Here is a 115,343-nt window from a genome sequence, read left to right as displayed (position 1 = left end):
CTTGTCGGCGCAGTTGACAGATAGAGCATAATGGATAGACGGAGGATAAAATAATGATTCTGGCAGCAGAATACGTGCCTTCTATGTATGCCACAGTCTGGGCACTTGTTCCACCTGTTGTGGCTATAGTTCTGGCACTTATCACAAAAGAGGTCTACAGCTCATTATTCGTTGGAATAGTGATTGGCGGACTGTTTTATGGAAATGCATTTCAGCCGGGGTTTTCGGCTGAGAGATCAGTGCTTCACATATTCGAGGACGGACTTGTTGGAGTGCTATCGGATTCGTACAATGTGGGAATACTGATATTCTTAGTCGTGCTCGGTGTTATGGTGAGCATGATGAACAAGGCAGGCGGTTCGGCGGCCTTTGGAGAGTGGGCGAGTGAGCACATAAAGACAAGGATTGGTGCCCAGCTTTCAGCTATAATACTTGGAGTACTCATATTTATAGATGATTACTTCAACTGTCTGACAGTAGGAAGTGTGATGCGCCCTGTCACCGACAAGCATCAGGTTTCAAGAGCAAAGCTTGCATATCTGATAGATGCCACAGCAGCGCCTGTATGCATCATTGCACCTATATCATCGTGGGCAGCCGCGGTTACCGGCTTTGTAAAGGGAGAGGATGGCTTTTCTATTTTCATAAAGGCCATTCCATACAATTATTATGCACTCTTTACTATTATCGCTATGGTGACACTTGTTGTTTTACAGGTAGATTTCGGTCCGATGGCAAAGCATGAAGCCAATGCCCAAAAGGGTGATTTGTTTACCACAGGTGACAGGCCGTATGCGGAGACAAAGCAGGATGTTATAAAGGGCAAGGGGAAGGTTATAGACCTTGTATTTCCTATTCTTGTGCTTATAATAAGCTGCATCATCGGAATGATATACACAGGAGGCTTTTTTGACGGAACAGGCTTCGTTGATGCGTTTGCAGGCAGCGATGCTTCAATCGGTCTTATGCTTGGAAGCTTTTTTGCGTTGATAATCACCATATGCTTTTACTCAATCAGAAGGGTACTAAGCTTTACGGATTGCTGTAATTCAATCCCTGAGGGCTTTAAGGCGATGGTACCTGCAATACTTATACTTACCTTTGCATGGACGCTAAAGACCATGACAGAGAGCCTTGGCGCCAAGGAATTTGTCGCAGGCTTAGTGGGAGGAGTATCGGGACCACTGCTTGGACTGTTCCCGGCAATCATATTCGTGGTGGGAGCCTTCCTTGCTTTTGCAACAGGAACCTCATGGGGCACCTTCGGCATACTCATACCGATAGTAGTAAACATCTTCTCAGGCACAAACCATACGATGATGATCATCTCAATCTCAGCATGTATGGCAGGTGCAGTATGCGGAGACCACTGCTCACCGATATCCGATACCACCATCATGGCATCTGCCGGAGCCCAGTGCAACCATATGAACCATGTGTCCACACAGCTTCCGTACGCTGTGCTTGTGGCAGCCATATCATGTCTGACCTACATCATAGCAGGCTTTGTCAGAAATCCTGTAGTACCTTTTATCATAGGAGTGCTTATCCTGATTGGAACCTTTGTCGGAATCAAGTATATCACGAGAACCGATAAAGCAAATGAACAAGCGTAAGTAGCTAAAGGAAGGCCCAAAAAGAGTTCTATTTTTCACAGACCTTGTGTCTGCGAATGATAGAACTCTTTTTTAATGGCTATCAATAAAATTTATAGCCCGCTAACAAATATTAATAACCCTAATTACATTTACAAAAATATCAATTAGTGGTAACATATCAATAACTTAGAAATCATATTTGAATGGTAGGAAATCCAGGCCATACAAACTAAGCACAAACTCATAACAAACTCAAAACAAACATTAACAAAAAAGAGGTAATATCAATGGCAAAAATTGCAAAGCAGCTCACAGAGCTGATAGGTCACACTCCGCTTCTGGAGCTGACCAACTATGAAAAAGCCCTTGGGCTTGAAGCAAAAATCATAGCAAAGCTGGAGTATTTCAATCCACTTGGAAGTGTAAAGGACAGGGTGGCGGCAGCTATGATAGAACAGGGCATAAAGGATGGAAAGATAAATCAGGACACAATAATCATAGAGCCGACAAGTGGCAATACCGGAATCGGACTTGCATTTGTGGCAGCCTCAAAGGGGCTTCACCTGATACTTATCATGCCTGATACCATGAGCGTTGAGAGAAGAAAAATCGTCACAGCGCTTGGCGCAGAGATAAAGCTCACACCGGGGCGTGAGGGCATGAAGGGTGCAATCGATGAGGCGCAGAGACTTAAAGAGCATTATGGCAATGCCTTTATTCCACAGCAGTTTGAGAATCAGGCCAATCCGGATATCCACAGAGCTACAACCGCTCAGGAAATCTGGGAGGATACAGATGGAAAGGTAGATATCTTTGTATCATCTGTCGGAACAGGCGGCACATGTACAGGCACCGGGCTTGGATTAAGAGACCATAATCCTGATGTAAGGATAGTAGCTGTTGAACCAAAGAGCTCACCGGTACTCTCAGGTGGAAGACCGGGGCCTCACAAGATACAGGGAATCGGTGCAGGCTTTATTCCAAAGGTCATGCGCATGGATATAGTGGATGAGGTGATTCCGGTTGAGAATGAGGCAGCCTTTGACAAGGCAAGAGAGGTTGCAAAGAGCGACGGACTTCTCGTCGGCATATCCTCAGGAGCAGCAATATATGCGGCAACAGAGCTTGCAAAGAGGACTGAGAACAAAGGAAAGAATATCGTGGTGCTGCTTCCGGATACAGGCGAGAGATACCTGTCCACACAGCTTTTTACAGTAAACTAATGGTATATAGGACAACCGACGGCATAAGCTACAGTGTCTGAATCTGTAATATGAAAAATGAGAAATATACATGAGAAATATACATAAATACACGGCAGCCATGCTGTCAGCGGTGATGGTGGTGTCACTTTTTCTGACAGGCTGCTCAGGTAAGAAGGATGATGGCACAGTCACCATAACGAATGTGTCATATGATCCGACACGAGAGTTTTACGAAAAATACAACAAAATATTCGAGTCTTACTATGAGAGCGAGCATGGCAAAAGGATAAATGTGATTCAGTCACATGGCGGCTCGGGAGCGCAGGCTCGTTCGGTTGTGGAGGGCTGTAATGCAGATGTTGTCACACTGGCACTCGAGCATGACATAGACCTGATACAAAATACCGGCTTAATTGAAAAGGGCTGGATTGATGAATTTCCAAAAAGCTCTGCACCGTACACATCAACCATCGTTTTTCTTGTAAGAAAGGGCAATCCAAAGCATATAAGCGACTGGGATGACCTGGTGAAAAAGAATGTGGATGTGATTACACCGGATCCAAAGAGCAGTGGCGGAGCCTGCTGGAATTTCCTTGCGGCGCTAAGCTATGCGAAGACAAACTATGACAGCCAAAAGGAACAGAAAACGTTTATGAGAAAGCTGTATGAAAATGTCACAATTATGGACTCAGGTGCGAGAGGCTCAACAACCACATTTGTGGAAAACGGTCAGGGAGATGTGCTTATAGCGTGGGAAAACGAGGCACTTACGACCATGGATTCATATCCGGGTAAGTATGAGATAGTGAATCCGTCAGTCAGCATCTTAGCGCAGCCGTCTGTTGCCATTGTGGATGATAATGCAAAGAGCAATGGAACAGAAGCTGCGAGTAAAGAGTACTTACAGTATCTCTACAGCGATGAGGCACAGAGGCTGATTGGAGAGAGTGGCTACAGACCAACCAATCAGGACATATTAAATCAGTTTTCCGACAAGTTTGATTTGAATATCAGGCTTTGGAGCATAGATGATTACGGCGGATGGGATGAAGCCTACAAGACATATTTCGATGATGGAGCAATGTTCGATGAAATTTACGGCAACTGATAAAACAGCAAAAAAGAAAACTAAATCAAAGAACATAAAGACCAGAGTTATACCGGGCTACCATCTTTCGCTTGGGATAGTGGTCACGATGCTTTCAGTCATCGTACTCATTCCGCTGGCATCAGTGCTTGTGTATTCGCTAAAGATATCACCCGGTGATTTTGTGGCACTTATCATGAAGGAGAATGTGAGGAATGCCTTTATCACAAGCATCACCTCGTCATTTATCGCAGCGATTATAAATGTGGTATTTGGACTCATCGTCGCATGGACACTTGTGAAGTACGATTTCCCCGGAAAATGGCTGCTTGACGGACTCATAGAGCTTCCGTTTGCACTGCCGACAGCGGTTGCGGGCATCACGCTCTCAAAGCTTTACTCGGGCACAGGCTTTTTTGGCAAGGGCTTAAGTAAGCTTGGAATAGATGTGGCTTACACACAGGCAGGAATAGTTGTGGCACTGGTTTTTGTAGGTATTCCCTTCGTGATCAGAGCAGTTCAGCCGGTACTGGAAAAGATGGATAATACATATGAGGAGGCAGCATATATGCTTGGTGCCACACCCTCTAAGACCTTTTTTAAGGTAATACTTCCGGAGCTTCGTCCGGCACTCTTAACAGGCTTTGGTCTTGCATTTGCCAGAGGCATAGGAGAGTACGGAAGCGTTATCTACATATCAGGCAACAGCGCAAAACACAGGACACAGGTGGTATCCTACGTCATCATGCAGAAGCTTGGCTATATAGATTATGCCAGCGCGACTGCCATAGCACTTGTGATGCTTGTCATATCATTTTTACTGCTGTTATTTGTAAACATAGTGCAGGTTAAACAGTCACAGCGCACTAATTTGTTGTAGAAGGCTGCATATAAATCAAATGCGATGCACACAAACAGGAAAGGAGCACAATGCGATGACCGAACAGGTAAAGCTTGAAAGAAGAAAAAAGATCACAAAGATAATACTCGTCACTGTCACGGTGCTCTTCATATTTGTCATGCTTGTAGTTCCGCTTTTTTCTGTGATGGCAAGTGCTTTAAAGGAGGGGCTTGGATTCTATCTGAAAGCTATCTCCACAAGCTACGTGCTGTCAGCACTCAAGGTGACTTTGATAGCAACAGTTTTTGCGGTAGTTATCAACACCTTCTTTGGAATATGGACAGCGTGGCTGTTGACCAGGTTTTCGTTTAAAGGAAAGCAGGTGCTTGCAACACTTATTGATATACCGTTTTCAATTTCTCCGGTCATCGTAGGACTTGCGTATCTTATGACCTTCGGACGGCTTGGATGGTTTTATCCGGTTATCAGATGGTTTAATGAGATATTCGGCACGAATGTGAGAATCACCTTTGCAATACCGGGAGTTGTGCTTGCTACGATATTTGTCACGTTTCCGTATGTGTCAAGGGAAATTATACCGGTGCTCAATGCAGAGGGAAAGGATGAGGAAGAAGCCGCAGCGCTGATGGGAGCATCCGGCTTTACGATATTTCGGAAAATAACACTTCCGCAGATGAAGTGGAGCCTGATTTATGGAATCATACTTTGTACGGCGAGAGCCCTCGGCGAGTTCGGCGCGGTAAATGCGCTCTCGAAGACAAGAGGCGAGACATTTACACTGCCGCTTGAGATTGATGCCTTGTATATGTCGGGCACAGACAGCTCGATAACATCGGCATTTGCTGTATCGTCGATACTGTTAATTATTGCATTAATCATTCTTTTTGCAAGAAATATAGTTGAGCATAAATTTAAGAAATTACACTGAGATTTATGGGAAATATGATTTACACTAATGAAATTTGTTACTGCTTACACACCGGTGTGGCAGACAGCTATAGAGTGGCTGTACTAAGAAAGCAGGAAGGAGATAACGTATATGTACGTTGAGATGAAAAATATATACAAAAAATACGGAGACTTCCTGGCATCCGATAATGTGAGCTTTGGAGTGGAAAAGGGAAAGCTTGTGGCGCTGCTGGGGCCGTCCGGCAGTGGCAAGACAACACTTCTTCGTATGATAGCAGGGCTTGAGACGCCAAATTCAGGTGACATATATATAGATGGAAAGCGGGTGAATGATATTCCGGCCTCGAAGAGAGGCATAGGCTTTGTGTTTCAGAACTATGCGCTGTTTAGATACATGACAATATACGACAATGTGGCATTTGGGCTGGAGCTTCAGAAGATGCCGAAAAAGCTCATAAAGGAGCGTGTTACCAAGCTTCTTGAGATGACAGGCTTATCGGGGCTTGAAAAGAGATATCCGAATCAGCTTTCCGGAGGACAGCGTCAGAGAGTGGCATTTGCAAGGGCGCTGGCGCCGAATCCACAGGTGCTCTTACTGGATGAGCCATTTGCCGCGATAGATGCAAAGGTGCGAGGTGAGCTTCGTACCTGGCTGAAGGAGCTGGTCGAAAAGCTTGGAATCACAAGCATTTTCGTCACACATGACCAGGATGAGGCTGTTGAGGTGGCAGATGAAATCATTATCACAAACCACGGCACGATAGAGCAGATGGGTACACCTCTTGAGATATACAAGTCGCCTGATACACCTTTTGTGGCGCAGTTTATAGGACACACCACAGTCGTTGAAAACTATGACAGGCTAAAGGGCTTTGACAGGATAGAAAATGCCGACAAGGCGGTAATCAGACCTGAGTTTATCAAGATATCAAAGAGCGGCAACTTAGACCGCTATCAGTCAGCGGCAGAGGAGGGCATCGTTACAGATGTGGTATTCAGAGGAAACAGGATGGATATCACAGTCAGCATAAACGGTATCGAGGTGGTCGGCGAGCGCTCACTTGAAAAGGACCTGATAGCAGTCGGCGAGAAAGTACATGTGCTGATTTACAGGCTGTATATATTCGACGAAGAGAAAACATACCTGATGGAAAACAGCGAGATGCAGGAGCAGGATGTATTCTACATTTAGATACAAGAATAGTCTAAAGCTTGTGATTGAAAGAGGAAGCAGAGGGAGATAAATGAAGATAGAAAACAAAAAAATCCTACACACGGACATCCTCATAATAGGAGGTGGCACGGCTGGCTGTTATGCAGCGCTCACCATCCGTGAGAAATCGGATTATTCGATTATAATTGCAGAGAAAGCGAACATAAAGCGAAGCGGATGCCTTGCAGCAGGTGTCAATGCGATAAATGCATACATAGTAAAGGGCAGAAAGCCTGAGGACTATGTAGACTACGCAAAAAAGGATGCTGACGGCATAGTAAGGGAAGACTTACTCATGACTATGTCCGAGGGCTTAAACCGTGTGACGGACAAGATGGAAAAGCTTGGACTTGTCATATTAAAGGATGAAAACGGTGAGTATGTAGCAAGAGGAAACCGAAATATCAAAATAAATGGCGAGAACATGAAGCCGATTTTGGCAGAAGCTGTATCAAAGATTACGGACTGTACAGTGATAAACAGAATCAATATCACGGACTATATAGTTGAGAACAACACCATAAAGGGTGCATACGGATTTTCAATCGAGGATGCTACAGCCTATGAAATCAGGGCTAAAAAGGTGCTCTGTGCAACAGGCGGAGCGGCCGGTTTATACAGGCCAAACAATCCGGGATTTTCAAGGCACAAGATGTGGTATCCGCCATTTAATACAGGCGCCGGATATGCGATGGGCATAAGAAGCGGAGCAGAGATGACCACCTTTGAGATGAGATTTATCGCACTCAGATGCAAGGACACAATCGCACCGACAGGAACAATTGCACAGGGAGTCGGGGCAAAGCAGGTCAATTCACTTGGAGAGGTTTACGAGACAAAATACGGCCTTACCACATCAGAGCGTGTATACGGAACGGTCATGGAAAATCTCGAGGGAAGAGGTCCTTGCTACTTAAGGACAGAGGGCATTTCGCCACAGCAGGATGAGTCATTAAGAAAGGCATATCTCAACATGGCACCAAGCCAGACACTCAAGTGGGTGGAGGCAGGTAAGAATCCAAGTGAGCAGAATGTGGAGATAGAGGGCACTGAGCCGTATATCGTAGGTGGCCACACAGCGAGCGGCTACTGGGTAAATACCGAGCGTGAGACTACAATCCACGGACTTTATGCTGCTGGAGATGTGGCAGGAGGATGTCCACAGAAATATGTTACAGGAGCTATGGTAGAGGGCGAAATCGCTGCGATAGATATGGTTTCAAAGCTAGATGCAGATACCTCCGACGGAAGTCCTGACACATCGGCATTTGATGAGAAAAAGGCGCTTGAAGCAAAAGCTTCAGAGTACGACCATTTCCTCACTGAAAGGTTCAAGATGTTTACAACAGAGGCTATCGAGGAAGCCATGCAGAAGGTCATGGACAACTACGCAGGCGGTATTTCCACACATTATCAGTTCAACGGCAAGCAGCTTGCGCTGGCAAAGGAAAAGATAAATCATCTGATAGAGCTGACCGGTGATTTATATGCATCGGATATGCATGAGCTTATGTTCATATATGAGCTTAAGGAGAGGCTTACGGTATGTCTTTCGGTTATAGCACATCTTGGTGCAAGAAAGGAGACCAGATGGCACAGCTTTGCCGAGAATCTGGATTATCCTGACAAGAGTGATGACTGGATGAAATATGTCAATTCCAAATACGAAAACGGGCAGCTTCACATGATTTACAGAGAGCTTGTCGGAAGGGAGGCGCGTTATGAGCATAATGATTGATAAAGCAAAGTGTAAGGGCTGTGGCATGTGTACAAGTGTATGCCCGGGAAGCCTGATATATCAGGACTCAGAGAAAAAAGCCTTTATCAAATATCCTAAGGACTGCTGGGGCTGTGCCTCATGCATCAAGGAATGTCATTTTGGTGCTATTGCTCTTTATCTTGGAGCAGACATAGGAGGCATGGGAAGTCTCATGACAGTAAAAAGCACACCGGACACGCTGACCTGGGATATCAAAAAGCGCGACGGAAGCAAGGAAGAGATTCTTATCAACAAGAAGGAATCCAATAAATATTAAAGAAAAGGATGGTAACAGACATGGGTGAATTATCACATCTTGACGAACTCGAAGCAGAGGCAATATACATAATACGTGAAGTAGCCGCAGAGTGCGAGAAGCCGGTTATGTTGTACTCAATTGGAAAGGACAGCTCGGTAATGCTTCATCTTGCAATGAAGGCATTTTATCCGGAGAAGCCGCCATTTCCGTTTTTACATGTAAATACAACCTGGAAATTCCATGAGATGATAGAATTCAGAGATCGCATTGCTAAGGAAAAGGGCATCGAGATGCTTGAATATATAAATCAGGATGGCGTAAAGCAGGGCATCAATCCATTTGACCACGGCTCAGCATACACAGATATCATGAAGACACAGGCGCTCAAGCAGGCGCTCGACAAATACGGCTTTACGGCAGCGTTTGGCGGCGGCCGAAGAGACGAGGAGAAATCAAGAGCCAAGGAGAGAATCTTCTCCTTCAGAAATGAGAACCACGCATGGGATCCAAAGAACCAGCGCCCGGAGATGTGGAAGCTCTACAACTCAAGAATTAAAAAGGGCCAGGAGGTGCGAGTTTTCCCACTTTCAAACTGGACAGAGAAGGATATCTGGCAGTATATAAAGAGAGAGAATATCGAGATTCCTTCACTTTACTTTGCAAAGGAAAGACCTGTTGTATACAGAGACGGCAACATCATCATGGTAGATGACGACAGAATGAAGCTTCGTCCGGGTGAGAAAATCCAGATGAAGAGTGTACGTTTCAGAACTCTCGGCTGCTATCCACTGACAGGTGGTGTGGAGTCGACAGCGGATACACTTGATGAGATTATTGATGAGACACTCAGTGCTGTTTCCTCAGAGAGAACCACCCGTGTCATAGACAACGAGGCGGCAGGCAGCATGGAAAGAAGAAAGAGGGAGGGATATTTCTAAAATGAGCGGATTACTTAAATTTATTACATGCGGAAGCGTGGACGACGGAAAATCAACTCTGATCGGACATATATTATACGATTCAAAGCTGCTCTATGCAGATCAGGAAAAGGCATTGGAGCTTGACAGTAAGGTCGGAAGCCGTGGCGGCGCCATCGACTATTCACTCCTCCTCGACGGACTGATGGCAGAGAGAGAGCAGGGAATCACAATCGATGTGGCTTATCGTTACTTCACAACAGATAAGAGAAGCTTTATCGTGGCAGATACACCGGGCCATGAGGAGTACACAAGAAACATGGCTGTAGGTGCATCCTTTGCAGACCTTGCGGTAATTTTAATAGATGCAAAGCAGGGCGTATTGGTTCAGACAAGAAGACACGCAAGAATCTGCGCGCTCATGGGAATCAACTACTTTGTATTTGCTGTAAACAAGATGGATCTTGTAGGCTACGACGAGAAGCGTTTCGATGAAATCACAAAGCAGATTATTGAGCTTACAAAGGAGCTTGAACTCAAAAATGTAGTAATAATTCCTGTTTCTGCAACAGAGGGTGACAATGTCACAACAAAGTCTGAGAATATCCCATGGTACAAGGGACCTGCTCTCTTATCATACCTTGAGGATGTTGACATAAAGGATGAGAACGAGGAAGAGGGCTTTTACATGCCTGTACAGAGAGTCTGCCGTCCTGACCACACCTTCCGTGGATTCCAGGGCCAGATAGAGGCCGGAGAGGTAAAGGTTGGCGATGAAATCACCACACTGCCAAGCAATGAGACAGCACATGTAAAAAGCATCCATGTGGGTGATAAGCTAAGTGATAGCGCATTTACAGGCCAGCCGGTTACAATCCAGCTTGACAGAGAGGTGGACGTATCAAGAGGCTGCGTGCTCACAATCGGTTCAGGAGCAAAGGTGGCTTCATCCATCACAGCTACAATACTCTGGATGGATGACGATGAGCTCTTTAAGGGAAAGAATTTCTTCTTCAAGCTTGGTACCAAGTCAATACCGGGCATCGTAACAGAGATAGAGCATACCATCGACGTAAACACAGGTGAGGAAAAGCCTGCCGACAAGCTTAAAAAGAACGAGATAGCAGTTGTAAAGATTGCATTCTCGGACAAGATAGTCTGCGATAAGTTCAAAAATCACAAGACACTTGGTGAGTTCATCTTAATCGACCGTGTGACGGATATGACATCTGCCTGTGGTGTGGTTGAAGAGGTACACACAGAGGAAAGCGGTCTCTACGAGGGCAGAGTAGACAGAAACGTAAGAGCTGCAATCAAGGGTCAGAAGGCAATCACCGCCGTATTCGTAGACGGAGTGGATGGGGTAAACCGTGGCTTTGTGGAGGATGTCGAGAAAGCCTTAAATATAGACGGACGCCATACTTATCTCTACGCACCAAAGGAGGGTGAGGACTTCGTAAATGTAGTCAAGCACCTAAGCCATGCCGGAATACTCGTACTTCTGCTCATCAGCCAAAAGCAGGAGAAGGAGCTTGCAGCCGACAAAGTTGAGTTCACAAAGGACTGGAACAAAAACGGCAGAGATGTGGACAAGGCTGCGGAGTTTATCAAAAAGCAGTCAGTATATGACGGCGTGATCGTAAACACAAGTGAGTATATCTAATTAAAAAAGGGTACTTGATTTCTCAAGTACCCTCATGTATAATCTACTTAGAAAGTGAATCGGATATGACTCCGATTTGCCCTCAGTGCTAAAATGTTATAAGAATAGCATCCTAAACTTTGGACGGTGTGGGATGCTATTTCTTTTTATTATTATGATTGTCTATGTATGACAGAGTCGCAAAAACAACTAATATTTCCACGTTGAAAAGCACGCCCCAATGTGGTAAAATTGACAAAGATAATTTAAAGAAAAACACACAGGAGGATTAACATACAATGGAAAGCTACAAGAGCGAATTTATAGACTTTATGGTGGAGAGTGACGTGCTGAAATTTGGTGATTTCACATTAAAGAGCGGTCGTAAATCACCATTTTTCATGAACGCGGGAGCATATGTGACAGGCTCACAGCTTAAGAGACTCGGAGAGTACTACGCAAAGGCTATCCATGCAAACTACGGAGATGACTTTGATGTATTATTCGGACCTGCATACAAGGGAATTCCGCTTGCAGTGGTAACAGCCATCGCATACCATGAGCTCTATGGCAAAGAGGTGCGCTACTGCTCAGACAGAAAAGAGGCAAAGGATCACGGTGCAGACAAGGGAGGCTTCCTTGGAAGCAAGCTTAAGGATGGCGACAGAGTAGTCATGATAGAGGATGTCACCACATCAGGCAAATCAATGGAGGAGACAGTACCAAAGGTAAGAGGAGCTGCTGATGTCACAATCGTAGGCCTTATGGTGAGCCTTAACAGAATGGAAGTCGGACAGGGCGGCAAGGTGAGCGCGCTCGACGAAATCCATGAGAAGTACGGCTTTGAGGGCAAGGCAATCGTTACAATGGAAGAGGTCACAGAGTATCTCTACAACAGAGAGCATGATGGCAGAGTAGTCATTGATGACACAATCAAAGCAGCTATAGATGAGTACTATAAGCAGTACGGCTGCAAATAGGAGAATATAAATTGCTTGGCAGAAGAAAACGTAACAGGTATAAGTTTACGGAAAAGAAGCAATCTAAGAGGGGGATAGCTGCACTTGTTGTGGCTATCCTCATAGAGATTGTATATATAGTTTTTTTGAATGCGGCATTCAGAGGAGATGGCAATTTGTCTATGTACTATGGCAGTGCCGGTATACTGATGCTTGGCATATCTCTGGCAGATTTCGGGTTTGCCATCAGAAGCCTCTTTGATGAGGAATCATTCATGACGTTTCCACGACTGGCAGTGTTTTTTTCACTCATAGCGGTAATCAGCTGGGGAGGAACATATGCTGCAGGTTTTATTATATGAAAGAAAGATTATAGGGATATATGAGTTATAAAGAGATTTATGAGCTCTCCAATGAGCTTTACGCAGAGCGATTAGAGCTTGTGGAGGAGCGGATAGAACAGATTATCAGAGAGCCTGCGATAGAGCCGGCTTTTGCTGATTATTTCAGAAGTGCGGCAAAGTGCATCAACACTATTAAAAACCATAGCGCAGATAAAGAATTTAACGATTTATTCTATTCACAGTTTGATAAAGAAAATTATGAGAAAAGCTATGCCAACCCGGCATATGCCGTAAAGGTGCTCGGAGATGAGTATGGTCAGCTTTTATCGGCTGTATATGCAAAAATTGCCGGAAGCATTACACATATCTATCAGGGGGATATAAAGTATCTCTGCATTTATGCAGAGCTTATTGTAGAGCTATACAATTATTTTGAGAATGCCAATGAGCTGAGTCCTGAAGAGATAAGGGGCTGTATATACTCGTTCATGCATGATTATGAGGAGATTTTTGCAGAGGATGACAACAGAGCACTCCTTGACCCGGCTTATGATTACTATACAGAGCTTGTAAATGAGGCAGATTTGTCAAATGATGATTATCTGTATTCTTACGGACTGTATGTCGGAGAGAATGAGCGCGCCGGCAGAGCACATCTGGCTTCATTTTCAGATGAGGAGATACAGGCTATGGCAGATACCTATACAGAAGGATACCGCATTGGCTTTATTACCTGCAACAAGGATATCTCAAAGAAGTCGGTGGTTCAGGTGCTTTATCCGCTTGGCTTTGAGCGTATGATAAGAGCAGCATTAAAGAATTTTGAGAAAATGGGTATGAAGCCTGCCATGAGACCATTTTCCACATCGGTCAATAAGCAGTTTGACTATGACCACAAGGAGGATATGGCACTGTGGCTTGACAAGGCATATGTGGAGTATCGTCTTGAGTGCATGCACAATGCACTTGAGAGAATGAAGGATGTAGCATGCAAATGTGGAGGCCCTGCTGTCATAGAGATATTTGGAGAGGAGCCGTTTGCTCCGGTTTCAAAGAAGGAGGCTGCGCACTTTAATGATGAGCAGCAGAAGCTTGTAGTCCATATGACAAGCGTGCGCTCACAGTATATGAACAGCTATATCCACAGCGAGGACAGAAGCTTTACGATTATTGCCTATCCGTGTGCTGCAATCGGATCTGATTATAAGGAAATTTTTACGGAGACTGTAAAGATTAATACTCTTGATTATGCACTCTACAGGGATATGCAGCAGAAAATCATAGATGTGCTCGATACAGCAGACAGGGTGCATATCGTCGGTACAAACGGCAACAGGACAGATTTGTATGTCAAGATTCATGAGCTTAAGGAGCCTTCAAAGGAGACGGCTTTTGAAAACTGTGTGGCTGATGTAAATATCCCTGTCGGAGAGGTGTTTACTTCACCGGTGCTAGAGGGCACAAACGGCAAGCTGCATGTCAGTCAGGTATATCTCAATGAGCTTAATTTCCTTAATCTGGAAATCGACTTTAAGGATGGCATGATTGATAAATATACATGCACCAATTTTGAGGATGAGGAAGAAAACAGAAAGTATATATCAGACAATGTGCTTTTCCATCATGACACACTGCCTATGGGTGAGTTTGCCATAGGCACCAATACGACAGCCTACCGTATGGCGAGAGTATACGATATCGCAGCAAAGATGCCTATTCTCATAGCAGAGAAGACAGGACCGCACTTTGCGGTGGGTGATACCTGCTACACATACGATGAGGACAATATGACATACAACCCTGACGGAAAAGCCATAATTGCCAGGGACAATTCAGTTTCCATCCGCAGAAAAGAAGATATATCAAAGGCATATTTCAACTGCCACACGGATATCACAATACCATATGATGAACTTGGAGCCATCACAGTTATTCGACACGATGGCTCAACATGTGATATAATAAGAGATGGCAGATTTGTGCTTGAGGGCGTAGAAGAGTTGAACAAACCGCTCGATACGCTTGATGCAGAAAGCAAATAATTGTTAGACGTATAAGGAGGATAAAATGGCAAAGGTTGGAATAGTTATGGGCAGCGACTCAGATTTAAAGGTGATGAGTAAGGCGGCAGATATGCTTGAAGAGCTCGGCATAGAGTATGAGCTCACCATCATCTCGGCACACCGTGAGCCGGATGAGCTTATTGAGTGGACAAGAGGCGCTGAGAATAGAGATGTAAAGGTAATAATAGCAGGAGCGGGAATGGCAGCAGCACTTCCGGGAATGTGTGCAGCGCTTTTTGCACTTCCTGTTATCGGAGTACCGCTTTCAGGAAAGAATCTGGATGGAATGGATGCAGTGTTCTCAATCATGCAGATGCCACCTGGAGTGCCTGTTGCCACAGTTGCAATTGACGGTGCGAAAAATGCAGCAATCCTTGCAGCAAAGATACTCGCAGCAGGTGATGATGCAATCCTTGAGAAAATCAAAAACTATACAGCAGATATGAAGGCTCAGGTTGTAGCAAAGGATGCGAAACTGAAACAGGTTGGATATAAGCAGTATCTTGCTGAGAAATAGATTGTATTGTCATCTATAGGAGGGTTTTTATGGGTATATTGCAAAAGGCAGACAGATGTATGGATGAGGCAGCAGCCTTATTTGGCGAGAATAAGCTTTTTTTGGCAGAGAATAAGGCACAGGAGACAGCCGGTCTTTATAAGAGCTGTGGCGCATATGAGCAGATGGCAAAGACTGTCAATTTTATGGGAGTCATATATGCATCTATTGGAGACTTAAGCATGTCAATTGACTGCTACCTAGAGGCTATGGATGTAGCTGTGGAGCAGGGCTCAACAGAGATAATCATGCTTGTAAACAATAATATAGGCTCACTCTATATGGAGCTTGGATTGTATGAAAAGGCTATCAGATATTTCAACGAAGCACTGGAGCTGTGCAAGCCACCGCTGCATGGAGAGAGGGATAGCTATTATCAGGAGCTTCTCATGCTTCATCTGAATCTGTGCATCTCATACACAGGAATTAACGAGTTTGAAAAGGCAGAAAAGCATCTTTCTGATGCGATACTCTTTAATGAGATAGCTGGCAGTGATAAAAACAGATTTCTGATAGATATGTCACAGGCACATATGCTATGGAAGATGGGAAATGAGGATGAGGTCAGAGATCATGTGGAAGAGCTGGTTGAGGGTGCGATAAACAATATCAATTCTGCCAATTATGTGCTTGAGATACTAAGCCTTTGCAATCTATTTATGAATATGGGGGAGTTCGATGCATGGAAAAAGGTTATTGTGGAGTATGAACGCTTTGCTATTGAAACAGAAAATTTGTTTTTCCAGAAGACCTGTGTCAAGATGTGGATGAAATATGAGAGCGCCATGGGTGATACAGAGGCGTACAACAAGCTGTGCGTATATTACGCAAATCTCCACTCTATGCAGGTGAAGGAGCAGATAAAGCGTCTTGGTGATACAATCGACCTTAAGCTTCAGCTTCAGGAGACTGAGTATGAGCGCCGTAAGGCAGTCAGACTCAACTACACAGATATGCTTACAGGCATGGGCAATAAGTTCAAGATGCGAAACGATTTTGAAAAGCTTGTGAGCAAAAATCAGGATTCAGATGGTGCAGGAATCACGTTTGGAGTAGTGGATATAGATTTCTTCAAGTCATTTAACAGAAACAGTGGCAGAGTCACCGGTGATGCAGTGCTAAAAGAATTGTCATCCATAATAAATGAGAGCATCAAAGATAAGGGAATGGGGTATCATTTCTATGGTGATGAATTCTACATAATCCTGCAGGAAACGGATGAGGATATCATTAAAAATATAGCCGAGCATATAAGACTTGAGCTTGCCAAAAAACAGATACTTCATGAGAGCTCTAAGGTGGATGAGTATCTGACTGTATCACAGGCATATGTTACCGCCCCAGATGTAAAGGTGCCGGATGAGTTTTCAAAGCTGTTCAAGACGGTGGATGAAGTGCTCAATGATGTGAAGGAAAAGGGTAGAAATGCATATAAGATAGTCTGATGCTTTAAGTGTATAAGACAACTATAAAATGACACGCAGCGTAAAACGTTGCGTGTCATTTTTGATGGATCTATATATACAGTTATAGTTATATTTGTACTTATACTTTTATATGGCTATATTGTCTCATTTATATTCCGGATATAACAATATCAGTGCCTGCCTTCTCATATATATCTGCTGTCTCAGGAGAGATACCGGAGTCGGTGATTACCATATTGATGTCATCAAGCGATGCATAGCTTGATATGGATGTGGTATCAAACTTGGTGTGGTCTACAAGAGCCACAGTTTTAGCGGAAGCCTTGATACACATGTGCTTTAAATCAGCCTCGTATATACTGAAATCAGTCAGTCCGTCTTCTACAGAGAAGCCTCTTGCTGACACGAACGCGATATCTGTGTGTATCTTTTTGAGTAAATCAGCGCCAAGCAGTCCTTCTATGGAAGCGGATGCACTGGTTACGATACCGCCTGTCAGGATGACTGTGACACCCGGGATATCCTTTAGCTCTAAAGCCAGATTGATGCCATTGGTGATGACGGTCAGCTCTGTAAAGCCTGAAAGCTTCATGCCGAGAGTGTAGGCTGTGGAGCTGGCATCAAGGAATATACACATATGGTCACTTACGAGCTTTATCGCCTCGTTTGCAATCTCCTCTTTAGCTTCCTTGTTTTCCAGGGCGCGGTCATGGAACAGGTAGGCCCTCGAGGTTAAATCAGTCATGTCATGGGTTTTATCCTTGTAGATAGCACCGCCGTGAGTCTTTGTCAGAAGCTTTTCCTTATCCATCTGGTTTAAATCTGTTCTTATTGTTGTGGTCGATACACCAAGCAGCTCGCTGAGCTCATTGGTGGTGGCCTTGCGGTTTTCTTTTAAATAATCGAGAATCTTTTGTTGTCTTTCTAATTGCAGCATAGATTTTCCTCTTTCTTTTGATTTCTGTTGTATTTTTGCGTACATATTTTTATCACAAAGCATTGCATAAATATATAATAACTCAAATAAGTAAATAAAGCCAGTGTTTTCGATTGCTTGTGTTTTTTTATTTGATGTCATTTGATTATATTTATTTTTACTTTTATTTGCTTTTGCTATTGCATTTTTTCTTTTAAAGTGTTATATTTATATCAACAAATAAAAGCAAACACAAATTATATAAGGCGGAGGTATTATTAAATGAAGTTTTTCGTAGATACAGCAAATGTCGAGGACATTAAGAAAGCAAACGATATGGGAGTCATCTGTGGAGTTACAACAAACCCTTCACTCATCGCAAAAGAGGGCAGAGACTTCAATGAGGTAATTAAAGAAATCACATCTATCGTTGACGGACCGATAAGCGGAGAGGTAAAAGCAACAACAGTTGATGCAGAGGGCATGATAAAAGAAGGACGTGAAATCGCAGCTATTCATCCAAACATGGTAGTTAAGATTCCTATGACAGTTGAGGGACTTAAGGCTGTCAAGGTACTTTCATCAGAGGGCATCAAGACAAACGTTACTCTTATTTTTTCAGCAAATCAGGCAATTCTTGCTGCAAATGCAGGTGCTACATATGTTTCACCTTTCCTTGGCAGACTTGATGATATCAGCCAGCCGGGCATTGAGCTGATCAGACAGATTTCTGAGATTTTTGATATCTATGGATATGACACAGAGATTATTGCAGCTTCAATCAGAAACCCGATTCATGTCACAGACTGTGCACTTGCAGGAGCTGATATCGCAACAATTCCTTACAAGGTTATTGAGCAGATGACAAAGCATCCGCTTACAGATCAGGGAATCGAGAAGTTCCAGGCTGATTACAGAGCTGTATTTGGGGATTAGATATTATAAACCAAAGACCGGTATAAATATTTTATTTCATGTCATAGATTTAACAGGAGAACAAAATGAACAAATTAGAGCTTCAGATTACAGCAAATGAAGTCAGGAAGGGTATCGTCACGGCTGTGCATTCTGCAAAGGCGGGACATCCGGGCGGCTCACTTTCTGCAGCAGATATATTTACATATCTGTATTTTGAGGAGATGAACATTGATCCAAAGAATCCTAAAAAGCCGGATAGAGACCGTTTTGTGCTTTCAAAGGGACACACGGCTCCGGGACTTTACTCTACACTTGCGCAGAGAGGCTATTTTCCGGTTGAGGATTTAAAGACACTCAGACATCTGGGATCATATCTGCAGGGACATCCTGACATGAAGCATATCCCGGGTGTGGATATGTCAAGCGGTTCGCTCGGACAGGGCATTTCTGCGGCAGTGGGCATGGCACTTTCTGCAAAGCTTACAAATGATGATTACAGAGTATATACACTTCTCGGCGATGGCGAGATTCAGGAGGGACAGGTCTGGGAGGCTGCCATGTTTGCGGGCTTCAGAAGACTTGATAACCTTGTTGTTATAGTTGATAACAACGGACTTCAGATTGATGGACCGGTGGATCAGGTGTGCTCACCATATCCTATTGGTGAGAAATTCAAGGCATTCAATTTCCATGTGATTGATCTGAAGGATGGAAATGACATGGATCAGATTGCTGACGCATTTAAAGAAGCAAGAAATACAAAGGGTATGCCGACGGCAATTATAGCACATACCGTAAAGGGCAAGGGTGTTTCATTTATGGAAAATCAGGTCGGCTGGCATGGCAAGGCTCCTAATGATGAGGAGTATGCAGTTGCCATGGAGGATCTGAGAAAGGAAGGTGAAGCATTATGTCAGAAGTAAAGAAAATCGCCACACGTGTCAGCTACGGAAATGCACTTGTAGAGCTTGCAAAGGAGCACGATGATGTATATGTTCTTGATGCTGACCTTGCGGCTGCCACACAGACAGCCATCTTCAAAAAGGAATTTCCAGATCGTCACATAGACTGTGGAATCGCAGAGTGCAACATGATGGGCATTGCTGCGGGACTTGCGGCTACGGGAAAGGTGCCATTTGCCAGTTCATTTGCCATGTTTGCGGCAGGTCGTGCGTTTGAGCAGGTGAGAAACTCTATTGGATATCCTCATCTCAATGTGAAAATCGGTGCGACACACGCTGGTATTTCGGTAGGAGAGGATGGAGCCACCCACCAGTGCAACGAGGATATTGCACTCATGAGAGCAATTCCAGGCATGGTTGTAATAAACCCAAGTGATGATATAGAGGCAAGAGCCGCCGTGAAGGCAGCCTATGAGCATGAGGGCCCTGTATACATGAGGTTTGGCCGTCTTGCAACACCGATAATAAATGACAATGCAGAGTATAAATTTGAAATCGGAAAGGGTGTTACACTCCGTGAGGGCACGGATGTAGCTATCATAGCTACAGGTCTGTGCGTGGCAGAGTCACTTGCAGCGGCAGAAAAGCTTGCAGCAGATGGCGTAAATGCAAAGGTCATAAATATACACACTATCAAGCCTCTTGATGAGGAGCTTGTTGTAGCTGCAGCAAAGGAATGCGGCAGGGTGGTTACCGTGGAGGAGCACTCTGTAATAGGCGGACTTGGAGCCGCGGTATGTGAGACACTTTCGCGTAAGGCTCCAACACCGGTAAAGACAATAGGCATACAGGACTGCTTTGGTGAGTCAGGTCCGGCTGTAGCTTTGCTTAAAAAATACGGACTTGATGCAGAGGGCATTTATGCATCAGTGAAGGATTTTTTATAAGTATTTAAAATAGTTTGGTTTTATCATTTTTCACATTTTCCCCAATATAACAATAAACTAATAAAAGAAAGGACAGCCGGAATACGGTTGTCCTTTCTTCTACTTGTGCGCCTAGCGGCGCACGTTTCTAACGGGTTAAAGTCCCGAATCCGCCCGGTAGTGGGAAGGATATAGCCGAAAGCAAGGGTGTCCATCGTGAGATGGAATCTGAAGGAAGCTGGATGTGAGGAATATACTAACTCACGGGCAAATCTCTGGTCTGACGAACAGAAATCTCATATGAGGTCATGCATGTGGGTAAGGCAGCAAGCCATGTTGAAGCCCGATAACTACACGGAATCATGCATGATAAATGAGGCAGATGGATGGAGAGGAAGAAACGTGTGGTACCTAGGGAGGTCTGTGCGGTATGCCTTGAAAGAGGTAACCATTGCATAAAGCAATGCTGAACGCACAGAAGTCAGCAGAGGTCATAGTAGCCGAGAGGTGAAGGACCGAATCAGTAGGAGTCTTGAGTATGACCGAGAAAGGAGGAATGACCGTCTATGGCAGAAAACATTGAAAACAATGGCTGTTCGCAAAGAGATAATGCGGAACATGAAGGGTATGTGAAAGCGTCCAGGTCATTCAATCGGATATGGAAAGAAAGAGACAGTGCACAGCCGAGACTTTTGGAAACGATACTGTATAAAGACAACTTTAACAGAGCGTATAAGAGAGTTAAGGCAAACAAGGGAGCGCCGGGAATTGATGGCATGACCATTGAAGAGGCTCTTCCATATCTAAAGGAACATCAACAAGAGATAACTGACCGCATTTATCGTGGAAAGTATACTCCGTCTCCAGTAAGACGAGTTGAAATTCCCAAACCAGATGGTGGTGTGCGAAAGCTTGGCATACCAACAGTGATAGACCGTACACTTCAACAGGCAATAACCCAACAGTTAGTGCCAATCTATGAACCGCTGTTTGCAGATGGTAGCTATGGCTATCGTCCGAACAGAAGTGCAAAAGATGCAATACTTAAGGTTAAGGAGTATGCAGAACAAGGCTATACATTCGCTGTAGTCCTTGACTTGTCAAAGTACTTCGATACTCTTAATCACGAAATTCTCATCAATCTTCTCCGAAAGAATGTAAAAGATGAACGTGTAGTACAGTTGATAAAGCGCTATCTGAAAAGCGGTGTAATGGAAAACGGAGTGGTCATTGACACAGAGGAAGGCTCACCACAAGGTGGAAATCTATCACCATTGCTGGCAAACATCTACCTCAATGAGTTCGACCAGGAATACCTGAAAAGAGGTGTTCCATGCATAAGATATGCAGATGACATCGTGCTTCTTGCAAAGAGCAAGCGAGCATCAGAGAGACTCTTGGAAAGCAGTACAAAATATCTTGAGGAGAGGCTGAAACTTACAGTCAACCGAGAAAAGAGCCGTACAGTCAGCGTGTTTGCAATCCGAAATTTTAAATTCCTTGGCTTTGCATTGGGAAGGAACGGAAAAGGCATATATGTCCGAGTTCATCCGAAGTCATGGAAGAAGTTTAAGTCCAGACTGAAGGAGTTATCTTCCCGTAAGCGATGTCAGTCAATCAAGCCAAGCCTTGAGAAAATCAAAGTATATGCAAGAGGATGGCTTAACTACTACGGAATTGCAAGCATGAAGAACAACATAGATGACATCAACGGATGGCTCTATCACAGAATACGCATGTGCATATGGAAACAATGGAAGAAACCAAGGACGAAGGTACGTAACCTTATCAAGATGGGAGTACCCAAAGACTTGGCAATGCAAGCGGGTAATACCCGACGGGGACATTGGTTCGCAACGCATACAGTTGCAGTAAACATGGCAATGACAAAAGAAAGACTGATAAACAGCGGCTTTTATGATTTAGCCACAGCCTATCAGTCAGTGCACGTCAACTATTGAAAGCGCCGTATACCGAACGGTACGTACGGTGCTGTGAGAGGACAGCGGTTAGCCACCGCCTCCTACTCGATTGTATACATATAAAAACTTTAATGTTTTAATTAGCGTAAAATAATTTAATGAATTCTAAAATATATATTGTGTTATAGGTTTTTATCTGATATATTAAATCTATAAATGCTGGGCGACCTGTGTTTTCGTATAACTGATAAGGCAAAAAGAAAGGGGACATCACATGGAACTGATATGTAAGAAGTGTCTGCTTAGAGAAATGGCAGAGGCCGACGCAGCAATGATAAAAAAATATGTTGATGCGATAAAGGGCGAGGACAGAGTGCCGGAAAAAGAGTATGAGGCAAGGCTTGCAGTGTGCAAGGCGTGTGACAGGCTAAATGCCGGAACCTGTAATGCATGCGGCTGTTATGTGGAGCTTCGGGCGCTTACAGGCGTTTCGCACTGCCCTCATAAAAAGTGGTAGTACAAAAAAATAATAACAAAATGACTGCGGTTTTGATTTCCGCAGTCATTTTATTATTATTTAGTGTTTTTTTCAGTGTCAAGAGGTTCATAATTGATGGATACAACAATGTCCTGATCGTAGTTACCGAAGCTTTTTCCAAATATTGTGAGTCCACCGACATGGGCAGAATCCTCCTCAACAGCTATGCGGAAGCGTATAGTGCTTGTGTAGTCAAGCTTTAGCTCAGAGGTTGTGATATCTGATATCTTAAGACCGTCTATGAAGGTGCCTTTATGATTTATGACTAAAAGCTTGAGGAGACCGTATTGATTCCAGTTCTGAGGCCACCATTCAGGGGTGAACATTCCGCGTACATCTCCATAGTCACCGGGAGAGGTCCAGGTGCCGACCAGAGTGTCATTTATGTAAAAGCTTATATCACTTGGCCAGTCGTTGTCGATGCCCGGAGCCTCAGAACTTATCTCGGCTGAGAGTGAAAGCTGGGTGATTTTCTGATTACGTGGAATGAGATTTGGAATTACATATTCCACATAGCCCTTTGTGAACCACATAATGTCTGCATTGAAATGGTCAGGATGGTCAAAGTAACGTACGTCATCGAGCTCTCCTATCACAAATGAGGATGTAGCCAGGCCACAGGTTGGACAGATATTGTGAGATGAAAACTGCCCTACCTTTATGGAGGTGTTGTATACGTTACTTAAGTCTATTGGTTTTTCAATTTCTACTAATATACGATCCTGAATCAGTGAACACAGCTTCTGGTTGCCGTGACCGGATGAATCGTTTGAGGCGGATATAAGTCCACACTCCTCAAGCTTTTTTATATGTCCGGTTAAAGCTCCATTGCTGATGTTTAGCTCGTTTGCAATCTGATTCATGCTCATCTGGTTATTCTCGAGCAGAATTTTTAAAATCTGGATACGAATATCAGAGCCGAGAGCTTTAAACAGTTCGAGACCATCGTCTAATGATGTGATATGTATCATATATAGATTCTCCTAAAATATTTTATAAAATTAACAACGAGTTCTTGTGTGTAAATCATGTTTTAATTATAGGAATAAGCTCCTATGTTGTCAATATATTATCGTATAGTTTTAAGCTATATTGAAGTATATTTTAAAATAATTTAAATATATTGTGCAATATGTATAACTTACATGCGCTTCAAATCGAAAATAAAATAAAATTTTAGACATTATCAAATAATGCGTAAAATAGTTTAAGATAATCTAAAATAAATATTGACATTGCAGCTACTCTCATGTATATTATGTGCATAAGCAAAACACATTAACAATCAGTGCACTTATGTGTGCAACAATGGCAGGTCAGGATAAATGTATAAGAGATAAAGGAGAAACTATGGCAAAAATTATTGTAAATAATGAGAATAAAAAGAGTACAATTGCTCCGGAAATTTATGGACATTTTTCAGAGCATCTCGGAAGATGTATCTACGAGGGATTATTTGTAGGGGAGAATTCAGATATACCAAACGTAAACGGCATGCGTACTGATGTTGTAGATGCATTAAAGGAAATGAAGATACCTGTGCTCCGCTGGCCGGGCGGCTGCTTTGCAGATGAGTATCACTGGATGGATGGTATCGGTCCTAAGGAGAAGAGAAAAAAGATGATCAACACACACTGGGGTGGTGTAGTTGAGGACAACAGCTTCGGAACACATGAGTTTTTTGAGCTTTGCAGACAGTTAGGCTGTAAGACATATGTGAACGGAAATTTAGGAAGCGGAACAGTACGCGAGATGAGTGAGTGGGTAGAGTACATCACATTTAACGGAGTATCTCCTATGGCTGATTTGCGTAAGGAAAATGGTCACGAAGAGCCGTGGACTATTGATTATTTCGGAGTTGGAAATGAGAACTGGGGATGTGGTGGAAACATGCGTCCTGAGCATTATGCAGATGAATACCGCAGATACCAGACTTATGTCAGAAACTATGCAGGCAATCAGCCAATCAATAAAATCTGCTGTGGTCCAAATGTGGATGACTATGAGTGGACAAAGAAGGTTATGGCTACATGCTTTGACCATTGTGATCCGAAACTCCATGGTCTGATGGATGGATTATCTCTTCATTATTACACACTTCCTGAGACTGAGGATGACTGGAATATCAAGGGAAGTGCGACAGATTTTACAGAGGATATTTTTTATCAGACTCTTAAGAGAGGATATTTCATGGAGGAGCTCATCAATCGTCATGGAGCTATAATGGATGAGTATGATCCTGATAAGAATATTGGTCTTATTGTTGATGAGTGGGGCATCTGGTCAGATGTGGAGCCTGGTACCAATCCGGGATTCTTATATCAGCAGAACACAATGCGTGATGCGCTTGTTGCAGGTATGACATTAAACATTTTCAACAAGCATTCCGACCGTGTGAAGATGGCATGTATTGCACAGCTTATAAATGTGCTTCAGTCTGTAATGCTCACAGACGGCGATAAGATGATAAAGACACCTACATATTATGTATTCCATATGATGAGACATCATCAGGGCGCAGCTCTTTTGGACAGCTCTCTTGTAGGAGGAGCTACTGTTGGTTCTGGAAAGAATGAGCTTCCTAAGGTTTTTGAGTCTGTATCAGAGGATAAGGATGGAGTGATTACAGTCACACTTACAAACAATTCTCTTGAGTCATCAGAGGATGTTGATATTATGCTCACAAATGAGGGTGACAAATACAGTGTAAGTGAGGCCAGATACATCGAAGGTGCCATGGATGCACACAATACCTTTGAAGCACCTGAGGTAGTGGATGAGAAAGATTTCACAGCATATGAAAATACACAGACCGGTGTGAAGGTTACTCTTCCGGCATGCAGTGTTGTTACACTTAGATTATCGAAATAATATTAAAACAGCTATTCAGAATCCCGGGTTGTCTGTCATACTAAGGTGTGTACGGACAATCCGGGATTTTGTCGGTTGTGAATGATACAAAAATGCAGCGGCTTTTTGTGTAGCTTACTATATGTTTTAATGTATAAGGCTCTCTTATAGTGCTTCCTGAAGTATCTTCACATCCCACTTATTCATCACATCGCCCTCTTTAGCTGCTTCTCCGGTGATCAGGTCAACCATTCCTGCAAGGCTTGCAGGGAGAGTCTGCTTTTCATCAGTGAAATTCATCACAAAGTAAAAGCGTGTATTTTCGCTCTCGCGGCATGTGATTTCAAGACCTGTCTCTTCAGCAATGACACCTGATACAGACACTTCATTTGTGGCTTCATCAAGCACCCTTGCAAGTCCGGCTGCCTCAAGCTGTGTGGCAACATAGTATACATGGCCTTTTCCGTAGATGTTCTTTGTGACAGCAGGCATTCCTGCATAGAAATCGCTTTCATATGTGGCGAGTACTTCTGCACCTTCCGGGTGCATCAGGTCGCACAGCAGATTGCATTTATATTCTTTTCCATCAGAAAAGCTTACAGTGTTTGACTGCTCAGGTGCGAGGGCATCAATTTCCTCAACCCAGACACCTGCCATCTCGCGAAGAGGTCCGGGATATCCGCCCAGATGCACGTTGTCAGACTGGTCCACAATACCACTCATAAATGTTGTGATGAGAGTACCGCCGTTTTTCACAAACTGCTCGAGCCTTTCCTTCATGCCTTCCTTTACCATGTAGAGAACAGGTGCGGCAATCACCTTATACTTTGAAAAATCACCATCAACCGGAATCATATCGACAGAGATATTTTTGTTGTAAAAATACTCATAATAGTGGTGAATCTGGTCAACATATTTAAGGTCCCTGGTAGGTCCGCTTGTGTACTCAAGTGCCCAGTAATTGTCCCAGTCAAAGATGATTCCCACATCTGACTTATTGCGTGTGCCAAGTGTCCTTGTGCCGAAGCTTTCAAGCTCCCTTCCAAGCAGTGCAGTCTCTCTGAATACTCTTGTGTCATTTGTTCCGACATGTGCTATTACAGCACCGTGGAATTTCTCGCAGCCACCTTTGCTTCGTCTGAGCTGGAAGAACTGGATAGTGTCTGCACCGTGGGCTATGGTCTGATAGCTCTGTGCACGCATCTGTCCCGGACGCTTCAATGAATTGTAGTGCTGCCAGTTCTGTTGGCTTGGAGTCTGCTCCATGAGCATGAATGGCTCATCCTTAAGACCTCGCATCAAATCGTGAGTCATCGCAACCATGCTCCATGGTGTGTCGTATGCAGGGTAATTATCCCACGAAACGATATCCATCTCTTTAGCCCACTTGAAATAGTCAAGACCCTTGAAGGTACCCATCAGGTTTGTTGTGACAAGTGCATCGGGAATGATAGCTTTTACTGCATCGCGCTCCAGCTTATAGCAGTTCAGCATGCTGTCAGAGTAAAACCGCCTGTAGTCTGTTGATATTCCGGCAAAGCTTGTCATGCCACCCCAGGCCTCCTCGCTGAGCTCGTTAGGTACGACTATCTCATCCCAGTCATAGAAGGTGTGTCCCCAGAACTCTGTGTTCCAGGCATCATTTACGGCATCAAGAGTCTTGTACTTATCCTTGAGCCATACACGAAACTGCTTCTGACAGTTGTCACAGTAACAGTATCCGCCATACTCGTTATTGATGTGCCATACAGAAATATTTTTATTGTCACTATAGCGTTTTGCAAGCTCTGTCACAAGAGCCTTTGCGTACTTCTGATATACCAGGGAGTTCGGACAGAAATTGTGTCTGGCTCCAAATTTATGCTGGCGTCCCTCGTAGTCGGTGCTCATTGTATCAGGATATTTTTTGACCATCCATGCAGGCAGTGCCGCTGTGGATGTTGCCATGACGATGTCGTAGTTTTCATTTGAGAGCATATCAACTATTTCGTCAAGCTCTGTGAAATTATACTCATTCTCAGACGGCTGTATTTTAGCCCATGAAAAAACGTTGATTGTGGCACTGTTGATATGGGCATCCTTAAAGTATGCCATGTCCTGCTTCCAGACCTCCTTAGGCCACTGATTTGGATTGTAATCTCCTCCAAAAAGGATTCTTTTGAATTTTGACTGCATTTTTTACCTCCGTTATGGTATTAACCCCAATATTATGATATTCTTAAACTATAAGTGTGTTTCCTTATGCACTAATCATATAATAGATTTACGGAAAATAGTATAACATCATAAACCAAATTATATAACATTTTGAAATTAAACTGTTTTTGAAAGGAGAAAGCATGCCTATTTATTTTGGAAGCAATTTCGCAAGAGAACCGTTTCAATTCGACTCTGTCGGTAATGACTGGGAGCAGGAAAGCGTGACGCGCCCGGAGGGGTATCCGCTGTACCATTATTTACAGACGAAGGAGGGCGTGGGCGAGGTAACGGTATACAGCAGAAATCAGGCTGTTTCGGACAATATTTTGTCAAACAGTCATACGATTGAGCTGCAAAAGGGGCAGGGGATTCTCATTGCGCCAAACGTGCCACACTCCTATCACAATAAAAACATCTCATCCGGCAATAGCCTGCCATGGAAAACAGAGTTTGCCACTTTTACAGGGACAATGGCGGCAACCTTCAGGGAAATGTTTGATGAAAAGGAATACTGGCTGATTGATGAGAATAAGGGGATGGAGGTGTCGGAAGCGATTAACAAGGCTGTAGAAGACTTTAAGGAACGCTCCAGTGATACGCAAATGCTCTCACTCGACTGTTATGGCATCATGCTTTTGCTCTCAGACCAGTCTAATCACACACACGATAATGATGACCAAAGCTATGTACGTTTTATAAAGCCTGTTATAGATGCCATAGAAGAAAGCTACATTGACGATATCAGTGCCAAGGAGCTTGCTGATAGTGTATTTGTATCGCAGCAATATCTATCGCGTGTTTTTACGGAGTTTATGAACTGCTCGGTGTATGAGTACCTGACCAACTACCGCATCAATAAAGCCAAGGAGTTACTGCTTATAAACAGCAGGCGCAAGGTACAGGATATAGCATCTGATGTGGGGTACTCAGATGCCAGCCATTTTATCGTCATGTTCAAGAAACTTACAGGGATGACACCGACGCAGTTTCGGAAGCTGCATATATAAGAGGATGCAACTGTTTCTTGTATTAATAGGGTTTGATGTTAAGATATATTTATCAGAAATATGGTGCGAAAATGAATAGCTACAATTGTTTTATAAGAATTAGGAAGTGATAATATGAGTGATAGAAACCGGATATTATGTGAGTTCAGAAATAAGACAAAAAGCATTATGGGTGATTCGTTAAAGCAGATGATATTATATGGTTCATATGCAAGAGGAGATTATGGAGATAATTCAGATATGGATATAATGGTTTTGACGGAGCTGACGGATGATAGGATTATACAGATAGAGGATGAAATATTTGATGCAGCTTATGATATTGAACTTGAGTATGGTGTGCCGATAAGTGTGAATATTAAAAATGAAAAACACTTTAAAAATTGGGTAAACAGCTTGCCGTATTATTCAAATATACAAAAGGAGGGAATTATTATTGCTTGAGGAAAATTGTATTAGTTTAGCAAATATAGAATGGAAACGTCAATGGAAACTTTAAATGTTGCCAGGGAGTGTTTAGAAAACAAACATTTTAAAGATTACAGGAGTTCGCTCCACTATTAGAGGTACAAAACAAGTTCAGTCCATACAGAAATGCGCAAAAAAGGCAATCACATAAAAAGTTCGTGATTGCCTAATTTTTTAGCATTTATTGTTTCAGGGTTATGATTGTATGGAAAGTACCGGAATCATTATCATAATACATTTGCAAATTTCCGTGATATTGTTTCACGACTTTTTTAATACTCTTGATTCCGAAGCCATGTCTGCCCTTATTTGCTTTATGGGATACAGGAAGTCCATCCTGATCATACACAGGGGTGCTTCGGCAGGAATTTATGAGTATGATAATAATAAAAGGTGAATTTTCCTTTTTTTCTACGGTAAGCTCAATAAAAGAATCAGGGATGTTATCTGCTGATTCCAATGCATTATCCAATAAGTTACAGAATAACGATGTCAAATCGTGCTGGTAAATATTTTGAACAGTATCACTTCTGATATCAGTATGAAAAACAATGTGCTTCTCGTTGCATTGTCGCTGATAGCGGCAGAGAATTGCATTCAGCATTTCATTATCGCAGATTTTTGAGGTTTCTTTTAAGTCAGAAGATTCCAAAAGCTGTTGTATATAAGCATTTATTTTATCAGAATCATTTTTTTCATTGAGTAATTTGATAGATTGAAGATGTTTTTTTATATCATGGATCAGAATACTTTGATTTTCACTTTGCGAAAGTATCATTTCATAGTATTGGGCAAAATCCGATTCTTTCTGGAGCAACAACTGCATATCGGTATATTCCTGTGATTTTTTCTGATTATATTGGTTGATGCCAAATACAAGCAGATTGACCATCAGCAAAAAAACAGCACAGATTGTTACCATAAAATCAACAGGTTGGGCAAAGGCTGATGTTTCACCAATAGCAAGAAAAGTAAACATAATAAAAACAGACGAAACCGGAATTAGCATTAAAAGAAGTCCTGAGCGATCGTACTGTTCCTGATTTATATTTTTTCCTTTGAGCAGATGAATTAATAAATAGATGACTGCAAAAAATAAAATCTTGCTAAAAACCGTATAAAAAATAATTCCGGCATCTGTTTCTAAGACAAAATGCGGAAAAAACCTTGATATAATTCCGAAAACTGCAAGTTCAGATAGTCCCATAATTGCTGTAAGTATGGCGGAATGGAATAGTGCCAATAACAACTTGAGCTTAAACAACATATAAAGAAAAATAGTGTTAATCACAAAAAAACTGATGGCATTAAGCCCTGTTTGTCCTAGCAGGGAAATAAGAAACAATATAGCATAAAAAGCACTCAATAGTGCCAGTTTTATTTTATTGCTATAAGAAGAGGTAAAAAGGCTGGAGGCGTATTGCCATAATATAACCGCTTCTGTAAAAAAGCTAAAAAAAAGTAAAATGATATGTTCCATCTATTTTTACCTCATACTTTCCAGATATAGTAGATAAGCATTTTTAAATGAACTGTATTTCCTGCGTGTCAGGTAGGCGGTAATCTGCTGATTCGATAAATGTATGGTTGAATGATCAAAGTCTACAATATGTTCGAAATTAACAATAAAGCTTCTGTGTGTTTGGAAAAAGCTGTTTTTGGGGAGATGTTCCAGCCAGTAGTCCATATTATGAATGGAGTCAAAATCCTGCCGGGCAGTATGTACAATTACTTTTCGTTCCTGTGCTTCTATGGCAATGATTTGAGAAGCGGGAAACGAATACACACCCTGTTTAGTTTCAACAGGAATTTTGGTAGTAATGGAATTGTAATATGTTAAGGCATCTTTCATATTTCGGAAAAAACGCTGTTTGTCCAAAGGCTTGGAAAGATAGCGGAATACATGAAAACGCATTGCCTCATCCAGATATTCGGAATATGAGGTCACCACAAAAATAAGGACATTTTTGTTTGCTTTTTTTAATTCATTTCCTACATAAATTCCATTCATACCGGGCATTTCAATATCCAGAAAAACAATATCTTTTTCGTTTTTATCAGCCAATAAAGATTCGCCACTGGTAAAGGAAACTAATTCGGGACATTTTAAATGGTTTGATTCAAAGTAGGATTCAATATATTTCTGTAATTGTTCTATTATCAGAGTATCGTCATCACAAATTAAAATACGCATTTTTGCACCTGGCTTTCTAATGAATGTATATTTACATACATCTTATCATATAGAATTTCCAAATGCAAAAAATGCGTATGAAAAGACATTTTAATTACAATTTTGGTTCATTATGTGTTTTGTTATTTCGTTTTACAAGCAGTTCGATAAAGTCTCCGGCAAGTTCTATGTCGGATTGATTACATAACCGTAGTTTATCAATAATATCCTGTGGAATATTATAAGCATGCATGCTGCCGAGCAGAAGGTAGTCTGGTGTAACATTGAGTAGATCACAAATCCGGATGAAAATATCCAGACTTGGTTTTTGCCTTCCGTTTTCGATTGATGACATATGGTTATTGGATATATTTAATTTTTCGGCAAGTTCTGCCTGTTTTATTCGTAATTCTTTTCTGCGTATTTTGATGCGGTTTCCCATACCTTCATATTGAAATTCTATTTATTCCACCTTCTTTCAGTAGAATTTTACCAATAGAACTAAATAAAAAGAAGAATGTAACAAAGAACTATTCTGCCACATATTGAATAAAGTATAATTTATATATAAATAATTCTGTATCACATATTATTTTACGCGGAAAATAGGAAGATTATTCCAAAATTGAAGAGAATCATTCCGTTCATTCCGAAGGGCTCGTTTATTTGATTAAAGTGGTATATGATTGTTTATGTGAAAATCAATGATAATCTTTAGGAAGGAGAGAGGACATTATGAAGAAACGGGTAACTAAATCGGTTGCAAAAGGGATGAAAGCAGCATTAGATGTTGTGCTACAGACTGAAGCTAACACAGCTTCTTGTATTATTATGTATCAGCCTAAGGCACCGAAAGAATTAATGAATTACAGGAGAAACAAGTAATGGAAAAATGTACAGATACAGTAGTTGATTGGATGATCCGGTGTAATGTGATAAATGAAGCAGATAAGGAACTTTACAAGTATGCATTACATAGCTTGCTGCTATTGGTATCACCACTTATCCTAGCTGGAGGTATTGGCTTTGGGTTGGGAAGCGTAAAACACGGAGTTGCTCTTATTTTTCCGTTTATGTTTCTGAGAAAATTTAGCGGTGGTTATCATGCAAAAAAATTGCACACTTGTATTATGGGGTCTGGTTTTCTACTGTTTTTGTGCATAATGGTATCAATGCATATGCAATGCGATTGGAAGTTGGCAATAGCTACAGGTATTGCATCTGTGAGCCTGATTGCATTTAGTCCAATAGACAATGAAAACAGAAGACTTGATACTGACGAGAAAAGGACATATAAAAAAATAACAGTATTTTGTGTGATATTTTTCGGACTGTTAGATATAGTTTTATTCTTGTTAGGAAAGTACATCTATACAATCTGTTTTTCTGTTGGAATATTATTGACAGCAGGTTTACAAGCACCTTACATCGTAAAGAAAATGCGTAAATCGACCAAAAATGGACTGTAAATGTCGTTTGGTGCAATAGGGGTTGAAATCATGGCAAAAATAAAGATAATGAGAGTTGTCATTGGTTTCACAAAAAAAGAAAAAAGGAAAAGAGGTAATAATCATGTTAAAAAAGAAATTAGTTCAGGTAACAGCAGCAGCAATGGCAGCAACCATGTTATTCTCAGTACCGGCAATGGCAAAGAAAAATTTCTTTTCATTTAACGTAAAAACTTCAGTTAATGACGGAGAAGCTTTTTCAGCTGGTAATCCTAAAAATGATGCGGAAAGACAAGCTTACGTTGTAACTCAGGACAGTAACATCATAAGCACAGATGCGTTTTATTATGCCGTATTTAACTATCCGAAAGATACAGCTCGGTATCAGTATGCTTATCATACAAAAATGAGTTCAAGAACTGGCACAGTTCATCCACAGTATTATAAATCAGTTACTGCAGGGCAGACAATGTATTTACAGGCAGATACGGACAAATATATCGTTTGGGCAGATGGATACTGGTTCTCATAATAATGGATTACATGTGCAGCAAAATATCATTTAACAAGCAATCGTACAATAATTATGTAGCATAATTGCGTAAACAAGGGGGAAACAAAATTTTTAAATTGGTTTTCCCCTTTAATTGAAAGGAGAAGAGGATTAGTGAAAAAGAAAATAAGAAAAATTGGGATGTTAAGTAGTATAGCATTGATGATATGTTTGGGGGTGACCGGATGTTATCCGGACGGAAAAGTATCATTGGAAGAAAAAAAAGAAACAGATAGTAACCAGATTAATATTGATGAAAATGCTTCGCATATTGAAGGCAAATTGGATGAGGGATTATTTGTGAATGCCCAAACAGACATAAAATCTGATGCGGATTGGCATGATAATAATGTGATTTTAAAAAGCTGGGATGTAGACAAAGTGAGTAATGTTTTTGGAAATGGAAGAAATATTTCTGAAAATAAAACCATGCCTAATATGCATAATGATAATTTGAATGATAATTATATATATTGGGATGACGGAAGTTCGATTGTTATACAGAACGGCAATTTACAATATAATACGAAAACAGAATTAGAGTACTCATATTTAGGATATTTATATGGAACCATGCCATATCTTACAGATGAAACTACAGAAAAATTTCCTGAAACAGAGATTTCAGGTATTGATAAAGAAGCGGCTATTGAACAGGTGAAAAGTATTCTGGATGAAATTGGTGTAGAAGTTTCTAAACCCAGAGTGTATTCTCTGACATATGAGAAGTTGGAAGAAAATACTGATTATTCACAAACTGATCCAAATGGAAATGCACCTCATCAGTGGACAAAGGAAGATGCGGCGTATGCCATAGTCTTTAAAGGCACAATAGATACGCTGCCGATAACGGAAGTTGGATATAGAAGTGGACCGGCTGCAGGAGAAAGGATTGTGGGAATTGTGGGAAAACAAGGACTCATAGCTTTTCATGCACTTAATATATATGAACTCGAAACAGAAAATGAACTTTCAGATGAAATATTGACCACACAAACAGTTTTGGAAAATATCCAACAAAAGTTCAGAAATATTATGATTACTGATAAAGTTGAAATCGAAAAAATTAATTTAGAGTATGTTCCGGTATTAAAAAATGTTGAAAAAGGGGAGTATGAGTTAAAACCTATGTTTGTATGTATGGCAAGGCAAAATATTGAACATTCGACAGATAAGGAAGACAATGGTCTGATAGGAGACAGCAGTATTTTTCCAATAATTTTTGACGCTCAAACCGGAATGGAAATTCAGATAGGAGGTACATATTGATTCTACAACAATTGAAAGCAGATTACAAAAGAATATTCAGTTCACCTAAAATGTATTTATCAATATTAGGAGTTGTGCTTTTGTGTTATATAAGTACAGAAAAATATATACATGGCAGTGTAGATATATATTACATATTGGATATTTTAATTGGGTTGAGCGTTTTCAAAAAATTGATAATTATTTTTTCGGCGCTGCCTTGTGTGACAGGTTTTTATGACGATTGGAAACATCAATATATAAAAAATATAGTCATTCGAACGGGAAGAAGAAATTATATTATATCCAAAATCGTGGTGTGCGTATCAATTTCTTTTCTGGTAGTTTTCTTGGGAATTTTGATTTTCATAGGTCTATTAATTGGTATGGGATTCGATTATAGCGGAATAAACGGAATGGGTTTAGATGAGAATATGCCATATGGCATTTTTCTATATCAAAAGCCATTTTTATATGTATGTTGTATCGTCAGTATTTATGCAGCATCAATGGCAGTTTGGGTAATGAGTGGATTAATGATTTCATCATATATTCCTAATAGTTTTGTTGCAATATGTTCACCGCTCATTTTTAGTTATTTATTAGAAGAGATAACGGGTCTTTTACCGCCATATTTTAATATGTATCTGTTGGCGAAAGCAAGTAATGTATTGGGGAAAAATGCAACGTATAGCTATTTGTATACGATATTCATATTTACAGTACTTATATTAGGCCAGGGTTTGATTTTCGCAAAACGGGTAAAAAGGAGGTTAGGGAATGAAATCAGTTAAAATTTCTTTGATTGTTGCAATACAAAATATTAGAAAATGGAGAACAAATTATCGGATTTGGATATTAGTGATATTAACTATGATATTTGTTCAATGTTATACAAAGGAGATTTCAACAAATGCATTGGCTATGGGGATGAAAAGCTCACCTTGGCTATATCCATTTTTGTATACAGATCGCTATATACGAATCCTTTTTATGTTGCCGTTGATATTTATATATTGTGACGCTCCTTTTATAGATAAGAATCAGATATATATATTAATGAGATGTAAGAGAAAATTATGGAGCATTGGTCAAATTATTTATATTTTTATGACATCAGCAATGTATTTTTCTTTAATAGCAGCTATGACGATTGTGCTAAATATAAGAAACATAGAGTACATGAATGACTGGGGAAAGGTATTAGGTACATTGGCTTTTTCAAATGTTCCGTTGGTAAAAGGGACTGCAGTAACAATAAGTACTTATATTTTAACATATTTTACACCTACTCAAGCGATGTTCTTCACTTGGTTATTATCTGTTTTGTGCGGAGGAATTTTAGGCTTAATTATATATGGGTGCAATGTTATTTCAAAGTCAAAAGTTGTTGGAATAGTAGCTTCAGGATTTTTGGTTATCTTGAGTGCGGCAGTTTCAGGAAATGAAATGGCACAGTGGTTTTCGCCAGTCTCGTGGACAACATTAAATAAATTAGATGTGGGAAAATTGACACAATATCCTACATTTACTTATGTGATGGTTGTTTATATGACAGCGATTATTATTTTAAGTGTATGGATTATAAAAGTAATCGAAAAAAAGGATGTCGGAGTAATGATACGGGAGGTATAAACATGGAGAAGCTGATACAGATAAAGAATCTGACAAAATGTTTTGGAGAGACGAAGGTATTAGATAAGATAAATGTGAATTTCGATAGAGGACATATTTACGGAATCATTGGTAGAAATGGTTCAGGAAAATCTATGTTAATGAAATGTATATGTGGATTGGTTGTACCTACTTCAGGTGAAATAATAATAGATAATAAAAAATTAGGTACAGATATTGATTTGCCGGAAAATTTAGCAGGAATTATAGAAGAACCGGGATTTTTGGAAAACTATAGTGCATATAAGAATTTACAGTTTTTATCTATGATTAAAAATAAAATAGGGAAAGAAGAAATTATACAAACGTTAAAGAGCGTAAGACTTGATCCATACAGTAAATTACATGTTGGTAAATATTCTATGGGAATGAAACAAAGACTGGGAATAGCACAGGCAATTATGGAAAAACCAGAAATTTTAATTTTGGATGAACCAATGAACGGTTTGGATAACGATGGAGTTATGGAAATGAGAAAACTCTTTATTAACTTACGAGAAGAAGGAACAATGATTATAATTGCAAGCCATAATAAAGAAGATATAGAAGTGTTATGTGATGAAGTTTTTGAAATGGAGAAAGGTAAGCTTACACCTGTACAACACTAAACTGTCAAAATAACAGTGGAACCATTATTTAAGTAAGTGGTTCCACTGTTGTTTTTGTATATATAACATCATCTACAATCCGTATTCCATATTTATCAAGGTCAACCCTGCCGTCTATGACCTCAATGCCATCTGCTCTTAGACGGTTAGCCTGTTCATCGGCTCCGCCGAAGGCAAATGCCCCTGACAGCTCACCCTTTGCATTTACCACTCTGTAGCATGGAATTTCATCAGGATTGGGATTCTTGTGCAGGGCATTGCCGACAGCCCGGCACATTTTTTTATTGCCTGCAAGCTCAGCAACCTGTGCATATGTGGCAACACAACCCTTTGGAATCCTTTTTACAGCCTCATATATGAGCCGGGTCGGATTATAGGTGACAAGGTCATAGCTGTCTGAAATCATGTTTTTTATAGCGTCATCAGGTATGCTGCCATCGAGAATGATGGTATTCCAGTTGTCCTTGTTCTGGTGCCAGCCGGGGATGACCGATGGGAAGGCATCTCTCCAGAAGTCGCGCCAGGCAGGAGATACCTTGACATTTAAGTTGATAAAACCATTGCGCTCGTAGGTCCACAGGAAAACCTTTTTGCTGTCCTTTACGCGGATGAGCTGCCAGTTTGGGTCGTGGAATGGTGCTTCCTGATATGTATTTGGAAATGATAAGCCGTAGTCTAATGCTTCTTGTCGTGTTTTCATAGATTTTGCCTGCTTTCTTTTTAGGTATACGATTACAGTATAACATAAAAAGAACAAATTTATTGACTTAATTCTTCATACAACCCCTCTATCTCTCCATCTTCCTTAGAATTTACAAACACCAGTGTATCATCCGATTTTATCATGAGAATAGGAGAGTATCCGTCGAATACATACAGGCTGCATTTTCCAAGGGTGCGTCCTTCATACCTTCCGATATCGTAGCTGTCGGTAGAGGCTCCGTTTGTACGCAGGAAACTGTCATCCGGCAGCTCGTCCAGAAGCTTAAGCTCTGTGATGTCATTTACATCAATCTTGCTTGTATATCCACCGGCAGAAATAGTAAGGTTATTGTTTGTCATAGTGATTTTTTCCTGTATATTAATCAAAGGAAGCATGCAGACAAACACCAGGATGATACAGCCGGCTGTTATTGCACAGGTGATTCCTGTGAAAATCCACGCGCCTTTTTTAGCATAATTAAACGTGTAATTGCCGGACTGCATGCGGTTTTCAATGAGAATATGTTTGTCGTCGGGATTATAGTAGTAGCCGGTTTTCCAGTATTCATCATCGTCCACATCTATTGGTGAGGTGTTGGCAGACAGCAGTTCCTTCTTTCTGTTTAAGCCCATATAAATTGGAACAATAAATCCCAAAACGGCTATTAACTGAATGAAAATATACACATAATATGATGATGCCGGAAGTATTCCGGTGATACTTGTGTATAATGCTACATAAATCCATGCGACGGCGTTTAGCCCGCTTAGGAGAAGCATTGCGATGCTTTTATATTTCTTCATAGTATTGTTGACAATAAGGTTGAGCTTTGAATCCATGCTGTATACGTGGCGCTCGCTTTTGTTTATAAAAGCATGAAATACCAGCGAAAGTGTGGATATTAAAACAGAGCACAAAAACAGCGAAATCATAAGGATATTGTAATGGGTGTCACCAAGCATAAAGTATGGTATATATGCTGCAAGCTCAGTAATTAAAAAGAGTGCGTGCCATTTATAGCTGACTGTCGTGGCACCGGCTTCTGCTGAAACGCGGGTGTCGATATAAACCTTTTTACGTTGGGTTTCTATTATCCATCCGTTTTGTATTTTCAGAGCATACATTTTCCGGTGGGAGCTGTTTGGAATATGAATAATTCCAAAGATATATGCGAACATCCAGATAATATATACCAGAACAAAAACAGCAATGTTAAAAAAAACAATAAAGCATATCGCAATGGAGATAATCACATTGGCAATTTGAAAGTGTTTCATTTTGCGTTTTCCGGTGGTGACGATTTCGGTTACTTCGGCATCTTCTTTGTGAGATGATGGAATATGTACATTGAGATACATGCCGTTTTCATATTTATAGGCGTGTGTGTACGCAAATTGCATACATAGTATGATAATAAGATTTGTAATTATAAAGATAATAAACATCATAATTTCCATAGTCTGCCTCCTCTGCTAAGCGGTACATGGTTTCATTTGTGAATACAGTTTATCACACATTGATAAAAATTCCTCACGGCTCATTCCGGTGAGACAGGCCTCAGCACTTAAAAGCTCAAGCTCTGATTCCAGCTTTTCAGTGAAATCGGTATCATCTGCGATGGATTCTGACACAAAAGCGCCGAGCCGTCTGTCTGTACGGATAAATCCCTCATTTTTCAAAATCTGATAGGCTTTATTGACCGTCATTGTGTTTACACCGGCATCGCTTGCAAGCTGGCGCACGGTTGGAAGCTTTTCACCGGTCTTTAGCTCACCTTTGCCTATTCCCTTTACAATCTGGTTTCTAAGCTGTACGTATATCGGTGTACTGCTTGACATGTCGAGTTCTATTATCATGTGAACCTCCTGTATCTTACTGTTTATATGTCATAGCCTGTTTGAAATGCATCAATATTTATGAGCAGGCTGTAATCTGACAAAACTTGTAAGTGATATAATTGTATTGCTTGTATTAGATATAGTAATACAGACAACTACTTTATGTCAACTGATGTTTTAGCATCAATTATATTGACATTTGGAATATTACAATTATGATTAAAGAGTTATAAGGTATCACAGCGTAAAAGAATACATATGAGGTTAAAAAATGAGCAGATTAATAGAGCAGATAAAACAAAAGGATGCCTGTGCCTTTACACATGGCGGCAAATTTCATGCAGATGATGTGTTCTCATCAGCCCTGCTTTTGTATATAAACCCTGAGATCAGCATAACAAGGGGCAACAGTGTGCCTGATGATTTCACAGGAATAGTTTTTGATATAGGGCGTGGTGAGTTTGACCATCATCAAAAGGACAGCAGAATCAGGGAAAACGGTGTGCCGTATGCGGCATTTGGCCTGTTGTGGGAGGCTGTTGGAGCGGATATTCTAGGTAAGGAGCTTGCGGTGAAATTTGATGAGTCATTTGTCCAGCCTCTCGACAACAATGACAATACAGGTGAGAAAAACGAGCTTGCAACACTTATAGGCAATTTCAATCCGTCATGGGATTATGAGGGTGGCAGCGATGAGGCTTTCTTTCAGGCGGTAAGCGTGGCAGGCATGATACTGGAAAACAAATTTGAGAGATACCGTGGCAATGAGAGAGCCGATAAGAGAGTGGAGGAGGTGCTTGCAAAGCACGATCCGGCAAGCAGAATACTGGTGCTTCCTGAGTTTATACCGTGTCAGAAGGCGCTGAGTGAGACGGATATCGCGTTTGTTATTTTTCCGTCAAACAGAGGCGGCTTTTGTATACAGCCACAGAAAAGAGAGTATTCGATGAATTACAAGTGTTCTTTTCCGGCAGAGTGGCTTGGACTTGAAGGTGAGGAGCTGGTAAATGCTACAGGAATTCCCGGTGCGATATTCTGTCATAAGGGAGGCTTTATCATGACTGTTAAGGAGCAGGATGAAGCTGTAAAGGCATGCGAAAAGGCGCTTTCTCTTCATAAAGACAGCTCTGTGATAGTATGGTATGGCAGTAAAGGAGATACTGCAGCCATGGCATGTGACAGTCAGACAGACGAGCTGCTTATAAATGTTGCAAAAGCACGAGGAATAAAGGGTGTGCATATCTGTCATGTTGATGCAATGCCTGTTCCGCAGCTTGAATTAACAGAGCTTGACAGTGAGACAGCATATGCAGAGGTACTGATGGAGAAGCCACAGTGGAAAGCATATGTAAAGGAGCAGGTGAAGCAGATTGTAAAGTACAGACCGGAGGCAGTGTATGTGGAAGGAAACGCATTTGAGACATATCCGGTTATACGTGCACTCAGAAAGAAGCACATTCCTGTGCTTACGATGATTGAAAATAAAGAGAAAAAAATAATGGTAAGAATACCATGATTTATGTGCATTTTTGAAAAAATTTGGTATAATGTTGTTAAGCGCGGACATCGTGCAGTTTTGCGAATGTGTGTGGTGGTTTTGAATAATACGAGTAATATACAAGTAACAATACGAGGATGCAGAAGGTATGAAGACAATTATAAAATACGAGCTTGTTATAAATGAGGCACTCAGATCTGCACTCAACTATGATACACCGGATGAGCAGATTAATGAGTTTATCAGATTTTTCGGAAAACATATCGGTTCTGACCGCATATATATATTTGAGGACTGTGATGAGAAGCATGTCACCAAAAATACATATGAGTGGTGTGCGGATGGAATAGTGCCGGAGATACATGAATTGCAGAATGTCGATATGGACATAATAGGCTGGTGGTATCAGACCTTTGACAAGGACAGGAATGTAATTATCACAGATATAGAGCAGATAAAGGATGAGCACAAGGTCTCCTATAATCTGTTAAAGGCGCAAAATGTAAAGAACCTGGTGGTATGTCCAATCCGCTACAAGGATGAGATAAAGGGCTTTTTCGGTGTGGATAATCCACCGGAAAGTGATACTCTCGGACTGACCACGTTCCTAGATATGATAGGAACCTTGCTTATATCATTGCTTAAGCTGCGCAATTCCTTCACAAAGTCGAATAAGGAAGCGATGCTTAGCAGCTATTCATCACTTTCAAGTATCTATATATCCATGGCACTGGTAAATGTGCAGACACACAGATACCATATAGTAAAGACTTTGGATGAGGTTGTACACTTCCTGGATGTAAAACCGCAAAGTGACGGGGAATATAGGATAGATGAGGATTTCCCGGGGCATATAAACAGTGTGATGAATGAGTTCTGTACAAAGGCACAGCGCAAAGAGACACTTGAATTTGTGGATATCAGTACTGTAGAGGACAGACTTCGTGGAAAAAATACCATAGTGCACGAGTTTATCGGAAAGGTATCAGGCTGGTGCCGTGGAAGGTTTATTCCTGTAGACTATGATGCAGATGGCAGGCTGTGGCATGTGCTTTACTGCGTGGAGAATATTGACGAGGAAAAGCGACGTGAAGACAGGCTTATGTATCTGGCACAGATTGATTTGATGACAGGTATACGCAACCGCGGAAGTGGAGAGAATAAGATAACAGAGTATCTCGTCCGCAAACAGTGCGGTCTGTTATGCCTTTTAGACTGTGACAAGTTTAAGTCAATAAACGACACCTATGGACATGCGGTAGGTGACAAGGTGATAATAGCAATTGCTGATACTCTGCGCAAATCATGTCGTGATGATGATGTCGTGCTTCGCCTGGGCGGGGATGAGTTTGCGGTATTTATACCGGGGATGCTTGATAAAGAGCGGGCAGAAGCTTTTTTTGACAGGCTTTTTTCAAACATAGAGCATATTGATATAGCAGAGATGAATGGAAAGCATATACTGCTCAGTCTTGGCGCATGCTTTTATGACGGAATGGATTGTATCACGTTTGATCAGCTCTACAGAAGGGCAGACACCGCCATGTATGACAGCAAGAAAAAACAGGGCTACAGTGCGACAATTTATGATGCAAAGCAATGATAGTCCGGCATATTAAATAAAAAGAGGAGAATGAAAATGCAGACAGGAAAAGCAATATCCATTCCATCAATCCTCAAGGTGGGAAATGGAACATTAAACAAAATCGGAGAGTATTTAAAGAGTGAGGAGCTGACGAGCGTAGTCATTTTTATGGGAAACGGTCTCATAGATATGTTTGGAGATACTATAATGAAGTCGCTTACTGATGCCGGTATTACCGTGCTTGAGTACAGCGAGCTTGATACGGTTGAGATAGACGATATCATCACCCTTGCTTTTGATATACCAAACAAGGTAAAGGCAGTTGTGTCAGTGGGCGGCGGAAAGGTAATAGATGCAGGAAAATATGCAGCTTTTCTAAGAAATATGCCATTTATCAGTGTGCCGACCTCAAGCTCAAGCGATGGCTTTTCTAGCGCCAGTGCATCACTTTTGGTGCACGGCAAGCGTACGTCGGTTCCTGCAAAGCTTGCGCATGGTATCATAGTTGACACACAGGTCATCCGCACAGCACCGGAGAAGTTTATATATTCAGGCATCGGGGATATGGTGTCAAAGATTACAGCACTCTATGACTGGATTTTTGAGGAAGCACATGGTGCAGGAGTGGTCAATGACTTTGCCGTGATGGTTGCTAAAAAGGCGGTCAACAGCTTTGTGCGTACACCTTATGAGAGCATAAAGGATGAGCTTTTCCTAAAGGAGCTTGTGGATTCGCTTGCCATGAGCGGCATAGCAAACGAGATAGCGGGAAGCAGTGCGCCGACCAGCGGCAGCGAGCATCTTATTTCACATGCGCTTGACAAAATTCTTGAGCATCCGCAGCTTCATGGCATACAGGTCGGCATAGCAACCTATATCATGAGTGTAGTGCAAAATCACAGATATGTAAGGGTGTGCACAGTGCTCAAAAGGACAGGCTTTTTCGACTATGCGGCCACTCTTGGCATGAGAAAGCAGGATTTTCTGGATGCGATAGATATGGCGCCATCCATGAAGCCGTTCAGGCACACATATCTGCATGAGAAGGAGTATCGCGATGCGGCAAAGAAGCTTGTGCTCGAGGATGATATACTGAATAAAATACTGGTATAAAAATATGTATGAGAAGACTATAGAGCCGGTTGCGATTATGCACACCGGATTTGGAGAGAAATTTGGCATTCCAAGGCAGAGCGGCCTTGTGCCTGAGGCAGCAGGGCAGATAGTATTTGAACCAAAATACCAAAACCCCGATGCGCTTCGAGGAATAGAGGAGTTCACACATTTGTGGATTATATGGGGCTTTTCTGAAAACAGGGTGGAGAAATTCACACCGCTCGTCACACCACCCAGGCTTGGAGGCCGGGAAAAGAGAGGTGTTTTTGCCACACGTTCGCCGTTTCGCCCAAACGGCATGGGACTATCCTCTGTAAGGCTTGATAAGGTTGAGTACAAAAGCAGCAAGGGACCCATAATTCATGTGTCAGGTGTAGATATGCTTGACGGCACACCAATCTATGATATAAAGCCGTATCTGGCATATTCAGACTCACATCCTGAGGCATCAGAGGGCTTTGCCGCAGAGCACAGATGGGATACGGTGCATGTTATATGGAGGGATGAGGCACTCAAAAGCTGTATGGATGAAGGTACCCGCATTACTGTGGAGCATATTCTGGCACAGGATCCAAGAGCTGCATACAACAAGGCCAAGGATTATATCTATGGCATGAGATACGGCAAATTTGATATACGCTTTGTGGCTGATTCACATGCCGGCACGATAGAGATAGTGGATGTCGTGGAGTGCATAGACGGGTATCATAAGGTTAAGTGATTTTAGAAAGTGTTTTTAGTGAATATGATTTGCATATGCTGTCCGAAGAGAGTAAAATGGTAATGCATACAAAAGGACAAATGCATTATGAATATATATGTAAATACATATTAAATACACATAAGGAAGGTACATACAATGAAAACAGTAAAGGACTATATCAGAACTATCCCGGATTTCCCGGAGAAGGGCATCATGTTCCGCGATGTGACAAGTGTTATCCAGGATGCAGATGGATTAAAGCTTGCAATTGATGAGATGATAAAGAGGCTTGACGGACTTGATTTTGATGTGATAGCAGGAGCAGAATCAAGGGGCTTTGTTTTTGGCATGCCGATAGCATATGCGCTTCATAAACCGTTTGTCATGGTGAGAAAAGCAGGCAAGCTGCCATGTGAAACTGTATCAAAGACATATGACCTTGAGTATGGCACAGCAACAATTGAGATGCACAAGGACTCAGTAAAGCCCGGTCAGAAGGTGGTTCTTGTGGATGATCTTATCGCTACAGGAGGCACAATGCAGGCAGCAGCAGAGCTTGTTGAGGAGCTTGGAGGAGAGGTTGTGAAGATGCTTTTCCTTATTGAGCTTGCAGGTCTTAATGGCAGAAAGCTTCTTAGCAAGTATGATGTGGACGCAGTTGTGTCATATGATGGCAAATAGAGCTGTTATATCTGAATGAATATATTTTATATGTTTGTGCATACTGACATTAATTAAATCTATGATTTGATGAGATTAAGAGTAAGGAGAGTCGGTATGCAGCAAAAATTGGGAAAGTGGAGTCTCCGTTTTACGGAGGCTCCTTTTATATTGGAAAGCAGTTCGGTTGTAGGCACAAAGGAGGCGGACGGACCGCTTGGTGGTCTGTTTGATATTGTAGGCAAAGATGACAGGTTTGGGCAGAATACGTGGGAAAAGGCGGAAAGCTCCATGCAGCGCGATGCACTCACAATGGCCCTTGGAAAAGCACATCTGGATGCATCCGACATGGACTATGTATTTGCAGGAGATCTGCTCGGACAGTCTATGGCCACAACCTTTGGTGTGGAAAACTTCCGCATTCCGTGGTTTGGAGTGTATGGAGCATGTTCCACATGCGGGGAGTCGCTCTCACTTGCCGCGGCATTTGTGGCAGCAGGGTATGCAAGGCATGCGGTGGCAGTGACATCGAGTCACTTTGGCAGTGCCGAAAAGCAGTTTCGCTTCCCTAACCAGTACGCCAATCAAAGACCGGTGTCAGCGACGTGGACAGTGACAGGAAGTGCAGCATTTATTGTGGGCAGTGGAGCAGGTGGTAATGAGATACAGGCCGTGTGTGACAATGCAGATAGTATATCAAGGAAGGTACAGATTGAGGGAATCACAACAGGAGTTGTGGTGGATTATGGCATAAAGGACGCCATGAACATGGGCGCTGCAATGGCCCCTGCGGCCTGTGAGCTGATAGTAAATCATCTGAGTGATTTTGGCAGAAAGGCTTCCTATTACGACAGGATAGTGACAGGAGATCTTGGAAGCGTCGGGCAGAAGATACTGATTGACCTGTGCAGGCAAAAAGGCGTGGACATAAGCAAAAATCACGAGGACTGTGGCATGAAGATGTTTGATGCAACGAACCAGAACACAGGCTCAGGTGGTTCGGGCTGTGCATGCTCGGCAACCGTTTTGTCAGCATATTACCTGCCAAAGCTAAGAAGTGGTGAATTGAAGCGTATACTTTTTGTGCCTACAGGAGCACTTCTTTCGCCTGTCAGCTTCAACGAGGGCGAGTCAGTACCGGGAATTGCACACGGTGTAGTGCTTGAAGCTGTAATTTGAAGCTGATGGCTTCACATATATAATAGGGTGAACGAGATAGGGTGAACGAGCCGTTTTTGGGATGGGCTGCACGTTCAAAAATAGAAGAAAGGTGTAAGGATATAATGGATTATGTAAAAGCATTTGTCGTGGGTGGTATAATCTGCGCCATCGTACAGATTTTAATGGAAAAAACAAAGCTCATGCCGGGCAGAATTATGGTAATGCTCGTGTGCACAGGAGCGCTGCTTGGCGCTGTCGGCATATACGGGCCATTTTCAAAGTGGGCAGGCGCCGGTGCAAACGTACCGCTTTTGGGCTTTGGCAATGTACTGTGGAAGGGTGTGAAGGAGGCAGTGGACAGCGAGGGCTTTATTGGCTTGTTTAAGGGCGGTTTTAAGGCTTGTGCCGTCGGAGTGTCGGCAGCACTAATCTTTTCATATATCGCGGCACTCATCACGAAACCTAAGTTAAAAAGCTGAGAACAAGAAAAACTGTCACTTACATGCATGCATGACGCATCAGCTTTTTTGTTCTCAGTGGTTCAGAATAGTTACGAATGATGTATAAATTACGAAAAATTGCCCATACTATCTCCAAAACGAAAAGGAGACTGATACAATGAAGAAAATTAAATATTTATTGGCACTTTGCCTGATACTCGCTGCTGCAAGTGCTTTTGCAGCCTGTGGAAACAATAGTAATGTGGCTGACACCTCAATGGTTGAAAATACACAAAGAGGTGGCTCTGCCACCGACGATGCCGGGAATGCCGGCAAGGATATCATAGATGGCGCCGGAAATGCCGGCAAGGATGTGATAGACGGAGCAGGCGATGCCGGAAAAGATGTGATAGACGGCGCAGGTGATGCCGGCAAGGATGTAATAGACGGAGCAGGCGATGCCGGCAAGGATGTAATAGACGGCGCAAAGGATGCCGTAGATGATGCCGGAAACGCTGTAAAAAAGAGTGTTGATGGTGGAAACAACTAACAGCTATTTATAAAAAGAAAACAGTTACTATATATGCTTCAATGACTGCAAAAACAAAAGCACCGATAACATCGCTGATAAAATGCACACCTGATATCACACGGACACAGGCAATGATAGCTGCAATGACTGCAAGCAAAATGCCGGTGAACCATAAAGGCGAAGCAGAAGGTGAGCATATTAAAACAGTAAATGCAATTATAAATGCAGAAAAAACATGCCTGCTAGGAAAAGACCTTCCGAGGGTATCCTTTGGAATGACAGGCGGCATATCAAATTTTTCGTATGGACGTGGTCTGTTTATGATATATCTGAAAACCGATACTGCAATAAAGCCGACAAACGGAGCAATGATTGAGAGTGCAAGCATATGACCGGCTGTAAAGCACAGATACAGCACGTATACAGGGTATGTGATAAAAACTAAATAAGTGCATATTTTATTGATTAATTCAAGCTTTCGGGCTGCCCTGTTATTTTCACGGAATGGGGCAGTCATTTTTATGTATGTATTTTTTTTCATGATTATTTTCCATCGTTTATTTATGAAATATTGTATTGTAACTGTCTAGAGTGGTGTCAACTGCCCTTGCGATACTGCAGAGGTGTCATGCCATAGTGCTTTTTGAAGGCTCTGTTAAAATATGACAGGCTTTCAAACCCCACTTCACCGGAAATAGAAAGCACCGAGCTGTCTGAGCTTTGCAAAAGTCTCGCAGCCATGGTCAGGCGGTAGTCCTTTAAATAGTCAACAAACGATGTGCCCATGGTTTCTTTAAAATACCTCATAAAATGAGACTCGGAAAACCCGGCTACATCAGCGATATCAGCGATAGAGATTTTGTCGGCATAATTATTTTCCACATATTTGAGCACAACCTTCATCTTATCAAGAGTCTTTTTGCTTTTTAGTGGCTTTGTCAGATTACGGCAGCGGTTATCAAGCACAAAAAAGAATTCGTAGAGCTTGCTCTTTATATAAAGCTGATAGCCCTGCGGCATCGTCTTGCAAATCTCATCGCATGCATCTATTGGAGCCACGACATCCTCGTAGTATGGATACACCGGTGTAAAAACCGTCGGAACTGTGAATCTGCCGGCTAAGAGAGGGGTAAGAAAATCCTCCTTGGTGTAATCGTACTTTCCGGGAAGCAGCATCGACAGGGAAAATATGATATTTTCGTACTCCATCGATTCATCCATATACTGGTCTATAGAGTGAAGCTGTCCCGGCAGAATCAGCACAAGGCTTGGCGCTGTGACATGGTACTCCTTAAAATCCACAGATATATGACCGCAGCCCTTCTTTATATAGATAAGCTCCATGTCATCATGCCAGTGCAGCGGAACTCCGGAAAAATCAAGAGGAATAGAGCACAGGTAGGTATTGTATGGGAACGTAAGCTCCACATGTGTTTTGTCTTCGTGATAATTTTCATATTCTAATATATTCATGATGATATTTTAGCATATTATTTCTTAAAAAGCCACTAAAAATACCGAAAAATGATAGGATTGTGCAAGTTTTCGACTGTATACTGCAAGAATTGTGCAGTGTAATGGATTATACTTGATTCATCAAATGACACAAAGAAGTTAAGCACGCTAAATGAAAATTAGTTAATTTGACACATTGGCGTGTACACATGATAACAGATTTGGGAGGAAATCAAAATGGCAATCATGCAGGAAATCGAAACAAAGCTTCAGAAGGGAATCAGCGTTAGTACAGACGAGGAAGTATACTACGCATTACTTGAGCTTGTAAAAGACAAGGCAGAGAAAAAGGTTTCAAACAAAGGAAAGAAAAAGCTCTACTACATCTCAGCAGAGTTCCTTATCGGAAAGCTTTTATCAAACAACCTTATCAACTTAGGTATCTACGATGAAGTTAAAGAGACTCTTGAGAAGAACGGAAAGTCACTTGCTGAAATCGAGGAAATCGAGCTTGAGCCTTCACTTGGAAATGGTGGACTTGGACGTCTTGCAGCATGCTTCATAGATTCAATCGCAACACTCGGGCTCAACGGAGACGGTGTAGGCCTCAACTACCATTATGGATTATTCAAGCAGGTATTTGAGAACAATCTCCAGAAGGAGACTCCAAACCCATGGATTACAAAGGAGAGCTGGCTTACAAAGACAGATATCACATATCCTGTAAGCTTTGGCGGATTCACAGTACAGTCAAGACTTTACGATATCGACGTAGTTGGATACAACAACCGTACAACAAAGCTTCACTTATTCGACATCGAGTCAGTTGATGAGTCAATCGTAGGCGACACAATTGATTTCGACAAGGATGATATCAAGAAGAACCTTACATTATTCTTATATCCTGATGATTCAGATGATAAGGGACGTCTTCTTCGTGTATACCAGCAGTATTTCATGGTATCAAACGCAGCAAGACTTATCCTTGCAGAGGCAGAGGCAAAGGGCTCTAATTTACATGACCTTGCTGATTATGCAGCAGTTCAGATTAACGATACACATCCATCAATGGTTATTCCAGAGCTTATCCGTCTCCTTCAGGAGAAGGGCATCCTGATGGATGAGGCTATTGAGATTGTATCAAAGGTTTGTGCATACACTAACCACACAATCCTTGCAGAGGCTCTTGAGAAATGGCCAATCAGCTTCTTGGAGAAGGCTGTTCCACAGCTTATGCCAATCATCCGTGAGCTTGACAACAAGGTTCGCGCAAAGGTAGCTGACGAGAGCACATACATCATCAAGGATGGTCTTGTACACATGGCACACATGGATATTCATTTCGGATATTCTGTAAACGGTGTTGCATACCTCCACACAGAGATTTTAAAGAATACAGAGCTCAATAACTTCTACAAGTTATATCCTGAGAAGTTCAACAACAAGACAAACGGTATCACATTCCGTCGTTGGTTAATGTCTTGTAACCCGGAGCTTTCAGCATACATCACAGAGCTTATCGGTGACGGCTGGAAGAAGGATGCGAACGAGTTGGAGAAGCTTGGCAATTTCATCAATGATGACGCTGTTCTCACAAAGCTTGTTGACATCAAGAACGCAAAGAAGACAGAGCTTGCTTCTTACTTAAAGAAGACTCAGAATCTCGACGTACCTGACAATTCAATCTTTGATATCCAGGTTAAGAGACTTCACGAGTACAAGAGACAGCAGCTCAACGTGCTTTACATCATCCGTAAGTACTTTGAGATCAAGGCAGGCAAGAAGCCATCTACACCAATCACATGCTTCTTCGGTGCAAAGGCAGCTCCTGCATATATCATTGCAAAGGATATCATCCATGCAATCCTCTGCTTACAGCAGATTATCAACAATGATCCTGAGGTAAGTCCATACCTTAAGGTATTCATGGTTGAGAACTACAACGTAACATTAGCTGAGAAATTATTCCCGGCTGCAAATATTTCAGAGCAGATTTCTCTTGCTTCTAAGGAGGCATCAGGAACAGGAAACATGAAGTTCATGCTTAACGGTGCTATTACACTTGGAACAAGTGACGGAGCAAACGTAGAGATAGCTGAGCTTGTCGGCGATGAGAACATCTATGTATTCGGTGAGGATTCACAGACTGTTATCGACAGATATGAGAGAGGCGACTACTGCTCTAAGGATTACTATGACAAGGATGCAGACTTAAAGAAGGCTGTTGACTTCCTTGTAAGTGATGAGATGATGAAGGTTGGTTCTAAGGAGAACTTAGAGAGACTTTACAACGAGCTCCTCAACAAAGACTGGTTCATGACATTCCCAGACTTTGAGGATTACTGCAAGACAAAAGAGAAGGCTTACGCTGATTATGAGGATAAGAAGGCTTGGGCTAAGAAGATGCTTGTCAACATCAGCAAGGCTGGTTTCTTCTCTTCTGACAGAACAATCAAGCAGTACAATGATGAAATCTGGCATTTAGAGGCCTAGAATTTTTCTTCCTCCTTTAAATACAAATTGGGCTTAAGAACTCCTGCGGGTGCATCCCGCGGGGGTTCTTTTTTTGGTAGGTCGGGACGTAAGCGCAGGGGACGGCGTGCACACATACTCTTGCGTTCGCTACGCTACGCTGCCAAGTGTCTGTACGGATTATGCCCGGAGTGTTTCGCAGGCTGACGAAACCGGCTTTTATGCGCCGTCCGTGGCGCATAACGCCTTGCCCCGCCGTCCATGGCGGTGCATTTCTGTGGTTCTAAGCATAATCCTACAGACACTAGGCAGCTTCGCTATGCGCTCTCGCAAGAGTATGTGTGCACGCCGTCCCCTGCGCTTACGTCCCTTACGCTGTGGCAAAATGTGTGGGGTGACGTGTGCGCACCGGTGGCCGGTGCTTACGTCTTGCTGTGTTGTGGTGAGATTGGGGTGACGTGTGCGCACCGGTGGCCGGTGCTTACGTCTTGTTATGTTGTGGAGAGATGTGAGATGATGTGTTGCACTACTTATACTTATATTTTTTATGGGAAAGTGAGGTTTATGGGCGTGGTGGGGGATACACAGTCTCGTGAGAGCGAATAGCGAAGCTGTTTAGATACTGTTGAATTATGCCCATGTAACACAGAAATGGCCCGGCAGGGATGCCGGGACAAGGAGAAATCGAGCCATGGAAGGCGAGTTTCGACGGTTTCGTCGAGCATAGAAAGCCTGCAAGGCATAATTCTTACAGTATCTTGGCAGCGCAGCGTAGCACTCACGAGACTGTGTATCCCACACCACGCATATAAACCGTACTATTGCAGCTTACAATCTCATAATCCTGCCTCACCGTGAACTGCGGGCCCCTAGCAGAAATGTAAGGGCGGGATTTACAAGTTTGGCAAATACATATATAATAAGGGGAAGAATATACACATGGAGAACTATTATGATAAAGAATAAATTTATGGCACTCACGCTTACCGTAGTGCTCACAGCAGGCATGCTTACCGGCTGTGGCTCCGGCGACAAGGCAAAGGACAAGGATGCGTACAGACAGTATGGCATCAACTGTATAGAGAACGGCAGCTATGATGATGCGGTCGATGCTTTTCAGAAGGCACTGGACCAGTCGGTGGGCTCAGTAGGCGCAGAGGAGCTTGACATATGTTATTATAAGGCCAAGGCACAGTATTTAAGCGGTGACGTGGATGGAGCAATTGATACATATACGGCTATTATCGACTATAATAAGGATTCTGACGCATACTATCTGAGAGGCTGTATATATTTTGCCAAGAATGATTCAGACAAGGGCTTGAAGGATTTTAAGACGGCGCTCAGTGAGAATAATGATAATTATGAGCTCTATCTTGGTGTTTATGAGACCTTGTCAAAGTATGGCATGAATGACCAGGGAAAGGAATACCTGGATAATGCCTTAAAGCTTAAGGCAAAAACTGCTGATGACTATATGCAGAGAGGCCGTATATACACCATGCTCGGTGATTATGATTCAGCAATAAAGAGTCTGCAAAAAGCTATTGATGAGAAACTTGTCAAGGCAAACTACTATATGGGTGAGGTATATCAGAAGAAGGGCGACAATGACAGCTCGCAGAAGTATTTTAAGAAATACCTGGACAGCGGTGAGGCGGATTCGTATGAGCTGATGAATATGGGACAGGCGCAGATGGACAATGGTAACTATGACACTGCGATTACTTATTTTCAGAACGCACTTGAACTTGAAAGTGTGCCGAACAAGCAGCAGATAACAAAGGCTATGATTATAGCATATGAGTATTCCGGCGATTTTGCTACAGCAAAGAGCAAAATGGAGGAATACATGAAGGATTATCCCGATGACGAGGATGCAGCAAGAGAATATCAGTTTTTGGAGACCAGATAGATTATGGCAGATACTATTAAGATAGAGGATATTGAGGAGAGAGTAGTGCTCGTCGGAGTAAGTGAGCAGGACGGTGATGATGCAGATGATTCACTTTCAGAGCTTGCGGAGCTGGTAAAGACAGCAGGTGCGACAGTTGTAGGCACACTTATTCAAAGAAGAGAAAAAATTCATCCGGGCACGTATGTCGGCACCGGCAAGGTGGCGGAGATTGCAGAGCTTGTGGAGAGTACAGGGGCAACAGGCATTGTGTGCGATGATGAGCTGAGTCCTGCACAACAGAAAAATCTGGAGACGTACCTTGACACAAAGGTTATGGATAGGACACTTGTTATTCTTGATATTTTTGCATCAAGGGCCACAACAAGTGAGGGTAAGATACAGGTTGAGCTTGCTCAGCTCAAGTACAGATTAAGCCGTTTGTCGGGACTGGGAAAGTCCATGTCAAGGCTTGGCGGTGGAATAGGAACAAGAGGTCCCGGAGAGAAAAAGCTTGAGGTAGACCGCCGTCTTATAAATGACAGGATAGCACAGCTTCGAAGGGAGCTGAAAGAGGTGCAGAAGCACAGAGATATCACAAGGGCAAAGCGTGAAAAAAATAAAGTACCGGTTGTTGCGATAGTAGGATATACTAACGCAGGTAAGTCCACGCTGTTAAATCACCTGACAGAGGCAGATGTGCTTGAGGAGGATAAGCTCTTTGCAACGCTTGATCCTACAACGCGCATTCTTGCGCTTGATGGCAAGCAGCAGGTGCTTTTAACTGATACGGTCGGGTTTATCAGAAAGCTGCCACATCATCTGATAGAGGCCTTCAAGAGCACCCTTGAGGAGGCAAAGTACGCTGACATCATTTTCCATGTGGTTGATGCATCAAATATGCAGCGGGAAAAGCAGATGTTCATAACCTACCAGACATTGGATGATCTTGGTGTAAAAGACAAGAAATTTGTCACACTTTTTAATAAGCAGGATGCCCGCACAGACAACGAACCGCTGCATGATTTCAGGGCAGATTATACTCTTAACATTTCAGCGGCAAAGGATCTGGGATTAGATGAGGTAAAATCTCTTTTAGAGGAGATATTAAGAGAGAACAAGGTATATATTGAGAGAATTATCCCATATGATAAGGCAGGCGTGATACAGCTCATCAGAAAACAGGGCGAGCTTGTGTCGGAGGAATATGTGGCTGATGGGATACAGATAAAGGCATATGTGCCGATGGAGGTGTACGGCAGGCTCGATTAGGGTGCTGCTTCGCTATATCATTATAATAAGCGAGGAATTTAAAATGTCGAAAACGCGTTCAATCCGCTGGGACAAGCTGGATAACACAGCAAATCTGTTCCCTAGTATAGCGGGGGAGAGCATGACAAATGTATATAGGATCTCAGTTACCTTAACTGATGAGATTGACAGTGAAAAGCTGCAGGAGGCACTGGATATAGTGCTTCCGAAGTTTGGTCTGTTTAATGTGAGACTCAGGATGGGAGTATTCTGGAACTATTTTGAGGAAAATGGCAAAAAGGCACCAAAGGTGCATGAGGAAAATACATTTCCGTGCAGATTTATAAGACCGAACAAGAATCACAGCTATCTTTTCAGGGTGCTTACTATAAGAACAGAATAAATCTTGAGGTATTTCATGTGTTGACAGATGGCATGGGCGGCATCAATTTCCTTAGGGAGCTCACCTATCAGTATCTGCGTCTCACACATCCGGAGATTGCAAAGCTAAAGGGCGATTCATTGACGCAGGGCACATCCTTAAATAGAGAGGACAGCTTTGTAAAGAACTACAAATCAAGTAAGCCAAGTGGCTTTAACAGGCAGAAGGCGTATCTTTTAAAGCTGGAAAAGGTACCTGATGGAGAGTTTGGGCTGATACATGGCATGATGCCTGTATCACAGCTGAAGCAGGTCTGCCACCGCTATGGAGTTTCCATAAATGATTATCTGGTAGCATGCTTTGTGTGGAGTGTGTATCAGGAGTGTTTTCACGGCATGCCAAACGATATGCCTGTCAGGGTTGCGGTTCCTGTGAATCTTCGTCCTTATTTTGACTCCGTGACCACAAAGAACTTTTTTGTTATGATATCTGCTGAGTTCAGACCGCAAAACAGCTCCTACACATTTGAGGAGGTGCTTAGAATAGTGACGGATTCCATCAATTCACAGATTTCGAAGGAGCATCTGGAGGATCTTTTCTCATACAGTGTGTCAAATCAGAAAAATATCCTGATGAGACCGGTGCCTCTTTTTATAAAAAATCTGGCAATGAAGGCGGTCTATACGCAGTCGGCACTGGCAAACACCACCACTATCACCAATATTGGAAATATAAAGGTGGAGCCGGAATACGAGCCGTATATAACAGGCTTTTATTCCTTTATACCAATGTCCAAGGGACAGCCTATGAAGGGCACCATATGCTCCTACAAGGACACGCTGGTGTTTACTTTCTCATCTATTCTGGCCGATACGATGATTCAGAGAAGCTTTTTTAAGAAGCTTGTAAATTACGGAGTGGAAGTGACAATTGAGACAAATGGAGAGTATTATGACTAAATGCATGAAATGCGGTGTGTATATTGCAGACAATACAGATAAATGCCCGCTCTGCCAGCAGGTTGTGGCACCGGTTGAACTGTCATCGGACAATCATCAGGGCACTGAATGGGTTTTTGAACAGCATAATGATGTGCCGGATAAGTGCGTAAACGATACAGATAGTGCAGCAAAGAGGGCAGATAGTACAGCAAGCCATGACAACGGTACGAGATATCCTGACGTCAAGGGCGCATCAAGAAAATACAGATTGCTGGAAAATATCATATTGTTTCTGTCTATAGTAGGACAGATTGTGCTGACAACTGTTGATTACATGACAGACAATGAGATAAACTGGAGCTTTATAGTGCTTCTTGTTGTAATCTATGCGAATGTGACGCTGCGTCTGGCAATAGTCGGAAGAAACGGATATATATTTAAAATTGTAAGCACATTTGTGTTCACGGTGCTGTTTCTCGAGGGCATAGACCTGCTCACAGGAGCCAGTGGCTGGGCACTTACATTTGTTTTTCCAAGTGCCATACTGGCGATGGTTCTTGCAACAATTATACTTATGATAGTAAACATAAGAAACTGGCAGAGCTACATGATGATGCAGCTTTTTCTTGTGCTGATGAGCGTGATTGCGATGATACTTGTGGCAGTCAAGATCATATGGTTCCCATATCTGGCAATGGGAGCGATGGGCGCATCGCTGTTTTTGTTTCTCGGAACACTGATTATCGGTGACAAAAGAGCTAGAACAGAGCTGAAACGGAGATTTCATATATGATAGGCTTTCATGGAATAGGAAATTCGCATATGTTTGAGGATGAAGAGATGGGAAACTACCATCCGGAAATTGAAAACGGCGATAGTAATGGTGATAATGAAACTGGAATAATAGGAGCTTTGGGTAATAAGCTTGAAAAGACGTTTAAGAATTCATTATCTGCCATGAAAAGTGAGCATGCGGAAAAAGCCCATAGCAATGCAGCTGTGGCAGATGAAGAAGTCAGTATACAGGGAAAAATACTTGCTAATCTGATGGGACATATCACAAATGACCTTGCAATCGGCAAAAAAATAAAATCCGGAGAGCTCAGGAAGCGCATGAAGGAACCTGCATGGCTTGTTCCGGACTGCTTTGTAACAGAGGATATAGATATGGGCGGTTTCACTATGAAGCTTTTATCTTCAAAGGAAAACCCAAATACAGAGCGTGTGATACTGCAGCTGCATGGTGGTGGATATATGGGGGCAGTGCGCAATGCATACTATGTATTTGCAGGCCTTTATAATGAGGTAAGTGAGGGCTGCTCAGTGCTCACGCCTGACTATCGCGTGGCGCCGGAGCACCCGTATCCGGCAGCACTTGAGGATGCCATAGACTGCTATAAATGGCTCTTGTCACAGGGCTGGTTTGGCTCGCAGATTGTGCTGGCAGGAGACTCAGCGGGCGGAGGCCTTGCAATGTGCCTCACCATGTATCTTCGTGACCACGACATGCCGCTTCCGGCAGGAATAGTAGCCATGTCACCATGGACCGATCTCACAGCAGGAGGAGAATCCTACGAGACAAACTATGAAAAGGACCCACTGTTTGGGAACACAAGGGACAGTCTCATCTACGTGAATGACTATCCCGGTGACCACGATAAAATGGATCCATACATATCGCCGCTGTTTGGCGATTTCAGAGGCTTTCCTCCAATGCTCATACAGGCGGGCTCGATAGAGATGCTCTTATCTGACTCGGTCGATGCCGCTGCAAAGGCAAGAAACCAGGGCGTTAAGGTGCGACTGTCAGTGTATGAGGGGATGTTTCATGTGTTCCAGATGGGATATCTCAATTTCCCGGAGTCCAAGCGTGCATGGGCGGAGGTCAAGCGCTTCCTAAAGGTGATTAAAGAGGAAGAATAGAGGAGAAGCAGATAATGATTACCGGAGAATTAAGAAATAAAATAGATAAAATATGGGAAACATTCTGGACAGGTGGCATCACAAATCCATTAGATGTTATAGAACAGTTTACATATTTACTCTTTATAAAGCAGCTTGACGAAGTTGAGACAACAAAAGAAAACGAGGCAAATTTTCTCGGTGTAGACTATGAGTCTATGTTTCCGGGTGAATGTCAGAAATACCGCTGGAGCAAATTTAAAAATCTCGGTTCAGCAGAGGAAATGTATGAGCTTGTCTTAAATGGTGTATTTCCGTTTATAAAGAATCTGCATCAGGACGGAGATTCGGCATATGCCAGATATATGGGAGATGCCATATTCAAGATTCCTACCGCGGCAATGCTGTCAAAAATAGTCGATGGAATAGATAAGCTTGAGCTGGGAGATGAAGATTCTAAGGGAGATTTATACGAGTATCTTCTCTCAAAGGTTGCAACAGCCGGAACTAATGGACAGTTCAGAACACCGCGACACATTATAAAAATGATGGTCGAGCTTGTAAAACCGGCACCGGATGATACAATAATTGATCCGGCAATGGGAAGTGCAGGCTTTCTGATAGAAGCACAGAGCTATCTAAGAGAAAACCATCCGGAGCTTTTCCTTCATCAGGAGAGCCTTGAGCATTTCAATAACACTATGTTTTATGGTAACGATATGGACAGAACCATGCTTCGAATCGGAGCTATGAATATGTTGCTTCATGGCGTGGAAAATCCTAATATTTCGTACAGAGACAGTCTTTCAGAGCAGAATACGGATGTTGAAAAATACAGCTTAGTTTTGGCAAATCCGCCGTTTAAGGGAAGTCTGGACTATGAGGCGGTTTCAGCAGATTTGCTTAAAGTGACAAAGACGAAGAAAACAGAGCTGCTTTTCTTAGCACTATTTTTGCGTATACTAAAAAAAGGTGGCAGAGCGGCAGTGATTGTTCCTGATGGAGTATTGTTTGGCAGCAGTAAAGCACATAAACAAATCAGAAAAGAAATCATAGAAAACAATAAGCTCGACGCAGTCATATCAATGCCAAGTGGAGTGTTTAAGCCATACGCAGGAGTGTCAACAGCAATCCTTATTTTCACAAAAACAGGCTCAGGTGGTACCGACAAAGTCTGGTTTTATGATATGAAAGCTGATGGATTAAGCCTTGATGACAAACGCCAGGAAATCGCAGACAATGATATCCCGGATATTATTGAGAGATTCAATCATCTTGATGCAGAGACTGACAGAAAAAGAACGGATCAGAGCTTCTTTGTTCCGGTTGATGAGATTGTGTCAAATGACTATGACCTTTCAATTAATAAGTACAAGGAAATAGTCTATGAGGCTGTGCAATATGAGCCAACCGATGTGATAATAGGAAAGATTGACGCTTTGGAAAGTGAGATACAGGGTGAACTGGCAGAGCTTAAGAAACTGTTGGATGTGTAAAAGCAAATTCGTGTTTGTAAAATTCTTGATAAATAGAATGCATGTTAGACAAAAAGGCGATTAGATGTTAGCATAATACAAAAGAAGTGCTACAGATAGAGAGTCAGCCGGATTATGTATTGATTGCAAATAACCGCCACAGTTTACCAGATCAGTGAGGTGGTTATTTTTGTGTCTTGAATCATGTTTACATGCATGTGAGTAAGAATGGTGGATATTGAAAGGTGAAAGTAAATGGCTAAAGATATCATTAAACTTGGCGATGTGGCTACATACATTAATGGCTATGCATTTAAGCCAGAGGATAGAGGAGAAGAAGGATTACAAATTATTCGTATTCAAGATTTGACAGGTAACTCATATGATTTAGGTTTTTATAATGGCAAATATCCAAAAAAAATAGAAATAAATGATGGCGATGTATTGATTTCATGGTCTGCTAGTCTTGGGGTATATGTGTGGAATGGAGGAAAGGCTTTATTGAATCAACATATTTTTAAAGTGAAATTTGATAAGGTTGATATTGATAAATCTTATTTTGTATATGCTGTTCGATATAAGTTGAATGATATGGGGAAAAAAACACATGGTGCTACAATGAAACATATAGTTAAAAGGGATTTTGATGCAACTGAAATTCCATATCCACCATTAAAAAAACAGATAGAGATAGCAATTAATTTGGATAAGGTTTTAATGGTTATTAAGGAAAGAAAACGGGAATTAAAGCTTTTAGATGAGTTAATCAAGGCCCGATTTGTCGAGATGTTTGGTGATTGTACAAATATGATTTCATTAAGTGATTTATGTTTAATAATTACGGATGGTACACATCAGTCGCCAAAGTTCCAACATGAGGGGATTCCTTTTATTTTGGTATCTAATTTGTCAAAGAATACGGTAACTTATGATACAGATAAATTTATTAGTGCAGAAACATATAAAGAACTTTATAAAAGAACTCCGATTGAAATTGGTGATATATTGCTTTCGACAGTAGGTTCATATGGGCATCCGGCAGTTGTAGTTGAAGATAGAAAATTTCTTTTTCAAAGACATATTGCATACTTAAAACCGAAGAGTGATATTTTAAACAGCTATTATATGCACGGTGCGCTGTTGTCACCTGGTTGTCAGAGGCAAATAGAAGAAAAAGTAAAAGGGATAGCCCAAAAAACATTGAATTTATCTGAAATTAGGAAAATTAGGATCCCAGTTCCATCTTTGGATTTACAAAAACAGTATGCCGACTTCGTCCACCAAGTCAACAAATCAAAAGTTGCAGTTCAGAAAGCATTGGATGAAACACAAATATTGTTTGATAGTTTAATGCAGAAATATTTTGGATAAGAAACGAAGTAGTATAGGAGCCTTTATGGATGTAAATAGTACCTTTGAAAAAACAGGAATAAAATGTAAAGTATTACAGGAAATTATCCAGCTAGCGAAGAAGAATTGTGTTGAAAAAGTAATTCTTTTTGGTTCAAGAGCGCGAGGAGATTTTAAAGAGCGAAGTGATATAGATTTGGCATTTTGCGGTGGTAGCAGTAGTCATTTTATTTTGGATGTAGACGAAACAACTTCAACGTTGTTGGAATTTGATATAGTGGACTTGGATAAGCCTGTAAGAAAAGAATTGTTGGAATCTATAAAAAGAGAGGGGGTAGTGCTATATGAAAAAATTTGAGAATTTTAAGGCAGCATTAGTCAATTTAAACGATATTTTTTCTTATAAAGAACCATATGGAAATGTGGAAATTGCTGGCATGGTTGGATTATATGAAATTTGTTTTGAACAATCATGGAAGGCGATGAAAGAACTATTAGAGAATTTTGGTTATGCGGAGGGGGCAACAGGATCGCCAAGAACAATTTTAAAAACAGCTTACAAGGCAGGAATGATTAGTGATGAAGAATTATGGCTGGATGCATTGGTTTCGAGAAATAATGTTGCACACGCATATAATCAGGCAATTGCAATGGATATTATACGTCAAACCAAAGAAAAGTATTATGATATGTTTATACAATTAGAGAAGAAAATAGAACAGGATTGGCTATAGTAGAGCATATCGCAAGTAAAATTTTTATTATGGATTATTCACAGGCTGCATAAATACAATTGCCGGAATAAATTGCATTTATGCAGGAGAAGGATGTTGGTATTTTGAAAGGAGATATCAACATGGAAGAAAAAATAGTTAAAGTTTTAAATGTAATGTCGGAGTATTTATCAATAGCTCAGATGAAAAAATTACAGGAAGTCATTTTACAAACATTTGCAGAAAATGAAGCAGAGAAAGCAGAGATTGCAAATGATAAATTTTTGGAAATGTTTCTTGATGCAAAAACTATAGAGGGGTGTTCAGAACGAACAATAAAGTATTATAGGGAAACCGTGCAGCATCTGTTGTCACAAACCGAAACATCTGTCCGTAAAATAACAACGGAAGAAATACGTGAATATTTGTCAGATTATCAAAAGCTCAATAATTGCTCAAATGTAACAATTGATAATGTTAGAAGAAATATCTCCAGCTTCTTTTCTTGGCTCGAGGAAGAGGATTATATTCTTAAAAGTCCTATGCGCAGGATTCATAAGATAAAGACCAAAACAGTTGTAAAAAGCGTGATTTCTGATGAGGGAATAGAGAAGCTTAGAGATAATTGTAATGAAAAGCGAGATTTGGCAATTATAGATCTTTTGTATTCTACCGGAATAAGAGTTGGTGAACTGGTAAACCTGAATATAGATGATATTGATCTTGAAGGACGTGAGTGTATCGTTTATGGAAAAGGTGATAAAGAGCGCAGAGTATATTTTGATGCAAAGGCAAAAGTACATTTAAAGGATTATATTGATACCAGAACTGATAAAAACAAAGCCTTGTTTGTTACGTTGGATGCACCACATGACAGACTTAAGATAAGTGGTGTTGAGATTCGATTGCGAAAACTCGGGAGAAAACTGTCCTTAGAGAGAGTACATCCGCATAAATTCAGGCGTTCAATGGCTACGAGAGCTATTGATAAGGGAATGCCGATTGAACAGGTTCAAAAGATACTTGGACATTCCCAGATTGATACCACCATGCAGTATGCTATGGTTAATCAGAATAATGTCAAAACTGCTCATCAGAAGTATCTTGCTTAGTAAAAATGAGAAAAGGTCAATTCGTGTTTGTAGGGGATAATGTAGATGAAAGTTAAAATTGGTGATTTGACTAAGATTAAGACAGGAAAACTTGATGCAAATGTTTCTTCAGAAGATGGAAAGTATCCATTTTTTACTTGTTCAAAAGAACCATTGAAAATATCAACATATTCGTATGATTGTGAGTGTGTGTTAGTTGCTGGAAATGGAGATTTAAATGTTAAATATTATAATGGAAAGTTTGATGCTTATCAGCGAACATATATAATAGAAGCTAATGGAAGTGGAAAGTTATATATGCCATACCTTTATTATTTTATGGAAGATTATATAGATGAATTACGGAAACAGGCTATTGGTGGAGTTATAAAGTATATAAAGTTAGCTAATTTGACTGATGCATTAATCGAATTACCTTCAGTTGATGAGCAGAAATCCATAGTCGAAATATTGAAAAAGGTGAAGGGAATACTAGATAAGCGTAATGATGAGATTAGGGAGTTAGACAATCTCATCAAGGCCCGATTTGTCGAGATGTTTGGAGACCCTAGAAGTAATCCGTTTGGATTCGAGAAGAAGAGGTTAAAAGATACGTGCAAAGTTATTACTGGCAATACACCTTCACGAGCAATAGAAGAATATTATGGTGATTATATAGAATGGATAAAGACAGATAATATTGTTTCTGGAATTCTTAATCCAACTCAAGCGACAGAGAGTTTGTCTGAAAAGGGTATGAATGTTGGACGTACAGTTGAAAAGGATTCTATTCTTATGGCTTGTATTGCTGGAAGTATAGCAAGTATTGGTAGAGTTTGCATTACAGATAGAACAGTGGCATTTAACCAGCAGATTAATGCAGTAGTACCTGAACAATACAATATTCTGTTTTTGTATGTGCTGTTTCAGATGTCCAAGGATTATCTTGTGGAAGATATAAATATGGCATTAAAAGGTATATTGTCTAAATCGAAGCTTGAGGAAAAAGAGTTTATTATTCCACCGATGGATTTGCAGGAACAGTTTTCCGACTTCGTCAAACAAGTCGACAAATCAAAATTTGATACTATGACCTTCGCACCAATATATGCTATAATAAACCTATATTTACACACTTATTTTTATCAGGGAAGGAGATGAGCATGCATGACTGAATCACTTAAACTACCGGTGGGAATAGAGAACTTTGAGGAAATCCGTTCAGACGGATATTACTATGTCGATAAGACAAAGCTTATTGAACAGTTGGTTGACAGCCGGGGAAAAGTCAACCTTTTTACCAGACCGCGTCGTTTTGGCAAGACTCTAAACATGAGTATGCTCAAATCTTTCTTTGAAATTGGAGCAGCTTCTGAATTATTTGATGGTCTTTATATATCGCACAACAAAAAACTGTGTGATGATAATATGGGCAAGTATCCTGTGATATTTCTATCTTTAAAGAATGTGGAAGGACTAGATTTTCAAGCTGCAAAGTATCAGATGATAGAGATAATTGCAAAGGAAGCTAAGAGATTTGCATATTTGAAGCAGAGTGACAGGCTGGACATTGACGATAAGTCGGCGTATGCTTCTTTAATCCGATTAGAGGATGGCAGATATGAAATGAGAGATGAGGCACTGTATGCTTCGCTTCAAACTTTATCTGAGCTGTTATATAAGCACCATTGCAGAAAAACGGTTATTTTAATAGATGAATATGATGTTCCACTGGATAAGGCATTTCAGAACGGCTATTATAAAGAGATGGTTTCTTTGATACGTGCCATATTCGGAAAAGCATTAAAGACAAATGAGGCATTGGATTTTGCTGTCTTAACAGGTTGTCTTCGTGTTTCAAAAGAAAGTATTTTTACAGGATTAAATAATTTCAAGATTTTATCTATTACGGATACAAGATTTGATGAACACTTTGGCTTTACGGATGAGGAAGTAGAGCGTTTGCTGGAATTTTATCATATGGAAAACAGGTTTGCAGAGACAAAGGAATGGTATGATGGTTATCATTTCGGAAATGTTGATGTATATTGTCCGTGGGATGTAATCAATCATGTTGACAGAATAAAAGATGATCCAATGGCTGGACCGGAAGCGTATTGGATTAATACAAGCGGAAATGAGCTTGTTAAGAGGTTTATAGATAAGGCTGGTAAGACAACCAGAGATGAAATTGAGCGTTTGATCGCGGGAGAAGCCATAGACAAGCAAATCCGTCTGGATATGACCTATGACGAAATAGACAATAATATTGATAATCTATGGAGTGTTCTGTTTACAACAGGTTATCTGACATATACAAAGATAAGTGAGGACAAAAAATATAACCTTGTAATTCCGAACAAGGAGATTAAAGAAGTATTTAAGCTGCAGATACAGGAGTGGTTTAGAAATAAAATATTTTCCAATACCGAGCAGTTGCAGGACTTTTGGAAGGCTTTCAAAGATGGAAATACACAGATAATGGAAATGTATTTAAACAAGGTGCTGAGCAATTCGGTGAGCGTTTTTGACACAAAAGCGAGAAATGAGGAAAAGGAAAGCTCCTATCATAATCTGCTTATTGGCATTTTGAGTGGCAATGAGGACTGGCTGGTAAAGTCAAATGTTGAGGCAGGAGAGGGCTTTGCAGATATTATTGTGGAGACAGATGATCCGGATGAAGGAATTATTGCAGAGCTTAAATACACAAAAGATTTTAAAGCTATGGAAAAATCCTGTGAAAAAGCTCTGAAACAGATAAAGGATAGAAGATATCAGGAATATCTGTTAAATAATGACAGACAGAATATCATGTATTATGGAATTGCATTTTGCAGGAAGAGATGCAAAGTGCTTGTAGAAAGATAAAAGGGGTGATTACATGGAAACAAATTTTGATTACCTTTTAAAGAAAGAAGAATACGCAGATTTTGCAAAGCAGGCAGTTGAAGCAGAAAAAAGTTTATCCATTTCACCGGCTACTTGTGCCATTTTGTCGAGGCGTGCACTTGAGCTTGCAGTGAGGTTTGTTTTCTCATACGACGCGGAGCTTTCGCTTCCGTACAGAGATAATGTATCAAGTCTCATTCATGAGCCGACGTTTAGGAGGATAATTGAGCCAAGGCTGTTTCCAATGCTCAAATATACTATTCATTTGGGAAATGTTGCAGTTCATACCAACAACAATATAGGCAGGGATGAAGCAATAATAGCGCTTCGTGATTTGTTTGAGTTTTGCGATTGGATTGATTATTCATATTCGAGGGAATACGATGAGAAGACATATGATGAGTCGATTCTTGCAAGCGGTAATGAAAAGCGTATAAAGGCTGATGAGCTCATGAAGCTGTATGAGGGCTTAAGCAGTAAGGATAAAAAGCTCGAGAGCGTATTGAAGGAGAATGAAGAGCTCCGCGAGCAGATGGCAAAGAAGCGTAGTCAGAATGTAAAGACAAGGGAGTTCCATGTAGATACGATAAGCGAGGCAGAAACCCGCAAGAGATATATAGATGTTGCCTTAAAGGAGGCAGGATGGGTTATTGGCAGAAATGTCACGGAGGAGGAGCCGGTTACAGGAATGCCAAACAGCACAGGAACAGGGTATGTGGATTATGTTCTTTGGGGAAAGGATAATCTGCCACTTGCTGTAGTGGAGGCTAAAAAGGCTTCTGTGGATGCTATGGTAGGAAGCCAGCAGGCGAAGCTGTATGCTGACTGTTTGCAGAATAAATACAATAGACGCCCTCTTATTTTCATAACAAATGGATTTGAATTTTTCTATACGAATGATTATATGGGATATCCAAGGCGTGAGGTTTCAGGCTTTTTCACACAGGAAGAGCTGCAGCTTGAGATGGATGGACGCACTTCGAGGATTCCGCTTGAAAATATACGGATAAGCGATGATATTACCAACAGACCGTATCAGAAAGAGGCTGTAACCGCAGTCTGTGATGCCATCACAAATAAGCACCGCAAGATGCTTATAGTGCAGGCCACAGGTTCAGGAAAGACAAGAGTGAGCATTAGTATTGTTGATGTATTAAGGCGTCACAATTATGTGAAAAATATTCTGTTCCTCGCAGACAGAAAAGCTCTTGTGAAGCAGGCAAAAAACAATTATACGAATCTGCTTCCTGATTTATCATGCTGTAATCTGCTTGACAATAAAGACGACCCTGAGTCATGCAGGATGATTTTTTCTACATATCCGACGATGATGAATGCCATAGATGAGAGGAAAAACAAATATGGTGAGAAGCTCTTTAGTCCGGGGCATTTTCAGCTCATAATCTGCGATGAAGTACACCGCAGCATTTACAAAAAATATCAGGAAATATTTGAGTATTTTGATGCGATGTTACTTGGTATGACTGCCACTCCAAAAAATGAAATCGACAAAAACACATATGGAGTCTTTGACCTTGAAAGAGGAGTTCCGACATTTGCGTATGAGCTTGAAAAAGCGGTGGAAGAGGGCTATCTGGTCAATTATTCTACACTGGAATATAAGTCAAAAATAATGGAAAGCGGTATTCACTATGATGAGCTGTCAGATGAGGAAAAAGAAGAGTATGAGGATACATTTTCTGATGATGACACTGTAGGTGATGATATATCAGGAGAGGCCGTAAATACATGGCTTTTTAACGCGGATACAATTGATAAGGTTTTAAGAGAGCTTATGGAAAAGGGCTTAAAAATTGAGGGTGGAGACAAGCTTGGCAAGACAATAATTTTTGCCAAAAACTCTTTGCATGCGCAGGCAATAGTCAAGCGTTTCAATAAGCTTTTTCCGGAATATGGAGGAGACTTCATAAAGCGGATAGATTATAGTATAAAGTACAGTGATTCATTGATAGATGAGTTTAGCACAAGTGATAAAATGCCACAGATAGCAGTATCTGTTGATATGCTCGACACAGGAATAGATATTCCGGAGATTTTGAATCTTGTATTTTTTAAGAAGGTAAAAAGCTATGCCAAGTTCTGGCAGATGATTGGAAGGGGAACCAGGCTTTGCCCTAATCTGCTTGGAGAGGGTATGGACAAAGAAAGATTTCTTATATTTGATTTCTGTAACAATTTTGAATATTTCCGCGTGAACAAAAATGGAGCGGAGAATGGTATAACAGAATCACTCAATGAGAAAATATATAACACAAAAGCCCAGATTGTCAGAGAGCTTCAGGCACCGGTATACAGTGGTGATGAGATATACGCAGATTACAGAAAAAGTCTTGTGGATGATTTAAAGGAAGATGTAATTAGCTTAAATGACGATAGCTTTATGGTGAAAAGACATCTGCGTTATGTAGAGTTTTTCAGGGCTTCATCATCGTGGGATAATCTTGAGACAATAGAGATTTCGGATATCAGGGAGCATATTGCACCTCTTATCAGGCCTAAAAAGGAAGATGAGCTGGCACGAAGATTTGACTATCTGGTATACAGTATAGATCTTGGACTGCTGCAAAGCAAAAGCATACAAAGTCCGGTGAATATAGTGGTTCAGACCGCAGAAAAGCTGTCTGCCAAATACTCAATCCCACAGGTGGAAAAGAAAAAGGAGATTATCGAAAAGGTCCAGACAAATGAATTTTGGGATAAAGTCACTATAATAGAGCTTGATACAGTAAGAGAAGCTTTAAGAGGTCTGTTGCAGTACCTTGACAGACAGGTACGGCCAATATACTATACAAATTTCACGGACTCTATAACAGATGGTACACCGGGTGAACCTTTATATGGCGGAAATGACTTGAAAAATTATCGTAAAAAAGTCGAATTTTACCTGAAAGAGCATAGTGACAAATTGTCAGTGTATAAGCTGAAAAACAACAAAAAGCTGACAGAAACGGATCTAAGGGAATTGGAACGAATTCTGTGGACTGAGCTTGGTTCAAAGGAAGATTATATAAAGGAATACGGAGAGACACCGATAGGCAGATTAGTACGAAAAATAGTCGGTGTAGATAGAGCGGCAGTAAACGAAGCCTTCAGTTGTTTTATGTCAGAAGAGCGCTTGAACATAAATCAGATGAGATTCGTAAATCTGATAGTGGACTATATAGTAGCAAATGGAAATATCGAAGATAATAAAGTATTGATGGGTGAACCATTTAAATCAGTTGGAAGTATCACAACTCTTTTCAAAGATGATATGAGTACCGCAAAACAGATAATGGAGATAGTGAACCAGATAAAGCGTAACTCCGAAGAAATTGCCTGATGTATAGCGAAGCTGTTTAGATACTGTAGATTTATGCACATGAAACACAGAAAATGGAAGAGGATGTGAAAAAACTCAATCGAGTTTTTTCACATCCCCTTTTTTTGAGCTTATATATTAGCATCTCCTGCAGACAGGTTGTGGAAGCATAATAAATTTGCAAAAATTATATTTAATTCTATAAAGCACTTGACATAGTTACTAAGAGTTACTATAATAAGCACATAAAGTAAATATAAGAAACGCAGAAAGTAATTATAGGAGTTAAACACATGAATAAAGTAGATGTAAATGGATTAACAGAACGGGAGTTTTTAGCAGAATATAAGCCGGGCGATTATGACAGACCATCGGTTACAGTTGACATGATGGTGCTTCGTATGAAGGAAGACTTAAGCTGTATGCAGGTGCTTCTGATAAAGAGAAAGGCTCATCCGGAGATAGACAAATGGGCGCTTCCAGGCGGATTTATTAACATAAAGGAATCAGCATATGAAGCAGCGTGCAGGGAGCTTAAAGAGGAAACAGGTCTTACAGACATTTATCTTGAGCAGCTCTATACCATGAGCCAGCCGGACAGGGACCCTCGTATGAGAATTATTGATATTGCATACATTGCACTGCTTCCATATGGATATGAGCAGTCTGCCGTTGCGGGTGATGACGCAAAGGATGCCAGATGGTTCGATGTGAAATTTGCAGATGAAAAACTTGAGTTTGCAAACGACTTGATTAAAATTGAATACTCCCTCAGGTCTGAGAAATTTAAAAATGGTGTAATCACAGTGGAAAACTTTGTTCCGGTCAGCGTATCAGACGAAAAGCTTGCTTTTGACCATGACCAGATTATACTGGAAGGACTTATGAGGATAAGGAATAAGGCTGAGTATACAGGCATTATGTTTAACCTTGTGCCGCGTGAGTTTACCATTCCGGACCTGCTTAAGGTGTTTGAGGTTCTTTCAGGAAAGGAAGTTCATCCAAAGGTGTTCCGTGAGAAGATTGCAGGACAGCTTGTTTCACTTGACAGGTCGCAGAGACCTATTGTCGGAAGAAAACCGGCTGCTGTGTACAGATATGTTGACCTTAACATGGATGAACGTAAACTGGTTAAAGTGCATAAGAAATATAAAAACGGTGTGATACTCACAAGGGCACAGCCATTCCATAACGGACACCTGAACATGATAAAACAGGCCGCATCGGAGTGCGAAAATCTGCTTGTTGTGATAGGCAGTGCAAACAAAAGCTATACAAAGAGAAATCCGTTTCCAATCGAATACAGAAAAAGACTTGTTGAAAACGTACTGCAGGAAGAGGATTTAAGCGGTGCAGATGTAAAGGTTATGACATTATCAGACTGGAGCATGGAGGATGCAGCTCAATATGTAAAGGAATGGGGTTCTTTCTTCTATTACAACATAGCTAATGAAATTGGAGAGAAAAGCTTTACATTCTATTACAACGACGACCCGAAGATTGCGGAAAACTGGTTTACAGATGATATTTTAAAGAATGTGACCATCAGAAACCTTGGCAGAAGCGATATTGAGATTTCAAGTACAATGATCAGAGATTTGCTGTATAAGAAAGATTATGACAAAGTCAGGGATCTGGTTCCGCGATGGATGTGGAAGGATTTAAAGCAGCTTGGAAAAATCCTTATGGATGCAACAAATGATGATTATATGATGTAGGAGGAAATGATTATGGCAAAGAAAATTTTAGTAGTAGTGGATGCACAGAATGACTTTATTACAGGAGTTCTTGGAAACAAGGAGTGTAACGTGGCAACAAATGTTATTGCAGATGAAATCAGGTCAGGAAAATATGATGACGTGATATTCACAAGGGATACGCATGATGAAAACTATCTGAATACTCAGGAGGGAAGAAAGCTTCCGGTAGCTCACTGTATTAAAGGGACAAACGGATGGGAAGTAGACGCTCGTCTTAAAGCAGCAATGAAGGAGCGTGGAGTTGACTGTGATGATATGACTTATATTGACAAGCCGACGTTTGGCAGCAAAGAGCTTGGCGAACTGCTTGCGGGATATGACAACAGCGATACAGAGATTTATTTCTGCGGATTCTGCACGGGAATATGCGTAATCAGCAACGTAGCGATTGCAAAGACGTTCTGTAAAGATGCAGAGGTGTCAGTGATAGAAAATGCCTGTGCCTGCGTAACGCCTGAAAGTCATAAGACAGCAATAGAAGCAATGAAAATGATTCAGGTCAATATTATATAGAAAGCCATTTATTAAAAATGTTTCTGACATACTAATAGTGTAAGAAATGGGAGGAGAATATTATGAAATTAAACCAGATAATCACAAGTCTTTTAGAGACTGATATGTATAAATTCAGCATGGGTCAGACAATATTCCATCAGTTTACGGATTACAAGACCACATGGACATTCAAGTGCAGAAATGAAGATGTGCATTTTACACAGAAAATGGTGCAGGAGATAACAGAACAGATTAAGGCTTTCTGTAAGCTTCGGTTTACAGAGGATGAGCTTGCATATCTTGACAATATCAAATGGATCAAAGGCTCTTATGTTGATTTTCTTCGTCTCTGGCAGCCGCGTTTTGAGGATTTTGAGATAGGAACAGATGCACCTTGTGGCTTGTCTATCGAGGCAAAAGGAACATGGCTTAACACTTCAATGTATGAGATTCCGACACTTGCCATTGTAAATGAAGTGTATTTCAGAATGGCATATGACTATGATAAGCTGCTTGACAGCTTTAAGAAGCGTTTGGATGCAAAGTATGAGAATTTAAAGAACGGACACTGGTACGCGGGTACATTCTCAGAGTTTGGTCTCAGAAGAAGACTTTCTGCTGAAGCGCAGGAGCTTGCAGTGCAGAAGTTCGCACATTTAAACGACACCCTGCACAGTTCATCAAAGTTTGTCGGCACATCAAATGTGTATCTTGCAAAGAAGTACGGACTTACACCTGTAGGCACCATGGCTCATGAGTGGATTATGTGCACAGGACAGGGCAATCACAGGCACAATCCGGCATATTCAAACTGGTATGCTCTCGATGCATGGATCAAGGAGTATGGAGTATTAAACGGTATTGCGCTTACTGACACAATCACAACAGACTGTTTCCTGCGTGATTTCCAGCTGACCTATGCGACACTTTTCTCAGGAGTGCGTCATGACAGCGGAGACCCGTATGAGTGGGGTGAAAAGATGATTGCTCATTACAAGAGCCTTGGAATTGACCCAAAAACAAAGACACTTTTATTCAGCGACAGTCTTGATTTTGAGCGTGCTGACAAGCTCTACAGACATTTCTGCAAGGAAATAAATGTAGCTTTCGGTATTGGCACATACTTAAGCAATGATACAGATGTTCCTGCACTCAATATTGTCATGAAAACCACAATATGCAATGGTATGGATGTAGCGAAGATTTCTGATACACCCGGCAAGGGGATGTGCAAAAATCCGGATTATGTGGATTACTTAAACCGCTGCATTGATTACAGGATGAAAAATGACCGCTAGGAGGAAATGTCATGAATACAGGATTTTACCGTGTTGCCGCATCGTCCCCTGAGATTTATCTCGGGGACTGCGTGAACAATGCTGACAATATCATACACATTGCAGAGTCACTTGCAAAAAAGGATGTGCAGCTTGTGGTTTTTCCGGAGCTGTGTATTACGGGATATAGCTGTGCAGACATGTTTTTGAGAAAAGAACTGCTCGCGCAGGCTCAGCAAGAACTGGACAGGATTAAAACAGCATTGCAGGATTTAAGCATCCTTGTATGCGTGGGACTGCCGATAGAAGATGAAGCTGGCAGACTTTTCAACTGTGCTGCATATGTACACAGCGGAGAAATTGTTGGAATTGTGCCAAAAACATATATTCCCAACTATGGTGAATTTTATGAGAAACGCTGGTTTACAAGCGCAGACAAGAGATTATCAGATGAGATTACTTTAAATTATGTCGCAAACAGGCCAACAGTACCTTTTTCTCCGAATATTATTATCAAGGATCTGAGAGGCGCAATTGTCGGTACTGAGATTTGTGAAGATTTATGGGTAAGTGCGCCTCCGAGCGGGGAGCTTTGCAAAGCCGGTGCAAATATCATTATAAATCCATCAGCAAGCAATGACGTAATCGGAAAAAGAGAATACAGGCGCAGTCTTGTGGCGATGCAGTCAGGAAGATGCCGTGCCGGATACGTGTATGCGTCAAGCGGTGCAGGAGAGAGCAGCACGGATCTGGTATTTTCCGGCCACTGCATCATAGCTGATAATGGCAGAATAGCTGGTGAGACGTCAGATTATTCAAAACGTATGAATAAAAAGGTATCAGAAGATGATGTGATGAGCTCTGGTTTTGTGATAAGTGAGATAGATATTGATCGCTGCATGAATGACCGCCACAGATACAACAGCGATTCATGGGCTGATGTGCCGGATGTGATAAAAGTAATTTTAAATGGTGAAAACCGGATGAAGGATTATCAAATATGGCCAAAGAAAGTTAATCCGTATCCGTTTGTACCAAGTGATAAAAACAACCGAAAAAACCGCTGCATGGAGATTTTGTCGCTTCAGGCAAAAGGTCTGGAACAGAGACTCATATCCACCGGAATAAAAAATGTTGTTCTTGGAATATCCGGCGGTCTGGACAGCACACTTGCACTTTTGGTATGCTGTGATGCATTTGAAGCACTTGGCATTCCGAAGAGAAATATCTATGGTATTACAATGCCAGGATTTGGAACTACATCTACTACAAAGACAATTGCTGACAGGCTTATGGAAGAATTTGGAGTGACAGCCGTGGAAGTTAATATTGAGGCTGCATGCAGACAGCACATGAAGGATATAGGACATCCGGATGATGTTTTTGACGTGACATATGAAAACATTCAGGCCAGAGAGCGTACGCAAGTATTATTCGATTATGCAAACATGGTAGACGGACTTGTAATCGGTACAGGTGATATGTCAGAGCTTGCACTTGGCTGGTGCACCTACAACGGTGACCATATGAGCAATTATGCCGTGAACTGCAGTGTACCAAAGACACTTGTTAAATACATTGTACAGGCTTATGCCAGCGAGTGCGCGTCAACGGATGAAATGAAAAATGTGCTTTGCGAAATAGCAGACCTGCCTATTTCTCCTGAACTACTGCCGCCGGATAAAGACGGTAACATAGCACAGAAAACAGAGGAGAGCATCGGCAAATATGACCTTCATGACTTCTTCCTTTATCATTTTCTGCGTAATGGAGAAAGCCGGGATCGGATATTAAAACTTGCAGAGATTGCTTTTGCAAATGTAAGTAAGGGTGAAATAGAAAAGACTCTGGAAACATTCTTTACGCGTTTCAGGCAGCAGCAGTTTAAGCGTTCATGCATACCTGACGGACCAAAGGTGGGAACTGTTTCATTATCTCCTAGAGGTGATCTGAGAATGCCAAGCGATATGGTGGAATTGTATTAGGCCGAAGTGCAAAAAGATGAAAGAAATATTAGCTAACCACAAATGAACATCTAGTCACAGCGTAAGAAAACCGGGAGACCGGGAACGCAGCAGGGGGCACACCCTCATGTAAGCGACTAGCGAAGCTGTTTAGATACTGTAGAATTATGCACATGAAACACAGAAATGCCCAGCCATGGATGGCTGGGCAAGGTGTTATGCGCCATGGACGGCGCATAAAAGCCGTTTTCGTCAAGCATAGAAACACTATAAGCATAATTCGTACAGAATCTTAACAGCAAAGCGTTAGCGCACATGAGGGTGTGCCCCACGGGCTGCGTTCCCGGTCTCCCGGTTTTCGTAGTCATGCCATGACACTGAATTACGCAGTCTTTCCTGTATAAAGCTGATAATACTTTCCCTTCTTTGAAATCAGCTCATCATGACTTCCCCTTTCAATAATGCGTCCCTGCTCCAAAACCATAATACAGTCGCTGTTTCTGACAGTAGAAAGCCTGTGTGCGATAACAAATGTAGTACGGCCATGCATGAGCTTATCCATGCCGTCCTGAACAATACGCTCAGTACGTGTATCAATTGAGCTTGTAGCCTCATCGAGGATGAGCACAGGAGGATCGGCGATAGCGGCACGCGCAATGGCTAGAAGCTGGCGCTGGCCCTGGCTTAGGTTTGCACCGTCACCTGTCAGTACAGTATTGTAGCCGTCAGGAAGCTGGCGGATAAACGTATCGGCGTTTGCCAGGCGGGCAGCTGCGTATACTTCATCATCTGTGGCATCAAGCTTGCCGTAGCGGATGTTTTCCATGACAGTAGCTGTGAAAAGATGGGTATCCTGCAAAACAATGCCAAGAGAGTGGCGCAGATCAGCCTTTTTAATCTTGTTTATATTGATGCCGTCATATCTTATCTTGCCGTCTGCTATATCGTAGAAGCGGTTGATAAGGTTAGTGATGGTAGTCTTTCCAGCTCCGGTGGTGCCAACAAAGGCAATCTTCTGACCGGGTGTTGCAAAAAGATCCACATCGTGCAGTACAATTTTCTCAGGCACATATCCGAAATCCACATCGTCAAATACCACATCGCCCTCAAGCTTTTTGTAGTCCACAGAGCCGTCAGCCTGATGAGTATGCTTCCATGCCCATAAGCCGGTGCGTTCATGGGTTTCGGTAAGTTTTCCGTTTTCTTCCTTAGCATTTACCAGTGTGACATAGCCCTCGTCAGTCTCAGGCGTTTCGTCGAGCAGTGAGAAGATACGGTCACATCCGGCAAGCGCCATGATGATACTGTTGAACTGCTGGCTGACCTGCGAGATAGGCATGTTAAAGCTCTTGTTAAAGGTCAGAAAGCTCGCAAGCTTACCAAGGGTCAGACCGCCAAAGCCTGAAAGAGCCATAACACCGCCGGCAAGAGCGCAGAGCACGTAGCTTAGATTTCCAATCTGTGCGTTTACAGGACCGAGCATGTTGGAGTACATGTTGGCATTGTAAGCGCTTTCAAAGAGTTCATCGTTTATTTTGTCGAAGGCTTCAATATTTTCCTGCTCGTGGGTAAATACCTTGACTACCTTCTGGCCGTTGAGCATTTCCTCGATGAAGCCGTTAACCTTGCCGAGGTCGCGCTGCTGTGCAAGGAAATAGCGGCTGGAGAAGCCTGCAAATTTCTTTGTCACGACTGTTGTTACGATTACCATCACGATAGTTAGTATGGTGAGCGGAATATTTAATATGACCATTGAAACAAAAACGCTCACAACAGTGATAGCACTGTTAAGTATCTGCGGAAGACTCTGGCTGATGAGCTGGCGGAGTGTATCGATATCGTTTGTATAAATTGACATGATATCGCCGTGCGCATGTGAGTCAAAGTATCGGATTGGCAGATCCTGCATATGGGAAAAGAGCTCAACACGCAGGTTCTTAATGGTGCCCTGTGATACGTAGATCATTATTTTGCTGTATGCAAACGTACTGATGACGCCGATGCCGTAGAATACGGCGACCCTTCCCATTGCTGCAAGGAGTGGTCCGTAGTCGGGACTTCCTGTCTTAAGCAGTGGTACTATATAGTCATCAATCAAATTTTTGGTAAACATGGTTCCCTGCACATTTGCAAGTACACTGACAAAGATACATATCACAACAATTATGCAGGCCGGTAAATATTTCTTGAAAATAAATCCCATGAGGCGCGCAAAAAGCTTACCGGGATTTTTAATTTTGGGTTTTGGACCTCGTGGTCCTCGTGGTCCTGGCATCAGGCAGCACCTCCTTCATCAAAGTCTCCTCCGCCGTTTGTCTGGGAATCGTAAACATCGCGGTAGATTTCATTATTTTTAAGCAGATTTTCGTGAGTGTCAAAGCCGTCCACTTTTCCGTCATTCATCACGATGATACGGTCAGCATCCATGACTGATGAGATACGCTGTGCGATGATGAGCTTAGTGGTTCCCGGTATTGTTTTTGCGAGGGCAGCACGGATTTTTGAATCTGTTGCTGTATCCACAGCCGAGGTGCTGTCATCGAGTATGAGTATCCTTGGCTTTTTAAGTAGAGCTCTTGCGATACACAGACGCTGCTTCTGGCCACCGGATACGTTGGTTCCGCCCTGCTCTATGTAGGTGTTGTACTTGTCAGGGAAGGACTCGATAAAGTCATCGGCGCATGCCATTTTGCAGGCCTCAATACACTCATCTGTGGTAGCGTTTTTGTCACCCCAGCGCAGATTTTCGAGTATGGTGCCCGAGAAAAGCACGTTCTGCTGGAGCACGACAGCGACCTTGTTTCTGAGAGTGTCCATATCGTATTCACGCACATCGTGGCCCCCAACGATTACAGAGCCTGTGTCTGTGTCATAGAGACGGCTTATCAGGTTTACAAGGGAAGATTTCGAGCTTCCGGTTCCTCCTATGATGCCGATGGTCTCACCGGATTTTATGTCTAGATTTATATCTGACAGAACCGGAGTTTCAGCGGTGTCTGAATATCTGAAGGATACATGCTTAAAGCTTATGCTTCCGTCAGGCACATCGTAAAGCGGTTCCTTTGGATTGTGCAGTGTGCTCTGTTCATTTAATACCTCGCTGATTCGTCTTGCGGATGCGAGTGAGAGTGAAATCATTACAAACACCATCGAGAGCATCATGAGGTTCATCAGAATATTCATGCAATAGGTGAGAAGAGCCATCAGATCACCTGTAGTGAGAGTGCTGCTTACCACCATATGAGCTCCGAGCCAGCTTATTAACAGGATGCAGGCATACACTGTAAACTGCATGAGAGGAGAGTTGTATACCACAAGGCTTTCTGCCTTCACAAATACGTCGTAGATATTCTGTGCTGCCTTTGAAAAACGTTTCTTCTCATAATCCTCACGGACGTATGCCTTTACAACGCGGATAGCGGATACGTTTTCCTGTACGCTTTCATTCAGGTCATCATAGCGCTTGAAGGCTCTGTCGAAGTATTTCATGGCCGCCTTACTGATGAAAAGCAGTAAAGCTCCAAGCACAATGACAGCGATTAAGTATATTGTCGCAAGGCGAGGGCTGATGAAAAATGACATAGCCATCGCACATATTATGGATGCAGGGGCTCTCATAGCCATGCGAAGCAGCATCATGTAAGCATTCTGGATGTTGGTCACATCGGTTGTCATACGTGTGACAAGGCTAGCGGATGAGAATCTGTCGATATTTGCAAAGGAAAAGGTCTGGATGTTGCGAAACATTGCAGCACGCAGATTTTTTCCAAAGCCCATGGCGGCCTTTGCACCATATTTTGCACCGAGACATCCTGTCAAAAGACCAAACAGTGCTGCGACAATCATCCACACACCCATGATATAGATATGCCTTGTGTCGCCCATATTGACACCGTTGTCGATGATTGATGCCATGAGAAGAGGGATTATGGTATCCACAGCCACCTCAAGCAGCATGAAAACAGGTGTCGCAATCGAAGCCCATTTGTATTCCTTTATTTGGGCACCTAGTGTTTTTAACATATGTTTTGTCCTTTCTTCTTATATTTCATATTTGATTAAAACAAACTTCCCACATTTATGGTAATGTGGTTAACTAAAAAAATACTTGCATTTAATTAGTTAGTGTGCTAACTATATTATAGATATACTTTTTTTATTGTCAAGAAAAATCTATGAAAGGATTTCAGATATGAAGGAGTTTACACCGGATAAATACTTAGGACACAAGATAAACCGCATCAGCAGGAGCATAGACAGATATTTTGACAGAAAAAGGTGCAGTAAAACAGAATGTATACCGCGAAGCCAGGGGATGATGATTGGATATATAATGGATAATCAGGGCCAAAATATATTTCAAAAGGATATCGAAGCAAAGTTTCATCTGTCAGGAGCCACAGTGACAAATATGCTTAAAAGTCTTGAAAAAAACGGCTATATCGTGCGCACACCTATGGAAAATGATGCAAGGCTTAAGAGGATTGAGCTGACGCAAAAAGCACTGGACCATGAAAACAGGGTAAGGGAAAATATAATGGTAATAGAGGAAGCCATGCACGAAGGCTTTTCTAAGGAGGAGTTTAACATGATGCTTGGCTTTTTGGACAGAGTGATTGACAATATGGAAAAGCTTAACAAGTAACAAAATAATTACAGAGTTGAAAAAGTAGCATAAATATTGTGGATTTTTTTGTGCAATAAGTCAAAATGCTACAAAATATTGTTGAGCGTATTGACATAGCAACAATATCTTGTATAATTTAGATTGTCATCAAAAGACAGATGCACAGATTTGTATTAAATAATATGGCATTTTATATGTAGCTATATCGTAATTGTTTGGTGAAAAGCCCGCTTTACATTGCAGGGCAGTGACATGAATTAATGATTACATCTCATTTATAGCTGCATATTTTGTGCCATTACACATGATAAAATGTATATATATAGTATGTGCATTGAATGACAATACTATATATAGTACACTACATTATATGGAATATAGTATACAGAGAGGAGAAATTTACATGAAAATCATCAAGCGAAGCGGCAGTGAGGATATATTTGATGCAGCCAAAATTGTAGCTGCCATTAGAAAGGCAAACGATTCAGTGCTAGACTATGAGAAGCTTACTGCTGATCAGATTGAGGAAATTGCAAGCAACGTGGAGACTGCATGTGAGAACATGAAGCGCTCTCCAAGCGTTGAGGAGATACAGGATATGGTGGAGAACCAGCTCATGAACAAGCGTGCCTTTACCGTAGCCAGAAACTACATTACTTACAGATATAAGAGAGCCATCGTCCGTAAGTCAAACTCTACGGACCAGCAGATTCTTAGCCTTCTTGAGTGCAATAACGAGGAGGTAAAGCAGGAAAACTCCAACAAGAATCCTACTGTAAACAGCGTGCAGCGTGACTACATGGCAGGTGAGGTGAGCAAGGATATCACACGCCGTTTCCTGCTTCCTGAGGATATAGTGGAGGCTCATGAGAAGGGGCTTATCCATTTCCACGATGCAGATTATTTTGCACAGCATATGCACAACTGCTGTCTTGTAAACCTTGAGGACATGCTTCAGAACGGCACAGTAATCAGTGAGACTATGATTGACACACCAAAGAGCTTTTCAACAGCCTGCAACATTGCTACACAGGCTATCGCACAGATTGCCAGCTCACAGTATGGTGGACAGAGTATCTCGCTTGCACATCTGGCACCATTTGTACAGGTCAGTCGTGAGAAGTTCAGAAAGCAGGTGCAAAAGGAATTCGAGAGCGTAGGCCTTGATTTAGATGAAGAAAAAATCAACGAGGTAGCAGAGCTCCGTGTCAAGGAGGAAATCAACCGTGGTGTGCAGATGATTCAGTATCAGGTCATCACACTCATGACTACAAACGGACAGGCACCGTTTATCACAGTATTCATGTACCTGAATGAGGTATCCGATCCGCAGACAAAGGCAGATCTTGCCGCAATCATTGAGGAGATGCTGCACCAGAGAATAAAGGGTGTAAAGAACGAAAAGGGTGTATATATCACACCGGCATTCCCTAAGCTCATATATGTGCTTGAGGATGATAATATCACAGAGGATTCAAAGTACTGGAATCTCACAGTGCTCGCGGCACAGTGCTCTGCAAAGAGAATGGTGCCTGACTATATTTCAGAGAAGGTCATGAAGGAGCTTAAGGACGGAGATGTGTATACATGCATGGGCTGCCGTTCATTCCTCACAGTGGACAGATGCTCACAGACAGCGGGCAATGTGGCACATGCCGAGAACTTTGATCCAAACAAGCGTAAATACTATGGACGTTTCAACCAGGGTGTTGTCACCTTAAATCTCGTTGATGTGGCATGCTCATCAGAAAAGGATGAGGAAAAATTCTGGAAGATACTTGATGAGAGACTTGAGCTGTGTCATAGAGCACTTATGTGCAGACATAAGAGGCTTCTTGGTACCAAATCCGATGTAGCACCGATTCTCTGGCAGAACGGAGCACTTGCACGTCTGAAAAAGGGAGAGGTTATAGACCCATTATTATTTAACGGATACTCAACAATCTCACTCGGCTATGCAGGACTTTGTGAGTGTGTACGCTATATGAAGGGAGTATCACACACAGAGCCAAAAGAGGGAACACCGTTTGCACTTAAGGTAATGCAGCGCTTAAACGATGCATGTGAGCAGTGGAAAAAGGAGTCAAACATCGATTTCAGTATATATGGCACACCGCTTGAGTCTACCACCTATAAGTTCGCGAAGTGCTTACAGAAGCGCTTTGGTATCATAAAGGGTGTTACCGACAAGAACTATATTACAAACAGCTACCATGTGCATGTAACAGAGCAGATTAATGCATTTGACAAGCTAAAGTTTGAGTCCCAGTTCCAGAAGCTGTCTCCGGGTGGCGCTATCAGCTACGTTGAGGTACCAAACATGCAGGACAATATCCCTGCAGTGCTTTCAGTAATGCAGTACATTTACGACAATATCATGTACGCAGAGCTGAATACAAAGAGCGACTATTGCCAGGTATGCGGCTACGACGGAGAAATCAAAATCGTAGAGGAAGAGGGCTCAGGCAAGCTTATCTGGGAGTGCCCACACTGTGGCAATCGTGACCAGAACAAGATGAGTGTAGCCCGCCGTACATGCGGCTATATAGGCACACAGTTCTGGAATCAGGGAAGAACCCAGGAGATTAAAGAGCGAGTGCTTCATCTGTAGAAGTTAAAGGAATTGTATTTGAGACAGACCATTCTAAAAGCACAACATAAAGCATAAGAAAAATAAAACCGTCGTACCGGGCCGTAAATGGCAGGGTACGACGGTTTTACTTATGTTCTTAAATGATTAATTATTTCAATTACTCATCAAATTTTTGAGCCTTATCGAAGAGCTCATAAACCTCTTTTGAAGGCTCATTTGTGCAAAGTGTCACAACAACGGCTGCGATAAGTCCTAAAACAAATCCCGGCAGCAGCTCGTAGATTCCGGTTGATGTGAGGAATGCATACCACAATATATCAACGGCAGCACCTGTTATGATTCCTGCAACAGCACCCTTGAAGTTAAAGCGCTTCCAGAAGAGGCTGAGCATGATTGCAGGTCCAAAGGCAGCTCCAAAGATACCCCATGCATTGGAAACAAGTGCCATGATAGAGCCGGCATTAGGGTTTGATGCGATGATGAGTGCTGCAACAGAGATTCCAAGAACGACAATACGGCCGGTCCACATCATCTCTTTATCACTTGCCTTGCCTTTTCTGATGACAGGCTTGTACACATCACTCGAGAATGCAGATGAAGCAGCAAGCAGCTGGCTGTCTGCGGTGCTCATGGAAGCAGCAAGCACTGCAGAGAGGAGTATACCTGAGATAACACCCGGGAAAATCTTTCTTACAATCTGGATGAAAACAAGAGAGTTTTCATTGATTGATTCGTCAAAGCCAAGGAAAAGTCTTCCGATTACTCCGATTAAGGTTGCAAAAAATACAATAAGCAAGGTCCATGTGATTCCGATTTTTGCTGATTTTTTCAAATCCTTCTGTGATTTGATGGACATGAATCTGATAATGATATGTGGCATACCAAAGTAACCAAGTCCCCATGCCAGTCCTGACACGATATCCTGCCAGCTTGAGAATGGATTTAAGTAACCGCCCGGGAGTGATGACATAGATGATGTATCAAGCATAAATGCTGCAAAAATCGGTGCTATAAACATAGAACCAAGTACGAGCATGCCCTGGAAAAAATCGGTCCAGCATACAGCCGAGAAGCCGCCGAGGAAGGTATAGCCTACGATGACAACTGCTGCAAGATACATGGCAATCTGTGGATCCATTCCTATTACAGTGTGGAAAAGAGTACCACATGCCTTTACGCTCGATGCCGCATAAATAGTGTATGCAACCAAAAACACAATTGCACAAATCACCTGCAGTGCAAGTGATTTGGACAGGAATCTGTTGGTCAGATACTGCGGAATGGTGATGGAGTCGTTTGCTACAATCGAGAATTTTCTCAGTCTAGGGGCCTCTAGCAGCCAGCTTATAGTGTAGCCGATTGCAAGTCCTACAGGAATCCATACCTGACCTAAGCCCAGTGCATAGATAGAAGTAGGAAGTCCCATGAGTACCCATGCACTCATGTCTGAGGCTCCGGCTGACAGCGCCGCAACCCATGGTCCCATCTCACGTCCGCCGAGGAAGTAGGTCTTTTCTCCGCCGTTTCTGTTTTTCACGAAGAAGAAGATACCGATACCCAGCATGCACAGCAGATAGACGATAAATACAATAATTTCTGATGTTTTCATTTGTAGTACCTCTTTAATAGTTTATTTAGTAACCATGCTACCACGTTAGCGTGATAAAGGCAAGAAAAACTTTCTCTTGACGAATACACTGCGTTGACATATCATAGTATATAAGTGAAAGGGAGTAGCCGGCACGAGAGTGCTTACTTATCCGTCAGTACGATTGCTCATACATATCATACATATATGACAGCAATCCGGAGAGTGATTAAATGGCGAGACTTTTGTTGTTTTATACAGCAGAAGTGTTGCCTTTTTTGTATACAAAAACCTTCTGCTGATAGGACATAGCTGTAACTATCAATTAATCAGGCATCCTTAAAAAGGACAGCAGAAGGAGGAAAATTATGATTTTTGTAGCAATTTTACTGCTTATAGCAGGCTTTGTAGCACTGGTGAAGGGCGCGGATGTGTTTGTGGATGGAGCGGCGGCGCTCGCCGGGAAATTTGGTATTCCGCAGCTTGTGATTGGACTGACAATTGTGGCGATGGGCACGTCGCTGCCGGAGGCGGCAGTCAGCATCACTGCAGGAATAAAGGGTAATGCGGGGATTACAGTCGGCAATATTGTCGGCAGCAATATACTAAATATCCTTATAATCCTGGGAGTGACGGCACTCATCACAAATGTAGCCATACAAAAAACCACCTTCAAATACGAGATACCGTACATGCTTCTTATCACAGCGGTGCTTCTCGTGATGGGAATGACAGGCAATGAAATCACATTCATTGAGGGTGTTATACTGTGGATTTTATTTATTGCATATCTGCTTTATTTGTATATTCTGGCAAAAAAGGGCAATGACAGCGGTGATGAGCAGTCGGTAAAGCTATATCCGGTATGGAAATGTCTGTTCTTTATTGTGCTGGGCGGTGTATGCGTCGTAATTGGAAGCCAGTTTGTCGTAAACGGTGCCACGACCATAGCAAGAGCCTGCGGCATGAGTGAGCGCTTTATCGGACTGACAATCGTTGCATTCGGCACATCTCTTCCGGAGCTTGTTACATCTGTTTCAGCAGCACGCAAGGGAAATGCCGGTATAGCGATTGGAAATATAGTTGGCAGCAATATTTTCAATATACTCTTTGTAATCGGAACAGTAGCTCTCATTTGTCCGGTACCGTTTGAGAGCAGGTTTGTGATTGATACAGTTGTGGCAATCCTGTGCGGTGTGCTCCTGTGGGGCGGTACGATAAGACATAAAGAGCTTAGAAAGCCATGTGGAGTGGTGATGCTGCTTTGCTATGCGGCATATTTTGTATATTTGGCAGCTATGTAATGATGTATTTTTTTGAATTGCGATGACTGTGTTTAAAAAGAGTGTGATGAAGAGATAATAATTAAATTTAGCAAACTGTCAATAATTGTGCATACAAATCGACACTTTAACATTAAAATGATTGAGATTTCGCACTAAATATAAACAATTAATTAAAAATAGCACTCTTGCTTGACAAGTGCTGATTGCAGGTGTATAACGTAGTCAGAACGAACGGAAGGAAGCGATTATAATGGATAAAAACCCAAAGCATCCATTGAAGAAAAAGAATAAGGCAGATGCAAAGAAGCATCAGAAGCATGTATACGAATAGCGCTTCCACTAAGGAATACTATCCAGTAAGCACAATGTACCCCAGCCCGTAACAGGGTTGGGGTATTTTGTGTTTTTGGAGCTGTTTTCAGAGACAGCCCGTGAGGCAGCTGTAAATACATTTTCACCGGCACCTTTTATGAGAGAAGCTTTAAGCTTGTCGCCATACATATAGAGGTCATTTCCACGCACAATTCCCCATTCCATCAGAAGTGCAGCCGCACCGGTCACAAACGGTGCAGCCATAGATGTCCCTGTTTTTGAAGTGTAGCCTCCGGTGTTTGAGCATGAAATAATGTCTACACCGGGCGCAATGATATCAGGCTTTATACTGTCAAAGGCCCAGGTATAGCCTCGGCCGGAAAAGGCGGCTGTGCGGTTTGTTCGGCTGTCATAGGCTCCGACAGATATGACATTTTGAGCGGTTGAGGGGATGGTCAGGGTGATATCAGGCGATGCATGGATAAATGAGGTCTGTGCATTGCGCAGAGCACCTGACGGCAGCCATATATCCCATGAGCCGTCCTTTACAGATATAGGTTCAAGTGATATTTTCCAGATGCCGGGTGAGATGTATTCCGATCCCATGAGTTCAATGAATATTTCCTGAAAAGGAGAGTAGGGAGAGGGACCGCCGCCTGTTATATATATGTCTGTCCCATCGAGATTGTATCTGTATGTAAAGCCCTTTGCCTGATTGGTAATTGTATCGGGAATCTCAAGCATATCATTATTTGGTGCACTAATGCGCAGCTGTATCTCATCCCAGTATTTTTTCCATAAATCAATGGAAAGAGACGGCTCAGGATAGCCTATCGCAAGCTCTGCATCGGCAGGATACGAGCTGCCGTTTGCATGACCAAAGCCGGCTCCATCGTTACCTGAGCCGACTGAGACAGCGCAGCGGTAGTTTCCTGCTATATAGTCCAGGTATGCTTCAAGCAGTGAGGTGCCGCTGTGCGAGCCGTTGCTTGTGCCAAAGCTTAGGTTTATGGCGATAGGCATGTTCATATCGATTGATTTTCTTATGCAAAAGTCTACTGCCAGCATAATCTGCGTGGTTGTGGGAAAGCTGGCACCGCCTGAGGTTTTGAGTTTTACGATTATAAGAGTGCTTTCATAAGCAACACCGCGGTATTTTGTGTTTTGTTCATTACCATTACCGTTTCCGGCAGCGATTCCTGCCACATGAGTGCCGTGCCCGGATATGTCGATGCTTGGGCAGATACGCTGCATTTCTAAGCTGTTTTCTGCATTTATGGCTTTGGTGATTGTATCGCGGTCATATAAGGTGCCGAAAGGGATGATATCACTGTGTGAGGAATCATCGGAAACAGTCTGGTCCCACAGATAGGCGATTCTGCTTTCACCATCCTGTATAAAAGCCGGATGGGCATAGTAAATTCCGGAGTCGATAATGCCTACGAGCACACCATTTCCGGTCAGATTATATGGATTGGTGTGTACGGGAGTGATGCATGAGGCCTGAGAGCCCTCGTACACATCGTAGTTAAACTGCTTTGGCTTTTCCATATATATGATTTCATCGCACAGGGCAACGGTATTTACAAGTGATTTCTCAATTACGAGCACCGCATAGTTTCCGAGCAGCTTTGTGATGAGTACAGAAGGATACTTTTCTTTTATTTTTTCTATGTCACCGACATATTTTACTATCACTTCCCAGCTATCACTCTCCGGCAGATAGCCGCTTGAAAGCCCTCCCTCTTTTCCAAGCTCATAAGGGGTGGACAACAGGGCGGCGGACAGCTGTGGAGAAATTTTCTCACTAAATGCTATTTCCATACTAACCTCCATTTTTTATTAGTAAAATATTAAAAAAATCTTAAAAGACAGATGCAATATATATTTGGTATGATTAATTCATAATCAATCAATTAATTATAAGAAACCGGGAGGTCGAAATGAGTAAAAAGAAAAAGATAATCATTTCAGTGATTGCAGTTGTGCTTATCATAGCAGTGATTGTGTCAGCTGTTGTCATTGCAATGACAAAGGGAAAGAATGCAGCAAAGGCATCGGGAGTCTATGCAAACAAGGTCGCTGATGTCATGTATCAGGCGGGAAGTACTGACAAGTACAGCGGTGTCGTGGAAGCAGCCGATACCATGGATATCAAGGCTGACAGTGAAAAAAAGGTAAAGGATATTCTTGTGTCAGAGGGGGATGAGGTACAGGTGGGTACACCTCTTTTTACCTATGATACAAAAGATCTTGCTGCGAAAAAGGAAAGCGCCACGCTTGAGCTTGAGAGCTTAAACAATACGCTTTCCGGCTATGATGCACAGATAGAGCAGCTCACCAAGGAAAAGAAGGAAGCGCCAAAGGATCAGCAGCTTGACTATACACTGCAGATTCAGCAGGCGCAGACACAGCAGAAGCAGACTCAGTACGATATTGCCACGAAGAAGGCAGAGATAGAAAAGTATGATGAGAGCATCAAAAATGCCACTGTAAACAGCACAATGATTGGTGTTGTAAAGAAAATCAATGAGAATCAGAGTGCAGACACAGCAGATACTGCATTTATGACAATCGTTGCCACCGGTGATTACAGGGTAAAGGGCACAATTGATGAGCAGAGCTTTTTAAACAGTGGACTCGCAGAGGGGCAGGCAGTTATAGTGCGCTCGAGAGTTGATGAGTCAAAGACATGGCAGGGTACCATCAGCAAGGTTGATACTGAGAATACTCAGACTGATAACAGCAATTCCGGCATGTATGATGATGGAAGCAGCGAGCAGAAGGCATCAAAGTACAACTTCTATGTGCAGCTTACAGGCACAGGCGACATGCTTTTAGGACAGCATGTATATGTGGAGCCGGATTTCGGACAGACGCAGGTAAAGGATGGTATTTGGATTGATGAGAGCTATGTCGTAAAGGATGGCGATGATGCATATGTATGGACACTTAATAAAAAGGATAAGCTTGAGAAGACAAAGGTTGAGCTTGGAGACTATGACGAGAATCTCATGATGTATGAAATCAAGTCAGGGCTTACAAAGGATGACTATATAGTATGGGCATCTGATGACCTTTATGAGGGTGAGCCGGCACAGACATGGGAAGAGTACGTTGAAAATGGCGGCGGTGAAGAGTCAGTCTATGACGATATGGGTACAGAAGCTCTTGATGACCAGATGCTTGAGGGCACTGAGGGCGGTCCTGTTGATGATGGCACAATGGACGATGGCACAATGGACGAAGGTGCTGCAGATGCCACCGGTTCAGGTGACGCGGAGGTACAGTAGATGATTCTAGAACTCCAGCATATTTATAAAAACTATGACCAGGATAAGCTCGTGGTGCCGGTTTTAAAGGATGTCTCACTCCAGATTGAGGAGGGAGAGTACGTGGCAATCATGGGGCCGTCGGGCTCCGGCAAGACCACTCTCATGAATATAGTGGGTTGTCTTGATCTGCCAACATCGGGCACATATATACTTGACGGCAGACCTGTCAGTGAGCTTAAGGAAAAGGAGCTTACGAGAGTCAGACGGGATACAATTGGATTTGTATTTCAGAATTTCCAGCTCATGCCGAGAGAGTGTGCCTTGGACAATGTATGCCTGCCACTCATATATGCCGGTGTGAGCAAAAAGGACAGAAGGCAGATGGGTATGGAGGCATTAGAGCGTGTAGGGCTTTCAGACAGGGCTGATTTCAGGCCAACACAGCTTTCAGGAGGACAGAAGCAGAGAGTGGCGATAGCGAGAGCTATGGTCAATCATCCAAAGCTTCTGCTGGCGGATGAGCCTACGGGAGCTTTGGATTCAAAGTCAGGCAAGCAGGTGCTTGAGCTCTTTGAGAGCCTTAATGAGTCCGGTGTGACGGTTGTCGTGATTACACATGACAGAAAGGTAGCTGAGCAGGCAAAGCGCATCGTACACATCATAGACGGCGAGATAACAGAGGAAGGACAGGAGGCAGGTAATGAAAAAGAAAAAGAGAATTAAGATCATTATAATAGCTGTCCTTGTAGTTGCAGTTGCAGCGGGAAGCATCACAGGAGTTGTTTATTACAGGAACTCCAAGGGGCTTGCTTCCGTCATGAGTGTTTCAATGATCAGCACGACAAACGACTACACATCCATGACCAGTGAGGGAATGGTGTGTGATGATGCATGTCAGACAATCAATTTAAAGGATGGACAGAAGGTGACAGAGGTTTATGTCACAAAGGATCAGCAGGTAAAGGCCGGAGATAAGCTCCTTGCATATGATGTGACGAGTCTTTCCCTCTCGGTTGAGATGAAGCAGCTTGAGATACAGAGTCTTGAGAACCAGCTTGCATCGGAAAAGCAGAAGCTTGACAAGCTAAAGAACACTAAACCGGTTGAAAAGCAGCCCGAGTCTCCTGTTACACCTGAGCCACAGCCTGATACACAGCCGGATGCCCCTGAGCAAAAGCCTGATGAAGAGCATGATGTGATATCTGATTTGTCAGAGGCCAAAGGAATCGGTACAGAGGACGATCCTTATGCATTTACATGCACAGAGGCTTCATATGTATCGGGAGAGCTTTTGAATACACTCGCTGATAAAAGCGCTGTAGCACGGTTTGTAATAGGAGATGCGAATGCACCTGATATGGAGCTTATCGTAAGAGGAGATAGGCTTGGCGGCTATGATGAAAGCGATGAGATAAAGCTTTTCCTTGCAGGCACAACTACAGCAGGAGATGCGTCTGATGATACAGCAGGAAGTGAGTCGTCAGATACCAAAACAGCCAGTGCCACAGAACAGACCGCACAGACAGAAGCTGATACCGCGGCAGAAGAAAAGACATACACTGCAGATGAGCTTAAGGATGCCATAAAGGAGCAGACCAGAAGTGTTGCCGATGTTGATTTACAAAAGAGAATTGCACAGGCCAATTTAAAGGAACTGCAGAGCGAGCTTGAGGATGGCGTGGTATATGCAAAGAAGGATGGAATTGTGACAACAGTCTGTGATCCTGCCAATCCACCGAAGGACGGTACACCTTTCCTGCAGCTTTCGGGAGCATCAGGACTGTATATCAGCGGAACAATCGGTGAGCTGGATCTGGATACGGTAAAAATAGGACAGAGCGTATCAGCAGTCAACTACATGACAGGTGATACCTATGAGGGCACAATATCCGAGATAAGCAATGTGCCGTCAGACAGCGTAAACTATTATGGAGACAGCAATCCAAACTCCTCATTCTATGAGTACACCGCGTACATTGAGAATCCGCAGAATCTCAAAAAGGGCGATTCACTTGAGTTGACCATAGATACATCATCGGAGGGCTCTGACAGCGGACTATATATCGACAAGTCATATGTCAGAACAGAGAACGGACAGTCATATATATACAAGGATGACAACGGAAAGCTCAAAAAACAGTCTGTCAAAACAGGCAAGTCGCTCTGGGGCTCATATGTGGAGATAAAGTCAGGTCTGACAAATGATGACTATATCGCATTCCCGTATGGAGTCAGGGAGGGCGAGAAAACCAAGGTGTCGGAAGATGGTATGTATTAGTTTAGCAGGGAGGATTAAAGATGCTTGAAAATATTAGATTGTCCTTTAGGGGAATCTGGTCACATAAGATGCGTTCGTTTCTGACCATGCTTGGAATCATCATCGGAATTGCAGCAATTATTGCGATTGTTTCCACAATTCAGGGCACAAACGAACAGATAGAAAAGAACCTCATAGGTTCGGGAAGTAATAACGTAAAGGTCACACTGCAGAAGGATGGCTATGATATGGATTTATCATATGAAACAGCGCCGGCGGGAGTGACTGAGGTATCGGCTGCCACACTTGACAGCATAAAGGAGCTCGACCATGTGAAAAATGCAGCTCTTTACCGTACAAGACAGGCTTCCAATGCAGTCTATTATCTGAACACGGCGCTTTCGGGCGGCAATATAACAGGTGTCGATGACGGATATTTCGATACTGCAAGCTATGTAGTCATGAAGGGCAGAGGCTTCTCAAAGAATGACTATGCAAATGCACGCAGGGTGGCTCTTATTGATGAGAGCGTGGAGAGCAGCCTGTTTTCAGGAGAGAGCGCACTCGGCAAGACAGTAGAGATACAGGGATATCCGTTTACAGTAGTCGGTGTAGTCACGGAAAAGGACAGCTATGACCTGGTAATAAACTCAATGGATGATTACTATATGTATGCCCATGATGACAGCCAGGGCAATGTATTTGTGCCAAGCGGAACATGGCCGGTTATATTTGGTTATGATGAGCCGCAGAACCTTTTGCTTAAGGCAGACAGCACGGATACCATGGCTACAGTGGGAAAGGCTGCTGAGGAGATACTTAACAGTAATTTAAATGTCACAGACGGCTCTGATGTGACCTACAAGGCACAGGATTTACAGGAGCAGGCAAAGCAAATACAGCAGCTCAGCCAGTCAACCAACATGATGCTCATCTGGATTGCCGGAATATCACTGCTAGTCGGTGGTATCGGTGTCATGAATATCATGCTTGTGTCAGTCACAGAGCGTACCTCGGAGATAGGACTTAAAAAAGCAATCGGAGCAGGAAAGGGAGCAATACTTGGACAGTTCCTCACAGAGGCAGTTGTTCTCACAAGTCTTGGAGGTTTGGTCGGAGTGCTGGTCGGAGTGATACTCTCTAAGGTCATCTCAATGCTAAACGGCACGCCGACAGCGATAAGTCCGGCAGCAGCTATACTTGCGGTGCTTTTTTCCATGGCAATCGGAATCATATTCGGTATGCTTCCTTCATACAAGGCAGCGAACCTGAACCCTATTGACGCACTGCGCCATGAGTAATTTTTATTAAAATTGCCGTTATTGTGAAAAAAATAACAATTCTTTGTATTTTGATGAATACAAGGGTAGAAAAAGTTTAAAAAATTTTGTAGAATGTTCCTAGTAGATAAATACTAGGAGCATTTTTTTAGAGGAATCAGGTCATGTGATATGGGAAGTGTCACATGGTATAATGATTCTTCTAAGTATATAATTAATTAGGTAACAAAATATACATTATTTTAAGGAAAAGGAGATAATATGTACGCTGACGAAAACGTAATCAAAATCAAACATGCAGTTTTGCTTGAGGTCGCAAAGGCTGCATTTGCAGGTAACCTCGATGAGATCAGAGATGACATCCCATTTACACTTATTCCGGGACCGACACCTCAGTTCCGTTGCTGTATCTACAAGGAGAGAGAGATCATCCGTCAACGTGTCAGACTAGCAGAGGGTAAAGCACCAAGCGCAAACGATGACGGCAATATCATCCAGGTAATCAGCTCAGCATGTGAGGATTGTCCGATTTCAAGCTACACAGTTACTGAGAACTGTCAGAACTGTCTTGGCAAGGCTTGTATCAATGCATGTAAGTTCGGAGCAATTGAGGCAGGACGTCTCCGCTCACATATCGACCCACAGAAGTGTAAGGAGTGTGGACGCTGTGCACAGGCATGTCCTTACAACGCTATCGCTCATTTAAAGAGACCATGTAAGTTCTCTTGCCCTGTAAATGCCATTACATACAATGAGTACGGCATTTCAGTGATTGATGAGAGCAAATGTATCAGATGTGGTAAGTGTATCCACAGCTGTCCATTCGGAGCTATCGGATCAAAGACATATATCGTAGATGTAATCGATGCAATCAAGTCAGAGAACAAGCATGTATACGCTATGGTTGCACCTGCAGCAGAGGGACAGTTTGGCGCAAATATCACTATGAACAGCTGGAAGAAAGCTATGCAGGCAGTTGGCTTCAACGGTTTTGTTGAGGTAGCACTCGGAGGAGATATGACAGCAGCATACGAGGCTGATGAGTGGCTTGAGGCATATGAGGCAGGAGAGAAGAAGGTTACATCATGCTGTCCTGGATTTGTAAATATGGTTAGAAAGCACTATCCTGAGCTTGCTGACAAGATTTCTACAACTGTTTCACCTATGTGTGCAGTTTCAAGAATGATCAAGGCAAAGGACCCTGATGCAGTTACAGTATTCATCGGACCATGTGTTGCCAAGAAGTCAGAGGTACATGATCAGAAGATAGAGGGCAATGCAGACTATGTACTTACCTTCAGCGAGATTCGTGCTATTATGAAGGCAAAGGGTGTACAGCTTGAGGCTGATGATACCTCATACCAGGAGGGCTCAGTATACGGTAAGCGTTTCGCAAACTCAGGCGGAGTTACAGCAGCCGTAATCGAGAGCATGAAGGAAAAAGGCGAGGATGTTGATTGCAAGGTTTGCAAGGCAAACGGAGCAGCAGAGTGTAAGAAGGCACTTCTCCTCATGAAGGCAGGCAAGCTTCCTGAGAACTTCATCGAGGGAATGGCATGTGAGGGCGGCTGCGTAGGCGGACCAAGCTCATACAATGACATGGTATCTACCAAGAAGTTCCGTGATGATCTCTTAAGCAGAGCAGATGACAGAAAGATTCGTGACAACATCGCCAACTACCATATGGAGACATTTGAGATGCACCGCAAGGAGCAGTAATAAAATAATTGTTACAGCATAAGCTTTTTAAATCCCCCGGCTTGTTCGGGGGATTTTTGTGATTGTGAATATCTACAAAAAGATATGTGGTTAGTCATATTGAGAACTGAATAGTAACAAAGATATTAAATAAATTAATTACTTATTAAGACTGCACCGGAGGTATTCATGATAAAGAAACAATTGTAACATAACTGAAATATATGAAGCCAACATTAAGAAATTCTCAAGGAATTTGCAGTAGCAAAAAAGATTGTTTAACGCTATAATAGATATTGCTTGAAATAATATTATCAGGTTTGAGTAATAATATAGAGAGAATAATTATAAAATGCTAAAGAGGATTGGAAAAATGGACAAAAATAAAAAGATGATTATCGGCATACTTACGGCTGCAATAGTTCTGGTGGTGGCGTTTATAGTATATATCACATGCTTTGACTCACACATTGAGTTCAGCAGCAAGTTCAAAAACGGTATTACTGTTGAGTATGGCAAAAAGTTTGAGGCACCAAAAATCAAGGCGTATGTCAGAGGCAGGCTTATAAATCGGAAGGGAAAAGAGATAAAATGTACTATAGACAGTAATGTCGATGCGACAAAGACAGGTTCATACGAGATAAAGGTAACTGCTCAATACGGTAAAAAAACTGCGACACAGACAATCAAGGTTGAAGTGAGGGATAAGAAGGCTCCGGAGATTACATTAAATGGCGATGCAGAGATGACTGTAGAGGCAGGAAGCGAGTTCAGTGACCCGGGATATACGGCAACAGACAACTATGATGGGGATCTGACAGACAAGGTATCTGTTACAGGAGCTGTCGATACTTCAAAGCCGGGAGACTATGAGATAAAGTACAGTGTCGCTGACTCGTCAAAGAATGAGAGCGAGGTCAAAAGGACTGTGCATGTCACAGATACCACTGCACCGCAGATAAAGCTTTCGGGTGATGATTTTATGTCAGTTAAAAAGGGTGATAAGTACAGTGATCCGGGATACACGGCAACAGACAATTGTGACGGAGACATCACAGACAGTGTCAAGGTATCAGGAGATAAGGTAGATAAGGATAAGGCGGGAAAGTATACTGTGACCTATGAGGTCTCAGATTCATCAGGAAATAAGGCTACTGCTACAAGAGTGGTCAGTGTGTATGATCCGGCTGCCACGGCAGACACGGTAAATCCGGGCAACAAGATTATTTATCTTACCTTTGACGATGGTCCCGGAAAGTATACACAGGGGCTATTAGATGTGCTTGATAAATACAATGTAAAGGCCACCTTCTTTGTTACAAATACACATCCTGACTATCAGAACATGATAGCAGAGGAGGCAAAGAGAGGACATACAGTGGCTATCCACTCTGCCAGCCACAAATACAACCAGATATATACAAGTGAGCAGGCATTTTTTGATGACCTTGAGCAGATGAACAGTATCATAAAGGCACAGACGGGAAATGATGCGTCAATCATCAGATTCCCGGGTGGCTCATCAAATACTGTGAGCAAGGATTACTGTCCGGGTATTATGACACAGCTCGTAAATGATGTAACAGCAAGAGGACTTTTATATTGTGACTGGAATGTATCGAGCGGAGATGCAAACCCCAAGCCAATCAGCACGGAACAGGTGGTACAGAATGTCATCTCCGGTGTGCAGAGCCATAATGTATCAGTTGTATTGCAGCATGACATAAAGGAATTCAGTGTCAATGCGGTCGAGCAGATCATCCAGTGGGGACAGGCGAACGGTTACACGTTTTTACCACTCACCACAAGCTCACCGATGTCTCATCATCGTGTAAACAACTAAAATCATTCAAATAAAAAAGCACAAAAAAGAAGAGTTCGAAATGAACTCTTCTTTTTTTAATCATGATTCTTATATCTTATTCCCCAATTAACATTTTTGTAACTATAATTTTACCTAAATATATAATAAAGAAAAAGGTACATAGAAACTAGATTGCCTGAGGGGTCAAAATTATTTAACTACCTCAACGTTAACTGCCTGTGGACCTTTAGCGCCATCAGTGATATCGAACTCTACTGCTGCACCTTCCTCGAGAGTTTTGAAGCCCTCCATGTTAAGTCCTGAGAAATGTACGAATACATCCTTTCCGTCCTCGGCTGTGATGAATCCGTAACCTTTTTGGTTATTGAACCATTTTACTGTACCTTTGCTCATCGAAAGTACCTCCAAATAATAATAATGCTGCTTACGCAACTAACGTTAGAATAGCATAACAGGTTTAAGATGTAAAGCAATAAAGTCAAAGTTCTTTAAAGTTTATGTCATTATTTGCTAAAAATTTCATTACAAGCTTATCCCATTCACTGTCTAAGGTCTTATCCGCTGAAAAAATATTGTAGGATATTCCGGTTGTCAGAGTCAGAAGCTGGCTCTGATACCTGATATTTATGAAAAAACCACTGATATCGGACACGGTGAAAGCAGAGTGCAGACTGCTTAGGGTGTGCTCCATGTTTTCGGGTGAAAGCAGAAAGACAAACTTGAATGACGATGGAGTCTGTCTGCCCTTTATCAGGTCAAAGCAGTTTGTGCGAAGCATCCTAAAGGGAAGTATGCTATAGCCAGCTATACAATTTTCCTCAAGCTCTGTGGAGCTGTAAAAGCCCTTTTGCAGGTGACCATCTATGACATATGAGGCTGCCTTTGTGATGACGGCCTCCTGGAGCAGGAAGTTGTCAAAGATTTCCGTGCGAAGCAGCTTGTTCATAAAGTCCTTTGTGTCTGTCAGTTCAATTGATATCATAATTTCTCCTCATTTCCCACATTGTATGTGACAGCGAATGATTGTTCTCAATGGTTTTGAATAGTTATCGATTATTATATCATACATCAGATTTGCGGATTATGCCATAAAAATAAAGCCTGTTCAACTGGAATAATTGTAAAGTCCGTGGTAGAATAAATGCGTTATGCAATGAAAACAGGAGGCAATCCATGAAACAGGAAAAATTATTTGATTTACTAAAAGCGGCTGTTTCACCATGCGAGTGTGTGAAGGCTGCAAAGCAGGAGCTTTTGGAAAACGGATTTGAGGAGATAGATTATACAGGCGACTGGAAGCTTGTGCGCGGTGGCAGGTATGTCTTAAATCACCATGATACGACCATGTTTGCGTTTACTGTAGGAAGCGGCTACAACAAAAAGGATATGGTGCGAATAGCGGCAGCTCACACAGACTATCCATATCTTCGCATAAAGCCAAATCCGGATTTTATGACAAACTCATATGCACAGGTTAATGTAGAGGTGTATGGAGGACCGATTTTAAACACATGGTTTGACAGACCTCTCGGAGTGGCAGGGCGCGTAGCTATAAAGAGTGAGGATGTGTTCAATCCGCGTATGGTGCTATATAGGTCCAAAAAGCCTGTCATGATTATTCCAAATCTTGCCATTCATATGAACAGGGATGTGAATAAGGGGGTCGGAATAAATAATCAGGTGGATCTGATGCCGGTGCTTGATTCAATAACTGAGGATGAAATGACCACGGATTATTTCCTTAGTTTTCTGGCTAGAGAGCTGTCTGTGGAAAAGAGCGATATCATAGACTTTGAGCTCAATACATTTTGTATGGAGGAGCCTTGCTTTGTCGGTGTGAATGACACCATGATTTCATCACCAAGAATCGACAACCAGTCATCCTGCAGGGCACTTCTTGATGCCATAGAGGATGGAAACAGGGCTGATGGAATAAACATCATAGCGCTTTTCGACCATGAGGAGATTGGAAGTAACAGTAAGCAGGGCGCGGCCTCTATAATGCTTCACGATATGCTCAGACGTATTTTAAGAAATATGGACCTTTCAGAAAATGAAATAGATGAGAGCATATATGATGCCATGCTTTTGTCTGTCGATGTGGCTCATGCGCTTCATCCTAATAAAAAGGAAAAGATGGATATCACAAATATGCCTGTCATGGGAAAAGGCTTTTGTATCAAGCAGGCGTGCTCGCAGTCGTATGCTACGGATGCGCAGGCTATTGCTATTCTATGTCAGCTGTGTGATGAAAAGGGCATACCTTACCAGCGTTTTGTGAACCGTTCGGACAGCCGTGGCGGCAGCACACTGGGCTCGATTGCAGGTACGCTTTTGCCGGTGAAGACTGTGGATATAGGTATACCTATTCTTGCAATGCACTCAGCCTGTGAGCTTATGGGAGTACGCGACATGAAAGCCTTAAGCGACTGTGTGACGGCCTTTTTCGGGTACCATTAAAGGGCAGATAGCCATTATGGGAAAATAAATACAGAAACCTCTTGCATAAGTTTAGTTTTAGTGTTAATATGACGTAGTAATGAAAACTACTTGTTGCGGAATAAAATAACTTTTAAAAAAGTAATTTAAACTTTTATTATCATATAGTGCAGGAGGAATAGATATGTATAAGATTATAATAGATAGCTGTGGTGAGCTCACAGACAGCCTTAAGAAGGATGGACATTTTTGCAATGTGGCACTCGAGCTTGATGTTGACGGATACAGAATCCGCGATGATGAGAGCTTTGACCAGCATGATTTCTTAAGAAGAGTAAAGGAGAGCGTAAAGGGGCCAAAGTCGTCATGCCCGTCTCCTGAGGAATATATGCAGGCCTTTGAGGGAGAGGCTGATCATGTATATGTTGTCACACTTTCGGGCAAGCTCAGCGGCTCATACAACAGCGCTGTTTTAGCGGTCAATCTGTACAACGAGGAGCATGAGGACTGTGGCAAGCAAATCTATGTATTCAATTCCCGCTCAGCATCTATCGGCGAGACACTAATCGGTATGAAGGTACAGGAGCTTGAAGAGAGTGGACTTTCGTTTGATGAGGTTGTAAAGCAGACAGAGGAGTATATTTCTTCCATGAATACCTTCTTTGTGCTTGAGACACTTGATACATTAAGAAAGGCAGGACGATTAAGCAACCTGAAGGCTTTTGTGGCCAGCACTTTAAATATAAAGCCTGTCATGGGCTCAACCGATGAGGGCTCAATCCAGCAGCTTGGCCAGGCCAGAGGCATGAAGAGGGCACTTGCCAAGATGGTAGAGGATGTTGTGGCTGCCACAAAGGACTGTGAGCACAGGATTCTTGCAATTTCGCACTGCAACTGCCCGGAGCGTGCACAGTATGTGAAGGCTTGCCTTGAGAAGCTTGCCAGATTTAAGAAGATTGTCATTGTGGATACTGCCGGCATCTCAAGCATGTATGCAAATGACGGAGGCATTATTATAGCAGTATAAGGATATGGTCTTTATTTTATCGGCCGGATATATTATAATGATGGCATGGGAAATTTAGATTACACACAGGTTTTAAACAAAATAGAAAACACACGCCGTTTCGGCAATGAGCCGGGAGTGGTGGTGACAGCACAGGTCATAAAGGTGCTGAGAGAAAAAGGAAAGCAAAAGCGCATAATACCGTATATCCATGTGGCAGGCACCAATGGAAAGGGCTCGGTGTGCGCTTTTTTTTCTAGTATATTAAAAAAAGAGCATATGAGGGTAGGCACGTTTGTATCACCGCATCTGGTGGATTTTGAGGAGCGCATCACGGTTGATGGGCGTATGATACCTAAGGAGGATGTCACACGGCTTGGAAACTATCTGCTTGATATAGATTTTGGCATAGGACTTACGATGTTTGACTACTGCCTTGCCATGGCTCTTTTGTACTTTGAGGAGCAGCAGTGCGATTATATGGTCATTGAGACAGGGCTCGGAGGCAGGCTTGACTCAACGAATGCAATCGGCACACCGCAATGTGCCGTTATTACAAAGATAGGCTATGACCATATGGCTATCCTTGGCAGTGATATAGCGGATATAGCGGCTGAGAAGGCCGGTATTATAAAGGAAAACGGCACAGTGGTGGTGGAACAGCAGGATAAACGTGCCATGCAGGTGATCGAGCAGGAAGCACAAAAAAAGCATGCACGGATAATCACTGTGGAGCAAAGCGATATAGCACGCTGCAGCGGCTACGCACTGAGGCTTTGTGGCACATTTCAGTGGGAGAATGCAGCAGCGGCAGAGCTTGCGGCGCGGTATGTGCTGGAAAAGTACTATGGCGGGCCGGAATACGAAATTCAATATGATAAGACAGGGCCAAAGAGCGAGAAAACAGACCTGAATGACAGGATAAAAAGCGCTCTTGAAGAGGCTGTGTGGCCGGGGCGCATGGAGATAGTATCAAAGAAGCCGTTTCTGCTAGTGGACGGAGCACACAACAGCAATGGAGTTGATGCGCTCAAGGAAAGCCTCATGCAGATGTATCCGGGGGAGAAATTTTGCTTTTTCATGGGGGTCATGGCTGATAAGGACTATGATGTCATGATACGTGAGATTTTGCCGCTTGCTGAGGAGTTTTATACAGTGACACCGGATTCAGACAGGGCACTGCAGGCATCGCACCTTGCAGATTTTATCAGAAAAGAGGGAGTTGAGGCAACAGAGCTTTCAGGAGTTGATGAGATAAGAAAGCACCTGAAAAGAGATACGAAAAATGTTGCATTTGGCTCATTGTATTTTATTGGGGAGCTTAAACAGCACCGGATATAAACACCGGATATAAGAGGATGATTCATGGCTGATATTTTAAGAATTTTTAAAAGAGATATGTGCGGCATATTCCGAAATGTGCTTGTACTCATTATAGTTATTGGACTTTGCGTGCTGCCGGCGCTGTATGCATGGTTTAATATCTATGCCAACTGGGACCCGTATGGCAACACCGGAAATATAGCAATTGCAGTAGTCAATCTGGACAAGGGCTGGACGAAGAATGACAGCGAAACTGTCAATATGGGCGATGGTGTGGTAGAGTCATTAAAGCAAAAGGATACTATAGGCTGGAAATTTGTTAAATCAGAGGAAAAGGCTGTTGAGGGTGTTAAGTCGGGCAGATATTATTCTGCACTTGTCATAGATGAGCAGTTTACCTACAGCATGTATCATGGTGTAGCTGACAATATTGAAAATCCAAGGATTACCTACTATCTCAACGACAAGAAAAATGCTGTTGCGACAAAGATAACGGACAGCGCAGCAAGTGCTGTTAAATCAAGTATTAATAAGCAGTTTATAAAGGTGCTTGCAGAGCAGGTATTTAAGGAGACCAACGTAATATCCGATGACATGAAGGAAAAGGATGCTGTGGGGCAGATGACCGGTAAGCTTGAAGCGGTATCAGAGAGTCTTGCGCAGTACGATGCCATGATAGATACGTTTATTGACGGAAATAAGGCGTTGTCACAGGTGTCTAAAGAAACGGGCGAAGCACTCAAAGATGGGCAGGATAAGCTTGCAAAGGGCACAGACAGGCTTGAAGAGAGTAAAAATGATCTGCAGTCCACCAGACAATCCTTCGACAGCTTTAGCGCAGATATCACGTCGGCATTAGCAAAGGTGAAGAGCTCGATTGATGATATATCAAAGCAGATTTCAGATGCAAATCTGTCGCAGGATGTAAATACTATTCAAAGTGATGTGCAAAATATTAAACAGTCAGCGGATGCTTTGAAAGGTAATATTGACACTCTTGAGGACAAAATCAACAAAATAAAGCCGGATATGGACGATACCCATGTCGGCACACTTATTTCCAATATAGAGCTTGTCAAGGAACAGACAAAGAGCATGATAGAAAGCACACAGTCTGTGGATTTATCGGGAAAAACACAGAATTCTGCAGAAACACTTAAGAGTGTAATGTCGGCTCTTTTATCGACCGCGTCAGCAGTGAATGATACATATACCTCACAGATAGTGCCACAGGTGGACGGCATGATAAGCAGTATGTCGTCTGTTCTTGATTCAATGCAGACCACACTTGGCAATCTAAGTCAGACATCAGGCTCCATGGCGCAGGTGTTTGACGGAGTGGACAGTACGCTTGATACACTTAATATGAGCATGACACAGCTTAAGGGAGTCATAGAATCAGCATCTGACAAGATAAATACGACACTCGACAAGCTTGAAGCAGCCTCTGAGGATGAAAAAGCTGATATCATAGTGAATCTGCTTTCGGGGAATCCTGAAAAGCTTGGCAGCTTCTTTTCAGAGCCGGTGCAGGTATCAGATAATTATATCTACGAGATAGCCAATTATGGCTCCGGAGTAGCACCTTTTTATACGACACTTGCCATATGGGTGGGCATGACTATACTTGTTTCGCTGGTAAAGGTTCACGCGGATGCCAAGGGGCTTGGGAAACTAAAGCCTTCACAGCTTTATTTTGGCAGATATCTGACATTCTTTTTACTGTCACAGGTACAGACTTTTATCATTGTGCTAGGTGATTTATACCTGCTTAAAATACAGTGTGTGCATCCGGTTTCATTTATTGTGACAGGCGCAGTGACAAGCCTTACATTTTCACTGCTCATATATTCTCTGACCATATCCTTTGGTGATATAGGAAAGGCACTGGCGGTGGTTGTCATGGTACTTCAGATTGCAGGAAGCGGCGGCACATATCCGATAGAGGCGCTGCCGTCATTTTTCAGGGCAGTGTATATTTTCTTCCCATTCCCATATGCGATAAATGCGATGAGGGAGTGTATAGGAGGTATGTACGAAAATACACTCGGCAAATGTTATATCACGCTTTTACTTTTTGGCGCAGCCTCTTTGGTGATAGGACTTGTGATACGAAAGCCGTTTATCAGACTCAATCATTTTATAGAGAAGCGTATGGAAGATACTGAGATGTTATAGTTAAATGTACAATTAATAACTTGATAATTGGCATATTAATATGGTACTTCTGATGTGCCGTAAGCTATAAAGCGGGAAGGAAAGTATGCAGGATACAGGTAGAAACAGTAATAAAGATTCCAATATGGATAATGATATGAATAATAATGCAAATAATAATGTGAATGAGCAGCCGCTATCCGATGATAAGAGATTGCGCGAGATGTACGATAAGCTGGTCGGATATGAAAAGACCATCCATGAGCAGAATCAAAAGCGGATAAAAATAGGATTAAGGTGCATATACATCATTCCGCTCTTTTTTCTTGTGCTGCTGATGATTGTGCCGGACAGTTCAAAAATCATTTTTCTTGTACTGTGGATAGTGAGTCTGTTTGCTATCGCAGTGTATTTAATTGGAGTCGAGTATGTGGACTATAAGCTGCAGGAGAAGATGAATGAGATAAGCGGCTGTGATGTACAGAGTGTGAGTCCTGTCGTGCAGATTGAGGACAGGGTGCAGGAAATAGCCGAAAGAGTGGAGCAGAGATTTGATACGATGCAGCAAAGTACAGGGGAGGATGCCGAGCAATGAAAAAAATATTTCAAATATATCTGGCTGACCTGAAACGTATATCCACAAATGTGGTTGCCATAGTCATTATTATGGGACTTGGCATCATCCCGGCTTTATATGCATGGTTTAATATTATGTCCAACTGGGATCCTTACGGAGAGGAAGCTACATCACAGATGCACATAGCAGTATATTCTGAGGATGAGGGGATGAGCATCGGTGATTTAAAGCTATGTATGGGAGATAGTGTCATAAAGGGACTGAAGGAAAACGATGCAATTGGCTGGATTTTCACAGACAGCAGTAAAGAGGCACTGGAGTATGTTTATAGCGGAAAGTGCTATGCAGCCTTTATTGTGCCGAAGGATTTTTCATCTGATATGCTTAGCTTCTTAAGCGGTGAGCCGGTCAATCCGCAGATAGAATACTATGAAAACAGCAAGAAAAATGCCATAGCCACAAAGATAACCTCAAAGGTCAAGACCACGGTGCAGCAGTCTGTAAACTCTTCAATGGTGAGCACGATTACAGAGATAGCGTCAAAGTCGGGAGAGCTCATAGTGGGAGACGGAAAATCAGGCGATAACCTGGCCGGAACAGTTGTTGATAAGCTAAAGGATATGGACACGACTCTTTCTACATATGCAGGCATGCTCGATACATTTGCCATGCTCACGGATTCAGCAGACAGCCTGATAGGCTCGACACAGTCACTGCTTCCGAGTGTGCAGGGGCTGATTGACGGGGGACAATCATCGGTAAGCGGCATGCAGTCATCGGTGCTTTCGGGGGCGCAGACAGCACAAACCATCACACAGATGGTCGACATAAGCTTATCAAACATAAACAGTCAGCTCGATGTGCTGGAAAACTCCATACAGCTCTTAAATGCGTCGGGATTAGCTGATGCCGATACTGCGGATATATCTGTTTCCGTGGCTAGCTTTGATACGGTAGAGCAGCTTGCTGAGAATACTCTTGTCGCCATTCAAGGCTTAAAGGGAGTTGATAGCTCGCAGATAGAGGCTGTCAGAAATAATATCCAAAGCATTAAAACACAGATAAAAGACCTTAAGTCTGATACTGAATTGACGGCAGATAAGCTAAAGCTTCTTAAGGAGTCGATAAAAGCGGATGTGTCAAGTGCCAAGTCTGCAATAGATACACTTAAAAATACATTTGACCACAGCGTGTCACCGAATCTCACAGGAGCGGTATATGATATAGAATATGCACTTATTGAGACACAGTCCATGCTTGGTTCTTTGGACAACAGCTTCCCGGATATACAAAAAGCACTCGATGATTATTCGGCAGTTCTTAAATCAGGAAATGCAGATATTGTAAATACCAGACAGTATGTACAGCAGATCAGAGATGGTTTGCAGAATGTTACATCAGGATTTGATAATTTGTCAAACGATGAGCAGTTTAATGAGATTGTAAAGCTGCTTCGGACAGATCCGACACTCATTGCGCAGTTTGTGACATCACCGCTGTCTATGGATGAGCAGAAGATATATGAGATATCCACATATGGCTCAGCCATGGCACCATTTTACACAGTGCTGGCTCTGTGGGTGGGAGGTCTGATAACTGTTGCACTTGTGAAAACAAAGGTAAAGGACACTGACGATATAAAATCACTTGGCAAAGTAAACAGCGTACATAAGTTTTTTGGCAGATATATCACATTTTTTGTGATAGGCCAGCTTCAGACACTTGTGACGGTGCTCGGTGATTTGTTCTTTGTCGGAATACAGTGCAGGCATCCGTTCCTTTTCTGGTGTGCAAGCGCACTGACAAGCCTTGTATTCACGCTTCTTATGTACTCGCTCACAGCAGCCTGGGGCAATGTGGGACAGGCTGTAGCAGTAGTCATCATGGTCATCCAGGTGGCAGGCGCAGGCGGCACATTCCCGGTTGAGGTGCTGCCACAGGTGTACAGAGCACTGTATAAGTTCATGCCGTTTAACTATGCCATGAATGCCCTAAGAGAGTGCGTGGGAGGCATGTACCGCTTTGATTATTGCAAGGATCTTGCGATTCTTCTTATATTTATAGCAATATCGCTTGTGATCGGACTGCTGCTTGGGCGTCCGTTTGGAAGGTTTAATACAGCTATTGAAAAAAGTAAGAAAAAGTCAGGCCTTATCTTATAATAGTAAAAAAAGCTATATAGAAACTTAAGTTATAGTTATTATAAAAAAATAGTACTAGACATTTTTTTTCTATTGTACTAGAATGAGCATAAATGATAGTAGACCCGATATATGATAACGCTAGGTTATATCGGATCCGTAAAGAAACGGAGGATATAAAGATGGAAAAGAAGGATATCGATTGGTCAAACCTTAGTTTTGGCTACCAGGAAACAGATTACAGCTATGTTTCTAATTATAAAGATGGAAAGTGGGACGATGGACAGCTCACAAAGGATCATACAGTGACACTTAATGAGTGTGCGGGAGTATTCCAGTATGCACAAACATGCTTCGAGGGACTTAAGGCATACACAACAGAGGATGGCAGAATTGTCTGCTTCAGACCTGACTTAAACGCACAGCGTCTTAAGGATTCATGTGAGAGACTTGAGATGCCTGTATTCCCGGAGGATAGATTTGTAAAGGCAGTTGAGGAAGTAGTAAAGGCAAATGCTGCATGGGTTCCACCATACGGCTCAGGCGCTACACTCTATATCAGACCATACATTATGGGAACAAACGCAGTAATCGGTGTAAAGCCTGCTGATGAGTATCAGTTCAGAATCCTTGTAACACCTGTAGGACCATACTTCAAGGGTGGCGCAAAGCCAATTACAATCCGTGTGTCAGACTTTGATAGAGCAGCACCTCACGGAACAGGACATATCAAGGCCGGACTCAACTATGCAATGAGTCTTCATGCCATTGTAGATGCACATGCACAGGGCTTTGCAGAGAATATGTACCTCGATCCTGCAACACGTACAAAGGTAGAGGAGACAGGTGGTGCAAACTTCATCTTTATCACAAAGGATGGCACATTTGTTACACCTAAATCAGACAGCATCTTGCCATCAATCACACGCCGTTCACTGATGGTAGTTGCAGAGAAGTACTTAGGACTCAAGGTTGAGCACAGAGAGGTGCTCTTTGATGAGGTAAAGGATTTTGCTGAGTGTGGACTTTGCGGAACAGCAGCAGTAATCTCACCGGTAGGAAAGATTGTAGACCACGGCAAGGAAATCTGCTTCCCAAGCGGTATGGATGAGATGGGACCTGTCACAAAGAAGCTTCGTGACACACTTACAGGCATTCAGATGGGCCATATTGATGGACCGGATGGATGGGTTCACGAGATTAAGTGTGATTAATAATAAGAATATACATTTATAATAAAGCACCGGGTATTATGTTACGTCGTAATATCTGGTGCTTTTGTATTATTTTATGTGGCATAACAAGACGATTTGTGCTAATATACTCTTATATGTATGCAAATGTTTATAAAAGCTTGGAATAGATATATAAAAGCAAACAAAAGAGATAACCGGGGATAATTAAATGGACGAGTATGAAAAGATAAGACAGAGAAAGCGCGAAGAATATAGAAAGAGACACCGCGCCCAGGTTAGAAGAAAGCAGCTTATTAGCAATGGCATTGTTATAGGCGTGATAATACTTATAATTGCAACGATAATCATAGTGGGAGCTTTAAGGGGCAAAAAGGCAAAGCAGGAAGAAGTAAAGGCAGAGGTGACCAGTACTCTTTACAATCCTATACAGCCAAAGCTTGATGTACAGTTGCTGACACCCAATCCGTATTCCAGACCACAGAAGGCACTTGAGAAGGTAAACGGCATAGTTGTCCATTATACAGCAAATCCGGGTACGTCAGCCAGACAAAACAGAGACTATTTCAATGGCCTGGCAGAGACCAAAAAGACCAAAGCAAGCTCACACTTTGTTATAGGATTAGAGGGTGAGATAGTGCAGTGCATACCTTGCAATGAGATATCGTATGCATCTAATAACAGAAACAGTGACACAATATCGATAGAGTGCTGTATAGAGGATGAGACAGGAAAGTTTAACGACAGCACATACCAGTCGCTCATAGAGCTCACCACATGGCTTATGGGGCGGTATGATCTGAGTGCTGATGATGTAATAAGGCACTACGATGTGACAGGCAAGAAGTGTCCGCTATATTTCGTGGAGCATGAGGATGCGTGGGAGCAGTTTCACAAGGATCTGGATACATACATCGAAGAAAATGGTGTGCCAAAGGAAGAGGCAAGCCAAAACTGACAATATACAATAAATTAAAGGATGATTTAAAAAATGAAGGAAATTATCGGAAATCTGTTAAAAAAAGAGAATGTACGTCAGAATCTGAGCAGCCTCAGACAGGAGATTAAAGATGAAAATGCATTAGCAGAGGCTCTAAAGCTGCTTGCAGGAGAAGATGAGCTGCTTGTGTCGTTTATGGGAGCAGAAGATGCAAAAACCAGAAAGAACGCAGCGCTTCTGATAGGAGATCTTCATATGTCACAGCTTTCTGATGAGGTTTTTAAAGCATACGAGGCTGAACAGATGCGCTTTGTAAAGGGCTCATATTTGGCGGCGCTGTCACAGCTGGACTGCAAAGAGCTCTTGCCACAGCTTATGGAACGTGCAAAAGAGCTTGAGCATATGACGGTCACAGCTGAAAATAGGAAGCATATTGAGGAAGAATTAAACGAGATAAATAAAATCCTGATTAAATATAATGGGATAAAGCACCATACACCTGTGCTCGAGGGAGTAAAGGCTGAGCTGCTTCTGATGACAAACCGCCTTCACAGAGAGGTGGTACGACGTCAGATACCGGTTAAGGATACAAAGCTGCATCCGCTTGGAGTGCTTGTAAAGACTGACAATATACCTCTTATCATGCAGGTGCGCACATTCAGAAAAATGTACTTTACCATACATGCAGCATCGCTTCTGCCAAAGGATGCACAGGAAGCAGCCGGACTTCTTGCAGAGTCAGATATGTATGATATATTAAGACGCATGCACCGAGAGGGTGGTCCGTTTTACTATCGTATTGAGAGCACGGCAGATGCGGCGTACCAGAGCAGGCTTGCGAAAGCTATCGATATGCATTTTGCGGGCAGGATGATCAATTCACCAAATGATTACGACGTGGTGATTAAGCTAATACCGACAAAAAATGACAATTATTTTGTCTGCATGAGATTATGTTCTATACAGGATAATAGATTTGCATACAGAAAGAATGTGCTTCCTACGTCGATGCATCCGTCACAAGCGGCACTTATTGTTTCACTTGCAAAGCCGTATCTTAAGGAAACAGCACAAATCATGGATCCGTTCTGCGGAGTTGGTACACTGCTTATAGAGCGCGCACATTTAGTCCCGGCACGCGAGATATATGCTACAGATACCTATGGAGATGCAATCACTATGGGCAGAGAGAATGCTGAGTTTGCCAAAACAAGAATTAATTTTATACACAGGGATTTCTTTGATTTCAGACATGACTACAAATTTGATGAGCTGATTACGGATATGCCGGTTCGTAACCGACAGACCAAGGCGGAGATGGAGCTTTTTTACGAGAGGTTTTTCGACAAGGCCGCAGAGCATCTGGTATCCGGCGGAATCATAGTCATGTATTCAAATGAGATTGGGTTTGTGAAGAAACAAATCAGGCTGCGTGTCGAATACCGTCTGCTTCAGGAGACATGTATTCTCGATAAGAATGACTTTTATTTGTTTGTTATCAGATATGAGGATTGATTTGTGTGAGTTTTTAGGAGGAAAATATGTCAGATTCCAAGCTTTTAAAAAAAATACAGGATTATTTCTGTATGGTCAACGGAATATATTTGTCGTGTCTGACAAAAAAGGATGGAGTCATGACAGAGGTGGGTCAATGTAACGATAAATGGAAGAGTATGCTTACATTTATTGGTGAGGAGAAATACGAAAAACTTATTTTGAGACTGTCGGACTGCAGGGTTGAGAATCTCATAGATGAACCTCTGGATAAGGACTATATCAGGCTGTATGGTCTGATTGTAAGAGTGGACAATACCCACGATATATATTGGATTATAGCTGCGGTAATTGATGAGCAGATGTCTAATGATGAGAGAAACCTGCTTCCTGATGGCATAATTATTACCAGTGAAGCGCGTCTTAACAGAACAATTGAGTTCCTGGAAACTATGACCAGACAGCTTTTGATCACAAAGAGAGATGAGGATGCTGCGAATGAGGCACTTTCGCTTATCAGGAAGTCAGATGAGGAAATCAAGAAACAGTTTCATATGCTTGAGGCTATCAATTCTGTTATAAAACTGCTTGAGATGGATGGAAGCTTTACTGATATGGCTCAAAAAGCACTGGAGAGTGCAGTTACTACCATAAAGCTTACCGGTGCTTTTATCATCCGCAAAAACGTGGACGGCATGCATTTGGATGTGATTGTAAGCTATGGCAGAAAGCCGTTTGATACAATATCAATTACCGAGGTACCTTTTTTCACAGGAAAGCCTTACATTATATCATCAGACTCTGTGATGCCGGAGAAATTCCGCCTTTTCATGGAGAAGCAGGCTATGAGGGCAGCTATATTCCAGCCTGTAAATATAGATAACAGGACTCAGATGTATGTGTGCTTTTTTGATGAGAAGGATGACAGAAGCTGGGAAAAATATGATGTGAAGTTTTTAAATGATACGAAGCGCGTCATTCAAAGTATTCTCACAAAAAAGATAACAACCAACTCGCTTGCAGGCTCCTATGCTTCGCTCGAAGCGATACTGGAAAACTCCGGCTGCGGTATATACGTGGCTGATATGTCTAAGTCAGAGATACTTTACATGAATAATTACTGTAAGCAGCTGCTTTCAAATATTATCGAACAGAACAAGCTGGAAAAATATATTTTTTCCCATACTGCAGAGAGCCGGAGCTTTACAGAGGTCTACGTGACGGAGGAGGACAAGTGGTTTGATATTCATCGCACAGGCATAGCGTGGGTGGATGGCCGCAAGGTGCAGCTTGTTACAATGTATGATATCACACAGAAGAAGCGTTATCAGCAGCGCATTGAGAACCAGGCCAATAATGATTTCCTGACAGGGCTATATAACAGGATGAGATGTGAGCAGGATCTGGCTAAGTTTATAGATGATTCAGTGAAAAACGACACCAGAGGTGCGATGATTTATATAGATCTGGATGATTTCAAGCATATAAATGACGGGCTTGGCCATCAGTACGGAGATGTGCTTTTAAAAGCTATATCGCATAGCCTGACACAGGTGAAGGGAATTGAGAACCACTGCTACAGGATGGGTGGCGATGAGTTTATCGTCATAGTGACAGGCAGCTCTGTTGACAGGCTGGAGAGTATCATTAATGATATACAGCAGATATTTGTCAGACCGTGGTTCTTGAAGGGAGAGGACTATTACTGTACAATAAGTGCCGGAGTGGCATTTTTCCCGACAGATGCAAGAACTGTGGAGGATGTCATAAGAAGAGCTGATATAGCTCTTTTCAATGCTAAGAAAGAAGGAAAAAACCGTATAGAGTTCTACAACGAGGGTATTGATGGCACAAGCACAAAGCGTCTTGACCTGGAAAAGCACATGAGAAAAGCCACGATGAATGAGTGCGATGAGTTCACCGTGTATTTTCAGCCGATTATAAACGTGAAGGGGGAGGATGTCTGTGCAGGTGCAGAGGCTCTTGTCAGATGGAATTCAGCAACCATGGGCTTTATAAATCCGGTTGACTTTATACCGCTTGCTGAGTATCTTGGGCTTATAAACCCAATCGGGGAGCATGTATTAAGAGAGGCAGCGAAGCACTGCAGGTACTGGAATGACATGGGACATCCTGACTACAAGGTCAACGTAAATCTGTCTGTGGTGCAGCTGCTGCAGAATGACATAGTCAAGAAAATCAAAGGCATAATTGACGAGGTGGGCATAGAACCGGGAAATCTGTGTCTTGAGGTGACAGAGAGTCTGGCAATCAATGACATGGTGCGCATGAAGCGGATACTCAGTGAGATAAAGGCGCTTGGTGTTAAGGTTGCACTGGATGATTTTGGTACAGGATATTCATCACTCAACCATATCAGGGAGATGCCTCTTGATATCATTAAAATAGATAAATGCTTCATTGAGCATCTTGGGGAGGATGATTTTTCTGATGCATTTGTCAAGATGGTTACAGAGCTTGCCAACACAATAGGAGTACATGTCTGCGTGGAGGGAGTTGAGACTGACAGGCAATATGCTATAATTAAGAAGATGGGAATATATTACATACAAGGGTATTTCTTCGATAAGCCAATGTGCATAGAAAGCTTTGAGGAGAAATATATCTGATAAAGAGGTTGTAACATGCACGAAGAAGATATAGAAAAAGCCCATGCTATTCATTTTGGATATACCAATCTCGGCACAGGTGGTATCTGTAGCTGATGTATATGATGCCCTGACAAGCGATCGTGTGTACAAGAGAGCGTTTTCACATGAAAAGGCAATGCAGATGATTCTGGATGGAGAGTGCGGACAGTTCAATCCTGTTCTCCTACAGTGTCTGGTCAATATACAGAACCGGATAAAGGCGGGGCTGGACTAGCTTAAATGCATAATAAAAGAAAAATATATGTAAAAATAGAAATTAAGTGTTGACATATTTGGTTTGATTTGATATTATATCAAAGTCGCGTGAGACAAGCGACAGAAAATCAAATATATGCGGAAGTGTCGGAACTGGCAGACGAGCAAGACTAAGGATCTTGTGATTATTGCAATCGTGTGGGTTCAAGTCCCATCTTCCGCATTATAAAATTAAAAAGGGTTAAGCCTTAGGGCTTAGCCCTTTTTAATTTTAGAAGCGGAAGCGGACCTTGTCCCCATGGATCCAAGGTCTCCGCTCCGCTTCGGTCGGCGCAGAGCAGACATCCCCCCGGATGTCTTGCGCCCCATCTTCCGCATGGCTTCGGTTGTGGTAGCTAAATTATACGGATTTCGTTCAAAATTGCATATTAGATCAGAAGGAGAGGACAAGCTTATGAGCCAGAAAAAATACAGTTTATTATACCCGGATACAAATGCACAATACCGGACCTTGAGTGATGTGACTATGCATGATCTGGGGATGGATCAAATCTGCAAAAAGCTGTCAGCAAAGGAGCGGGAGCAGAACTACATCCAAAACGTGATGGCGCGTTTGTATGCAGATCCGGCGGTGACACAGTACCGCTGCGATATTTTCGAGGATGTCCTTCAACAGAAAAAAATGCGTGATGACCTTATGGAAATACTCGAGCGCATCAGCTTTCTGAGGGAGTACGGTAGCTTTAACCGGGAATATGATGAGAGTGCCTGCGTTTGGGATCTGTTGCATCGGCTGGACGAGCTTAATGATTATATCAAGTGTGTGGATGCGCTTCATACATGTCTGGCAGCTTCGGACATTCATTCCGCAGGTTTTCTGGGTTTAAAAGCTTATGTGGAGAAAATCTATGCGGACAACGGATTTGCGGAACTGAAAAAAGATATCTCAGAACTGAAAATGGACACTTCACAGCTTAAGAGCATTACGGTAGGTATTAACTTGAATGACCGCTTTGAAGCGGACGGAATCGGTCTGATATCTGTAAACAGCAAATATTTTACCAAGTCCGGAATCCTAGGCAATTTTTATGACCATATTGCGTCAAAGGATCGGATCAATGAGGATACCATATGGAAAAAGAATTTCAAATTTCAGCCGTTTGATGTGAATGCAGACGCGGTGATTAGCACTCCTATGCAGAAGGTGATGGATACAGCTGTTATGCGGTCGGAAAGCCGGGGTGGCATTGTGAAGCTTCCCGAGGGAGATCAGGCAAAGGATGTGACTCGTTATACAGACCGAATCGTCAACCATATGATTTCCCATATGGTGAAAAGAGTCAGAGAAGTACTGAACAAATATGTTTCTATTACCATTACCGACATGACAGATTTGATTCCGGAGCTGCTCTACTATATCAAATGGGCGGAGTACATCCAAAAATTGCAGGAACAGGGCTTTACCTTTGCTAAAGCTTCTGTATATAAAGCGGGAGAAAATGAATCTGATCCGTATATGATGCAGGCACGTGGAATTTACAATTTAAAACTTGCTGTTTTTGAGACAGAGGAGTCCGGGAATATTGTACCGAATGATATGGATTTCGACCGGAATAGGAGAGTGTATATCTTAACAGGTGCCAACCGAGGTGGAAAGACGACAATTACACAGGCTGTTGGGCAGTTGTTTGTGTTGGCGCAGGGTGGCATATATATTCCGGGAAAAGCATTTACATTTTCCCCTGTTACAGGTATTTACACCCATTTCCCGGCAGATGAGGACAAGACATTGGATTTAGGAAGGCTTGGGGAAGAATGTAAGCGTTTTAAGGCAATCTATGAGGAGGCTGACAGCAGGAGTCTGCTTTTGATGAATGAATCATTTTCTACCACTTCGTTTGAAGAAGGATACTACATTGCCAAGGACAGTGTCAGGGCAATTTTACATAAGGGAATGAGGACCATTTATAATACACATATGCATAAGCTGGCATTTGATGTGGAGGAAATGAATGAAGAACAGCAGAAGGCAGAGCACACAGATGGAAAAGCGTTTTCCATGATCGTGCACATGAAGGGGACAGAGCGCTCCTATCAGATTGAAGTGGCGCCTCCGGAAGGGAAATCTTATGCAAGCGAGATTGCGCAGAAGTATGGGGTTACATATGAGATGCTGGTGAAATAAGAAAATGAGAAGTTTGATGAATTAGAAGTGTAAATTCCTAAATATTGGATTAATTAAAAGGAGAAGAAGTATTTGTTAGATAATAAAGGATTTGATTTGTGGGCAGATGGATATGACAAAACAGTTGGAATTTCAGATGAAGAGAATGGAATGAAAAGATTAAGTGAGAACGAGCTAGTAGAAGAACTTTCCGCATCAATCAGAAAAAGTGACATTGGAGCAACGAAGTCAGCAAGATCAGTTTCAAAGAGCATGAGGGAGAAGTATGCAGTTTAATGTAGAACTTTCAGAGTTGGCAGAAAAGCAATATGATAAATAAGTTTTGCAAAGCATAGATATTTATTGGTTTATAGAGTGGCTGGAAATAGGGTCATCATAGAAGGTATATATCACGAATTACAAGATTATGAAAATTCAATCATGTAAATTAGGGAGGACAGTGTTGAGAGGACACTGTCCTTTTTGTATTATCTACACTATCGCTAATCCCATATCAAAATCCTTGGCTATTCCCATCACTGACATCACATTTTTTCAGCGTTATTGTATTAAATGTAAGGAGGACATGAATTGTGATGACACCCTATAATATAGGGCATAATATGCAAAACTTAAAATGCAAAGGATAAACTTGTTGACATGATGTGTGATACACAGTATACTATGTTAAACACATAGTGTGCGACACACAATACAGTGCAATAAACACAGTGAATTTAAATAAAGGATACTAGGGAGGAGATTGGATGAATTGTGATGAAATTGTTTCAGGATTAATTTTAGAATTCAGACGGGGCACACTCATCATGGTAGTGTTAGCACAACTAAATAAACCAATGTATGGATATTCATTGGTAAAGGAATTAGAAGGAAAAGGTATTTCAATAGAAGGCAATACATTATATCCTCTGTTGAGAAGACTAGAGAGTCAAGGTCTGCTAAAAAGTGAATGGGAAACTGAGGCAACGAAGCCAAGAAAATATTATATTATCACAGAAGATGGGAAGCTGGTTTATAAAAAAATTAAAGAACACTGGAAAAAATTTTCACAGTCAATCAATGTTTTAATGGAGGAAGAATAAATGGTAAAAAATGATTTGATCGACAGATACATTTATGCAGTTACAAAACATATGAAATCCGCCATGAAAAAAGACGTGGCAGCGGAATTAGAGACGATCATACAAGATATGTTGGAGGAACGATGTGAGGATGTTACTCCAACGGAGCGTGATATCAAAGTTGTTCTAACGGAACTGGGAACCCCGAATGAGTTAGCTTCGAAATATAAAGGTGAAACACAGGATTGTTTGATTGGACAGCCGTATTACAGTTTATATGTGTATGTATTGAAAATTGTGGCAGTGTGCATCAGTGGAGGAATGTTATTTGCTCAAATTATGGCAGCATTAACATCGCATACAATCTGGTATATAGCTATCTATAGAACCATCGGTGGGATTTTTGGCGGTATATTGACAGGATTTGCATTTGTGACATTATTATTTGTATTCTTTTATAAAAAAGGAATTAAGGTGGATGGGTTAAATGATGGAATAGATAATTTGCCTCCTGTTCCACAAAAGTCTAATAGGATTTCAAAAGTAGATGCGATTGTAGGAATTGTTTTTTCGGTTATCTTCACTCTTGTATTTCTCGTATGCCCACAGATTTTATGCATTGCATTTGTAAAAAATGGGGTAGGTGTGTATGAACCACTTTTTAATTTAGAATATATCAGACAAACATGGTATTTCATTCTTGCATTTGGAATTTTGGGTGTTACAAGGGACAGTGTGAGACTTATTGATGGCAGCTATACCAAAAGAGTGATGCTTGTTACCATTATTACCAATATTATTGATGGAGTATTAACAAGCATTTGGCTGTTAAATGATAGGATTATGAATAGTGGATTTTTTGATGGTATTGAGCAGTTACTTGGAACGGATGCAGAAGGTATTTCACATGTTTTTATACACTATAATAAGGTATTTCTCTCAATCATCATTTTGGCATTAACAATTAATTGCATTGAGACAGTCGTGAAAGCAGTAAAATACAGTCGACAATAAAATAATTTTAGATGAATCAATCTTCATTTACAAAAATGCTACAATGCATATGATTTTATTATTGCAACGTATTCCTTACATCACCTAACAGATGATGAGAAAATTTAATTTATTCAATTATTAAAAACATTATTAAAAGAGGGTGGTTGTATTCTGATCGGAGATGTGGCAAGATAAGATTTAGAA

At 42.1% G+C, this 115,343-nt stretch carries 98 protein-coding genes, 1 tRNA gene and 1 pseudogene (1 of these 100 cut by a window edge); 83 read left to right on the top strand and 17 right to left on the bottom strand.

Going from position 1 to position 115,343, the window contains the following annotated elements; all coding sequences use genetic code 11:
• From EUBREC_RS11190 to EUBREC_RS11115, 16 genes are all read left to right on the top strand, one after another.
• A protein-coding gene (locus EUBREC_RS11190) for a dihydroorotate dehydrogenase (protein ID WP_012743303.1) crosses the window boundary here: on the top strand, positions 1-24 show its final stretch. Its footprint begins 885 nt before the window's first position; only the last 24 of its 909 coding nucleotides appear in the window; its start codon lies off the left edge, out of view; it ends in the stop codon at positions 22-24.
• A gap of 29 nt (positions 25-53) precedes the next feature.
• On the top strand, positions 54-1,616 hold the full coding sequence (locus tag EUBREC_RS11185) for a Na+/H+ antiporter NhaC family protein (RefSeq protein ID WP_012743302.1): 1,563 nt from the start codon (positions 54-56) through the stop codon (positions 1,614-1,616).
• A 269-nt stretch (positions 1,617-1,885) separates the two neighbouring features.
• Positions 1,886-2,821, top strand: coding sequence for a cysteine synthase A (gene cysK, locus EUBREC_RS11180; RefSeq protein WP_012743301.1), 936 nt, complete (start codon positions 1,886-1,888; stop codon positions 2,819-2,821).
• 70 nt (positions 2,822-2,891) lie between these two features.
• Positions 2,892-3,911 (top strand): sulfate ABC transporter substrate-binding protein, encoded by a 1,020-nt coding sequence (locus EUBREC_RS11175; protein ID WP_012743300.1) that lies wholly within the window; start codon positions 2,892-2,894, stop codon positions 3,909-3,911.
• Positions 3,892-4,770, top strand: coding sequence for a sulfate ABC transporter permease subunit CysT (gene cysT / locus EUBREC_RS11170; protein WP_012743299.1), 879 nt, complete (start codon positions 3,892-3,894; stop codon positions 4,768-4,770). The genes EUBREC_RS11175 and cysT overlap by 20 nt, the downstream gene beginning before the upstream one ends.
• Before the next feature lie 55 nt (positions 4,771-4,825).
• Positions 4,826-5,680, top strand: coding sequence for a sulfate ABC transporter permease (locus EUBREC_RS11165; RefSeq protein WP_015517339.1), 855 nt, complete (start codon positions 4,826-4,828; stop codon positions 5,678-5,680).
• A gap of 111 nt (positions 5,681-5,791) precedes the next feature.
• Positions 5,792-6,853, top strand: coding sequence for an ABC transporter ATP-binding protein (locus tag EUBREC_RS11160; RefSeq protein ID WP_012743297.1), 1,062 nt, complete (start codon positions 5,792-5,794; stop codon positions 6,851-6,853).
• Positions 6,854-6,905: 52 nt separating this feature from the next.
• Positions 6,906-8,612: an adenylyl-sulfate reductase subunit alpha gene (locus tag EUBREC_RS11155; RefSeq protein WP_012743296.1), complete on the top strand. Its 1,707-nt coding sequence runs from the start codon at positions 6,906-6,908 to the stop codon at positions 8,610-8,612.
• Positions 8,596-8,910 (top strand): 4Fe-4S dicluster domain-containing protein, encoded by a 315-nt coding sequence (locus EUBREC_RS11150; protein ID WP_015568199.1) that lies wholly within the window; start codon positions 8,596-8,598, stop codon positions 8,908-8,910. The genes EUBREC_RS11155 and EUBREC_RS11150 overlap by 17 nt, the downstream gene beginning before the upstream one ends.
• Positions 8,911-8,930: 20 nt before the next feature.
• A complete protein-coding gene (gene cysD / locus EUBREC_RS11145; protein WP_022292454.1) occupies positions 8,931-9,830 on the top strand; it encodes a sulfate adenylyltransferase subunit CysD in 900 nt (299 codons plus the stop codon).
• A gap of 1 nt (position 9,831) precedes the next feature.
• Complete coding sequence (locus tag EUBREC_RS11140) at positions 9,832-11,472, top strand: sulfate adenylyltransferase subunit 1 (RefSeq protein ID WP_012743293.1); 1,641 nt, start codon at positions 9,832-9,834, stop codon at positions 11,470-11,472.
• A 278-nt stretch (positions 11,473-11,750) separates the two neighbouring features.
• A complete protein-coding gene (gene pyrE, locus EUBREC_RS11135; RefSeq protein ID WP_012743292.1) occupies positions 11,751-12,431 on the top strand; it encodes an orotate phosphoribosyltransferase in 681 nt (226 codons plus the stop codon).
• 11 nt (positions 12,432-12,442) lie between these two features.
• Positions 12,443-12,772 carry a hypothetical protein gene (locus EUBREC_RS11130; RefSeq protein ID WP_012743291.1) on the top strand — a complete coding sequence of 110 codons (330 nt, stop codon included), beginning with the start codon at positions 12,443-12,445 and terminating at the stop codon, positions 12,770-12,772.
• A gap of 20 nt (positions 12,773-12,792) precedes the next feature.
• Positions 12,793-14,796, top strand: a complete 2,004-nt coding sequence (locus EUBREC_RS11125; RefSeq protein ID WP_012743290.1) for an aminopeptidase — start codon at positions 12,793-12,795, stop codon at positions 14,794-14,796.
• A gap of 25 nt (positions 14,797-14,821) precedes the next feature.
• Positions 14,822-15,334 carry a 5-(carboxyamino)imidazole ribonucleotide mutase gene (gene purE, locus EUBREC_RS11120; protein WP_012743289.1) on the top strand — a complete coding sequence of 171 codons (513 nt, stop codon included), beginning with the start codon at positions 14,822-14,824 and terminating at the stop codon, positions 15,332-15,334.
• A 29-nt stretch (positions 15,335-15,363) separates the two neighbouring features.
• Positions 15,364-16,818 (top strand): tetratricopeptide repeat-containing diguanylate cyclase, encoded by a 1,455-nt coding sequence (locus tag EUBREC_RS11115; RefSeq protein ID WP_012743288.1) that lies wholly within the window; start codon positions 15,364-15,366, stop codon positions 16,816-16,818.
• A 130-nt stretch (positions 16,819-16,948) separates the two neighbouring features.
• Here EUBREC_RS11115 and EUBREC_RS11110 read toward each other — a convergent pair whose 3' ends face one another.
• Positions 16,949-17,737, bottom strand: coding sequence for a DeoR/GlpR family DNA-binding transcription regulator (locus EUBREC_RS11110; protein WP_015568186.1), 789 nt, complete (start codon positions 17,735-17,737; stop codon positions 16,949-16,951).
• A gap of 261 nt (positions 17,738-17,998) precedes the next feature.
• Between EUBREC_RS11110 and fsa the strand changes: the two genes are divergently transcribed.
• The 5 genes from fsa (at position 17,999) to EUBREC_RS11080 (ending at position 22,901) form a co-directional block, all read left to right on the top strand.
• Positions 17,999-18,652, top strand: coding sequence for a fructose-6-phosphate aldolase (gene fsa, locus EUBREC_RS11105; RefSeq protein WP_012743285.1), 654 nt, complete (start codon positions 17,999-18,001; stop codon positions 18,650-18,652).
• Between the two features lie 65 nt (positions 18,653-18,717).
• The gene (locus tag EUBREC_RS11100) at positions 18,718-19,557 is read left to right on the top strand and encodes a transketolase (RefSeq protein ID WP_012743284.1); all 840 of its coding nucleotides are present in this window, start codon (positions 18,718-18,720) and stop codon (positions 19,555-19,557) included.
• The gene (locus EUBREC_RS11095; RefSeq protein WP_012743283.1) at positions 19,545-20,483 is read left to right on the top strand and encodes a transketolase family protein; all 939 of its coding nucleotides are present in this window, start codon (positions 19,545-19,547) and stop codon (positions 20,481-20,483) included. Before EUBREC_RS11100 ends, EUBREC_RS11095 begins: the two co-directional genes overlap by 13 nt.
• A gap of 545 nt (positions 20,484-21,028) precedes the next feature.
• On the top strand, positions 21,029-22,423 hold the full coding sequence (gene ltrA, locus EUBREC_RS11085) for a group II intron reverse transcriptase/maturase (protein ID WP_012743282.1): 1,395 nt from the start codon (positions 21,029-21,031) through the stop codon (positions 22,421-22,423).
• Positions 22,424-22,658: 235 nt separating this feature from the next.
• On the top strand, positions 22,659-22,901 hold the full coding sequence (locus EUBREC_RS11080) for a DUF6171 family protein (protein ID WP_012743281.1): 243 nt from the start codon (positions 22,659-22,661) through the stop codon (positions 22,899-22,901).
• Between the two features lie 56 nt (positions 22,902-22,957).
• On the opposite strand, the gene EUBREC_RS11075 is transcribed toward EUBREC_RS11080, so the two are convergent.
• Positions 22,958-23,893: an ArsR/SmtB family transcription factor gene (locus EUBREC_RS11075; RefSeq protein WP_012743280.1), complete on the bottom strand. Its 936-nt coding sequence runs from the start codon at positions 23,891-23,893 to the stop codon at positions 22,958-22,960.
• A gap of 379 nt (positions 23,894-24,272) precedes the next feature.
• Here EUBREC_RS11075 and EUBREC_RS11070 point away from each other — a divergent pair, with 379 nt between their 5' ends.
• On the top strand, positions 24,273-25,793 hold the full coding sequence (locus EUBREC_RS11070; RefSeq protein ID WP_172622360.1) for an alpha-N-arabinofuranosidase: 1,521 nt from the start codon (positions 24,273-24,275) through the stop codon (positions 25,791-25,793).
• 144 nt (positions 25,794-25,937) lie between these two features.
• Here the strand turns inward: EUBREC_RS11070 and EUBREC_RS11065 are convergent, their stop codons facing one another.
• Complete coding sequence (locus EUBREC_RS11065; protein ID WP_012743278.1) at positions 25,938-27,947, bottom strand: beta-galactosidase; 2,010 nt, start codon at positions 27,945-27,947, stop codon at positions 25,938-25,940.
• A 164-nt stretch (positions 27,948-28,111) separates the two neighbouring features.
• On the opposite strand from EUBREC_RS11065, the gene EUBREC_RS11060 reads away from it, so the two are divergent.
• Together EUBREC_RS11060 and EUBREC_RS11055 are read left to right on the top strand one after the other, a co-directional pair.
• Positions 28,112-28,978, top strand: coding sequence for an AraC family transcriptional regulator (locus EUBREC_RS11060; RefSeq protein WP_012743277.1), 867 nt, complete (start codon positions 28,112-28,114; stop codon positions 28,976-28,978).
• A 114-nt stretch (positions 28,979-29,092) separates the two neighbouring features.
• Complete coding sequence (locus EUBREC_RS11055; RefSeq protein WP_012743276.1) at positions 29,093-29,422, top strand: nucleotidyltransferase family protein; 330 nt, start codon at positions 29,093-29,095, stop codon at positions 29,420-29,422.
• Positions 29,423-29,627: 205 nt separating this feature from the next.
• Here EUBREC_RS11055 and EUBREC_RS11050 read toward each other — a convergent pair whose 3' ends face one another.
• The 3 genes from EUBREC_RS11050 to EUBREC_RS11040 form a co-directional block, all read right to left on the bottom strand.
• On the bottom strand, positions 29,628-30,926 hold the full coding sequence (locus EUBREC_RS11050) for a sensor histidine kinase (RefSeq protein ID WP_012743275.1): 1,299 nt from the start codon (positions 30,924-30,926) through the stop codon (positions 29,628-29,630).
• A 6-nt stretch (positions 30,927-30,932) separates the two neighbouring features.
• Complete coding sequence (locus EUBREC_RS11045; protein WP_012743274.1) at positions 30,933-31,640, bottom strand: LytR/AlgR family response regulator transcription factor; 708 nt, start codon at positions 31,638-31,640, stop codon at positions 30,933-30,935.
• Between the two features lie 94 nt (positions 31,641-31,734).
• On the bottom strand, positions 31,735-32,061 hold the full coding sequence (locus EUBREC_RS11040; protein ID WP_012743273.1) for a helix-turn-helix domain-containing protein: 327 nt from the start codon (positions 32,059-32,061) through the stop codon (positions 31,735-31,737).
• 293 nt (positions 32,062-32,354) lie between these two features.
• On the opposite strand from EUBREC_RS11040, the gene EUBREC_RS11035 reads away from it, so the two are divergent.
• From EUBREC_RS11035 to EUBREC_RS11005, 7 genes are all read left to right on the top strand, one after another.
• Positions 32,355-32,504, top strand: coding sequence for a cyclic lactone autoinducer peptide (locus EUBREC_RS11035; protein ID WP_012743272.1), 150 nt, complete (start codon positions 32,355-32,357; stop codon positions 32,502-32,504).
• Positions 32,504-33,088 carry an accessory gene regulator ArgB-like protein gene (locus EUBREC_RS11030; protein WP_012743271.1) on the top strand — a complete coding sequence of 195 codons (585 nt, stop codon included), beginning with the start codon at positions 32,504-32,506 and terminating at the stop codon, positions 33,086-33,088. The genes EUBREC_RS11035 and EUBREC_RS11030 overlap by 1 nt, the downstream gene beginning before the upstream one ends.
• Before the next feature lie 103 nt (positions 33,089-33,191).
• A complete protein-coding gene (locus EUBREC_RS11025) occupies positions 33,192-33,599 on the top strand; it encodes a hypothetical protein (RefSeq protein ID WP_015517353.1) in 408 nt (135 codons plus the stop codon).
• Between the two features lie 135 nt (positions 33,600-33,734).
• Positions 33,735-34,889 (top strand): hypothetical protein, encoded by a 1,155-nt coding sequence (locus tag EUBREC_RS11020; protein WP_012743269.1) that lies wholly within the window; start codon positions 33,735-33,737, stop codon positions 34,887-34,889.
• Positions 34,886-35,662: a hypothetical protein gene (locus tag EUBREC_RS11015; RefSeq protein ID WP_012743268.1), complete on the top strand. Its 777-nt coding sequence runs from the start codon at positions 34,886-34,888 to the stop codon at positions 35,660-35,662. The genes EUBREC_RS11020 and EUBREC_RS11015 overlap by 4 nt, the downstream gene beginning before the upstream one ends.
• Entirely contained in the window at positions 35,649-36,503 is an 855-nt protein-coding gene (locus tag EUBREC_RS11010) for a hypothetical protein (RefSeq protein ID WP_012743267.1), read from the top strand. Before EUBREC_RS11015 ends, EUBREC_RS11010 begins: the two co-directional genes overlap by 14 nt.
• Positions 36,504-36,505: 2 nt before the next feature.
• A complete protein-coding gene (locus EUBREC_RS11005; protein ID WP_012743266.1) occupies positions 36,506-37,150 on the top strand; it encodes an ATP-binding cassette domain-containing protein in 645 nt (214 codons plus the stop codon).
• 28 nt (positions 37,151-37,178) lie between these two features.
• Here EUBREC_RS11005 and EUBREC_RS11000 read toward each other — a convergent pair whose 3' ends face one another.
• Genes EUBREC_RS11000 through EUBREC_RS10990 form a run of 3 tightly spaced genes read right to left on the bottom strand, consistent with a single transcriptional unit; the run spans position 37,179 to position 39,709 of the window.
• Positions 37,179-37,850 carry a methylated-DNA--[protein]-cysteine S-methyltransferase gene (locus tag EUBREC_RS11000; RefSeq protein WP_012743265.1) on the bottom strand — a complete coding sequence of 224 codons (672 nt, stop codon included), beginning with the start codon at positions 37,848-37,850 and terminating at the stop codon, positions 37,179-37,181.
• Between the two features lie 59 nt (positions 37,851-37,909).
• Positions 37,910-39,310: a PH domain-containing protein gene (locus EUBREC_RS10995; protein ID WP_012743264.1), complete on the bottom strand. Its 1,401-nt coding sequence runs from the start codon at positions 39,308-39,310 to the stop codon at positions 37,910-37,912.
• Between the two features lie 15 nt (positions 39,311-39,325).
• Positions 39,326-39,709: a GntR family transcriptional regulator gene (locus EUBREC_RS10990; RefSeq protein WP_012743263.1), complete on the bottom strand. Its 384-nt coding sequence runs from the start codon at positions 39,707-39,709 to the stop codon at positions 39,326-39,328.
• A 253-nt stretch (positions 39,710-39,962) separates the two neighbouring features.
• On the opposite strand from EUBREC_RS10990, the gene EUBREC_RS10985 reads away from it, so the two are divergent.
• From EUBREC_RS10985 to EUBREC_RS10950, 8 genes are all read left to right on the top strand, one after another.
• Complete coding sequence (locus EUBREC_RS10985; protein WP_012743262.1) at positions 39,963-41,207, top strand: MYG1 family protein; 1,245 nt, start codon at positions 39,963-39,965, stop codon at positions 41,205-41,207.
• A gap of 130 nt (positions 41,208-41,337) precedes the next feature.
• Positions 41,338-42,792: a sensor domain-containing diguanylate cyclase gene (locus tag EUBREC_RS10980; RefSeq protein ID WP_012743261.1), complete on the top strand. Its 1,455-nt coding sequence runs from the start codon at positions 41,338-41,340 to the stop codon at positions 42,790-42,792.
• 36 nt (positions 42,793-42,828) lie between these two features.
• The gene (locus EUBREC_RS10975; RefSeq protein WP_041254159.1) at positions 42,829-43,887 is read left to right on the top strand and encodes an iron-containing alcohol dehydrogenase family protein; all 1,059 of its coding nucleotides are present in this window, start codon (positions 42,829-42,831) and stop codon (positions 43,885-43,887) included.
• 4 nt (positions 43,888-43,891) lie between these two features.
• Positions 43,892-44,611 carry a tRNA (N6-threonylcarbamoyladenosine(37)-N6)-methyltransferase TrmO gene (gene tsaA, locus EUBREC_RS10970; protein ID WP_012743259.1) on the top strand — a complete coding sequence of 240 codons (720 nt, stop codon included), beginning with the start codon at positions 43,892-43,894 and terminating at the stop codon, positions 44,609-44,611.
• 138 nt (positions 44,612-44,749) lie between these two features.
• On the top strand, positions 44,750-45,274 hold the full coding sequence (locus EUBREC_RS10965; protein ID WP_012743258.1) for an adenine phosphoribosyltransferase: 525 nt from the start codon (positions 44,750-44,752) through the stop codon (positions 45,272-45,274).
• A 96-nt stretch (positions 45,275-45,370) separates the two neighbouring features.
• Positions 45,371-46,432: a stage V sporulation protein AD gene (locus EUBREC_RS10960; protein ID WP_041254157.1), complete on the top strand. Its 1,062-nt coding sequence runs from the start codon at positions 45,371-45,373 to the stop codon at positions 46,430-46,432.
• 104 nt (positions 46,433-46,536) lie between these two features.
• A complete protein-coding gene (locus tag EUBREC_RS10955; protein WP_015517362.1) occupies positions 46,537-46,893 on the top strand; it encodes a SpoVA/SpoVAEb family sporulation membrane protein in 357 nt (118 codons plus the stop codon).
• A gap of 139 nt (positions 46,894-47,032) precedes the next feature.
• On the top strand, positions 47,033-47,404 hold the full coding sequence (locus tag EUBREC_RS10950) for a hypothetical protein (protein ID WP_012743255.1): 372 nt from the start codon (positions 47,033-47,035) through the stop codon (positions 47,402-47,404).
• 7 nt (positions 47,405-47,411) lie between these two features.
• On the opposite strand, the gene EUBREC_RS10945 is transcribed toward EUBREC_RS10950, so the two are convergent.
• Positions 47,412-47,927 carry a phosphatase PAP2 family protein gene (locus EUBREC_RS10945; protein WP_012743253.1) on the bottom strand — a complete coding sequence of 172 codons (516 nt, stop codon included), beginning with the start codon at positions 47,925-47,927 and terminating at the stop codon, positions 47,412-47,414.
• Between the two features lie 56 nt (positions 47,928-47,983).
• On the bottom strand, positions 47,984-48,859 hold the full coding sequence (locus EUBREC_RS10940) for an AraC family transcriptional regulator (protein WP_012743252.1): 876 nt from the start codon (positions 48,857-48,859) through the stop codon (positions 47,984-47,986).
• 219 nt (positions 48,860-49,078) lie between these two features.
• On the opposite strand from EUBREC_RS10940, the gene EUBREC_RS10935 reads away from it, so the two are divergent.
• From EUBREC_RS10935 to EUBREC_RS10850, 19 genes are all read left to right on the top strand, one after another.
• Positions 49,079-51,334 carry a glycogen/starch/alpha-glucan phosphorylase gene (locus tag EUBREC_RS10935; protein WP_012743251.1) on the top strand — a complete coding sequence of 752 codons (2,256 nt, stop codon included), beginning with the start codon at positions 49,079-49,081 and terminating at the stop codon, positions 51,332-51,334.
• A 931-nt stretch (positions 51,335-52,265) separates the two neighbouring features.
• Positions 52,266-53,228, top strand: coding sequence for a tetratricopeptide repeat protein (locus EUBREC_RS10930; protein ID WP_012743248.1), 963 nt, complete (start codon positions 52,266-52,268; stop codon positions 53,226-53,228).
• Between the two features lie 3 nt (positions 53,229-53,231).
• Positions 53,232-54,479 carry a GTPase HflX gene (gene hflX / locus EUBREC_RS10925; protein WP_012743247.1) on the top strand — a complete coding sequence of 416 codons (1,248 nt, stop codon included), beginning with the start codon at positions 53,232-53,234 and terminating at the stop codon, positions 54,477-54,479.
• Between the two features lie 43 nt (positions 54,480-54,522).
• Positions 54,523-54,861: a hypothetical protein gene (locus EUBREC_RS18025; protein ID WP_306718515.1), complete on the top strand. Its 339-nt coding sequence runs from the start codon at positions 54,523-54,525 to the stop codon at positions 54,859-54,861.
• Positions 54,792-55,799 carry a hypothetical protein gene (locus EUBREC_RS10920; RefSeq protein ID WP_306718514.1) on the top strand — a complete coding sequence of 336 codons (1,008 nt, stop codon included), beginning with the start codon at positions 54,792-54,794 and terminating at the stop codon, positions 55,797-55,799. Before EUBREC_RS18025 ends, EUBREC_RS10920 begins: the two co-directional genes overlap by 70 nt.
• A complete protein-coding gene (locus EUBREC_RS10915) occupies positions 55,792-56,574 on the top strand; it encodes a DUF6320 domain-containing protein (RefSeq protein ID WP_041254156.1) in 783 nt (260 codons plus the stop codon). Before EUBREC_RS10920 ends, EUBREC_RS10915 begins: the two co-directional genes overlap by 8 nt.
• Positions 56,571-57,704, top strand: coding sequence for an alpha/beta hydrolase (locus tag EUBREC_RS10910; protein WP_012743243.1), 1,134 nt, complete (start codon positions 56,571-56,573; stop codon positions 57,702-57,704). The genes EUBREC_RS10915 and EUBREC_RS10910 overlap by 4 nt, the downstream gene beginning before the upstream one ends.
• 14 nt (positions 57,705-57,718) lie before the next feature.
• Positions 57,719-59,179, top strand: a complete 1,461-nt coding sequence (locus EUBREC_RS10905) for a type I restriction-modification system subunit M (protein WP_012743242.1) — start codon at positions 57,719-57,721, stop codon at positions 59,177-59,179.
• 234 nt (positions 59,180-59,413) lie between these two features.
• The gene (locus EUBREC_RS10900; protein ID WP_012743241.1) at positions 59,414-60,529 is read left to right on the top strand and encodes a restriction endonuclease subunit S; all 1,116 of its coding nucleotides are present in this window, start codon (positions 59,414-59,416) and stop codon (positions 60,527-60,529) included.
• Positions 60,530-60,554: 25 nt separating this feature from the next.
• Positions 60,555-60,866: a nucleotidyltransferase family protein gene (locus EUBREC_RS10895; RefSeq protein ID WP_022292363.1), complete on the top strand. Its 312-nt coding sequence runs from the start codon at positions 60,555-60,557 to the stop codon at positions 60,864-60,866.
• The gene (locus tag EUBREC_RS10890; RefSeq protein ID WP_012743239.1) at positions 60,853-61,242 is read left to right on the top strand and encodes an HI0074 family nucleotidyltransferase substrate-binding subunit; all 390 of its coding nucleotides are present in this window, start codon (positions 60,853-60,855) and stop codon (positions 61,240-61,242) included. The genes EUBREC_RS10895 and EUBREC_RS10890 overlap by 14 nt, the downstream gene beginning before the upstream one ends.
• Positions 61,243-61,364: 122 nt before the next feature.
• Positions 61,365-62,333 (top strand): site-specific tyrosine recombinase/integron integrase, encoded by a 969-nt coding sequence (xerA, locus tag EUBREC_RS10885; protein ID WP_041254153.1) that lies wholly within the window; start codon positions 61,365-61,367, stop codon positions 62,331-62,333.
• Between the two features lie 45 nt (positions 62,334-62,378).
• The gene (locus tag EUBREC_RS10880) at positions 62,379-63,473 is read left to right on the top strand and encodes a restriction endonuclease subunit S (RefSeq protein WP_012743237.1); all 1,095 of its coding nucleotides are present in this window, start codon (positions 62,379-62,381) and stop codon (positions 63,471-63,473) included.
• A 6-nt stretch (positions 63,474-63,479) separates the two neighbouring features.
• Positions 63,480-65,180, top strand: coding sequence for an AAA family ATPase (locus EUBREC_RS10875; protein ID WP_012743236.1), 1,701 nt, complete (start codon positions 63,480-63,482; stop codon positions 65,178-65,180).
• Positions 65,181-65,193: 13 nt separating this feature from the next.
• Positions 65,194-68,544 carry a DEAD/DEAH box helicase family protein gene (locus EUBREC_RS10870; RefSeq protein ID WP_012743235.1) on the top strand — a complete coding sequence of 1,117 codons (3,351 nt, stop codon included), beginning with the start codon at positions 65,194-65,196 and terminating at the stop codon, positions 68,542-68,544.
• A gap of 272 nt (positions 68,545-68,816) precedes the next feature.
• Positions 68,817-70,241, top strand: a complete 1,425-nt coding sequence (locus EUBREC_RS10865) for an NUDIX domain-containing protein (RefSeq protein ID WP_012743233.1) — start codon at positions 68,817-68,819, stop codon at positions 70,239-70,241.
• 12 nt (positions 70,242-70,253) lie between these two features.
• Complete coding sequence (locus EUBREC_RS10860) at positions 70,254-70,796, top strand: cysteine hydrolase family protein (RefSeq protein ID WP_015517385.1); 543 nt, start codon at positions 70,254-70,256, stop codon at positions 70,794-70,796.
• A gap of 62 nt (positions 70,797-70,858) precedes the next feature.
• Positions 70,859-72,076, top strand: a complete 1,218-nt coding sequence (pncB, locus tag EUBREC_RS10855; protein ID WP_012743231.1) for a nicotinate phosphoribosyltransferase — start codon at positions 70,859-70,861, stop codon at positions 72,074-72,076.
• A gap of 11 nt (positions 72,077-72,087) precedes the next feature.
• Positions 72,088-74,040, top strand: coding sequence for an NAD(+) synthase (locus tag EUBREC_RS10850; protein WP_012743230.1), 1,953 nt, complete (start codon positions 72,088-72,090; stop codon positions 74,038-74,040).
• Between the two features lie 361 nt (positions 74,041-74,401).
• Here the strand turns inward: EUBREC_RS10850 and EUBREC_RS10845 are convergent, their stop codons facing one another.
• Both EUBREC_RS10845 and EUBREC_RS10840 read right to left on the bottom strand, forming a co-directional pair.
• Positions 74,402-76,294 carry an ABC transporter ATP-binding protein gene (locus tag EUBREC_RS10845; protein ID WP_012743228.1) on the bottom strand — a complete coding sequence of 631 codons (1,893 nt, stop codon included), beginning with the start codon at positions 76,292-76,294 and terminating at the stop codon, positions 74,402-74,404.
• Complete coding sequence (locus EUBREC_RS10840) at positions 76,294-78,042, bottom strand: ABC transporter ATP-binding protein (RefSeq protein ID WP_012743227.1); 1,749 nt, start codon at positions 78,040-78,042, stop codon at positions 76,294-76,296. Before EUBREC_RS10840 ends, EUBREC_RS10845 begins: the two co-directional genes overlap by 1 nt.
• A gap of 169 nt (positions 78,043-78,211) precedes the next feature.
• Between EUBREC_RS10840 and EUBREC_RS10835 the strand changes: the two genes are divergently transcribed.
• Both EUBREC_RS10835 and nrdD read left to right on the top strand, forming a co-directional pair.
• Positions 78,212-78,664: a MarR family winged helix-turn-helix transcriptional regulator gene (locus EUBREC_RS10835; protein ID WP_012743226.1), complete on the top strand. Its 453-nt coding sequence runs from the start codon at positions 78,212-78,214 to the stop codon at positions 78,662-78,664.
• Positions 78,665-79,049: 385 nt separating this feature from the next.
• Complete coding sequence (nrdD, locus tag EUBREC_RS10830) at positions 79,050-81,257, top strand: anaerobic ribonucleoside-triphosphate reductase (protein ID WP_015568161.1); 2,208 nt, start codon at positions 79,050-79,052, stop codon at positions 81,255-81,257.
• Positions 81,258-81,396: 139 nt separating this feature from the next.
• Here the strand turns inward: nrdD and EUBREC_RS10825 are convergent, their stop codons facing one another.
• Positions 81,397-82,848: a sodium/proline symporter gene (locus tag EUBREC_RS10825; RefSeq protein ID WP_012743224.1), complete on the bottom strand. Its 1,452-nt coding sequence runs from the start codon at positions 82,846-82,848 to the stop codon at positions 81,397-81,399.
• 347 nt (positions 82,849-83,195) lie between these two features.
• Here EUBREC_RS10825 and EUBREC_RS10820 point away from each other — a divergent pair, with 347 nt between their 5' ends.
• Positions 83,196-84,131, top strand: a complete 936-nt coding sequence (locus tag EUBREC_RS10820; protein WP_012743222.1) for a calcium/sodium antiporter — start codon at positions 83,196-83,198, stop codon at positions 84,129-84,131.
• A 321-nt stretch (positions 84,132-84,452) separates the two neighbouring features.
• Here EUBREC_RS10820 and EUBREC_RS10815 read toward each other — a convergent pair whose 3' ends face one another.
• Positions 84,453-86,249, bottom strand: coding sequence for a S8 family peptidase (locus EUBREC_RS10815; RefSeq protein ID WP_041254149.1), 1,797 nt, complete (start codon positions 86,247-86,249; stop codon positions 84,453-84,455).
• A gap of 119 nt (positions 86,250-86,368) precedes the next feature.
• On the opposite strand from EUBREC_RS10815, the gene EUBREC_RS10810 reads away from it, so the two are divergent.
• The 6 genes from EUBREC_RS10810 to EUBREC_RS10785 all read left to right on the top strand — a co-directional run bounded on the left by EUBREC_RS10810 (position 86,369) and on the right by EUBREC_RS10785 (position 94,778).
• Positions 86,369-87,718, top strand: a complete 1,350-nt coding sequence (locus tag EUBREC_RS10810; protein ID WP_012743219.1) for an efflux RND transporter periplasmic adaptor subunit — start codon at positions 86,369-86,371, stop codon at positions 87,716-87,718.
• Positions 87,719-88,423, top strand: coding sequence for an ABC transporter ATP-binding protein (locus tag EUBREC_RS10805; protein ID WP_012743218.1), 705 nt, complete (start codon positions 87,719-87,721; stop codon positions 88,421-88,423).
• The gene (locus EUBREC_RS10800; RefSeq protein ID WP_012743217.1) at positions 88,401-89,978 is read left to right on the top strand and encodes a biotin/lipoyl-binding protein; all 1,578 of its coding nucleotides are present in this window, start codon (positions 88,401-88,403) and stop codon (positions 89,976-89,978) included. Before EUBREC_RS10805 ends, EUBREC_RS10800 begins: the two co-directional genes overlap by 23 nt.
• A gap of 20 nt (positions 89,979-89,998) precedes the next feature.
• A complete protein-coding gene (locus EUBREC_RS10795) occupies positions 89,999-91,258 on the top strand; it encodes an ABC transporter permease (protein ID WP_012743216.1) in 1,260 nt (419 codons plus the stop codon).
• A gap of 240 nt (positions 91,259-91,498) precedes the next feature.
• Positions 91,499-92,956 carry a 4Fe-4S dicluster domain-containing protein gene (locus EUBREC_RS10790; protein ID WP_012743215.1) on the top strand — a complete coding sequence of 486 codons (1,458 nt, stop codon included), beginning with the start codon at positions 91,499-91,501 and terminating at the stop codon, positions 92,954-92,956.
• Between the two features lie 352 nt (positions 92,957-93,308).
• The gene (locus EUBREC_RS10785; protein WP_041254147.1) at positions 93,309-94,778 is read left to right on the top strand and encodes a polysaccharide deacetylase family protein; all 1,470 of its coding nucleotides are present in this window, start codon (positions 93,309-93,311) and stop codon (positions 94,776-94,778) included.
• Positions 94,779-94,949: 171 nt separating this feature from the next.
• On the opposite strand, the gene EUBREC_RS10780 is transcribed toward EUBREC_RS10785, so the two are convergent.
• Together EUBREC_RS10780 and EUBREC_RS10775 are read right to left on the bottom strand one after the other, a co-directional pair.
• Entirely contained in the window at positions 94,950-95,153 is a 204-nt protein-coding gene (locus EUBREC_RS10780; RefSeq protein WP_012743213.1) for a cold-shock protein, read from the bottom strand.
• An 85-nt stretch (positions 95,154-95,238) separates the two neighbouring features.
• On the bottom strand, positions 95,239-95,742 hold the full coding sequence (locus tag EUBREC_RS10775; RefSeq protein ID WP_012743212.1) for a DUF5721 family protein: 504 nt from the start codon (positions 95,740-95,742) through the stop codon (positions 95,239-95,241).
• Positions 95,743-95,933: 191 nt separating this feature from the next.
• Here EUBREC_RS10775 and EUBREC_RS10770 point away from each other — a divergent pair, with 191 nt between their 5' ends.
• From EUBREC_RS10770 to EUBREC_RS10695, 16 genes and pseudogenes are all read left to right on the top strand, one after another.
• Entirely contained in the window at positions 95,934-97,220 is a 1,287-nt protein-coding gene (locus EUBREC_RS10770) for a M18 family aminopeptidase (RefSeq protein WP_012743211.1), read from the top strand.
• Between the two features lie 163 nt (positions 97,221-97,383).
• On the top strand, positions 97,384-98,226 hold the full coding sequence (locus EUBREC_RS10765) for a DegV family protein (protein WP_012743210.1): 843 nt from the start codon (positions 97,384-97,386) through the stop codon (positions 98,224-98,226).
• 45 nt (positions 98,227-98,271) lie between these two features.
• A complete protein-coding gene (locus EUBREC_RS10760; protein ID WP_012743209.1) occupies positions 98,272-99,546 on the top strand; it encodes a bifunctional folylpolyglutamate synthase/dihydrofolate synthase in 1,275 nt (424 codons plus the stop codon).
• Positions 99,547-99,570: 24 nt separating this feature from the next.
• Positions 99,571-101,706 carry a YhgE/Pip domain-containing protein gene (locus EUBREC_RS10755; RefSeq protein ID WP_012743208.1) on the top strand — a complete coding sequence of 712 codons (2,136 nt, stop codon included), beginning with the start codon at positions 99,571-99,573 and terminating at the stop codon, positions 101,704-101,706.
• Positions 101,707-101,791: 85 nt separating this feature from the next.
• Positions 101,792-102,280, top strand: coding sequence for an SND2/TMEM208 family protein (locus EUBREC_RS10750; protein WP_012743207.1), 489 nt, complete (start codon positions 101,792-101,794; stop codon positions 102,278-102,280).
• Entirely contained in the window at positions 102,277-104,424 is a 2,148-nt protein-coding gene (locus tag EUBREC_RS10745; RefSeq protein ID WP_012743206.1) for a YhgE/Pip domain-containing protein, read from the top strand. Before EUBREC_RS10750 ends, EUBREC_RS10745 begins: the two co-directional genes overlap by 4 nt.
• A 161-nt stretch (positions 104,425-104,585) precedes the next feature.
• Positions 104,586-105,617: a branched-chain amino acid aminotransferase gene (locus EUBREC_RS10740; protein ID WP_015517407.1), complete on the top strand. Its 1,032-nt coding sequence runs from the start codon at positions 104,586-104,588 to the stop codon at positions 105,615-105,617.
• 190 nt (positions 105,618-105,807) lie between these two features.
• Positions 105,808-106,554: a peptidoglycan recognition protein family protein gene (locus EUBREC_RS10735; RefSeq protein WP_012743204.1), complete on the top strand. Its 747-nt coding sequence runs from the start codon at positions 105,808-105,810 to the stop codon at positions 106,552-106,554.
• 33 nt (positions 106,555-106,587) lie between these two features.
• The gene (locus tag EUBREC_RS10730) at positions 106,588-108,051 is read left to right on the top strand and encodes a TRM11 family SAM-dependent methyltransferase (protein WP_012743203.1); all 1,464 of its coding nucleotides are present in this window, start codon (positions 106,588-106,590) and stop codon (positions 108,049-108,051) included.
• Between the two features lie 26 nt (positions 108,052-108,077).
• Positions 108,078-110,660: a sensor domain-containing protein gene (locus tag EUBREC_RS10725; protein WP_012743202.1), complete on the top strand. Its 2,583-nt coding sequence runs from the start codon at positions 108,078-108,080 to the stop codon at positions 110,658-110,660.
• Positions 110,661-110,718: 58 nt separating this feature from the next.
• Positions 110,719-110,916: pseudogene (locus EUBREC_RS10720) on the top strand (HD-GYP domain-containing protein); the annotation flags it as partial.
• A 119-nt stretch (positions 110,917-111,035) separates the two neighbouring features.
• Positions 111,036-111,120, top strand: a tRNA-Leu gene (locus EUBREC_RS10715).
• Positions 111,121-111,351: 231 nt separating this feature from the next.
• On the top strand, positions 111,352-113,082 hold the full coding sequence (locus EUBREC_RS10710) for a MutS-related protein (RefSeq protein WP_041254145.1): 1,731 nt from the start codon (positions 111,352-111,354) through the stop codon (positions 113,080-113,082).
• A gap of 72 nt (positions 113,083-113,154) precedes the next feature.
• The gene (locus EUBREC_RS18020; protein WP_012743198.1) at positions 113,155-113,358 is read left to right on the top strand and encodes a hypothetical protein; all 204 of its coding nucleotides are present in this window, start codon (positions 113,155-113,157) and stop codon (positions 113,356-113,358) included.
• Between the two features lie 470 nt (positions 113,359-113,828).
• Positions 113,829-114,164, top strand: coding sequence for a PadR family transcriptional regulator (locus tag EUBREC_RS10700; protein ID WP_012743197.1), 336 nt, complete (start codon positions 113,829-113,831; stop codon positions 114,162-114,164).
• Positions 114,165-115,157 (top strand): hypothetical protein, encoded by a 993-nt coding sequence (locus tag EUBREC_RS10695; protein WP_012743196.1) that lies wholly within the window; start codon positions 114,165-114,167, stop codon positions 115,155-115,157.
• The last annotated feature ends 186 nt before the right edge of the window (positions 115,158-115,343 follow it).

The sequence above is a fragment of the Agathobacter rectalis ATCC 33656 genome (assembly GCF_000020605.1).
Taxonomy (GTDB): Bacteria; Bacillota; Clostridia; order Lachnospirales; family Lachnospiraceae; genus Roseburia; species Roseburia rectalis.
This window is presented reverse-complemented; position numbering and strand designations above follow the sequence as displayed.

Bases quoted from the DNA above. Each gene is read 5' to 3' on its own strand.
- EUBREC_RS11185 (WP_012743302.1), top strand. From the start codon at position 54: ATGATTCTGGCAGCAGAATACGTGCCTTCTATGTATGCCACAGTCTGG.
- cysK (WP_012743301.1), top strand. From the start codon at position 1,886: ATGGCAAAAATTGCAAAGCAGCTCACAGAGCTGATAGGTCACACTCCG.
- EUBREC_RS11175 (WP_012743300.1), top strand. From the start codon at position 2,892: ATGAGAAATATACATAAATACACGGCAGCCATGCTGTCAGCGGTGATG.
- cysT (WP_012743299.1), top strand. From the start codon at position 3,892: ATGAAATTTACGGCAACTGATAAAACAGCAAAAAAGAAAACTAAATCA.
- EUBREC_RS11165 (WP_015517339.1), top strand. From the start codon at position 4,826: ATGACCGAACAGGTAAAGCTTGAAAGAAGAAAAAAGATCACAAAGATA.
- EUBREC_RS11160 (WP_012743297.1), top strand. From the start codon at position 5,792: ATGTACGTTGAGATGAAAAATATATACAAAAAATACGGAGACTTCCTG.
- EUBREC_RS11155 (WP_012743296.1), top strand. From the start codon at position 6,906: ATGAAGATAGAAAACAAAAAAATCCTACACACGGACATCCTCATAATA.
- EUBREC_RS11150 (WP_015568199.1), top strand. From the start codon at position 8,596: ATGAGCATAATGATTGATAAAGCAAAGTGTAAGGGCTGTGGCATGTGT.
- cysD (WP_022292454.1), top strand. From the start codon at position 8,931: ATGGGTGAATTATCACATCTTGACGAACTCGAAGCAGAGGCAATATAC.
- EUBREC_RS11140 (WP_012743293.1), top strand. From the start codon at position 9,832: ATGAGCGGATTACTTAAATTTATTACATGCGGAAGCGTGGACGACGGA.
- pyrE (WP_012743292.1), top strand. From the start codon at position 11,751: ATGGAAAGCTACAAGAGCGAATTTATAGACTTTATGGTGGAGAGTGAC.
- EUBREC_RS11125 (WP_012743290.1), top strand. From the start codon at position 12,793: ATGAGTTATAAAGAGATTTATGAGCTCTCCAATGAGCTTTACGCAGAG.
- purE (WP_012743289.1), top strand. From the start codon at position 14,822: ATGGCAAAGGTTGGAATAGTTATGGGCAGCGACTCAGATTTAAAGGTG.
- EUBREC_RS11115 (WP_012743288.1), top strand. From the start codon at position 15,364: ATGGGTATATTGCAAAAGGCAGACAGATGTATGGATGAGGCAGCAGCC.
- EUBREC_RS11110 (WP_015568186.1), bottom strand. From the start codon at position 17,737: ATGCTGCAATTAGAAAGACAACAAAAGATTCTCGATTATTTAAAAGAA.
- fsa (WP_012743285.1), top strand. From the start codon at position 17,999: ATGAAGTTTTTCGTAGATACAGCAAATGTCGAGGACATTAAGAAAGCA.
- EUBREC_RS11100 (WP_012743284.1), top strand. From the start codon at position 18,718: ATGAACAAATTAGAGCTTCAGATTACAGCAAATGAAGTCAGGAAGGGT.
- EUBREC_RS11095 (WP_012743283.1), top strand. From the start codon at position 19,545: ATGTCAGAAGTAAAGAAAATCGCCACACGTGTCAGCTACGGAAATGCA.
- ltrA (WP_012743282.1), top strand. From the start codon at position 21,029: ATGGCAGAAAACATTGAAAACAATGGCTGTTCGCAAAGAGATAATGCG.
- EUBREC_RS11080 (WP_012743281.1), top strand. From the start codon at position 22,659: ATGGAACTGATATGTAAGAAGTGTCTGCTTAGAGAAATGGCAGAGGCC.
- EUBREC_RS11075 (WP_012743280.1), bottom strand. From the start codon at position 23,893: ATGATACATATCACATCATTAGACGATGGTCTCGAACTGTTTAAAGCT.
- EUBREC_RS11070 (WP_172622360.1), top strand. From the start codon at position 24,273: ATGGCAAAAATTATTGTAAATAATGAGAATAAAAAGAGTACAATTGCT.
- EUBREC_RS11065 (WP_012743278.1), bottom strand. From the start codon at position 27,947: ATGCAGTCAAAATTCAAAAGAATCCTTTTTGGAGGAGATTACAATCCA.
- EUBREC_RS11060 (WP_012743277.1), top strand. From the start codon at position 28,112: ATGCCTATTTATTTTGGAAGCAATTTCGCAAGAGAACCGTTTCAATTC.
- EUBREC_RS11055 (WP_012743276.1), top strand. From the start codon at position 29,093: ATGAGTGATAGAAACCGGATATTATGTGAGTTCAGAAATAAGACAAAA.
- EUBREC_RS11050 (WP_012743275.1), bottom strand. From the start codon at position 30,926: ATGGAACATATCATTTTACTTTTTTTTAGCTTTTTTACAGAAGCGGTT.
- EUBREC_RS11045 (WP_012743274.1), bottom strand. From the start codon at position 31,640: ATGCGTATTTTAATTTGTGATGACGATACTCTGATAATAGAACAATTA.
- EUBREC_RS11040 (WP_012743273.1), bottom strand. From the start codon at position 32,061: ATGGGAAACCGCATCAAAATACGCAGAAAAGAATTACGAATAAAACAG.
- EUBREC_RS11035 (WP_012743272.1), top strand. From the start codon at position 32,355: ATGAAGAAACGGGTAACTAAATCGGTTGCAAAAGGGATGAAAGCAGCA.
- EUBREC_RS11030 (WP_012743271.1), top strand. From the start codon at position 32,504: ATGGAAAAATGTACAGATACAGTAGTTGATTGGATGATCCGGTGTAAT.
- EUBREC_RS11025 (WP_015517353.1), top strand. From the start codon at position 33,192: ATGTTAAAAAAGAAATTAGTTCAGGTAACAGCAGCAGCAATGGCAGCA.
- EUBREC_RS11010 (WP_012743267.1), top strand. From the start codon at position 35,649: ATGAAATCAGTTAAAATTTCTTTGATTGTTGCAATACAAAATATTAGA.
- EUBREC_RS11005 (WP_012743266.1), top strand. From the start codon at position 36,506: ATGGAGAAGCTGATACAGATAAAGAATCTGACAAAATGTTTTGGAGAG.
- EUBREC_RS11000 (WP_012743265.1), bottom strand. From the start codon at position 37,850: ATGAAAACACGACAAGAAGCATTAGACTACGGCTTATCATTTCCAAAT.
- EUBREC_RS10995 (WP_012743264.1), bottom strand. From the start codon at position 39,310: ATGGAAATTATGATGTTTATTATCTTTATAATTACAAATCTTATTATC.
- EUBREC_RS10990 (WP_012743263.1), bottom strand. From the start codon at position 39,709: ATGATAATAGAACTCGACATGTCAAGCAGTACACCGATATACGTACAG.
- EUBREC_RS10985 (WP_012743262.1), top strand. From the start codon at position 39,963: ATGAGCAGATTAATAGAGCAGATAAAACAAAAGGATGCCTGTGCCTTT.
- EUBREC_RS10980 (WP_012743261.1), top strand. From the start codon at position 41,338: ATGAAGACAATTATAAAATACGAGCTTGTTATAAATGAGGCACTCAGA.
- EUBREC_RS10975 (WP_041254159.1), top strand. From the start codon at position 42,829: ATGCAGACAGGAAAAGCAATATCCATTCCATCAATCCTCAAGGTGGGA.
- tsaA (WP_012743259.1), top strand. From the start codon at position 43,892: ATGTATGAGAAGACTATAGAGCCGGTTGCGATTATGCACACCGGATTT.
- EUBREC_RS10965 (WP_012743258.1), top strand. From the start codon at position 44,750: ATGAAAACAGTAAAGGACTATATCAGAACTATCCCGGATTTCCCGGAG.
- EUBREC_RS10960 (WP_041254157.1), top strand. From the start codon at position 45,371: ATGCAGCAAAAATTGGGAAAGTGGAGTCTCCGTTTTACGGAGGCTCCT.
- EUBREC_RS10955 (WP_015517362.1), top strand. From the start codon at position 46,537: ATGGATTATGTAAAAGCATTTGTCGTGGGTGGTATAATCTGCGCCATC.
- EUBREC_RS10950 (WP_012743255.1), top strand. From the start codon at position 47,033: ATGAAGAAAATTAAATATTTATTGGCACTTTGCCTGATACTCGCTGCT.
- EUBREC_RS10945 (WP_012743253.1), bottom strand. From the start codon at position 47,927: ATGAAAAAAAATACATACATAAAAATGACTGCCCCATTCCGTGAAAAT.
- EUBREC_RS10940 (WP_012743252.1), bottom strand. From the start codon at position 48,859: ATGAATATATTAGAATATGAAAATTATCACGAAGACAAAACACATGTG.
- EUBREC_RS10935 (WP_012743251.1), top strand. From the start codon at position 49,079: ATGGCAATCATGCAGGAAATCGAAACAAAGCTTCAGAAGGGAATCAGC.
- EUBREC_RS10930 (WP_012743248.1), top strand. From the start codon at position 52,266: ATGATAAAGAATAAATTTATGGCACTCACGCTTACCGTAGTGCTCACA.
- hflX (WP_012743247.1), top strand. From the start codon at position 53,232: ATGGCAGATACTATTAAGATAGAGGATATTGAGGAGAGAGTAGTGCTC.
- EUBREC_RS18025 (WP_306718515.1), top strand. From the start codon at position 54,523: ATGTCGAAAACGCGTTCAATCCGCTGGGACAAGCTGGATAACACAGCA.
- EUBREC_RS10915 (WP_041254156.1), top strand. From the start codon at position 55,792: ATGACTAAATGCATGAAATGCGGTGTGTATATTGCAGACAATACAGAT.
- EUBREC_RS10910 (WP_012743243.1), top strand. From the start codon at position 56,571: ATGATAGGCTTTCATGGAATAGGAAATTCGCATATGTTTGAGGATGAA.
- EUBREC_RS10905 (WP_012743242.1), top strand. From the start codon at position 57,719: ATGATTACCGGAGAATTAAGAAATAAAATAGATAAAATATGGGAAACA.
- EUBREC_RS10900 (WP_012743241.1), top strand. From the start codon at position 59,414: ATGGCTAAAGATATCATTAAACTTGGCGATGTGGCTACATACATTAAT.
- EUBREC_RS10895 (WP_022292363.1), top strand. From the start codon at position 60,555: ATGGATGTAAATAGTACCTTTGAAAAAACAGGAATAAAATGTAAAGTA.
- EUBREC_RS10890 (WP_012743239.1), top strand. From the start codon at position 60,853: ATGAAAAAATTTGAGAATTTTAAGGCAGCATTAGTCAATTTAAACGAT.
- xerA (WP_041254153.1), top strand. From the start codon at position 61,365: ATGGAAGAAAAAATAGTTAAAGTTTTAAATGTAATGTCGGAGTATTTA.
- EUBREC_RS10880 (WP_012743237.1), top strand. From the start codon at position 62,379: ATGAAAGTTAAAATTGGTGATTTGACTAAGATTAAGACAGGAAAACTT.
- EUBREC_RS10875 (WP_012743236.1), top strand. From the start codon at position 63,480: ATGACTGAATCACTTAAACTACCGGTGGGAATAGAGAACTTTGAGGAA.
- EUBREC_RS10870 (WP_012743235.1), top strand. From the start codon at position 65,194: ATGGAAACAAATTTTGATTACCTTTTAAAGAAAGAAGAATACGCAGAT.
- EUBREC_RS10865 (WP_012743233.1), top strand. From the start codon at position 68,817: ATGAATAAAGTAGATGTAAATGGATTAACAGAACGGGAGTTTTTAGCA.
- EUBREC_RS10860 (WP_015517385.1), top strand. From the start codon at position 70,254: ATGGCAAAGAAAATTTTAGTAGTAGTGGATGCACAGAATGACTTTATT.
- pncB (WP_012743231.1), top strand. From the start codon at position 70,859: ATGAAATTAAACCAGATAATCACAAGTCTTTTAGAGACTGATATGTAT.
- EUBREC_RS10850 (WP_012743230.1), top strand. From the start codon at position 72,088: ATGAATACAGGATTTTACCGTGTTGCCGCATCGTCCCCTGAGATTTAT.
- EUBREC_RS10845 (WP_012743228.1), bottom strand. From the start codon at position 76,294: ATGCCAGGACCACGAGGACCACGAGGTCCAAAACCCAAAATTAAAAAT.
- EUBREC_RS10840 (WP_012743227.1), bottom strand. From the start codon at position 78,042: ATGTTAAAAACACTAGGTGCCCAAATAAAGGAATACAAATGGGCTTCG.
- EUBREC_RS10835 (WP_012743226.1), top strand. From the start codon at position 78,212: ATGAAGGAGTTTACACCGGATAAATACTTAGGACACAAGATAAACCGC.
- nrdD (WP_015568161.1), top strand. From the start codon at position 79,050: ATGAAAATCATCAAGCGAAGCGGCAGTGAGGATATATTTGATGCAGCC.
- EUBREC_RS10825 (WP_012743224.1), bottom strand. From the start codon at position 82,848: ATGAAAACATCAGAAATTATTGTATTTATCGTCTATCTGCTGTGCATG.
- EUBREC_RS10820 (WP_012743222.1), top strand. From the start codon at position 83,196: ATGATTTTTGTAGCAATTTTACTGCTTATAGCAGGCTTTGTAGCACTG.
- EUBREC_RS10815 (WP_041254149.1), bottom strand. From the start codon at position 86,249: ATGGAAATAGCATTTAGTGAGAAAATTTCTCCACAGCTGTCCGCCGCC.
- EUBREC_RS10810 (WP_012743219.1), top strand. From the start codon at position 86,369: ATGAGTAAAAAGAAAAAGATAATCATTTCAGTGATTGCAGTTGTGCTT.
- EUBREC_RS10805 (WP_012743218.1), top strand. From the start codon at position 87,719: ATGATTCTAGAACTCCAGCATATTTATAAAAACTATGACCAGGATAAG.
- EUBREC_RS10800 (WP_012743217.1), top strand. From the start codon at position 88,401: ATGAAAAAGAAAAAGAGAATTAAGATCATTATAATAGCTGTCCTTGTA.
- EUBREC_RS10795 (WP_012743216.1), top strand. From the start codon at position 89,999: ATGCTTGAAAATATTAGATTGTCCTTTAGGGGAATCTGGTCACATAAG.
- EUBREC_RS10790 (WP_012743215.1), top strand. From the start codon at position 91,499: ATGTACGCTGACGAAAACGTAATCAAAATCAAACATGCAGTTTTGCTT.
- EUBREC_RS10785 (WP_041254147.1), top strand. From the start codon at position 93,309: ATGGACAAAAATAAAAAGATGATTATCGGCATACTTACGGCTGCAATA.
- EUBREC_RS10780 (WP_012743213.1), bottom strand. From the start codon at position 95,153: ATGAGCAAAGGTACAGTAAAATGGTTCAATAACCAAAAAGGTTACGGA.
- EUBREC_RS10775 (WP_012743212.1), bottom strand. From the start codon at position 95,742: ATGATATCAATTGAACTGACAGACACAAAGGACTTTATGAACAAGCTG.
- EUBREC_RS10770 (WP_012743211.1), top strand. From the start codon at position 95,934: ATGAAACAGGAAAAATTATTTGATTTACTAAAAGCGGCTGTTTCACCA.
- EUBREC_RS10765 (WP_012743210.1), top strand. From the start codon at position 97,384: ATGTATAAGATTATAATAGATAGCTGTGGTGAGCTCACAGACAGCCTT.
- EUBREC_RS10760 (WP_012743209.1), top strand. From the start codon at position 98,272: ATGGGAAATTTAGATTACACACAGGTTTTAAACAAAATAGAAAACACA.
- EUBREC_RS10755 (WP_012743208.1), top strand. From the start codon at position 99,571: ATGGCTGATATTTTAAGAATTTTTAAAAGAGATATGTGCGGCATATTC.
- EUBREC_RS10750 (WP_012743207.1), top strand. From the start codon at position 101,792: ATGCAGGATACAGGTAGAAACAGTAATAAAGATTCCAATATGGATAAT.
- EUBREC_RS10745 (WP_012743206.1), top strand. From the start codon at position 102,277: ATGAAAAAAATATTTCAAATATATCTGGCTGACCTGAAACGTATATCC.
- EUBREC_RS10740 (WP_015517407.1), top strand. From the start codon at position 104,586: ATGGAAAAGAAGGATATCGATTGGTCAAACCTTAGTTTTGGCTACCAG.
- EUBREC_RS10735 (WP_012743204.1), top strand. From the start codon at position 105,808: ATGGACGAGTATGAAAAGATAAGACAGAGAAAGCGCGAAGAATATAGA.
- EUBREC_RS10730 (WP_012743203.1), top strand. From the start codon at position 106,588: ATGAAGGAAATTATCGGAAATCTGTTAAAAAAAGAGAATGTACGTCAG.
- EUBREC_RS10725 (WP_012743202.1), top strand. From the start codon at position 108,078: ATGTCAGATTCCAAGCTTTTAAAAAAAATACAGGATTATTTCTGTATG.
- EUBREC_RS10710 (WP_041254145.1), top strand. From the start codon at position 111,352: ATGAGCCAGAAAAAATACAGTTTATTATACCCGGATACAAATGCACAA.
- EUBREC_RS10700 (WP_012743197.1), top strand. From the start codon at position 113,829: ATGAATTGTGATGAAATTGTTTCAGGATTAATTTTAGAATTCAGACGG.
- EUBREC_RS10695 (WP_012743196.1), top strand. From the start codon at position 114,165: ATGGTAAAAAATGATTTGATCGACAGATACATTTATGCAGTTACAAAA.